This is a genomic window from Mesorhizobium sp. AR02 (genome assembly GCF_024746835.1).
Taxonomy (GTDB): domain Bacteria; phylum Pseudomonadota; class Alphaproteobacteria; order Rhizobiales; family Rhizobiaceae; genus Mesorhizobium.
The window spans coordinates 4,078,335-4,187,952 of the sequence record NZ_CP080531.1; the positions used below are offsets into that span (position 1 = coordinate 4,078,335).

111 protein-coding genes, 2 tRNA genes and 1 pseudogene (2 of these 114 only partly in view) are annotated in these 109,618 nt (G+C 63.1%); 53 read left to right on the plus strand and 61 right to left on the minus strand.

The features are described from left to right. From DBIPINDM_RS23905 to DBIPINDM_RS23915, 3 genes are all read right to left on the minus strand, one after another. On the minus strand, nt 1-527 hold the 5' end (the start) of the coding sequence (locus tag DBIPINDM_RS23905; protein ID WP_258581525.1) for an EAL domain-containing protein. The gene continues 1,975 nt to the left of window position 1, outside the view; only the first 527 of its 2,502 coding nucleotides appear in the window; it begins with the start codon at nt 525-527; its stop codon lies off the left edge, out of view. 360 nt (nt 528-887) lie between these two features. Next, nucleotides 888-1,364, minus strand: coding sequence for an NUDIX hydrolase (locus DBIPINDM_RS23910; protein WP_258581526.1), 477 nt, complete (start codon nt 1,362-1,364; stop codon nt 888-890). Nucleotides 1,365-1,491: 127 nt separating this feature from the next. Further along, nucleotides 1,492-1,812 carry a hypothetical protein gene (locus tag DBIPINDM_RS23915; protein WP_258581527.1) on the minus strand — a complete coding sequence of 107 codons (321 nt, stop codon included), beginning with the start codon at nt 1,810-1,812 and terminating at the stop codon, nt 1,492-1,494. Nucleotides 1,813-1,845: 33 nt separating this feature from the next. Here DBIPINDM_RS23915 and DBIPINDM_RS23920 point away from each other — a divergent pair, with 33 nt between their 5' ends. Then, nucleotides 1,846-2,355 carry a hypothetical protein gene (locus DBIPINDM_RS23920; RefSeq protein ID WP_258581528.1) on the plus strand — a complete coding sequence of 170 codons (510 nt, stop codon included), beginning with the start codon at nt 1,846-1,848 and terminating at the stop codon, nt 2,353-2,355. Nucleotides 2,356-2,391: 36 nt separating this feature from the next. Further along, complete coding sequence (locus DBIPINDM_RS23925) at nt 2,392-2,970, plus strand: invasion associated locus B family protein (protein ID WP_258581529.1); 579 nt, start codon at nt 2,392-2,394, stop codon at nt 2,968-2,970. Nucleotides 2,971-3,021: 51 nt separating this feature from the next. Here DBIPINDM_RS23925 and coaBC read toward each other — a convergent pair whose 3' ends face one another. The 6 genes from coaBC to ubiE all read right to left on the minus strand — a co-directional run bounded on the left by coaBC (nt 3,022) and on the right by ubiE (nt 7,647). Continuing rightward, nucleotides 3,022-4,254 (minus strand): bifunctional phosphopantothenoylcysteine decarboxylase/phosphopantothenate--cysteine ligase CoaBC, encoded by a 1,233-nt coding sequence (gene coaBC / locus DBIPINDM_RS23930; RefSeq protein ID WP_258581530.1) that lies wholly within the window; start codon nt 4,252-4,254, stop codon nt 3,022-3,024. A gap of 25 nt (nt 4,255-4,279) precedes the next feature. Beyond that, on the minus strand, nt 4,280-4,681 hold the full coding sequence (locus tag DBIPINDM_RS23935; protein WP_258581531.1) for a type II toxin-antitoxin system VapC family toxin: 402 nt from the start codon (nt 4,679-4,681) through the stop codon (nt 4,280-4,282). A gap of 2 nt (nt 4,682-4,683) precedes the next feature. Further along, the gene (locus DBIPINDM_RS23940) at nt 4,684-4,938 is read right to left on the minus strand and encodes a FitA-like ribbon-helix-helix domain-containing protein (protein ID WP_258581532.1); all 255 of its coding nucleotides are present in this window, start codon (nt 4,936-4,938) and stop codon (nt 4,684-4,686) included. Nucleotides 4,939-4,940: 2 nt separating this feature from the next. Further along, nucleotides 4,941-5,150, minus strand: coding sequence for a FitA-like ribbon-helix-helix domain-containing protein (locus DBIPINDM_RS23945; RefSeq protein ID WP_258581533.1), 210 nt, complete (start codon nt 5,148-5,150; stop codon nt 4,941-4,943). A 78-nt stretch (nt 5,151-5,228) separates the two neighbouring features. Continuing rightward, the gene (ubiB, locus tag DBIPINDM_RS23950; protein ID WP_258581534.1) at nt 5,229-6,803 is read right to left on the minus strand and encodes a 2-polyprenylphenol 6-hydroxylase; all 1,575 of its coding nucleotides are present in this window, start codon (nt 6,801-6,803) and stop codon (nt 5,229-5,231) included. 67 nt (nt 6,804-6,870) lie between these two features. After that, entirely contained in the window at nt 6,871-7,647 is a 777-nt protein-coding gene (gene ubiE, locus DBIPINDM_RS23955; protein ID WP_258581535.1) for a bifunctional demethylmenaquinone methyltransferase/2-methoxy-6-polyprenyl-1,4-benzoquinol methylase UbiE, read from the minus strand. A 134-nt stretch (nt 7,648-7,781) separates the two neighbouring features. Here ubiE and DBIPINDM_RS23960 point away from each other — a divergent pair, with 134 nt between their 5' ends. The 3 genes from DBIPINDM_RS23960 (at nt 7,782) to DBIPINDM_RS23970 (ending at nt 10,220) form a co-directional block, all read left to right on the plus strand. Then, on the plus strand, nt 7,782-8,756 hold the full coding sequence (locus tag DBIPINDM_RS23960) for an adenosine deaminase (protein WP_258581536.1): 975 nt from the start codon (nt 7,782-7,784) through the stop codon (nt 8,754-8,756). A 149-nt stretch (nt 8,757-8,905) separates the two neighbouring features. Next, the gene (gene upp, locus DBIPINDM_RS23965) at nt 8,906-9,535 is read left to right on the plus strand and encodes a uracil phosphoribosyltransferase (protein WP_172234653.1); all 630 of its coding nucleotides are present in this window, start codon (nt 8,906-8,908) and stop codon (nt 9,533-9,535) included. 121 nt (nt 9,536-9,656) lie between these two features. Next, complete coding sequence (locus DBIPINDM_RS23970; RefSeq protein WP_258581537.1) at nt 9,657-10,220, plus strand: TIGR02281 family clan AA aspartic protease; 564 nt, start codon at nt 9,657-9,659, stop codon at nt 10,218-10,220. On the opposite strand, the gene deoA is transcribed toward DBIPINDM_RS23970, so the two are convergent. The 6 genes from deoA to DBIPINDM_RS24000 form a co-directional block, all read right to left on the minus strand. Next, nucleotides 10,221-11,540, minus strand: a complete 1,320-nt coding sequence (deoA, locus tag DBIPINDM_RS23975) for a thymidine phosphorylase (RefSeq protein ID WP_258581538.1) — start codon at nt 11,538-11,540, stop codon at nt 10,221-10,223. Continuing rightward, nucleotides 11,540-12,349, minus strand: a complete 810-nt coding sequence (locus DBIPINDM_RS23980) for a purine-nucleoside phosphorylase (RefSeq protein ID WP_258581539.1) — start codon at nt 12,347-12,349, stop codon at nt 11,540-11,542. The genes deoA and DBIPINDM_RS23980 overlap by 1 nt, the downstream gene beginning before the upstream one ends. An 81-nt stretch (nt 12,350-12,430) precedes the next feature. Continuing rightward, nucleotides 12,431-12,823, minus strand: coding sequence for a cytidine deaminase (cdd, locus tag DBIPINDM_RS23985; RefSeq protein WP_258581540.1), 393 nt, complete (start codon nt 12,821-12,823; stop codon nt 12,431-12,433). Between the two features lie 66 nt (nt 12,824-12,889). Beyond that, nucleotides 12,890-13,861, minus strand: a complete 972-nt coding sequence (locus DBIPINDM_RS23990; protein ID WP_258581541.1) for an ABC transporter permease — start codon at nt 13,859-13,861, stop codon at nt 12,890-12,892. A 1-nt stretch (nt 13,862) separates the two neighbouring features. Beyond that, nucleotides 13,863-15,002 (minus strand): ABC transporter permease, encoded by a 1,140-nt coding sequence (locus DBIPINDM_RS23995; RefSeq protein WP_258581542.1) that lies wholly within the window; start codon nt 15,000-15,002, stop codon nt 13,863-13,865. Continuing rightward, nucleotides 14,999-16,531, minus strand: coding sequence for an ABC transporter ATP-binding protein (locus DBIPINDM_RS24000; RefSeq protein WP_258581543.1), 1,533 nt, complete (start codon nt 16,529-16,531; stop codon nt 14,999-15,001). The genes DBIPINDM_RS23995 and DBIPINDM_RS24000 overlap by 4 nt, the downstream gene beginning before the upstream one ends. A gap of 217 nt (nt 16,532-16,748) precedes the next feature. Between DBIPINDM_RS24000 and DBIPINDM_RS24005 the strand changes: the two genes are divergently transcribed. Together DBIPINDM_RS24005 and DBIPINDM_RS24010 are read left to right on the plus strand one after the other, a co-directional pair. Continuing rightward, nucleotides 16,749-16,955: a SlyX family protein gene (locus DBIPINDM_RS24005; RefSeq protein ID WP_258589328.1), complete on the plus strand. Its 207-nt coding sequence runs from the start codon at nt 16,749-16,751 to the stop codon at nt 16,953-16,955. Between the two features lie 22 nt (nt 16,956-16,977). Beyond that, entirely contained in the window at nt 16,978-17,379 is a 402-nt protein-coding gene (locus DBIPINDM_RS24010; protein ID WP_258581544.1) for a hypothetical protein, read from the plus strand. Nucleotides 17,380-17,443: 64 nt separating this feature from the next. Here the strand turns inward: DBIPINDM_RS24010 and DBIPINDM_RS24015 are convergent, their stop codons facing one another. From DBIPINDM_RS24015 to DBIPINDM_RS24030, 4 genes are all read right to left on the minus strand, one after another. Further along, nucleotides 17,444-18,433 carry a BMP family lipoprotein gene (locus DBIPINDM_RS24015; protein WP_258581545.1) on the minus strand — a complete coding sequence of 330 codons (990 nt, stop codon included), beginning with the start codon at nt 18,431-18,433 and terminating at the stop codon, nt 17,444-17,446. Nucleotides 18,434-18,645: 212 nt separating this feature from the next. Continuing rightward, on the minus strand, nt 18,646-19,308 hold the full coding sequence (msrA, locus tag DBIPINDM_RS24020; RefSeq protein WP_258581546.1) for a peptide-methionine (S)-S-oxide reductase MsrA: 663 nt from the start codon (nt 19,306-19,308) through the stop codon (nt 18,646-18,648). Nucleotides 19,309-19,346: 38 nt separating this feature from the next. Further along, nucleotides 19,347-19,670: a hypothetical protein gene (locus DBIPINDM_RS24025; RefSeq protein WP_258581547.1), complete on the minus strand. Its 324-nt coding sequence runs from the start codon at nt 19,668-19,670 to the stop codon at nt 19,347-19,349. Nucleotides 19,671-19,787: 117 nt separating this feature from the next. Then, the gene (locus DBIPINDM_RS24030) at nt 19,788-20,573 is read right to left on the minus strand and encodes a hypothetical protein (protein ID WP_258581548.1); all 786 of its coding nucleotides are present in this window, start codon (nt 20,571-20,573) and stop codon (nt 19,788-19,790) included. 303 nt (nt 20,574-20,876) lie between these two features. Between DBIPINDM_RS24030 and DBIPINDM_RS24035 the strand changes: the two genes are divergently transcribed. Further along, a tRNA-Ser gene (locus tag DBIPINDM_RS24035) sits at nt 20,877-20,966 on the plus strand. A gap of 103 nt (nt 20,967-21,069) precedes the next feature. After that, nucleotides 21,070-21,492, plus strand: coding sequence for a DUF6538 domain-containing protein (locus DBIPINDM_RS24040; RefSeq protein WP_258581549.1), 423 nt, complete (start codon nt 21,070-21,072; stop codon nt 21,490-21,492). Nucleotides 21,493-22,485: 993 nt separating this feature from the next. Here the strand turns inward: DBIPINDM_RS24040 and DBIPINDM_RS24045 are convergent. Further along, nucleotides 22,486-23,319 (minus strand): class I SAM-dependent methyltransferase, encoded by an 834-nt coding sequence (locus DBIPINDM_RS24045; RefSeq protein WP_258581550.1) that lies wholly within the window; start codon nt 23,317-23,319, stop codon nt 22,486-22,488. 1,877 nt (nt 23,320-25,196) lie between these two features. Between DBIPINDM_RS24045 and DBIPINDM_RS24050 the strand changes: the two genes are divergently transcribed. Together DBIPINDM_RS24050 and DBIPINDM_RS24055 are read left to right on the plus strand one after the other, a co-directional pair. After that, nucleotides 25,197-25,472, plus strand: a complete 276-nt coding sequence (locus DBIPINDM_RS24050; RefSeq protein ID WP_258581551.1) for a hypothetical protein — start codon at nt 25,197-25,199, stop codon at nt 25,470-25,472. A 141-nt stretch (nt 25,473-25,613) separates the two neighbouring features. Further along, nucleotides 25,614-25,916 carry a DUF982 domain-containing protein gene (locus tag DBIPINDM_RS24055; protein ID WP_258581552.1) on the plus strand — a complete coding sequence of 101 codons (303 nt, stop codon included), beginning with the start codon at nt 25,614-25,616 and terminating at the stop codon, nt 25,914-25,916. Nucleotides 25,917-26,063: 147 nt separating this feature from the next. Here the strand turns inward: DBIPINDM_RS24055 and DBIPINDM_RS24060 are convergent, their stop codons facing one another. Both DBIPINDM_RS24060 and DBIPINDM_RS24065 read right to left on the minus strand, forming a co-directional pair. Then, complete coding sequence (locus tag DBIPINDM_RS24060; RefSeq protein WP_258581553.1) at nt 26,064-26,261, minus strand: hypothetical protein; 198 nt, start codon at nt 26,259-26,261, stop codon at nt 26,064-26,066. A gap of 138 nt (nt 26,262-26,399) precedes the next feature. Then, entirely contained in the window at nt 26,400-26,636 is a 237-nt protein-coding gene (locus DBIPINDM_RS24065; protein ID WP_258581554.1) for a DUF6894 family protein, read from the minus strand. 221 nt (nt 26,637-26,857) lie between these two features. Here DBIPINDM_RS24065 and DBIPINDM_RS24070 point away from each other — a divergent pair, with 221 nt between their 5' ends. Beyond that, nucleotides 26,858-27,577 carry a Crp/Fnr family transcriptional regulator gene (locus DBIPINDM_RS24070; protein WP_258581555.1) on the plus strand — a complete coding sequence of 240 codons (720 nt, stop codon included), beginning with the start codon at nt 26,858-26,860 and terminating at the stop codon, nt 27,575-27,577. A gap of 174 nt (nt 27,578-27,751) precedes the next feature. Here the strand turns inward: DBIPINDM_RS24070 and DBIPINDM_RS24075 are convergent, their stop codons facing one another. After that, complete coding sequence (locus DBIPINDM_RS24075; protein ID WP_258581556.1) at nt 27,752-28,249, minus strand: ferritin-like domain-containing protein; 498 nt, start codon at nt 28,247-28,249, stop codon at nt 27,752-27,754. A gap of 440 nt (nt 28,250-28,689) precedes the next feature. On the opposite strand from DBIPINDM_RS24075, the gene kdpF reads away from it, so the two are divergent. From kdpF to DBIPINDM_RS24110, 7 genes are read left to right on the plus strand one after another with little or no spacing between them, the layout of a single operon-like run. Further along, nucleotides 28,690-28,779 (plus strand): K(+)-transporting ATPase subunit F, encoded by a 90-nt coding sequence (kdpF, locus tag DBIPINDM_RS24080; RefSeq protein ID WP_032918612.1) that lies wholly within the window; start codon nt 28,690-28,692, stop codon nt 28,777-28,779. A gap of 34 nt (nt 28,780-28,813) precedes the next feature. Then, complete coding sequence (kdpA, locus tag DBIPINDM_RS24085; protein ID WP_258581557.1) at nt 28,814-30,517, plus strand: potassium-transporting ATPase subunit KdpA; 1,704 nt, start codon at nt 28,814-28,816, stop codon at nt 30,515-30,517. A gap of 26 nt (nt 30,518-30,543) precedes the next feature. Further along, nucleotides 30,544-30,759: a hypothetical protein gene (locus tag DBIPINDM_RS24090; RefSeq protein WP_258581558.1), complete on the plus strand. Its 216-nt coding sequence runs from the start codon at nt 30,544-30,546 to the stop codon at nt 30,757-30,759. Next, entirely contained in the window at nt 30,756-32,849 is a 2,094-nt protein-coding gene (gene kdpB, locus DBIPINDM_RS24095) for a potassium-transporting ATPase subunit KdpB (protein ID WP_258581559.1), read from the plus strand. Before DBIPINDM_RS24090 ends, kdpB begins: the two co-directional genes overlap by 4 nt. 11 nt (nt 32,850-32,860) lie before the next feature. After that, complete coding sequence (gene kdpC, locus DBIPINDM_RS24100; RefSeq protein ID WP_258581560.1) at nt 32,861-33,427, plus strand: potassium-transporting ATPase subunit KdpC; 567 nt, start codon at nt 32,861-32,863, stop codon at nt 33,425-33,427. Between the two features lie 57 nt (nt 33,428-33,484). Then, nucleotides 33,485-36,217: a sensor histidine kinase gene (locus DBIPINDM_RS24105; RefSeq protein ID WP_258581561.1), complete on the plus strand. Its 2,733-nt coding sequence runs from the start codon at nt 33,485-33,487 to the stop codon at nt 36,215-36,217. Further along, nucleotides 36,214-36,906 carry a response regulator transcription factor gene (locus DBIPINDM_RS24110; protein WP_258581562.1) on the plus strand — a complete coding sequence of 231 codons (693 nt, stop codon included), beginning with the start codon at nt 36,214-36,216 and terminating at the stop codon, nt 36,904-36,906. The genes DBIPINDM_RS24105 and DBIPINDM_RS24110 overlap by 4 nt, the downstream gene beginning before the upstream one ends. A 25-nt stretch (nt 36,907-36,931) precedes the next feature. Here DBIPINDM_RS24110 and DBIPINDM_RS24115 read toward each other — a convergent pair whose 3' ends face one another. Then, nucleotides 36,932-38,368, minus strand: coding sequence for an MFS transporter (locus DBIPINDM_RS24115; protein WP_258581563.1), 1,437 nt, complete (start codon nt 38,366-38,368; stop codon nt 36,932-36,934). Between the two features lie 596 nt (nt 38,369-38,964). Between DBIPINDM_RS24115 and DBIPINDM_RS24120 the strand changes: the two genes are divergently transcribed. Then, a complete protein-coding gene (locus DBIPINDM_RS24120) occupies nt 38,965-39,906 on the plus strand; it encodes an IS110 family transposase (RefSeq protein WP_258581564.1) in 942 nt (313 codons plus the stop codon). A 33-nt stretch (nt 39,907-39,939) separates the two neighbouring features. On the opposite strand, the gene DBIPINDM_RS24125 is transcribed toward DBIPINDM_RS24120, so the two are convergent. The 7 genes from DBIPINDM_RS24125 to DBIPINDM_RS24155 form a co-directional block, all read right to left on the minus strand. Next, nucleotides 39,940-40,425, minus strand: a complete 486-nt coding sequence (locus tag DBIPINDM_RS24125) for a DUF992 domain-containing protein (RefSeq protein WP_258581565.1) — start codon at nt 40,423-40,425, stop codon at nt 39,940-39,942. 86 nt (nt 40,426-40,511) lie between these two features. Then, nucleotides 40,512-40,988 carry a DUF992 domain-containing protein gene (locus tag DBIPINDM_RS24130; RefSeq protein WP_258581566.1) on the minus strand — a complete coding sequence of 159 codons (477 nt, stop codon included), beginning with the start codon at nt 40,986-40,988 and terminating at the stop codon, nt 40,512-40,514. Between the two features lie 223 nt (nt 40,989-41,211). Continuing rightward, nucleotides 41,212-42,054, minus strand: a complete 843-nt coding sequence (locus DBIPINDM_RS24135; protein ID WP_258581567.1) for a tetratricopeptide repeat protein — start codon at nt 42,052-42,054, stop codon at nt 41,212-41,214. A gap of 144 nt (nt 42,055-42,198) precedes the next feature. Next, nucleotides 42,199-42,465: a 30S ribosomal protein S21 gene (gene rpsU, locus DBIPINDM_RS24140; RefSeq protein WP_027056687.1), complete on the minus strand. Its 267-nt coding sequence runs from the start codon at nt 42,463-42,465 to the stop codon at nt 42,199-42,201. A 176-nt stretch (nt 42,466-42,641) separates the two neighbouring features. Further along, nucleotides 42,642-43,028 (minus strand): SET domain-containing protein, encoded by a 387-nt coding sequence (locus DBIPINDM_RS24145; protein ID WP_258581568.1) that lies wholly within the window; start codon nt 43,026-43,028, stop codon nt 42,642-42,644. Between the two features lie 110 nt (nt 43,029-43,138). Next, nucleotides 43,139-43,897: an SDR family oxidoreductase gene (locus DBIPINDM_RS24150; protein WP_258581569.1), complete on the minus strand. Its 759-nt coding sequence runs from the start codon at nt 43,895-43,897 to the stop codon at nt 43,139-43,141. 109 nt (nt 43,898-44,006) lie between these two features. Beyond that, entirely contained in the window at nt 44,007-44,375 is a 369-nt protein-coding gene (locus DBIPINDM_RS24155; RefSeq protein ID WP_258581570.1) for a DUF2568 domain-containing protein, read from the minus strand. Between the two features lie 215 nt (nt 44,376-44,590). Here DBIPINDM_RS24155 and DBIPINDM_RS24160 point away from each other — a divergent pair, with 215 nt between their 5' ends. The 8 genes from DBIPINDM_RS24160 (at nt 44,591) to DBIPINDM_RS24195 (ending at nt 52,364) form a co-directional block, all read left to right on the plus strand. Further along, nucleotides 44,591-45,844, plus strand: coding sequence for a sarcosine oxidase subunit beta (locus DBIPINDM_RS24160; RefSeq protein ID WP_064992050.1), 1,254 nt, complete (start codon nt 44,591-44,593; stop codon nt 45,842-45,844). Nucleotides 45,845-45,846: 2 nt separating this feature from the next. After that, complete coding sequence (locus DBIPINDM_RS24165) at nt 45,847-46,269, plus strand: hypothetical protein (RefSeq protein WP_258589329.1); 423 nt, start codon at nt 45,847-45,849, stop codon at nt 46,267-46,269. Nucleotides 46,270-46,280: 11 nt separating this feature from the next. Next, nucleotides 46,281-46,577, plus strand: coding sequence for a sarcosine oxidase subunit delta (locus tag DBIPINDM_RS24170; protein ID WP_095199452.1), 297 nt, complete (start codon nt 46,281-46,283; stop codon nt 46,575-46,577). Beyond that, nucleotides 46,574-49,567, plus strand: a complete 2,994-nt coding sequence (locus DBIPINDM_RS24175; RefSeq protein ID WP_258581571.1) for a sarcosine oxidase subunit alpha — start codon at nt 46,574-46,576, stop codon at nt 49,565-49,567. Before DBIPINDM_RS24170 ends, DBIPINDM_RS24175 begins: the two co-directional genes overlap by 4 nt. Then, nucleotides 49,560-50,144, plus strand: a complete 585-nt coding sequence (locus DBIPINDM_RS24180; RefSeq protein ID WP_258581572.1) for a sarcosine oxidase subunit gamma — start codon at nt 49,560-49,562, stop codon at nt 50,142-50,144. The genes DBIPINDM_RS24175 and DBIPINDM_RS24180 overlap by 8 nt, the downstream gene beginning before the upstream one ends. 59 nt (nt 50,145-50,203) lie before the next feature. Beyond that, nucleotides 50,204-50,434 (plus strand): hypothetical protein, encoded by a 231-nt coding sequence (locus DBIPINDM_RS24185; protein ID WP_027043183.1) that lies wholly within the window; start codon nt 50,204-50,206, stop codon nt 50,432-50,434. 78 nt (nt 50,435-50,512) lie between these two features. After that, a complete protein-coding gene (locus DBIPINDM_RS24190) occupies nt 50,513-51,298 on the plus strand; it encodes a ThuA domain-containing protein (protein WP_258581573.1) in 786 nt (261 codons plus the stop codon). Nucleotides 51,299-51,314: 16 nt separating this feature from the next. Continuing rightward, nucleotides 51,315-52,364 carry a Gfo/Idh/MocA family protein gene (locus DBIPINDM_RS24195; RefSeq protein ID WP_258581574.1) on the plus strand — a complete coding sequence of 350 codons (1,050 nt, stop codon included), beginning with the start codon at nt 51,315-51,317 and terminating at the stop codon, nt 52,362-52,364. Between the two features lie 43 nt (nt 52,365-52,407). Here DBIPINDM_RS24195 and DBIPINDM_RS24200 read toward each other — a convergent pair whose 3' ends face one another. Continuing rightward, nucleotides 52,408-53,256 (minus strand): SDR family oxidoreductase, encoded by an 849-nt coding sequence (locus DBIPINDM_RS24200; RefSeq protein ID WP_258581575.1) that lies wholly within the window; start codon nt 53,254-53,256, stop codon nt 52,408-52,410. Nucleotides 53,257-53,350: 94 nt separating this feature from the next. Between DBIPINDM_RS24200 and DBIPINDM_RS24205 the strand changes: the two genes are divergently transcribed. Beyond that, entirely contained in the window at nt 53,351-54,268 is a 918-nt protein-coding gene (locus tag DBIPINDM_RS24205) for an AraC family transcriptional regulator (protein ID WP_258581576.1), read from the plus strand. A gap of 49 nt (nt 54,269-54,317) precedes the next feature. Here DBIPINDM_RS24205 and DBIPINDM_RS24210 read toward each other — a convergent pair whose 3' ends face one another. The 6 genes from DBIPINDM_RS24210 to DBIPINDM_RS24235 all read right to left on the minus strand — a co-directional run bounded on the left by DBIPINDM_RS24210 (nt 54,318) and on the right by DBIPINDM_RS24235 (nt 58,706). Beyond that, a complete protein-coding gene (locus DBIPINDM_RS24210; RefSeq protein WP_258581577.1) occupies nt 54,318-54,566 on the minus strand; it encodes a DUF680 domain-containing protein in 249 nt (82 codons plus the stop codon). A 188-nt stretch (nt 54,567-54,754) separates the two neighbouring features. Then, nucleotides 54,755-55,399 (minus strand): TetR/AcrR family transcriptional regulator, encoded by a 645-nt coding sequence (locus DBIPINDM_RS24215; RefSeq protein ID WP_258581578.1) that lies wholly within the window; start codon nt 55,397-55,399, stop codon nt 54,755-54,757. A 118-nt stretch (nt 55,400-55,517) separates the two neighbouring features. Then, a complete protein-coding gene (locus DBIPINDM_RS24220) occupies nt 55,518-56,294 on the minus strand; it encodes an SDR family NAD(P)-dependent oxidoreductase (RefSeq protein WP_258581579.1) in 777 nt (258 codons plus the stop codon). A gap of 40 nt (nt 56,295-56,334) precedes the next feature. Beyond that, nucleotides 56,335-57,369 carry a phosphotransferase gene (locus tag DBIPINDM_RS24225; protein ID WP_258581580.1) on the minus strand — a complete coding sequence of 345 codons (1,035 nt, stop codon included), beginning with the start codon at nt 57,367-57,369 and terminating at the stop codon, nt 56,335-56,337. Further along, on the minus strand, nt 57,366-57,851 hold the full coding sequence (locus DBIPINDM_RS24230) for a MaoC family dehydratase (RefSeq protein WP_019861112.1): 486 nt from the start codon (nt 57,849-57,851) through the stop codon (nt 57,366-57,368). Before DBIPINDM_RS24230 ends, DBIPINDM_RS24225 begins: the two co-directional genes overlap by 4 nt. 39 nt (nt 57,852-57,890) lie before the next feature. Further along, nucleotides 57,891-58,706: an SDR family oxidoreductase gene (locus DBIPINDM_RS24235; RefSeq protein WP_258581581.1), complete on the minus strand. Its 816-nt coding sequence runs from the start codon at nt 58,704-58,706 to the stop codon at nt 57,891-57,893. 121 nt (nt 58,707-58,827) lie between these two features. On the opposite strand from DBIPINDM_RS24235, the gene DBIPINDM_RS24240 reads away from it, so the two are divergent. The 6 genes from DBIPINDM_RS24240 to DBIPINDM_RS24265 all read left to right on the plus strand — a co-directional run bounded on the left by DBIPINDM_RS24240 (nt 58,828) and on the right by DBIPINDM_RS24265 (nt 64,779). Beyond that, complete coding sequence (locus DBIPINDM_RS24240) at nt 58,828-60,069, plus strand: acyl-CoA dehydrogenase family protein (RefSeq protein WP_258581582.1); 1,242 nt, start codon at nt 58,828-58,830, stop codon at nt 60,067-60,069. A gap of 56 nt (nt 60,070-60,125) precedes the next feature. Beyond that, nucleotides 60,126-61,166 carry a zinc-binding dehydrogenase gene (locus DBIPINDM_RS24245; protein ID WP_258581583.1) on the plus strand — a complete coding sequence of 347 codons (1,041 nt, stop codon included), beginning with the start codon at nt 60,126-60,128 and terminating at the stop codon, nt 61,164-61,166. 218 nt (nt 61,167-61,384) lie between these two features. Continuing rightward, the gene (locus DBIPINDM_RS24250) at nt 61,385-62,581 is read left to right on the plus strand and encodes a glycosyltransferase family 87 protein (RefSeq protein ID WP_258581584.1); all 1,197 of its coding nucleotides are present in this window, start codon (nt 61,385-61,387) and stop codon (nt 62,579-62,581) included. Then, nucleotides 62,574-63,557 carry a glycosyltransferase family 2 protein gene (locus tag DBIPINDM_RS24255; RefSeq protein ID WP_258581585.1) on the plus strand — a complete coding sequence of 328 codons (984 nt, stop codon included), beginning with the start codon at nt 62,574-62,576 and terminating at the stop codon, nt 63,555-63,557. The genes DBIPINDM_RS24250 and DBIPINDM_RS24255 overlap by 8 nt, the downstream gene beginning before the upstream one ends. Then, nucleotides 63,554-64,372 carry a ChbG/HpnK family deacetylase gene (locus DBIPINDM_RS24260; RefSeq protein ID WP_258581586.1) on the plus strand — a complete coding sequence of 273 codons (819 nt, stop codon included), beginning with the start codon at nt 63,554-63,556 and terminating at the stop codon, nt 64,370-64,372. The genes DBIPINDM_RS24255 and DBIPINDM_RS24260 overlap by 4 nt, the downstream gene beginning before the upstream one ends. Next, nucleotides 64,369-64,779, plus strand: coding sequence for a GtrA family protein (locus DBIPINDM_RS24265; protein WP_258581587.1), 411 nt, complete (start codon nt 64,369-64,371; stop codon nt 64,777-64,779). The genes DBIPINDM_RS24260 and DBIPINDM_RS24265 overlap by 4 nt, the downstream gene beginning before the upstream one ends. Nucleotides 64,780-64,839: 60 nt before the next feature. On the opposite strand, the gene DBIPINDM_RS24270 is transcribed toward DBIPINDM_RS24265, so the two are convergent. The 3 genes from DBIPINDM_RS24270 to DBIPINDM_RS24280 form a co-directional block, all read right to left on the minus strand. Further along, the gene (locus DBIPINDM_RS24270) at nt 64,840-67,977 is read right to left on the minus strand and encodes an efflux RND transporter permease subunit (protein WP_258581588.1); all 3,138 of its coding nucleotides are present in this window, start codon (nt 67,975-67,977) and stop codon (nt 64,840-64,842) included. Next, on the minus strand, nt 67,974-69,131 hold the full coding sequence (locus DBIPINDM_RS24275) for an efflux RND transporter periplasmic adaptor subunit (protein ID WP_258581589.1): 1,158 nt from the start codon (nt 69,129-69,131) through the stop codon (nt 67,974-67,976). The genes DBIPINDM_RS24270 and DBIPINDM_RS24275 overlap by 4 nt, the downstream gene beginning before the upstream one ends. A 202-nt stretch (nt 69,132-69,333) precedes the next feature. Further along, nucleotides 69,334-70,161 (minus strand): MurR/RpiR family transcriptional regulator, encoded by an 828-nt coding sequence (locus DBIPINDM_RS24280; protein WP_027030940.1) that lies wholly within the window; start codon nt 70,159-70,161, stop codon nt 69,334-69,336. 136 nt (nt 70,162-70,297) lie between these two features. On the opposite strand from DBIPINDM_RS24280, the gene DBIPINDM_RS24285 reads away from it, so the two are divergent. The 10 genes from DBIPINDM_RS24285 (at nt 70,298) to DBIPINDM_RS24330 (ending at nt 82,766) form a co-directional block, all read left to right on the plus strand. After that, nucleotides 70,298-71,116, plus strand: coding sequence for an N-formylglutamate amidohydrolase (locus DBIPINDM_RS24285; RefSeq protein WP_258581590.1), 819 nt, complete (start codon nt 70,298-70,300; stop codon nt 71,114-71,116). Between the two features lie 22 nt (nt 71,117-71,138). Next, nucleotides 71,139-72,677, plus strand: coding sequence for an amino acid permease (locus DBIPINDM_RS24290; protein WP_258581591.1), 1,539 nt, complete (start codon nt 71,139-71,141; stop codon nt 72,675-72,677). Between the two features lie 208 nt (nt 72,678-72,885). Then, on the plus strand, nt 72,886-74,442 hold the full coding sequence (locus DBIPINDM_RS24295; protein WP_258581592.1) for an amino acid permease: 1,557 nt from the start codon (nt 72,886-72,888) through the stop codon (nt 74,440-74,442). Nucleotides 74,443-74,528: 86 nt separating this feature from the next. Next, nucleotides 74,529-75,899: a glutamine synthetase family protein gene (locus DBIPINDM_RS24300; protein WP_258581593.1), complete on the plus strand. Its 1,371-nt coding sequence runs from the start codon at nt 74,529-74,531 to the stop codon at nt 75,897-75,899. Nucleotides 75,900-75,987: 88 nt separating this feature from the next. Then, entirely contained in the window at nt 75,988-77,376 is a 1,389-nt protein-coding gene (locus DBIPINDM_RS24305; RefSeq protein ID WP_258581594.1) for an aldehyde dehydrogenase family protein, read from the plus strand. Nucleotides 77,377-77,395: 19 nt separating this feature from the next. Next, nucleotides 77,396-78,568: an iron-containing alcohol dehydrogenase gene (locus tag DBIPINDM_RS24310; protein WP_258581595.1), complete on the plus strand. Its 1,173-nt coding sequence runs from the start codon at nt 77,396-77,398 to the stop codon at nt 78,566-78,568. A gap of 243 nt (nt 78,569-78,811) precedes the next feature. Beyond that, nucleotides 78,812-79,918 carry an ABC transporter substrate-binding protein gene (locus DBIPINDM_RS24315; protein WP_258581596.1) on the plus strand — a complete coding sequence of 369 codons (1,107 nt, stop codon included), beginning with the start codon at nt 78,812-78,814 and terminating at the stop codon, nt 79,916-79,918. Nucleotides 79,919-79,982: 64 nt separating this feature from the next. Continuing rightward, nucleotides 79,983-80,897 carry an ABC transporter permease gene (locus DBIPINDM_RS24320; RefSeq protein ID WP_258581597.1) on the plus strand — a complete coding sequence of 305 codons (915 nt, stop codon included), beginning with the start codon at nt 79,983-79,985 and terminating at the stop codon, nt 80,895-80,897. Further along, nucleotides 80,894-81,685, plus strand: coding sequence for an ABC transporter permease (locus DBIPINDM_RS24325; protein ID WP_258581598.1), 792 nt, complete (start codon nt 80,894-80,896; stop codon nt 81,683-81,685). Before DBIPINDM_RS24320 ends, DBIPINDM_RS24325 begins: the two co-directional genes overlap by 4 nt. Nucleotides 81,686-81,701: 16 nt before the next feature. Next, entirely contained in the window at nt 81,702-82,766 is a 1,065-nt protein-coding gene (locus tag DBIPINDM_RS24330) for an ABC transporter ATP-binding protein (protein ID WP_258581599.1), read from the plus strand. Nucleotides 82,767-82,819: 53 nt separating this feature from the next. Here DBIPINDM_RS24330 and DBIPINDM_RS43655 read toward each other — a convergent pair whose 3' ends face one another. Both DBIPINDM_RS43655 and DBIPINDM_RS24335 read right to left on the minus strand, forming a co-directional pair. Beyond that, nucleotides 82,820-83,005, minus strand: a complete 186-nt coding sequence (locus tag DBIPINDM_RS43655) for a ClpX C4-type zinc finger protein (RefSeq protein ID WP_416361704.1) — start codon at nt 83,003-83,005, stop codon at nt 82,820-82,822. A 44-nt stretch (nt 83,006-83,049) separates the two neighbouring features. Beyond that, the gene (locus DBIPINDM_RS24335; RefSeq protein ID WP_258581600.1) at nt 83,050-83,676 is read right to left on the minus strand and encodes a glutathione S-transferase family protein; all 627 of its coding nucleotides are present in this window, start codon (nt 83,674-83,676) and stop codon (nt 83,050-83,052) included. Nucleotides 83,677-83,797: 121 nt separating this feature from the next. Between DBIPINDM_RS24335 and DBIPINDM_RS24340 the strand changes: the two genes are divergently transcribed. From DBIPINDM_RS24340 to DBIPINDM_RS24350, 3 genes are all read left to right on the plus strand, one after another. Then, entirely contained in the window at nt 83,798-85,351 is a 1,554-nt protein-coding gene (locus DBIPINDM_RS24340; protein WP_258581601.1) for a cation:proton antiporter, read from the plus strand. A 212-nt stretch (nt 85,352-85,563) separates the two neighbouring features. Further along, nucleotides 85,564-86,472: an endonuclease/exonuclease/phosphatase family protein gene (locus DBIPINDM_RS24345; RefSeq protein WP_258581602.1), complete on the plus strand. Its 909-nt coding sequence runs from the start codon at nt 85,564-85,566 to the stop codon at nt 86,470-86,472. A gap of 7 nt (nt 86,473-86,479) precedes the next feature. Next, nucleotides 86,480-87,325: an EamA family transporter gene (locus tag DBIPINDM_RS24350; protein ID WP_258581603.1), complete on the plus strand. Its 846-nt coding sequence runs from the start codon at nt 86,480-86,482 to the stop codon at nt 87,323-87,325. Between the two features lie 7 nt (nt 87,326-87,332). Here the strand turns inward: DBIPINDM_RS24350 and DBIPINDM_RS24355 are convergent, their stop codons facing one another. The 14 genes and pseudogenes from DBIPINDM_RS24355 to DBIPINDM_RS24420 form a co-directional block, all read right to left on the minus strand. Further along, complete coding sequence (locus tag DBIPINDM_RS24355) at nt 87,333-88,550, minus strand: MFS transporter (protein WP_258581604.1); 1,218 nt, start codon at nt 88,548-88,550, stop codon at nt 87,333-87,335. A 90-nt stretch (nt 88,551-88,640) separates the two neighbouring features. After that, the gene (locus tag DBIPINDM_RS24360) at nt 88,641-88,958 is read right to left on the minus strand and encodes a Dabb family protein (RefSeq protein ID WP_258581605.1); all 318 of its coding nucleotides are present in this window, start codon (nt 88,956-88,958) and stop codon (nt 88,641-88,643) included. A gap of 9 nt (nt 88,959-88,967) precedes the next feature. Then, entirely contained in the window at nt 88,968-90,596 is a 1,629-nt protein-coding gene (locus tag DBIPINDM_RS24365; RefSeq protein WP_258581606.1) for a GMC family oxidoreductase, read from the minus strand. A 12-nt stretch (nt 90,597-90,608) separates the two neighbouring features. Next, nucleotides 90,609-91,370 (minus strand): 3-ketoacyl-ACP reductase, encoded by a 762-nt coding sequence (locus DBIPINDM_RS24370; RefSeq protein WP_258581607.1) that lies wholly within the window; start codon nt 91,368-91,370, stop codon nt 90,609-90,611. Continuing rightward, entirely contained in the window at nt 91,367-92,884 is a 1,518-nt protein-coding gene (locus tag DBIPINDM_RS24375) for an FAD-dependent oxidoreductase (protein ID WP_258581608.1), read from the minus strand. The genes DBIPINDM_RS24370 and DBIPINDM_RS24375 overlap by 4 nt, the downstream gene beginning before the upstream one ends. A 5-nt stretch (nt 92,885-92,889) precedes the next feature. Next, complete coding sequence (locus DBIPINDM_RS24380) at nt 92,890-94,005, minus strand: ABC transporter ATP-binding protein (protein WP_258581609.1); 1,116 nt, start codon at nt 94,003-94,005, stop codon at nt 92,890-92,892. Between the two features lie 20 nt (nt 94,006-94,025). Then, entirely contained in the window at nt 94,026-94,970 is a 945-nt protein-coding gene (locus DBIPINDM_RS24385; RefSeq protein ID WP_258581610.1) for a carbohydrate ABC transporter permease, read from the minus strand. Then, entirely contained in the window at nt 94,967-95,917 is a 951-nt protein-coding gene (locus DBIPINDM_RS24390) for a carbohydrate ABC transporter permease (RefSeq protein WP_258581611.1), read from the minus strand. Before DBIPINDM_RS24390 ends, DBIPINDM_RS24385 begins: the two co-directional genes overlap by 4 nt. A 153-nt stretch (nt 95,918-96,070) precedes the next feature. Continuing rightward, nucleotides 96,071-97,324: an ABC transporter substrate-binding protein gene (locus DBIPINDM_RS24395; RefSeq protein WP_258581612.1), complete on the minus strand. Its 1,254-nt coding sequence runs from the start codon at nt 97,322-97,324 to the stop codon at nt 96,071-96,073. A 58-nt stretch (nt 97,325-97,382) separates the two neighbouring features. Continuing rightward, nucleotides 97,383-98,871 (minus strand): annotated as a pseudogene (locus DBIPINDM_RS24400) (aldehyde dehydrogenase family protein). A gap of 38 nt (nt 98,872-98,909) precedes the next feature. Then, nucleotides 98,910-99,686, minus strand: a complete 777-nt coding sequence (locus DBIPINDM_RS24405; RefSeq protein WP_258581613.1) for an enoyl-CoA hydratase/isomerase family protein — start codon at nt 99,684-99,686, stop codon at nt 98,910-98,912. Then, nucleotides 99,679-101,229: an acyl CoA:acetate/3-ketoacid CoA transferase gene (locus DBIPINDM_RS24410; RefSeq protein WP_416361788.1), complete on the minus strand. Its 1,551-nt coding sequence runs from the start codon at nt 101,227-101,229 to the stop codon at nt 99,679-99,681. Before DBIPINDM_RS24410 ends, DBIPINDM_RS24405 begins: the two co-directional genes overlap by 8 nt. A gap of 47 nt (nt 101,230-101,276) precedes the next feature. After that, nucleotides 101,277-102,242, minus strand: a complete 966-nt coding sequence (locus DBIPINDM_RS24415) for a Gfo/Idh/MocA family protein (RefSeq protein ID WP_258589330.1) — start codon at nt 102,240-102,242, stop codon at nt 101,277-101,279. Nucleotides 102,243-102,289: 47 nt separating this feature from the next. Further along, entirely contained in the window at nt 102,290-103,348 is a 1,059-nt protein-coding gene (locus DBIPINDM_RS24420; protein WP_258581615.1) for a LacI family DNA-binding transcriptional regulator, read from the minus strand. 240 nt (nt 103,349-103,588) lie between these two features. On the opposite strand from DBIPINDM_RS24420, the gene DBIPINDM_RS24425 reads away from it, so the two are divergent. Continuing rightward, the gene (locus DBIPINDM_RS24425; RefSeq protein ID WP_258581616.1) at nt 103,589-104,743 is read left to right on the plus strand and encodes a dihydrodipicolinate synthase family protein; all 1,155 of its coding nucleotides are present in this window, start codon (nt 103,589-103,591) and stop codon (nt 104,741-104,743) included. Nucleotides 104,744-105,061: 318 nt separating this feature from the next. Beyond that, on the plus strand, nt 105,062-105,268 hold the full coding sequence (locus DBIPINDM_RS24430) for a hypothetical protein (protein ID WP_258581617.1): 207 nt from the start codon (nt 105,062-105,064) through the stop codon (nt 105,266-105,268). Nucleotides 105,269-105,676: 408 nt separating this feature from the next. Here DBIPINDM_RS24430 and DBIPINDM_RS24435 read toward each other — a convergent pair. Together DBIPINDM_RS24435 and cpdR are read right to left on the minus strand one after the other, a co-directional pair. Further along, a tRNA-Val gene (locus DBIPINDM_RS24435) sits at nt 105,677-105,751 on the minus strand. A gap of 105 nt (nt 105,752-105,856) precedes the next feature. Further along, nucleotides 105,857-106,219: a cell cycle two-component system response regulator CpdR gene (gene cpdR, locus DBIPINDM_RS24440; protein WP_006199474.1), complete on the minus strand. Its 363-nt coding sequence runs from the start codon at nt 106,217-106,219 to the stop codon at nt 105,857-105,859. A gap of 164 nt (nt 106,220-106,383) precedes the next feature. Between cpdR and DBIPINDM_RS24445 the strand changes: the two genes are divergently transcribed. Then, nucleotides 106,384-107,325, plus strand: a complete 942-nt coding sequence (locus DBIPINDM_RS24445; protein WP_258581618.1) for an N-formylglutamate amidohydrolase — start codon at nt 106,384-106,386, stop codon at nt 107,323-107,325. Between the two features lie 315 nt (nt 107,326-107,640). Next, nucleotides 107,641-108,414 carry a histidinol-phosphatase gene (gene hisN, locus DBIPINDM_RS24450; RefSeq protein ID WP_258581619.1) on the plus strand — a complete coding sequence of 258 codons (774 nt, stop codon included), beginning with the start codon at nt 107,641-107,643 and terminating at the stop codon, nt 108,412-108,414. Between the two features lie 73 nt (nt 108,415-108,487). Here the strand turns inward: hisN and DBIPINDM_RS24455 are convergent, their stop codons facing one another. Beyond that, on the minus strand, nt 108,488-109,318 hold the full coding sequence (locus tag DBIPINDM_RS24455) for a helix-turn-helix transcriptional regulator (protein ID WP_258581620.1): 831 nt from the start codon (nt 109,316-109,318) through the stop codon (nt 108,488-108,490). On the opposite strand from DBIPINDM_RS24455, the gene DBIPINDM_RS24460 reads away from it, so the two are divergent. Next, on the plus strand, nt 109,317-109,538 hold the full coding sequence (locus DBIPINDM_RS24460) for a hypothetical protein (RefSeq protein WP_258581621.1): 222 nt from the start codon (nt 109,317-109,319) through the stop codon (nt 109,536-109,538). The genes DBIPINDM_RS24455 and DBIPINDM_RS24460 overlap by 2 nt on opposite strands. Here DBIPINDM_RS24460 and DBIPINDM_RS24465 read toward each other — a convergent pair. Continuing rightward, a protein-coding gene (locus DBIPINDM_RS24465; RefSeq protein ID WP_258581622.1) for a DUF1127 domain-containing protein crosses the window boundary here: on the minus strand, nt 109,535-109,618 show its end. 153 nt of this gene lie beyond the right edge of the window; 84 of the gene's 237 nt are visible here — the last part of the coding sequence; its start codon lies off the right edge, out of view — the gene reads right to left on this strand; it ends in the stop codon at nt 109,535-109,537. The two genes, DBIPINDM_RS24460 and DBIPINDM_RS24465, sit on opposite strands and share 4 nt — an antisense overlap.

Below are 109,618 nucleotides of genomic sequence, written 5' to 3' on the forward strand. Positions count from 1 at the left end.
GCGTTGATCTCAGCCGGTGACGCCTGCCCCTTGCTCAACGTCGCGTGCATCGCGTCGCCGAGCTGCTGGATGGCGAGGATCATCGTGTCGGCGGCGGTCCAGTGGCGGATAGCTGTGTCGAGATAGATGAAGCTGCGGAAATTCTGGAACAGCCAGATCATTCCGGCAACGTCGTCCGGATGGTTTCTGCCCTGCAGAAAGCCGGCGCGCGCCGCTTCAGTGTCGGGTTCGGGCTGCTCGAGCGCCAGGCGGGCCGAGCGGTCGGCCAGCGGAACGGCGATCGCTTCGCGATACTCGCCGAAGAATTCCTCATTGCCGGTGTCGGCATAGAGGCTGAGGAAATAGATGGCGTGCTTTTGCCCCTTGGACCACTGGCTTTCGCCGCCGACATAGGCGCGAACCGCCGACAGGGTGTAGAGGCTGAGGCTGGCGACCAGCGCCTGGATGAGGACGACGGCGATGAATGGCCACACAAGCCCGAGAAGGCGGGGGCTCGCGTCCATCGATGACGGCTTCATCGAATTCATGGACGTGCCTGATCCTGTCAGCGCGTCTGTCCGGCTGTTTCATCCGCCGGTTGAGACGATGTTCTTCGCTCATGTCGCTCAGATGGCGACAGCAATCGGGTATCACGCCGGACTTAACAGCAAATAAATAGTTCCGTTCTTTACAAAGTCGATTCTTGCCGCGAGTTAGCCGAATATTACGTTACGTCAAGCAATTTCTTCAAGTTTGATCAATTTGTATTGGGAGCCTGATCGAGCCTTTTTCGAGTTCGCAACTGGGGAACTAGGGCGACCGGTGCCGCGCGAATGGCTGTGGGCCTATACCGGTACACCATCGCGACCGTTTCCCGAAGATGGCGACAGCGGCGAGTGAGGGCTGCCTCAGGCAGCGTCAATCGGCGCTGGCCGGTCGATCGTCAAGGTCCTCACCAGCGTCGACAAATCGGGCTCATCGATCAGCATCGCCGCGTCGGCTGGCGTAAGCCAGGCCCGCTGCCGCCGCTTGGCTTCCTGCCAGTTGGCCAGTTCCTCGGTCACCTCAAGCAAGTAGACGATGACGTCGACACGGACAAAGCGGTTGGTCAGCCGCTTCCAGTAGGAGTAGGTGCCGGCCGGCTGCTTCAGGGTCTTGCCGAGTACGCCGGCTTCCTCCTGCGCCTCGATGGTGGCTGCCTTGCGGCCGCTCTTGCCTTTCATCGGCCAGCCCTTGGGGACGATGAAGCGTCTCGTCGTCCGCGACGTGACCAGCATCACCTCGAACTCGCCGCCCGCGGTCAACCGAAAGGGGATCGCCGCGACCTGACGGATCCGCTCGCCTTTCTTGGCCTTGCGCACGGCCTTTTTCTTGGTGGCTGCCATTCGTAACAATCCAGTCGGTGCAGTGCCCCATAGCGTGATGCGGCGCCTTTGCAAAACCCAAACTACCGCAGGGGCATCTGAAGGCCCCTATCATGTAAGTCGGCTAATTAAAAGAGTGGTCCGCCTGTCAGCGACAGGTGCTCACAGCAGTGCTGCCGATTATCTGTGTCTGGCAGCTCGGCCTGACCTGCGGCACCACCGGCGGCGGCTGCTGGACGATAACCCGGTCCTGGGCACGATATTGCTGCTGCTGCTGCTGAAATTGCTGCCGCTGCACCCGGTTCTGCAAGATCTGCAGATCGTTCTGCTGGATCAGCGCGTTACTTTTGGCCGCTGGATTGAGCACCTGCGCGGAAGCGGGCAGCGTTAAGCCGGCCACCAAAGCCGCGGCCAGCACGGCCGACCGGCGCGCCGATATCGGCTCATTCCTGCGAAAAATCCTGCTCATCCGTCATATATAGGGTGTTCGCCCGGCGATGCCATGGCCGGCATATCGGTCGCCTTGAAATCAATCACGCCTCCGCCCTGTCCTGGCCATCCGGCCGGTGGCCGCGTATCGCCGTCGGAAAGCTTTGGTCACAGTAATCCGCACCGGCACGATCACCACGACCGGCAAGGACTCGGTCGCCATCGCCCCGTCCGTGGGCAGCGGCGCAGCGCCAACATGTACTATTCGGCGCCCCCGGCTCTGGAGATCGGCACCGACATTGCGCTCAGCGACATTGCCAGCGTTCGCCTCCATGGAAAGGCCGGAGTGGAGTTCTCCAACAAGGAGTGGGAGATCGAAGGCCGCTTCGCGGCGGCGGAGAATCTGCCCGGCAACCCCGCATTGCACTTGACGGAAGCGATCGATTCGCCGCTCTATCGGGTCGGCGCCGGCCTCGAGCTGAATGGCGTCAACGGTGTCGGCATGTCCGTCAGGTATAACGGCGCCTTCGGGGAAACGATCAAACAGAATGCAGCCAGCGCGTCTCTCAAGGTCAGTTTCTAGGCTGGCTCGAGACGGAGCCGGGCGGGAGAGGTCTTGATGAGGAAATACGCGTATTTCGCAGCGATGCTGGGTGCGGCCTGCATTGTCGGGCTGCCGGCCATGGCCGCGCAGACCAAGGGCGACAAAGTGGCCGCGCCGCCTGCTGCGGCTGATGCGCCGCAACTGCCCGGCGGGGCATCGGCTCTGTCCGAAACCCATGGCGACTGGACGGTCAATTGCCAGATATCGGGCACGAACAAGGTCTGCAGCCTGTCGCATCAGCAGTTCAACAAGCAAAGCAACCAGCGGCTGCTGGCGATCGAGCTGTCGAGCAAGACTGGCGACGACGCCACCGGGACCCTTGCCCTGCCGTTTGGCCTGGCGCTCGCCAAGGGCGTCAACCTGACCATCGACGACCAGAAGCTCGACGGCAGCCTGGCGTTCAACACCTGCCAGGTGGTCGGCTGCCTGGTGCCGGTGGCGTTCGACGCCAATGTCACGCCGCTGCTCAAGAACGGCACGACGCTGAAGATCGATGCCTTCGCGGCCGATACCGGACAAGCGGTGAGCTTTTCCATTCCGCTCAACGGTTTCAGCGGGGCGCTCGCCCGTACGGCGGAGCTCTTGTCCAACTGACGGCTGAGGTCACCGGTAAGTGTTGGCGGCAGACGCTTCCGCCAACACTTGTCAAACGACGATCGTTTTCAGCCGCTCGGCAATGAGGGCGGCGAGCCGCGCCGCCACCTCGTCCTTGGTCATTTCGGGCCATTCCTCGACGCCGGCCTTCGACACGATCCGCACCCGGTTGCGATCACCGCCCATGACACCTGAAGGGCCGATGCCGCTTTCGTGCGACACATCATTGGCGACGATGAAATCGGCACCTTTCTTCCTGAGCTTGGCCTCTGCGTTGCGCAAAAGATCCTGCGTCTCGGCGGCGAAGCCGATGACCAGGCCGGGCCGCTGGCTGTGATGGCCGACGCCGGCAAGGATGTCGGGATTCTCGACCATGCGCAGCACCGGCGGGCCTTCGCCCGCCACCTTCTTGATCTTCTCACCGGCCGAATTCTCGCTGCGCCAGTCGGCGACGGCGGCGACGAACACTGCCGCGTCCGCCGGCAGAAGCTGTTCGACCGCATCGCGCATCTCCTGCGCACGCTCGACATGGACGGTCTTCACACCGGCCGGATCGGCAATGCTGACCGGACCGGAGACCAGCCGTACGTCAGCACCCAGCTTCGCCAATGCTGCGGCGATAGCGTGTCCCTGCTTGCCGGACGAACGGTTGGCGATGTAGCGCACGGGGTCGATCGGCTCATGCGTCGGGCCGGAGGTGACGATGATCTTGCGCCCCGACAGTGGCTTTGGGCCGGCATCGAGCAGCGTCTCGACCGCGGCGACGATCTCCAGCGGCTCGGCCATACGGCCTTCGCCGGCCTCATTGCTTTCGGCCATCTCGCCCCTGGCCGGGCCAACGAAGCTGATGCCGTCCTTGCCCAATGTCGCGCGATTACGGCGGGTGGCCGGATGCGCCCACATTCTGGGGTTCATCGCCGGCGCCATCAGCACCGGCTTGTCGGTGGCCAGCAGCACGGTCGAGGCAAGATCGTTGGCATGGCCGTTGGCAAGCTTGGCCATCAGATCGGCGGTGGCGGGCGCGACCACCAGAAGGTCGGCCTCGCGCGACAGCCTGATGTGGCCGACATCATGCTCGTCATTGCGGTCGAACAATTCGGTGAAGACATGGTCGGCCGAGAGCGCGCCAACAGACAGCGTGGTGACGAATTCCTGTGCCGCTGATGTCATTACCACGCGCACCGCGGCTCCGCGCTCGCGCAGCCGGCGGATCAGGTCGAGCGCCTTGTAGGCGGCAATGCCGCCGCCGATGATGAGCAGGATGCGCTTGCCGGAGAGGCTCATGGCTGAGACCAGTTCTTTTCCAATGTCATTCCGGCTTCAGCGCCGGTTCGATGTCGGTATGGATGAAATCATTGCCCTTGAAAAGCAGCGGCAGGTTCTGGGTCTTGGCGAGGGCATAGGCGAAACAATCACCCATGTTGAGTTTTGCCCGGTGGCCACTGCCGCGGCCATAGAGTGCGTAGGCTTCAATCCCAGCCTGCGCATGTTCGGCAGAGAGAGCGACAATCGTGACTTTCAGTCTTGCCAGAAGGCCTGTTAACGCTGCTGTGCCGGCCGCGCCATAGCGTCCAACAACAACCGTGCCGCACTCCATCAGGGTCGCGGCGCTCATCAATATACGTTGATTTCCGGCGAGGCGTTGGGCGATCGCTGGTGCGTCAGGTTCCTGCTTCAGGATAGCCAGGATCGCCGAGGTGTCGACCACCACGGTCAGTCCTCCTCAACGAAAGACCAGAGATCATCGGTGAGTTTCTTCTGATCGAAATCCACTTTTTGCAGTCGTCGGCCGAATTCGAGGATTTCCTCCGCCGTCACGGCACCGTCATCATGTTCGCCGGCCGGCGCCACCTCCTTGAGCAAAAGGTTTCTCGCCTCCTGCTCCATCGACACGCCATGCCGGGCAGCTCGCTCGCGCAGCTTCTGCTTCAGATCGTCGTCGAGGTTGCGAATGGTCAGGGTGCCCATGATTACTTTTGCATCCCTGCCGCCGGTCGAACCCCGATCTCGTCCTTGAATGTCAGGCCACGACGATCAAAGCCTTTCGTGGTCGGAAGCCCAACGGATGCCGCGAGCACATCGCGCGCCTCCTGCTCCATGGAAACGCCGCGCGCGGCGCCGCGTTCACGCAGCCGCTGCATGACATGGTCTTCCAGGTTGCGGACGGTAATCCTAGCCATAGTCGCGCTCCTGCACGCAATATAGCGATCTCGCTCGCTGACTGCAATGACAGCAGTGCTGTCATTGCCAGCATGCCGTCAGAGCAGCTTCCAGGCGATATAGACCAGCGTCAGCGCGATCACCCACAGCGCGACGCGGCCGGAGCGGCTGTAGCGGGCCTCGGCCTTGCCGATGGCACGCGCCGTGGTCTCGTCGAAGCGCAGCCCGTGCTCGGCCATCAGGTCGATCTCGCGCGACAGCCGGTCGGTGCGCGTGGCAAGCTCGGGCACCTGGCGAGCCAGCGTCAACAGCGCCTTGGCGCCGTCGCGCGCATCGATCATCATGCCACGCGGGCCAAGGTTGCCGGCGATCCAGCCGCCGACCACCGGCTCGGCTGTCTTCCACATGTTGAAGGCCGGATCGAGCGTGCGCGCCACGCCTTCGACCACCACCATGGTCTTCTGCAGCAGGATCAGTTCCGGTCGCGTCGCCATGTCGAAGAGTTCGGTCACTTCGAACAGCAGCGTCAGAAGTTTGGCCATGGAGATGGTCTCGGCCGGCTGGCCATGGATCGGCTCGCCAATGGCGCGGATCGCTTGCGCGAAGGCCGCGACATTGTGCTGGCGCGGCACGTAGCCGGCCTCGAAATGCACTTCGGCGACGCGCAGATAATCGCGCGTGATGAAGCCATAGAGGATTTCGGCGAGGAAGCGGCGCTCCTTCTTGCCGAGACGTCCGGCAATGCCGAGGTCGACGGCGACGATGGTGCCGTTCGCCTCGACGAACAAATTGCCCGGATGCATGTCGGCGTGGAAGAAGCCGTCGCGCAAAGTATGGCGCAGGAACGACTGGATAAGATTGGCGGCGATCGCCTTCAGATCATGGCCGGCCTCCTCCAGGCCTGCGATGTTGTTCATCTTGACGCCGTCGACCCATTCCATCGTCAACACGTCGCGACCGGTGCGCTCCCAGTCGACGGATGGCACGCGGAAGCCCGGATCGTCCCTGGTGTTCTCACCAAGTTCGGAGAGTGCCGCCGCCTCGAGGCGCAAATCCATCTCGATCTTGGTGGTCTGCGCCAGCGTTTCGGTCACCTCGACAGGCCGCAGCCGGCGAGAGGAGGGGATGTATTTCTCCTGCAGGCGGGCGGCAAGGAAATAGCTTTCGAGGTCATGGAAGAAGCGGCGGCGCACGCCGGGCCGGATGACTTTCACCGCGACCTTGGTGGCAACGCCGTCATGGATGGCTTCGGCGGTATGGACCTGAGCGATGGAAGCGGCGGCGACCGGGTCGCCGAACTCGGCGTAGAGATCGCCCACCTTGCGCCCGAGCGAGGCTTCGATGGCCGCGACCGCCTCGGCCTTCGGGAAGGTGTGCATCTTGTCCTGCAGCATGGCGAGATCGAGCGCCATGTCGTTGCCGACGACGTCGGGCCGCGTCGCCAGGAACTGGCCGAGCTTGACATAGGACGGGCCGAGCCGGACGACCGCCTTGGCCAGCCGGTCGCTGCGCTCATAGGCGAGTGCGCGGCGGCGGGTAAACAGCCGCGCCAGCCGCCAGCCGAATTTCGGCAGGCCGGACAGTTCCTCGCCCGGCAGAGCGGCGATGACGCCCTCGCGCACCAGCACCCAGCCGGCCCGTGCGAGCCTGAAACCAGCGCCGACGCTGCTCATGGCTGCACCCAGGCCGGGCCTTGCGACCGACACGAGCTATATCGAGGATGGGAAATGCGATGCCGCCTCAAAGCTTCCAGCCCGAATGCAGCGCGGCAATACCGCCGGAATAGTTGCGGAAGGAAACGCGGTCGAAGCCGGCGCGGGAAATCATCGCCGCGAAATTCTGCTGGTTGGGGAATTTGGCGATCGACTCGACCAGATAGGAATAGGGCTCGCCGTCGCCGGTGACCATCTTGCCGATCCTGGGAATGGCGTTGAACGACCAGGCTTCATAGGCCTTGTCGAGCAGCGGCATCTCGACCTCGGAAAATTCCAGGCACAGGAACCGGCCGCCTGGCTTCAGCACGCGGAACGCTTCGCTGAGCGCGACATCGATGCGCGGCACGTTGCGGATGCCGAAAGCGATGGTGTAGGCATCGAATGTGGCGTCGGCGAAGGGCAATTCCTCGGCGTTGGCCTCGACGAAATCGGTGTTGCCGGACAGGCCTTTCTTTTGCGCCCTATCGCGGCCGACACTGAGCATCGAGCCGTTGATGTCGAGCACCGTGGCATGCGCGTTGCCATGGCTGGCATCGACGATGCGGAAGGCGATGTCGCCGGTGCCGCCGGCCACATCCAAGACCTTCCAGCCCGGCCGTTTCGGCGGATTGAGCCATGTCACCATGGCAGCCTTCCACAGCCGGTGCAGGCCGGCCGACATCAGGTCGTTCATCAGGTCGTAGCGGTTGGCGACCTTGTGGAAAACATCGTTGACCAGGGACTGCTTCTCGCCTTCCCCTACACGCTTGAAACCATAGGAGGTTTCCATGCCACCCGCGGCCGTGGTTCTCTCAACTGACATTTTTTTGATCCGTCATAAAACCGGCGGGACCATAGCCGATCGATGCTGTGGGCGCTATTGTTTAAGGCGCGGTGTTCAGCCGCGCTTCCAGGTGGTGGGTTTTCAAGACCTGGACTGACCGACGGGATGTTTGAATGCCTTTGAAAGCGGAACTGCACTGCCACATTGAAGGGGCAGCGGCGCCCGAACTCGTCATCCGCCAGGCGCAGAAATACGGCAAGGATACCTCGCCCTATATCCAGAACGGTTCGTTTGTCTGGCACGATTTTACGTCCTTCCTCGCGGCTTACGATTTTTCCGCCGATCTGTTCCGCACCGAGGAGGATTATGCGCGGCTGGCCGACCATTATCTGACCAGCCTGGCCCGCGATGGCGCCATCTATTCCGAGGTCTTCACCTCGCCGGACCATGCGACGAAAGCCGGCCTGTCGCCCAAGGCCTATACCGACGCGCTCGGCGAAGGCATGCTCCGCGCCAAGGCCAAGACCGGCATAGAGGGCCGCATGATCGTCACCGGCGTGCGCCATGTCGGCGTCGAGTCGATCGAGCAGGCGGCGCGCTTCGCGGCACGCTGCGGGCATCCGCTGGTCACCGGCTTCGGCGTCGCCGGCGACGAGCGCATAGGCGAGATGGAGGACTATGTCAGGGCTTTCGAGATCGCCCGCGAGGCCGGGCTTGGCATCACCATCCATGCCGGCGAGTTGACGGGCTGGGAGACCGTGCAGGCGGCGCTCGACCATATCCGCCCCTCACGTATCGGCCACGGCGTGCGCGCCATCGAGAATCCGGACCTCGTCCGGCGTATCGCCGACGAGGGCATCGTGCTGGAATGCTGCCCCGGCTCCAACATCGCGCTCAAGGTGTTCGACAGTTTTGCCGACCATCCGTTTCCCGCCCTGCAGGCAGCCGGCTGCAAGGTGACGCTCAATTCCGACGATCCGCCCTATTTCTGGACTTCGCTGAAGCGCGAATACGATATTGCAGCGGAGCATTTTGCGATGAACGAGAAGGCGCTGGCGGCCGTCACCAGAACCGCTATCGAAGCCGCCTTCGTCGACAGGAAGACCAAGACAGCGCTTCTCGCTAGGCTGAACGGCGCGGCGCGCTGATTTTCTTCCGACAAAACTGTGGTCGATGGCGGCCAAGCGGTTCCTTGGCCGGTACATTGTCGTTAGGGTTCGCCCAGGCAGCTTGAAGCGCGACGGATCCCCGGGGATCTATGCGCGCAGTTTCGGGCGACACGCATCAGGAGAAAATCATGAAGGGCGTCACCGTCGTCGACCATCCGCTTGTCCAGCACAAGCTGACCATCATGCGCAAGAAGGAGACTTCCACTGCCGGCTTCCGGCGGCTGCTGCGCGAGATATCGCTGCTGCTCGGCTATGAGGTTACCCGCAATCTCGAACTGACGACGACGACGATCGAAACGCCGATGGAGACCATGGAAGCGCCGACGCTGGAGGGCAAGAAGCTGGTCTTCGCCTCGGTGCTGCGCGCCGGCAACGGTCTGCTGGAAGGCCTGCTCGACCTGGTGCCGGCGGCGCGCGTCGCCCATGTCGGTCTCTACCGCGACCACGAAACGCTGGAAGCGGTCGAGTATTTTTTCAAAGCGCCGAGCGATCTCGCCGACCGGCTGGTCATCGTCGTCGATCCAATGCTGGCGACCGCCAATTCGGCGATCGCAGCGATCGACAAGCTGAAGCAGCGCGGCGCCACCAACATCCGCTTCCTGTGCCTGCTGGCGGCGCCCGAAGGCATCGAGCGCTTCACCAAGGCGCATCCGGATGTCCCGGTGTTCACCGCGTCCATAGACCGCCAGCTCAATGAGAAGGGCTACATCATGCCGGGCCTCGGCGACGCCGGCGACCGCATGTACGGGACCAAGTAGTACCAGGCAAAGTTGCCTGGTACTATTTACCAAATGTTTACGCAACGGCATAGTTTCGGCGGACGTTAAAGCGGCAAACACCATACGGGGCTAAAGGATCGGCCATCACAAAGGCCGATCCATGCTGCGCAAGCTTCTCATTCTCAGCTTTTTTGCCGGGACATCGGCATCGATCCCGATTGTCTACCAGTCGAATCCGCAGATATTCGAAAACCTGCTGAAATCGGCGGTGACGGCCAAACCAGAGGTCGAGACGCAGCCGGAAGTCAGCCTGGCGTCCGTTCCCGACAAGCCGGCGGCACCGCTGCCGACCGGCCGCAAGGTCGTCGTGGCCGCGGACGGCCGTGGACACTTCTCGTCGACCTTCAAACTCAACGGCCGTCAGGTCGATGGCATGATCGACACCGGCGCGACACTGGTCGCGGTCAATACGTCGACGGCGCGCAGGATCGGGCTGTCGCTCAATCCGTCCGATTTCAGCCACGAGGTCAACACCGCCAACGGCTCGATCAAGGCGGCCGTGGTGACGATCGATCGCCTGCAGATCGGCAGCATCAGCGTCGACGGTGTGCAGGCCATCGTGCTCGACGACAAGGCGCTGCGCACCAACCTGATCGGCATGAGCTTCCTCAACCGGCTCGGCAAATACCAGGCCGAAAACGGCACACTGCTGCTTGTTCAATAATTACCCGCGCGGCAGGATCCGCCGGATGACGGTTTTGTCCGCGGCTGGTTTCGAGGCGCCGATCGCATAGGCCGAAAGCACGGCGGCGGCGGCCGCTTCGGTATCGGAGGGCGAGCGGGCGTGGATCAGCGCCAGAGCATCTCCGACGTGTACTTCCGCGCCTATGGGCAGCAGCCTGGTGATGCCGACGCTGGGGTCGATCTTGTCGTCAGGCCTTGTGCGCCCGCCGCCCAGACCAACCACGGCAAGGCCGATGTCGCGGGTGGCGATGCCGGTGACAAAGCCATTCGCCGTCGCCTTGACCGCGAATTCCGTTGCCGCCAGGGCCAAGTATTTTTCCGGTCTCTCGATGAAATCGGTAGGGCCGCCAAGCACCGCCACCATGCGCGCGAAGGTGGCGGCGGCGCGGCCGCTGGTAAGCGTCTCCGTGGCGCGCCGCATGCCATCCTGGTTGGACGACACCAGTCCCGCCGACTGCAGCATTTCGGCGGCCAGCGCCAGCGTCACATCCTCCAGCCGCCGGTCACGCAGACGGCCGGTGAGGAAATCGACGGCGTTGCGGACCTCGACGGCATTGCCGGCGGCGGAGGCCAGCGGCTCGTTCATGCCGGTGATCAGCGCCGAGACCTTCAGCCCTGCGCCGCTGGCGACCTCGACGAGGCTGTTGGCGAGCGCGGTGGCGTCACGCGACTTCTCCATGAAGGCGCCGTTGCCGACCTTGACGTCGAGCACCAGCGAACCCAGGCCGGCGGCCAGCTTCTTCGACAGGATCGAGGCGGTGATCAGCGGCACCGATTCGACGGTTCCGGTGACGTCGCGGATCGCATAGAGCCGGCGGTCGGCCGGCGCCAGATCGGCGGTCTGGCCGATGATGGCGCAGCCCGTTTCCAGCACCGCCTTGTGAAACAGCGCGATATCCGGCTGGCTGGTGTATCCGGGAATCGCATCCATCTTGTCCAGCGTGCCGCCGGTATGACCGAGGCCACGGCCGGAGATCATCGGCACATAGGCGCCGCAGGCGGCGACGATCGGCGCCAGCATCAGCGAGACATTGTCGCCGACGCCGCCGGTCGAATGCTTATCGGTGACCGGGCCGGGCAGGTCCGACCAGTCGAGCACATCGCCGGAATCTCGCATGGCCAGCGTCAACGCCACGGCCTCGTCGCGGTTCATGCCGTTGAAGAACACCGTCATGGCGAAAGCCGCGACCTGGCCATCGGTGACGGCGCCCGAGGTCACGCCGTCGATGAAGGCGGCGATTTCACCAGCAGACAGCCTGTGGCCGTCGCGCTTGTGGCGGATGATTTCCTGCGGAAGCATCAGCTCTCCAGCAGCCCGTCACGGAATACTCTGTGCAGGACCGTTGCCAGCCGCGACCCGCCGACCGGCGCCATATCCTTGGTCTCCTGGTGCGAGAGTTCGGCTCCGGTCATGCCGGCGGCCAAATTGGTGATGACCGAGCAGGCGGCGACGCGCAGGCCAAGGAAGCGGGCGAGAATGACTTCCGGCACGGTCGACATGCCCACCGCATTGGCGCCCATGATGCGCGCCATGCGGATTTCGGCCGGCGTTTCGAAACAGGGGCCGGAAAACCACATATAGACGCCCTTGTGCAGCGTGGTGCCGGTTGCCTTCGCGGCGCGTTCGATCGCCTTGCGGATGCCGGCATCATAGGCTTCGGTGAGGCCGACGAAGCGGCGGTCGCTGGGCTCGCCTATCAGCGGATTGCTGCCGGAGAAGTTGATGTGGTCCGTGATCAGCATCACCGAACCCGGAGGCATGTCAGGATCGACCGAGCCAGCGGCATTGGTGAGGATCAATTTCGTGATGCCGATGCCGGCGAGCACTTCCAGCACCGGCCTCATCGCCGCAGCATTGCCGTGCTCGTAATAGTGAGCGCGACCCGAAAGCATCAGCACCGGCACGCCGGCAAACAGCCCCGCCACCACTTCGCCGGCATGGCCGCTGACGCCGCTCCTGGGAAAACCGGGCAGGTCGGCATAGGGGACGCGGATCGGGTGCTCGATCCGATCGACAAGCACGCCGAGGCCCGACCCCAGCACCAGTGCTGTCGATGGCGCCAGGCCGTCCAGCCTTTCGATGAGATGGTCCACCGCCTTTTCGGTCATTGCAGGCATCGCTTCATTTGAGCCAATCCGTCATTCCAGCCAGCACTTCATTTGAGCCAGCACTTCATTTGAGCCAGCACTTCATTTCAGGATGTCGCCGCGGAAGCCGTAGGGCAGCATCTCGCCCATGGTCACGGTCTCGGCGACGCCCGTGTTGTCGCAGAGGTAGAGTTTTGTGTCAGGCCGGCAGAATTCGGCCAGCCGCTGGCGGCAGCCGCCGCAAGGCGAGCATTTGGCCATGCGTTCGGCAAGCACGGCGATTTCGACGATTCTGCCGCCGCCAGCCATGATGTAGTGGCCAAGCGCGGTCGTCTCGGCGCACCAGCCCTCCGGATAGGAGGCGACCTCGATGTTGGCGCCAGTGAAGACGCGCCCGTCCTCGGTGCGCAGGGCGGCGCCCACCGGAAATTTCGAATAGGGCGCATAGGCCTTGGCCATGGCGGTCCTGGCCGCTTCGAACAGATCATGCGACATTTCAGTTGTTCTCTCCGATGATCGTGTCCAAAACCCGGCGCTTGCCTCGCGCCGGGCCATCGACCCTCAGCGTTCCTTGACGTAGGGCACGCCGCCAGCGCGCGGCGGGATCGCCTTGCCGATGAAGCCGGCGAGCAGGATGACGGTGAGGATATAGGGCAGCGCCTGCATGAACTGCACCGGCACCTTGCCGATGATCGGCAGCGGTGATCCCTGCAGACGGATTGCCGCCGCATCGAGGAAGCCGAACAGCAGGCAGGCGAACATGGCGTTGACCGGCTTCCACTTGGCGAAGATCAGCGCGGCCAGCGCGATATAACCCTTGCCGGCGGTCATGTCCTTCACGAAGCCGCCATTCTGCACCATCGACAGATAGGCGCCGGCGACGCCGGTGAGGATGCCGGTGCAGATCAGGGCGCGGTAGCGCAGCCAGGCGACCGAAATGCCGGCGGTGTCGACGGCAGCCGGATTCTCGCCGACGGCGCGCAGCCGCAGGCCGAAGCGGGTGCGGAACAGCACCCACCAGGTGAACGGCACCATCAGGAAGGCGAGGTAGACCAGCAGCGAATGCCCTGAGATCAGTTCCGCATAGATCGGCCCGATGATCGGCACGTCCCTGACCGCCTCGGCGCCGGGCCAGACAATCGCGTCGAACCGCTCGCCCGGCTGCAGCGCCGGCGTGCGCCCGCCCTGCTGGAACCAGGCCTGGCCGAGGATGATGGTCGATCCGGCGGCGATGAAATTGATGGCCACGCCGGACACGATCTGGTTGCCGCGGTGGGTGATCGAGGCGAAGCCATGCACCATGGCAAAGGCGACCGAGATGAGGATCGCCGTGCCAAGGCCGAGAAAGGCTGAATGGAACACGGAAGCCGCGGCGGCACCGGCGAAGGCGCCGACCAGCATCTTGCCTTCGAGGCCGATGTCGAAGATGCCGGCGCGTTCCGAATAGAGGCCTGCGAGGCAGGCGAGCAGCAATGGCACCGACAAGCGGATGGTCGAGTCCAATATCTGCACGATGGCGATAAAGACATCCATCTCAGGCGCCCTTTCCCTTGACCGCTTCCATGCCGACCGACCGCGGACTGAACGAGGCGAACAGCGCCTGGATATAAGGCCTGAACATGTGTTCCAGCGCGCCGGCGAACAGGATCACCAGACCTTGAATGATGACGATCATGTCGCGGCTGATCGCCGGCATCTCGAAGGCGAGTTCGGCGCCGCCCTGATAGAGCATGCCGAACAGGACCGCCGCCAGCACGATGCCGACCGGATGGAGGCGCCCCATCAGCGCCACGGCGATGCCGACGAAGCCGGCGCCGGAGACGAAGTCGATCGCGACATTGTGCTGGTCGCCCATCACCGGATTGAGCGCCATCATGCCGGCCAATGCGCCTGAGATCATCATCGCGGTGATGATGATGCGGGTTTCCGAGATGCCGGCATAGCGCGCTGCTTTCGGGCTGTGGCCATAGGTGCGCATCTCATAGCCGAGCTTGGTGCGCCAGATCAGCAGCCAGACCAGGAACGCCATGACCAGCGCCAGCAGGAAGGTGACGTTGAGCGGCGCCGAACGGATCTTGGCGCCGAACAATTCGATGATCCAGTTGAGCTTCGGCAATTCCGCGCCGGCGAAGAAGTTACGCGTCTGCGGCGCTTGCGAGGCCGCCGGCTTCAATGGGCCGACCAGCAGGTAGACCATGATCGAGGCGGCGATGAAGTTGAACATGATGGTCGTGATGACGATGTGCGAGCCGCGCCTGGCCTGCAGATAGGCGGGGATCAGCGCCCACAACGCGCCCACAACCGCCGAAGCGACGATGGCCAGCGGAAATGTCAGCCACCAGGGCAGCGTGCTGTCGAAGGACAGGCAGACGATGGCGATGCCGAGGCCGGCGATATAGGCCTGCCCCTCGGTACCGATGTTGAACAGGCCGCAATGCGCCGCCACCGCCACCGAGAGCCCGGTGAATATGAAGGTGGTGGCATAGAAGAGGGTAAAGGCGATGCCTGTCCCCTTGCCGAAGGCGCCCTCGACAAGGATGACGGCGGCGCGGAACGGGTTCTCGCCGACCAGCAGCACGACGAAGCCGGCGACGATGAAGGCCACCGACAGATTGATCAGCGGAATTAGCCCATAGTCGGCCCAGGCTGGCAATTTGGCGTAAGGCGTGCTCATTGCGCAGCCTCCTGGCGCTCGACGCCCGCCATCAGCAGGCCAAGCTCGCCCTCGGTCGCCTCCGGGCCGCGCTCGCCGACGATGCGGCCGGCAAACATCACCAGGATGCGGTCGGAGAGCGAACGGATCTCGTCGAGCTCGACCGAGACCACCAGCACCGCCTTGCCCTGGTCGCGCATGGCGATCAGGCGCTTGTGGATGAATTCGATGGCGCCGACATCGACGCCGCGCGTCGGCTGGCCGACGATCAGCACGCCGGGGTCCTGTTCCATTTCTCGCGCCAGCACGATCTTCTGCTGGTTGCCGCCGGAGAAATTCGCCGTCTTCAGGCGCGGATTGCTTGGCCGGATATCGTATTTCTCGATCTTGTCCCTGGCGTCGGCCATGATGGCGTCGACGTTGAGGAAGGGCCCTTTGAGATAGCGGGGGTCGTCGTGATAGCCGAGGATGGAATTCTCGTTCTCCTCGAAGGCCAGCACCAGCCCGACATGATGGCGGTCCTCCGGCACATGGGCCAGCCCTCGATCGCGCAATTCGCCGGGGTCGGCCTTGCCGGTGAGATCGATCGGCTTGCCGTCCAACATGACGGAGCCGGAAACGGCGTGCCTGATGCCGGAAATCGCCTCGAGCAGTTCGGACTGGCCGTTGCCAGCGACACCGGCGATGCCGACGATTTCACCGGCGCGCACGTCGAAGGAGATGTCGTCGACCATGGTGACGCCGCGCGAATCCCTGACCGTCAGGTTCTTGACCGCGAGCTTGACGGCGCCGGCTTCCGCCTCGCCCTTCTCGACCCGGAGCAGCACGCGGCGCCCGACCATCAGCTCGGCCAGTTCCTCGACAGTGGTCTTCTTCGTTTCCCGGGTCGCCACCATCGTGCCCTGGCGCATAACCGACACGGTGTCGGTGATGGCCATGATCTCGCGCAGCTTGTGGGTGATCAGCACCACCGTCTTTCCCTGATCCTTCAGCTGCTTGAGGATGCGGAACAGATGGTCGGCCTCGGCCGGTGTGAGCACGCCCGTCGGCTCGTCGAGGATCAGGATCTCGGCGCCGCGATAGAGCGCCTTGAGGATTTCGACGCGCTGCTGCAGGCCGACCGGCAGTTCCTCGATGATGGCGTCGGGATCGACCTCAAGACCGTATTCGCGTTCCAGCCGCTCCAGCTCGGAACGCGCCTTGGCGATGCTGCGCTTCAGCAGCGCATCGCTTTCGGCGCCGAGGATGATGTTCTCCAGCACCGTGAAATTGTCGACCAGCATAAAATGCTGGTGCACCATGCCGATGCCGAGTGCGATCGCGTCGTTGGGGGTCTTGATCGATGCTGGCTTGCCGCCGACGCGGATCTCGCCGCTGTCTGCCTGGTAGAAACCGTAGAGGATCGACATCAGCGTCGACTTGCCGGCGCCGTTTTCGCCGACAATGCCGTGGATGGTGCCACGCGCGATCTCCAGATTGATGTCGCGGTTGGCGCGCACGGCGCCAAAACTCTTGTTGATGCCGATCAGTTCGATTGCGGCTTGCGCCATGCAGCCAGTCCCACTCTTATTTTTTTATCGCTTGGTCAAAACGCCTAGCATGACGCTCCGCCCGTGCCAATTGGCGGAGCAGCGTCCACTCTCGGCAAATCCCAGTGCGCTTGTCAATTTCCAACGTGTCCGCAGGCTTCATATTCGCTAATATGACGAAGTCGAAATTCGCATCACAATGCAAGGCATTGGGGTGCAAGATCAGGGATTGCGAATGATCATGCCCGCCGACCGGCTGACGACGCTGGAAATCCGCGCCGCCGAGCAGGAAAACACCATAGAGGAGCTGTCGGGCCAGATCGCCGAGCAGTGGACGGTGATCGAGCGCATGCAGCGCAAGCTCGACGCGCTGACCGACCGCTTCCTGGCGCTGGAGGAGCAGTCGGCACCCGAAGTGCCCGTGACCAAGCCGCCGCACTGGTGAGGAAAAGGGGAGGGCGCAAATCATGGCCAGTGAAAGCGATCGCATCGCACGGGCCGGCGACTATGTGCTCGGCCTGATGAATGACAAGGAACGGGAACGGGCCGAGCGCGATCTCGAGATCGACCCTGCCTTCCGTGATGCGGTGGTGCGGCTTGCCGAGCGCATGCATGTCTTCGACCGCGCCGAAAAACCCGCCTTGCCCGCCAATCATTGGGCGCTGGTGGCGCAACGTCTGGCCGAATTGCCGCAGATGCGCAGTGTTGGCCTGGGTGGCAATGACGCCAAGCCGCGCCCGGTGATCCGAAGCCTGTCCCGGTCACCATACGGCGTTGGCGTGCATTCGCTCGGCGGCCGGCGCGGCACTGTTATCGCCATAGTGCTGATCGCGGTCTTCGCGCTCGGCTACCTCGTCGGGAAATTGTAGGCCGACGCAAAACCGCCGGACTTGCGCCCGGCGGTTGCAGATCATGGCTGTATGGCGCTGCCGATCAATACGGGCAGGCGTTGTCAGCCGTATAGTCGTGCACCTGGATCTTGCCGGCGATGATGTCGGCCTTGGCCTTCTCGACGGCAGCCTTCATCTCAGGGGTGACCAGCGCCTTGTTGTTGTCGTCCATGGCGTAGTCGACGCCGCCTTCCTTGAGGCCGAGATTCTCGAGGCCGCCCTTGAAGGTGCCGTTCTTGCCGTCCATGAAGGCGGTGTAGACGGCAACGTCGACGCGCTTCATCATCGAGGTCAGAACCTTGCCGGGCTGCAGGCCGTTCTGGTTGGAATCGACGCCGATGCCGAGCTTGCCGGCATCAGCCGCCGCCTGCAGCACGCCGACGCCGGTGCCGCCGGCCGCGGCGTAGACCACGTCGGAGCCCTGGTCGATCTGCGTCTTGGCGATTTCGCCGCCCTTGGCCGGATCGTTCCAGGCGGCCGGCGTGTCGCCGGTCATGTTCTGGATGACGTCGGTCGCGCCGGCCGACTTGGCGCCGCCGACATAGCCGCATTCGAACTTGCGGATCAGCGGGATGTCCATGCCGCCAATGAAGGAGACCTTCTTCGACTTCGATGCCATCGCGGCCATGATGCCGACGAGGTAGGAGCCTTCGTTCTCCTTGAATACAAGCGAGCGGACATTGGGCAGGTCGACGGCATCGTCGATGATGGCGAAGTTGAGATCGGGATATTCGGCCGCGACCTTCTTCAGCGCATCCTCCCAGGCAAAGCCGGCCATGACGATCGGGTTGTGACCGTCTTCGGCGAAGCGGCGCAGCGCCTGCTCGCGCTGCGAGGCGTTGGACACTTCGAACTCGACATAGGGCGTGCCGGTCTCGGTCTTGAATTTCTCGGCGCCATGGAAGGCTGCCTCGTTGAAGGATTTGTCGAATTTGCCGCCCAGATCATAGAGGATGGCCGGCTGGACATCCGCGGCGAAAGCCGGAAGAACCATTGCGGTTGCGGCCAGGAGGCCGAGAACGATACGTTTCATGTGATCCACACCCTGTCGGTTATTTTTTCCGTTACGCCCCGCCTGCCTGCCCGGTTCTGCGGCAGGCATGCGACGTCAGCCAGGAGTGTATTCCCCTCCCGCTCGGCGGCAATCTGGCACGGCCCGAAACAAAATTCACGCGGAATTTTGACCTTTTGGAAAAGCGTGCCACGGGCAAGCTGTGCCGCAGTCCTATCGTTGCGCGTGAGCCATCAGGCGGTGGCGGCCGGCATGGTGCAGGCGATGCCGGTGCCCTTGAGGTTGCAGTAGCCGTAAGGGTTCTTCGCCAGATATTGCTGGTGATCGGCCTCGGCGAAGTAGAAGGTGGGCGCCGACGCGATCTCGGTGGTGATCCGGCCGTGGCCGGCACCGCGCAGCGCGGCCTGATAGGCATCGCGAGCGGCGTTCGCCGCCTGGAATTGCGCATCGCCGGATGTGTAGATCGCGGAGCGGTAGGTGGTGCCGACATCGTTGCCTTGGCGCATGCCTTGCGTCGGGTCATGGCTTTCCCAGAACAGCCGCAGAAGGTTGGCATAGGAGATGATCTTGGGGTCGAAGATGACCAGCACCACTTCGGCATGGCCAGTCAGTCCCGTGCAGGTTTCCTGATAGGTCGGATTGGGCGTGATGCCGCCGGCGTAGCCGACGGCCGTGACCCAGACGCCTTCGATCTGCCAGAACAGGCGCTCGGCGCCCCAGAAGCAGCCGAGCCCGAACATCGCCGTCTCCAGCCCCTCGGGGTAGGGGCCCTTGAGCGGCCGTTTCAGGACATGGTGCTTGGACGTTGTCGGGATCGCCTTGGCACGACCCGGCAAAGCCTCGGACGGCTTTGGCAGATTGAGCTTCTTGTTCAGCATGTCGCTGAGAAAGAACATGCGCGGTCTTCCTTCCCGTCAGGATGCAAGAAAATTGATCAGTTGGCGGCGAATTGGCCCGTGCGCCGCTGGCGCCTGTAGCCGATGGCGTAGAGCAGGAAAGCCAGCACGGCGAACACGGCAAAGCCCGGCTGGTTGAGCACCCAGGCAATGGCGCCATCCCACAGCAGCGGACTGGCCTTGGCGCGGACGAAGGTTTCGAAGGCCGCCCGCGTGTACGGCGAGACCGCCAGCCAGCTGGCGTTGAGCGGGGTCAGCACAAGCGCCGAAGCCGCCACCGTGCGCGTCGTGTCGAGCACCGCCATGATGACGGAAACCGAAAGCGCGACCATGGCGGCAAGACGAAAAATGAAGCGAAACATCAAGCTCTCCCCCGGCCGATCCTGGACGGGATCTCCGGCACGTGTCCCGAAACGAGAAATAGAGTGCGCACGGCTTGCCCGCAACCGCGATACTCGAATTTGAAGGGCTTCCTCTCCCTATGCCGCCGGCTTGCGCCTGCGCCGGTGAACGAGCCAGACGGCAAGAATGCCACCGACAACGGCGCCGACCACCAGGCCGCCCAGGCCGAAGAAGGCAGCGAAATAGCCGCAGCCGCCTTCGAAGCAGCTCACCTCTGCGACGTCGGCGATCACCGAGCCGGCGAAGAAACCGCCCACGGCACCGATGGCTGCGCCGAGGACGATGCCGAGCAAGGCGGCGGCAATGGAAACCAGGACCGGCGGCGCCTCGGTTTCCGGTTTGGCGTAGACGGTCTCGGCGCCGGAGCCGCGGCGCAGCAGGTAGATGCAAAGCAGGCCGACGCCGATCTCGATGGCGGTGATGCCCAGGCTCCTGGCGGAGAAGACGAAATCGGGCACGGTGAGCACATAGGCCTGTCTTGCCAGCACCCAGACGATGAGGGCGATCTGCCAGATAGTGAAATGGCGGGGGAAGCGCCCTGAGCGGCCGAAGGCGAGGCCGAGCAGGTAGAGCCCCCACAGGATGATGATGACATTGGCGACGAGCCCGCCAAGCAGGAAATAGAGGACCTTGTCCGGCAGTCCGGAATTGCCGACCAGCCACCAGGCCGAGGCCAGGCCATAGACGGACCACGCCATGACGAAGATGAGCCAGCCCACCGGGACATAGGACAGGTCGCTGCCCGGGCGCCCGGCTGGCGCCTGTCCACTGCCCGGTTGTCCGCTGCTTGATGTCATATCGGGACGATGCCCCCGCAAAGCCTCTGCGTCACTCGACAGCTGGCCGGCGGCGAAGTCAAGCACGGCGGGTCCTGCTGCCTTGCCTGTGCACATCATTCGGGGTGCGGGCACCCCGGAAACGGGTGCGGCGGCGGCCTCGCGAAACGCCATGTGGCCGGCAAAGCGAATAGACTGCCGTTATGGCTTGGCATTCGGCGCGGGATCGACTAGATGAGCCCCGCGCCTGTTGCTTCGACGGCTCAGGTGCCGGGGAAGGATGTCCGCTGGTTGGGCGGCGTCCATGGTTCGGAAAATCCGCGCCGCAGCCCCAAGGAGATGCATCTCCCCAACCCGCGCGGCGAAACCGGCCGGCGCGAAGGCAAGGACGGAGAGGTGGCCGAGTGGTTGAAGGCGCACGCCTGGAAAGTGTGTTTACGGGAGACCGTAACGCGGGTTCGAATCCCGCTCTCTCCGCCAGCCCATCCTTAAGGCATTGATTCCCAAAGAAAACCCTTGTGTTGTAAGGCTTTCAGCCCCAAATGGTGCAACTATGCTTGCTACAAAAAGGCTAGCCAGCACCATGAAATACGTCAGTTTCCAGCGCGGCCGATATGTCGTCCGCGTCACGGTGCCGCTCGACCTACGTGAGATTATCGGCAAGCGCGAACTAGTCACACCGCTAGACGCCGACAAACGATCGGCAGAACGGGCGGCGCACGGCGTCATCAATGGTTTTCTGGCGATGATCGATGACGCCCAAGCAAAGTTTGCGGCGACCAGACCGACCGTAACCAGCGCGGCCAAGGCGCACTATCAGGCAGAGCTAGAGGCCGACGACCGCGAACGGGCAGGTACCGGATCAAGCGCCGTTGCCGACACCCAGGCACTATTCGCACCGCGCCGAGCAAGCCTGCTTCGGCTGGTCGCGGCTGGTCAGATCGAAGGCGACGAAGCCGAAGCGCTGATAGGCTATGCAGCCGACGATCTCGGGGAGACCCATTGAACTTCCAGAACTGGCTCCAGCAGATAAGCAGGAGCGGTGGCGAGCGCTTAATACATGACGAAAGGGCTGCAGTATACAGGAAATCGCTTTGTAGATTGCGCAAAGGCCGCGCAAAGCCTAGTAGTGTCTAATGTTGGCCCGAGTACCCAAAAAATAGACTGCATGTGTGTATTATTTGGAGAAGTAGGGGCTGGACTGGAGGGAAATACTTTTGTCGGATCGCCAACTACATTATATGTTATAGCGCACGTTCCACTGCTGCTGCTCAGTCCATCTATTATCTGATAAGGTTTTCCACCATATTCAATCTTATAGTAGACGTCTATGTTAAAAGCGCATGTCCAAGTCTTGTCAGTTGGCGCGTCGACAAAAACAACTACCCCAATACAACCGAACCGCTCAGTCCATCGTCTTTCCCCCGGAGGGGGTGTATAATAGATACATCTCTGTGTCACCGAGTCTGCGATCGTTAGCGTTGACGCATGGCTGCTAGTTGCAAACCCGGGCAACAGTCCGACTATCATCAGGAAAACGCGAAGAGACGCGAGTTTCATTGGGCACCCTCTGAACTGATAAAAGCTCATCTTTGGCGCAGCATTTTCGAGGCGGTTTTAGTATCTTAGCATAAGGAGAGGCGGTTCAAAAATGAACATGCGGGCAGGCGGTGTTCGCGAAGCGGCGGCTTACAGGGCAAACCAATGGGCTGCCCAGCGCCTTATTGGACCTCATCTAATCCATGTGGAACAGCCACTTGGCTGTAACACTTAGAATTTTCTTATGCTTTCTAAGTAATTGAAAAATAACGAAAAAAAGGCTTGGCTGGGGAACCTGGACACTAATCCTGCGGCTGAAAGCGAGCCGGCCCCTATTTGCGCTACCGGGGTTCGCGCGCTCGGCCATTCGACAACAGCCACATGACACCGGGCGGCTTTCCTTCTGGACGCGGCAAGGGAATCGGACTCTACGTGCAGCGTCGGACGCCTGGCCGGTTGATCAGTGACTAGGTGAGCGAGCCCGTTTGGCAAAGCGAGCAAGCCAGCGATTAAGCCCCGTTGCTGGGCGTGTTGGTTCGAGGGCTGTCCTGCCTCTGACGGCTGAAGCCGGCTTGGTGCAGACAATCAGATCTGTGTATTCGCCAAGGATACCATGTGTGCGATCGGCGAAGCGATACACGCGAGCGTCAAATGGTGCCCATTCCACGATCGCCAGATGCAAATCGTAGCCGTAGTCGATGGTCACGATTGAACCTTCGTTGCTAATCGGATTTCCGTGGATTTCCGGCGCTTTCAAATGCTCTCTCGTTCCATCCGCATGCTGGATGAACCTGCGTTCCCACGCGCTGGTTTGAGACTTCCGGACCGGAAAAGTACAAATATAAATTCCACCGGGTCTCAGGGTTCTAAAAACCTCGGAAGTTACTTTGTCCGGATGATATACGTGCTCCATCACGTCAAGCGTTACCGTGATATCAAAGCTACAATCATCAAAAGTCAGGCTTGCGAGATTCTCGTTGCGAACCCCGTTGTGCATTGACCCGAACGGCTGATCTGGGAAGTATTGAGAGGCAATGTAGTGCCGTGCGTCACGTTTCATGACCGCGGATATGCCCCTGCCTACGGGCGAAGACTCATGGATATGCAAGCCGCGCCAGTCGGGTCTCAGCTCATTGAGGATGAGCGCCAGCGCTCGTTCCCGAGGGATTGATCCCTGCGGGCAGGATGTACAGACCAACTGGTCACGCAGCCAGGAACCTTTTGCCAGGAACTCTGTGTTCTTCTGGCAGATGGGGCAAAACCCAGAAATTTTCCACGGCTGAAATTCGCTCATGGTTATTGTCGATAGCTGATAGCTAGCGGCACCTCAACCAAGCGCGGTCTATGGGTGAGATGAATTGAGTTCGCTATCGGCGCGATTCTTGCTTATTTCTGCTGGGAAGGTTGTCGGCCTGAGCCCCCATCTTTGACTTGCTGTTGGTGCGGCGCATCGCTGACGGACCATTCAATATCTGGAAGAGACAATCTTACTCCTGACATATTCCTGACCGCAGATAACTGGCAGAGACGGTGACTGGATTGAGCCAGATCAGAAGGACCGCATGACGACAACGGTAGGGGCAACGCGCTGGCGGGCGCCAGGACGCGCAAGGTGTTCTCCGCTGTAGGGCAGCGCTTGCTGGGCCGCCATCTGGACAGTGTCTCGTCGTGGATCAGGTAAGTTGGCATTGCAATTGCAACGGCACATCAGCGGGGCGAACAAACAGCCCGGCAGGTCCCGCGATCCTCTGGGCGACTCGCCGCTGCCGTAAATGGGCGGGACGGGTTTGGTCAGACATTCCGAAGCTGCCAGATTTTAAAGGAAGGCCATGGCCGACAGCAAAATCGAACCGTCTTTTCCATCTGTAGAAGTCAGCCAATCCTTAGGCGAGTGGTTTGTTCGCATAGCAGGAAGAGGCGGCAAAACATATTCCAGAGCCTTTCAACGGGAGGCAGATGCCGTTGCTTTCGCTGATAATCAGCGTGCGCGTCTGAGAACGCAAACTATGGCACAGCGAACGATGTGAATTTGTTGTTTATCGCTTTGCCCTCCTGGATTGGCGCGGGGTCAGGAATCCACCCATTATCAGGTCCAAGGCGTCGAGCGCCTCTTCATCCAATAAATTTGTCAAGGCCACGCCACCCACGAGCACAACCTTGTCATTGTCTATGTCGTAGACCTCCCAGAGCCCATCTCTGACTCTTCGAATTGCGTACCGGCGTTCCATAAGGAATTCCTAATAAGCGAGTCTCGGAAACTCCTGCAACAAAATAGGTCCGGGAGCCGGGATTAACTGTGGAGAACTATGCCTGGTTGATCCAAACCTAGCTATCGGGTCTAGCCATGCCTTACCAACGGGCCCGCTCCTCCAGGTTCCATTGCCGAACGAAAAACCCGAACGGTGGCAGGCTTTATATGAAAGCTGTTTGACCAACGTTTTGATGCCTGTTTCAGCAAAGGGCATCACGGGCGTAGAAGCAAACGCCAGGGCACCCACGGGCTGGATCATTCGACTGGCCTTGGGGATGGCGGCGGGAATACGTGTTTAACGTTCATTAAATTTGTCTAATTTAGCATATTCTGATTATGCGCTTCTCCGTTTTCCTATTTTGCTGGCTAGCATTCTTTGGTTGGGACTTCGCCGCTCACCAGGGCCAGTTCACCATCGAACTCGGGATGCGGGTCGTCCACCTGATCAACCGGTTCCGGCCTATTTAAAGATCGAGCCAGCGAGTTGGCGCCGGCCTGTATTGAGCAAAGCATCACGCAGCCTTACGCGATCACGCAATTACGCGGCCCGGGTGAAATCCGCCAATGTTGAAGAAAGGCGAAGATTTTCCGCCTTGGCCGGCGCCTTTATCCCAACGCACCCGCCCAACCAGGCGCCGGCCATTTTCGTCGGCGCGTCCTCGGCTTCGGTGTGATCTCTTCGTTAGGGGCTCAAGTCAAAGCAACATCTGCGTCAATCGGAGGGAGATCGATAAGAAACATCCATCCGTCCCGGTCGACCCGCGCTAACAAGGCCCGCTCGTCTCGCGCTCCACTCTGAAATATCTGGATTAGCATTGCGGCATAGAACTCGGCGTCGATCGACAATTGATCAACATGCTCTCGTGCGCAAAGCTGGCCAAACACACGCTGCAACAGATCAACAGCCTCGGGTTCGGGTGATGGCGGCCCTTCTGATCCTGCCCTTCATCTGGCGGCTCTGCATACCAGGTGGCGAATTTGCCACTCGGGGTGTCGTCTGGCTCGATATCCTCATCAATCTGGGCCTGCTTGTCGGTCTCTACGGCGCCCGCAAGGCGCTTGTGGGCACGGGTCCTGGCGACGAGCGGTGGAAGGTCGGCGCGCCGCTTTATTGGGCGGCGATGATCTCCGGCATAGGAATGCTGCTGATCCGTGTCAGCAGCAGCCATGGCTGGTGGACCGGGCATCTGATGTAGTCCTGACGCGCGGTCGAGGCGTACAGCAGGAAACAAATGTGTCCATCTGGAACCTCCCGCCCTGCCGCGCGTTTCACGGCGTCCCGTCCGTGGACCAGCCCGGATATCTCTCCTGGCGCTGCGATAATCAGGAGCCGTTTCATGTACGACAAGCTGTTTCATTCGCCGGTGGCGCTCACCGTCGGCCTTGGCTTCAAGCGCGAGATTGCCTCGCTGGCCGAAATGCACGATTTCCTGACCAATTGGACGACCTCGCGCCGTGGCCCGCTCCATCGCCATGCGGTCGAGGCGTGTGGCCTTGCGCTGGAAGGCTGCATCACCAGGGATGAGGCGCGCCATGCGCTCGTCGCATTCGCGAAAGCCACCGGTATCCTCTGGCCGGAGATCGAGTCGGTTATCGTGGCGCGCGCCGTCGCGCGCGGCTGTGGCGGCTACGCCGCCTGAGTTTGAGGCCACCCGCCGTCGTGGTGGCCAATTCCGCATCGACCGCCGCTGAAAGCCCGGCCTGGCCATCCCGAGCCGGGCTTTCGCTTTGCTGCAGGAAGATCGCGTTTACCCACCGATGATGTTTGCCTGGCGCTTTTGGGGCAATCAACCTTTCGAAGGTGCGCCCCGGCGTGCCGGCTTGGGCCTCGTCGGGTCAGGCGCCTGCACTGACTGCGCGGCAAGGCGCAGCTCTCTCAGCCTGGCGGTCTTTTCCTCGCGGGCCGCCCGTTCGGCATCGATCACGATCTGCGATTCACGCTTGGCGCGCTCGTCACGCTGGGTGTCGACTTTTGCACGGTTCATGTGCTGCTACCTCCATCCCGCAGGGGGCGCGGTTCGGAACGCCGCCTCTTCCGGCCCCGCATGGTGCAGCGTTGCAGCGGGGGCGGCGATTACAAATGATGGTCGGAGAACTTTTGTCACCGATGCCGGGGAGGGCCGTCAGTCGCACCACCCCGAAGAGACGACGAGCGATGCCTCGAAGATACGGCGTCCGCTCTCGTCTCGCACCTTGACGGTAATGGCTGTGCGGTCGTTCTCGATCATTTCGTCGCGGACGATGTCGGGCAGGATGCGGATCGCTTCGCGCCGCAGGCGCTCGCGGGTTTCGAAGACCTGGCCGTCATCATCGACCGTCAGACCGTCGCCATTGTACAGGTCGAGATAATATCGAGGCATGATGGGCTGGACCTCAGGCTGTTGAAATGGCGAGATATTCAACCGACAATTCGCGGGCCGGGCAGTTGTTCCACCAGCGGTGGCATTTGCCGTGGAACAAGCGGGCCCTAACAAATGTTAATGCCTATCAGCGGCCAAAGGCCTAGTGCATCCGAAGCCGCCTTGCTTCCGACAGAAACACTTGGCGATCGGCTTCTGAAGCCCTCTCGCCGGAGGTTGCGGTGCTTGAATCCCTTTACCTGAACCTGGGCCAGCACGATGCGCTGTCCGATGCCGAGAAGGCGCTGCTGGCTGGCGCCATGACCTTCGAGCGGCATTTCGCCATCGGCCAGGACATCATCGCTTCCGGATCGCGGCCGAGCTATTCGACGCTGATCCTCGATGGGCTGGCGGCGCGCTACAAGGTGCTGGAGAATGGCGGCCGGCAATTCACCTCGTTGCAGGTGCCCGGCGACTTCGTCGATCTCCACGCCTTCCTGCTGAAGACCATGGATCACGGCATTGTCGCCTTGTCGCCCTGCCATGTCATGTTCGCCGATCACGGCCGGCTTCGCGCCATCACCGAGCAAGCGCCGCATTTGACCCGGCTGTTGTGGTTGGACACGCTCGTCGATGGCGCCATTCACCGCGAATGGATCGTCGCCATGGGACGGCGCTCCAAGACCTCGCATCTGGCCCATCTCGTCTGTGAGCTTTTCGTGCGGCTGCAGGTGGTGCAGCGGACCAACGGCATGAGCTTTCATCTGCCGCTCTCGCAAGCAGAGTTGGCCGATGTGCTTGGCCTGTCGGTGGTGCACATGAACCGGGTTATCGGCGCCTTGCGCAAGGTCGGCGTCGTCAGCTGGGCAAACCACACGGTGACCATTTTAGACTGGCACCGGCTGCAGGAAATCGCCGAGTTCGATCCGACCTATCTCAGCATGATGCGGGAGCCACGCTAAGGTGTATTGATATTCAGGTGAGGTCGGCCTGCAAACGATGGCTTTCTGCGCTTCCGGTGCTCACGTACTTAAGTACGCTCCGCTCCGGTTCTCGAAAGCCATCGTTTTCGGCGCGACCTGACCTGAATCTCAACACACCTTCGGCCGGTCGGTACGGCCACCGATCTTGCAGATTTATGCTGCTTCTGCCGCGACGTTGACCGCCGACTCCGCGATCTTGGTCAGCGCCTGGTCCGTAGCCTTCTCTTCCTTCAGCGTCGCTTCGAGGAGTGCCACGGCTTCGTTCAGGCCGAGTTCACCGGCCCAAGTCCTCAGCGTGCCATAGCGTGAGATTTCGTAGTGTTCGACCGCTTGCGCGGCGGCCAGCAGACCGGCATCGAGCGCGGGCGATCCCTTGTACTCCTCCATGATCTCGGCGCCTTCCTCGGTGATGCCCATGATGGCTGCACAGGTCTTGCCCACCGGCTTCTTGCCGATGACACCAAAGACCTTCTCCAGCCTTGCGACATGGCCTTCGGTTTCGGTGCGGTGCTTTTCGAAGGCGGCCTTCAGCTCGGCGCTTTGCGCGGCCTTGGCCATTTTCGGCAGCGTCGCCAATATCTTCTTTTCGGCGAAATAGATGTCCTTCAGCGTGTCGTGAAACAGGTCGTCGAGCATTTTCTGCTTTGCCATTGTCATATCCTCTGATGCGTGAACCCTCAGGTCGACAATCTCCCGCTGGAGGATTCGTTCCATTCACGCCGCATGGCGCGGTCGCGCGGCACAACCCGGCGAATCCTCATCGAGACGCCATCTCGCCGACGGCGATGGGCCGGCAAAACCTTTATAAAATTCCTATTTCTTTCCGCCCCGCGCCGTCTCGAACCTTTATGGCGATCGGGTCCATATTCTCCAGGGAACACACAGCTCGGTCGCGATTATCTATCGTGACGGAGTGTTTCCATATGATTTCAGCCTGCCGATGGCAGGCGTACAGTGCGAAGCGCAAATAAAACGAAGATAAGGAACATGCACGATGGATATCGTCGTTCTCGGGATAGGGGTTTTGTTTTTCGCCCTTTCCTTCGCCTACATCAAAGCCTGCGACATTCTTTGAACAGGAGGATCGCAACATGCTTCTCGACTATATCCTCGGCGGCGGTGTGACCTTGTTCCTGCTCGCCTACCTGACATACGCCCTCGTTCGCCCAGAACGCTTCTGACGGCAACTGGTGCAAGGCACGGAAAGCTACTTCAATGACTCTCAACGGATGGATACAGATCCTCGCCTACTGCGTGGTCGTCGTTCTGCTGGTGAAGCCGCTCGGCGGCTACATGTACCGCGTTTTCAACGGCGATCGCACATTTCTCTCGCCGATTTTGGGGCCTGTCGAACGGGCCCTTTATCGCATTTCGGGAACCAGCGAGCGCGAGGAGCAGCACTGGACCGTTTATGCGGCAGGCATCATCTTCTTCAGCCTCGCCAGCTTCCTTGTGCTTTATGTCCTGCAGCGGCTGCAGGGCGTCCTGCCCTACAATCCGGCCGGGATGGCCGCCGTTGAGCAGAACCTTTCCTTCAACACCGCCGTCAGCTTCGTGACCAACACCAACTGGCAGAACTATGGCGGCGAAAGCACGATGTCCTACCTCGTGCAGATGGCCGGCCTGACGGTGCAGAACTTCATGTCAGCAGCGGTCGGCATCGCCATCGCGGTCGCGTTGATCCGCGGCTTTGCCCGCGCCTCGGTCAAGTCGATCGGCAATTTCTGGGTCGATATAACCCGCTGCACGCTCTACATCCTCCTGCCGGCCTGCATCGTGCTCACACTTGTCTATGTCTGGCTCGGCATGCCGCAGACGCTCGGCCCGTATGTCGACGCCACCACGCTCGAAGGCGCCAAGCAGACCATCGCCCTCGGTCCTGTCGCCTCGCAGGTCGCCATCAAGATGCTCGGCACCAATGGTGGCGGCTTCTTCAACGCCAATGCCGCGCATCCTTTCGAAAACCCCGATGCGATCTCCAACTTCATCCAGATGGTCACGATCTTCGCGCTCGGCGCGGCGCTGACCAACGTCTTCGGCCGGATGGTCGGCAACCAGCGCCAGGGCTGGGCGATCCTGGCCACGATGGGTGTCCTGTTCATCGCCGGCGTTGCCGTCTGCTACTGGGCGGAGGCCGCGGGCAATCCGCTGGTGCACGCGCTGGGCATCGACGGCGGCAACATGGAAGGCAAGGAGACCCGCTTCGGCATCGCCTTGTCGGCACTGTTCGCCGTCATCACGACGGCCGCCTCCTGCGGCGCGGTCAACGCCATGCATGACAGCTTCACCGCGATCGGCGGCTTCATCCCGATGATCAACATGCAGCTCGGCGAAGTCATTGTCGGCGGCGTCGGCGCCGGTTTCTACGGCATCCTGATGTTCATCGTCGTTGCCGTCTTCGTTGCCGGCCTGATGGTCGGCCGCACGCCCGAATATCTCGGCAAGAAGATCGAGGCCAAGGAGGTCAAGATGGCAATGCTCGCCATCCTGTGCCTGCCGCTGGCGATGCTGATCTTCACCGCAATCGCCGTTGTCCTGCCGAGCGCCGTGGCCTCCATGGCCAATGGCGGACCGCACGGCTTTTCGGAGGTGCTCTATGCCTACACCTCGGCGGCGGCGAACAACGGCTCGGCCTTTGGCGGTCTCAGCGGCAACACGCCCTGGTACAACATCACGCTCGGCATCACCATGCTGATGGGCCGCTTCCTGGTCATCATCCCGGCCCTGGCGATTGCCGGCTCGCTGGTGGCGAAGAAGACGGTTCCGGCCTCCGCCGGCACGTTCCCGACCGACGGTCCGCTGTTCGTCGGCCTGCTGGTCGGCACCATCCTGATCGTCGTCGGCCTCACCTTCTTCCCGGCGCTGGCGATCGGCCCGATCGTCGAACACCTGGCAATGATCCATGGGCAGACATTCTGAGACCGCCCAGCCTTGGATAGAAAGTCATGTCCTGGTTCAAAAACATGCGTCGCAACGTTGAGCGTCGGACCGACAAGGAGGGGGAGAGAATCCCCCCTCCTTTCCCGACCGTATCCACATTCCTCGGCATTGCGGCAGCCATGATCGTCATCTGGCTGCTGGTCTATGGGCCGCCGCATCTTCCTTCGGCATCCGATCGATCGGTGCCTGCCAACAACATCGATACTGGAGCCAACAAATGAGCCAGTCCAAATCCGCTAGCATCATGGATGCCAGCATCCTGTGGCCCGCCATCGGCGGGGCCTTCAGGAAACTGAACCCGCGCACCCTGATCAAGAACCCAGTGATGTTCGTCGTCGCCGTCGTCTCGGCGCTGACATCAGTTCTGTTCGTCAGGGATCTCATCACCGGTGGCGGTGATTTCAAGTTCACGCTGCAGATCATCATCTGGCTGTGGTTCACCGTGCTGTTCGCCAATTTCGCCGAAGCGGTCGCTGAAGGCCGTGGCAAGGCGCAGGCCGACTCGCTGCGCAAGGCGCGCACCGAGACCCAGGCCAAGCTTCTGGCCGGCGAGGACAGGACCAAGTTCAAGCTGGTGCCCGGCACCAGCTTGAAGGTCGGCGACATCGTGCTGGTCGAAGCCGGCGACATCATCCCGTCGGACGGCGAGGTGATCGAAGGCGTCGCCTCGGTCAACGAAGCGGCGATCACCGGTGAGTCGGCCCCCGTCATCCGCGAATCCGGCGGCGACCGTTCGGCGGTCACCGGCGGCACGCAGGTGCTGTCCGACTGGATCCGTTTGCGCATCACGGCCGCCTCCGGCCACACCTTCCTCGACCGCATGATCTCGCTGGTCGAAGGTGCCGAACGCCAGAAGACGCCGAACGAGATCGCGCTCAACATCCTGCTGGTCGGCATGACGCTGATCTTCGTGCTGGCCACCGCAACCATCCCGAGCTTTGCCTCCTATTCGGGCGGCTATATCTCGGTGACCGTGCTCGTCGCCCTGTTCGTCACCCTGATCCCGACCACGATCGGCGCGCTGCTGTCGGCGATCGGCATCGCCGGCATGGACCGCCTGGTGCGGTTCAATGTGCTGGCCATGTCGGGCCGTGCCGTCGAGGCTGCCGGCGACGTCGACACGCTGCTGCTCGACAAGACCGGCACGATCACGCTCGGCAACCGCCAGGCGACGGAATTCCGTCCGGTCAAGGGCGTCACCGAACAGGAACTGGCCGACGCGGCGCAACTGGCCTCGCTCGCCGACGAAACGCCGGAAGGCCGCTCGATCGTCGTCCTGGCCAAGGAGAAATACGGCATCCGCGCCCGTGACATGGCAACGCTGCACGCAACCTTCGTTCCCTTCACCGCACAGACCCGCATGAGCGGCGTCGATGTCGACGGCTCGTCGGTGCGCAAGGGCGCGGTCGATTCCGTGCTTGCCCATGTCAACCAGTCGACGGTCGCTGCCCACGGCACGCGCCCCAGCAGCGATTCCGTCCGGGATCTCCAGGCGGTCGCCGACGAGATTGCCAAGTCCGGCGGCACGCCGCTGGCGGTCGAGCGTGACGGGCGCCTGCTCGGCGTCGTCCATCTCAAGGACATCGTCAAGGGCGGCATCAGCGAGCGCTTCACCGAACTGCGCCGCATGGGCATCCGCACGGTGATGATCACCGGCGACAATCCGCTGACGGCGGCCGCGATCGCGGCGGAAGCCGGCGTCGACGACTTCCTTGCCCAGGCGACGCCCGAGGACAAGCTGAAGCTGATCCGCGACGAACAGGCCAAGGGCAAGCTGGTCGCCATGTGCGGCGACGGCACCAATGACGCGCCCGCCCTTGCCCAGGCCGATGTCGGCGTCGCCATGAACACCGGCACGGTGGCCGCGCGCGAAGCCGGCAACATGATCGATCTCGACAGCGATCCGACCAAGCTCATCGAGATCGTCGAGATCGGCAAGGCGCTGCTGATGACGCGCGGCTCGCTGACGACCTTCTCCATCGCCAACGACGTGGCCAAGTACTTCGCCATCATCCCGGCCATGTTCGCAGTCTTCTACGTTGCGCCGGGGCAGACCACCGGCCCGCTGCAGGCGCTCAACATCATGCATCTGGCGACGCCGCAGAGCGCTATCCTGTCGGCGATCATCTTCAACGCGCTGATCATCATCGCGCTGATCCCGCTGTCGCTGAAAGGCGTCAAGTATCGCGCGATCGGCGCCGGCGCGCTGCTCAGCCGCAACCTGCTGGTCTACGGCCTCGGCGGCATCATCGTCCCCTTCGTCGGTATCAAGGCGATCGACATGATCGTCACCGCCCTCGGCCTCGCTTAAGGAACAGTTCCATGCTCACCCAGATAAGACCCGCGATCATCATGATCGTCTTCTTCACGGTCCTGACCGGCCTGATCTATCCGATCGGCATGACCGGCATTGCCCAGGCGCTGTTTCCACGCCAGGCCAATGGCAGCCTGATCGAGAAGGGCGGCAAGGTCATCGGCTCCGAACTGATCGGCCAGGGCTTTGCCAGTGACAAGTATTTTCATGGCCGGATTTCGGCAGCCGGCAGCAACGGCTACGACGCCACCGCCTCCGGCGGCACCAATCTCGGCCCGACCAACCCCAAGCTGATCGACCGCATCAAGAGCGATGCCGACAAGCTGAAGGCGGAGAATCCGAGCCAGCCTGTGCCGATGGATATGGTGACGTCATCGGGCAGCGGCCTTGATCCCCATATTAGCCCTGAAGCCGCCTATTTCCAGGTTCCGCGTGTCGCCAAGGCCAGGGGCATCGACGAAACCAAGATCAAGGCGCTTGTCGACGGTCAGGTCGAGAGCAGGGAACTCGGCTTCATGGGAGAGCCGGTGGTCAATGTTCTGGCTCTCAACCTGGCGCTGGACGCCGCTAAATAGTTGATGGCGAGGGCCGGGGATCGACAGCATCCCCGGACCTCTCCATGATCGATCCTGATGCCGGAAGACCGAAGCAACGAAAACAGACCTTCCCCCGACGCGCTGCTCGAGCATGCCGAGCGCGAGGGACGCGGCCGCCTGCGGATATTCCTTGGCGCGGCACCAGGTGTCGGCAAGACTTACGAAATGCTGATGTCGGGCCGGGCCAGGCTGGCCGACGGCATCGATGTGGTAATCGGCGTCGTCGAGACGCATGGCCGCAGGGAAACCCAGGCCCTGGTCGAAGGCTATGAAGTCATTCCCCGCCGCAAGGTCGACTACAAGGGGCGCATCCTCGACGAGATGGATATCGACGCCATCCTCGCCCGGCGCCCGGCGCTGGTTCTCGTCGATGAACTCGCCCACACCAATGCGCCCGGCAGCCGCCACCCCAAGCGCTATCTCGACGTCCAGGAAATCCTGACGCAAGGCATCGACGTCTACACGACGCTCAATGTCCAGCATGTCGAAAGCCTGAACGACGTCGTCGCCCAGATCACCAAGGTCAGGGTCCGCGAGACGGTTCCCGACTCCATCATCGACCAGGCTGACGATGTCGAGATCATTGATCTTACCCCCGACGACCTGATCAAGCGGCTCGAGGAAGGCAAGGTCTACTTCCCCAACACCGCCCAGCGCGCCATCGAGAACTATTTTTCGCCCGGCAATCTGACGGCGCTCAGGGAACTGGCGCTGCGCCGCACCGCGCAGCGCGTCGACGAGCAGTTGCTCAATCACATGCAGTCCCATGCCATCCAAGGCCCCTGGGCTGCCGGGGAAAGGGTCCTCGTCTGCCTCGACGCGCGCCCGGGCGGAGCGGCCCGCATCCGTTATGCGCGCCGGCTGGCCGACCGGCTCCGTGCCCCGTGGACGGCGCTGCATGTCGACAGTCCTCGCTCGGCCAGCATGCCCGAGGAGGACAAGGACCGGCTTGCAAACAATTTGCGCCTCGCCCAGCAGCTCGGTGCCGAGGTGACGACCATCCCGGGTCAGAACGTGGCGCAAGACATTGTGCGTTATGCGACGGCGAACAATTTTACCCATATCGTGGTCGGCCGGCCGACCCGCTCGCGCTGGCGCGAATTGATCGAGGGATCGCTGACCTATGATCTCATCCGCAATGCCGGCGACATCAGCGTCCACGTCATTTCAGGGACCGAACGCAACGAGGCGGCGTCGAGAAGCGTCAAGCCGGCGGATGAGCAATGGCAGTTCGAGATCTGGCCCTATCTCAAGGCCACGGCCTTTGTCGCCGGCTCGCTCGCCTTTGCCGTCCTGCTCGATCAGTTCCTCGACGTTCGCAACCTCGCGATCATCTTCCTCATCGGGGTCTTGGCGTCGGCCGTGACCGGCGGTCTCTGGCCTGCTCTGTACGCCTGTCTCGCCAGCGCCCTTGCCTTCAACTATTTCTTCCTGGAGCCGCGCTACACGCTGACGATCCGGGATCCGGAGAGCATTGTCGCGCTCGGCGTGTTCCTGGTCGTCGCCGTCATTGCCAGCAATCTGACGGTGCGCGTGCAGCGGCAGGCAGTTGCCGCCCGCTCGCGGGCGCGGGCCACGGAAGACATCTACCTCTTTTCAAAGAAGCTCGCCGGTGCCGGCACGCTCGACGACGTGCTGTGGGCAACCGCCTTCCAGATCGCCTCGATGCTGAAGCTGCGGGTTGTGTTGCTTCTGCCCGAAGACGGCACCATCACCGTCAAAGCCGGCTATCCGCCCGACGATACGCTGGCCGAAGCCGACATCGCCGCCGCCCGCTGGGCCTGGGAGCACAACCGCGCCGCCGGGCGCGGCGCCGACACGCTGCCTGGCGCAAAGCGCCTCTATCTTCCGTTGCGGACAGGACGTACGGCAATCGGTGTCGTCGGCCTCGACAATGACAAGCAGGGCCCGCTGCTGACGCCGGAGCAGCAGCGCCTGCTCGACGCGCTGGCCGACCAGGCAGCGGTCGCCATCGAGCGCATCCAGCTCGTCGCCGATGTCGACCGGGCCAAGCTTTTGGCCGAGGCCGATCGGTTGCGCTCGGCGCTGCTGACCTCCATTTCGCATGATCTGAAGACGCCGCTCGCCGCTATCATGGGCGCGGCCGGCACGCTGCGGGAATTCGCGCCGGCACTTCCCGAAGAGGACCGGGCGGAATTGCTGACGACCGTGCTTGACGAATCCGAGCGGCTGAACCGCTTCATCGCCAACCTGCTCGACATGACCAAGATCGAGTCCGGCGCAATGGAGCCGAACTTCGCTTTCCACTATGTCGGCGACATCGTCGGCTCCGCCCTGCAGAGGGCGAGGAAAATCATCGGCGAGCACAAGACGGAGGTGGATATCCCCCCGGAGTTGCCGATGTTGAAAGTCGATCCCGTGCTGTTCGAGCAGGCGCTGTTCAATCTCCTCGACAATGCGGCGAAATACGCGCCATCAGGCTCGACGATCCGCGTGCAGGGCTGGGCCGACAATGGTTCCGTCATCCTGCAGATCATGGATGAGGGGCCGGGCATTCCCCCCGGTGATCTGGAACGGATTTTCGACACGTTCTACCGGGTGCGCAAGCGCGACCAGGTTCGCGCCGGCACCGGGCTCGGCCTGTCGATCTGCCGCGGCTTCATCGAGGCGATGGGGGGGACGATCACTGCGGCTAACCGAACCGACCGTTCGGGCGCGGTTTTCACCATCAAGATGCCGAAGCCGACGAATCCGCCCGATCTCAGCGCCGCCACTACGGGCGACAATGATGTGGATGATTTGGCATGATGAACGCGAATGTCAGGATACTGGTCGTCGATGACGAGCCGCCGATCCGCAAGCTGCTTCGGGTCGGCCTTGGCAGCCAGGGCTATGCGGTCAGCGAGGCGCCGAATGCCAAGGCGGCGATCGAATTGATGGAACAGGAAAAGCCGGACCTCGTGCTGCTCGATCTCGGCCTGCCCGGCATGAGCGGCCATGAGCTGCTGCGCAAATGGCGCGACGACGGCCTCGACATTCCCGTCGTCATCCTCTCCAGCCGCACCGACGAGGCCGGTATCGTCAATGCGCTCGAACTCGGCGCCGACGATTATGTCACCAAGCCGTTCGGCATGAACGAACTGGTGGCACGCATCCGCGTGGCGTTGCGGCACAAGTTCCAGCAGCAGGGCGAGAAGCCTGTATTCCAGAGCGGCGACCTCAGCGTCGATCTGGTCAAGCGCATCGTCAAGGTCGAGGGCAAGGAGATAAAGCTCTCGCCGAAGGAATACGACATATTGCGCATCCTGGTGCAGCATGCCGGCAAGGTGCTGACCCACCATTTCATCCTGAAGCAGATCTGGGGTGACTCGACCGATGTGCAATATCTCAGGGTCTATGTCAGGCAGCTCAGGCAGAAGATCGAGAAGACCCCCGATCAGCCGCACCACATCACCACCGAGACCGGTGTCGGCTATCGGCTGCGTGTGGTCGAGTGAGACAGCCATTTCGATTGAGGCTGCGTCAGCCGATGGCTTCCAGCGGCCGGTTCGCAGTCGACGATGCCCGCAAGGCGGCGAAACAGCCGAGGATGCCGAGCGGCACGAAGGCGAGGAACAGCCAGCTCGCGACATTGGCCGCGGCGTCGTGGTTCAGCCCCTGCGAGAAACCGCTGGCATTGGCGACGATGCCGGCGAGGGCCGCGCCCACGGCATAGCCGATGCGCTGCATGGTCGGCACCGCGGCTGAGGCGATGGTCTGTTCGTCATCCGGTGCGGAGGCGACGATGACGCGGGTCAGGAACGGCCAGGCAATGCCGAAGCCGCCGCCCTGCAACAGGGCGCAGACCAGGATCAGCGGAATGGAACCCAGCGGTATCGTGTAGGCAAAGCCGGCAATGCCCGCCGCGATCATCAGCGCGCCGGCGACAATGATCAGCCGCTCGCGTTGCGGCGGTGCGTTGGCGACGAGGATCGACAGGATCGACCAGGCGATCGATTCGGCGGCGATGATGTAGCCGGTGGTCAAGAGCGGAATGTCGTGCAGGCTGGTCAAAAGCAGCGGTCCATAGACGCCGAAGGAGCAGGTCGCGACGGAAAAGGCCGCGACCATGGTCATGCCGGCGCCGACCGGCGTGCGCCACGAGAACAGCCGCGACGGGAAAAGCCGCGAGCGCGGCTTCAGCGCGTCGATGGCGAAGAACAGCGCCAGGCCGGCCAGACCCAGCACGATCAGCAGCGAGGAGCGCAGCACGGCGATGTCGACGCCGGCCGAGGCGATCAGCACCACGGCGACGGCAAGGCAGCCAAGGGCGGCGAACGGGAAGGGCGGCACCTTGCCGGCGCTTGGGCTGGGTCGCGTCGCCTCCGGCGTGTTGAGCACGAGGAAGCTTGCCAGTGCCATGGCGGTGCCGCCGAGGGTGAAGACGCCGAAGGCCCAGCGCCACGACAGAAGTTCGGTCATGATCGCGCCCAGCAACGGGCCGCTGAACGCCGCGACGCCCCAGATCGCCGACATGATGCCGAAAAGCTGCGGCCAGATGGCGCGCGAAAACAGCCGCTCGACCGAGACGAAGGCCAGCGACACCAGCGCGCCGCCGCCCAGCCCCTCGATCAGGCGCCCGGCCAGGAACAATTGCATGGAAGGCGAGGTGGCGCAGATCAGCGCCCCGGCCGCGTAGAGCAGGGCCGCGACCACCATATTGGTGCGCAAGGCCACATAGCTCACCAGCCGTCCGGCAGCAGCGCCGGCGACGATGGCGCCGAGCTCGTAGATCGCCAGCGACCAGCCGACGAGCTGCACGCCCGCCAGTTCGCCGACCATGGCCGGCATGACGGTCGCCACCATCGTCTCATTGGTGGCGTGCAGCAGGATGCCGAGGCTGATGAAGCAGAAACGCGCCAGGTCGCCGCTCGCCCACAAAGCGCGCCAGTCGACCCTGTTTGTGCTGATTTCAGTCATGTCCACCCCGCCCCCTGCATATCTCAATGCCGGCGCATGACACCAGAAGCCAGCAAGGGTTTCCGGCAGGACCATGCGCATTGACAACGCCGCATCCAGGCGCTGCTCAGTCGGGGTGGGTTTGTAAGACCTCAACCACGGTTGAGCTCAAGCGGTTCATTTCGGTGGACCATCGCAACGTTCGAGATTGGCCGAAGCCTCTCAACTTCGTCATCCCTGAGCGGAGCAGGAGCGAAGCTCCGTCGCGGAGACCCTGGGATCCATTCCGTGACCTTGGCCGAAGGGCGCAGCGGAGCAGAATTCTGCACCGTAGCAGCGTTCTGACGTCGCGGCATGGATCCTGGGGTCTGCGCCGCGTCGCTTCGCTCCTTGCTACCCCCAGGATTGTTTGAGCAGGATTGGGTAGTGTGGCGGCCGGGACTGCGGCCCATCACAACCGGCAGTCCCGGCGGCAGGCGACCGTCCCTGGGATCGGGCAACACCCGACGTCATCATGGTCCCTGCCGTCTTTGTCCGCCATCGCTTGGAGAGTTGATTGGCCGCTGGCTTGCGCCACGCCCGCAAACAATCCGAAGCCTTAGAAGGATACCACCAGCATGGCCTTCTTGCATCAACAACCGAGCCTGTGCCTCGGCCTCGATATCGCCAAGGACACCATCACCGCCGCCGACGGCACCACCACCCAAGTCATCGACAACCAGCGACGCACGATCCGCGCCTTCCTCAAGAGCCACAAACAGGCCGATCTCGTGGTCTGCGAACCGACCGGTGGCCATGAGAGCCTGCTGCTCGAAGAGTGCCTGCGCGCCGGCATCGCCTGCCATCGCGCCGACACGCTCAAGGTCAAGAGCTTCATCCGCTCCTACGGCACGCACGGTAAGAGCGATGCCATCGATGCCGCCATGTTGAGAGCCTACGGTCGCGAACGCTGGGAAAAGCTGACCCTTTGGCAAGCCCCGGACCCCGACGAGACCCGCTTGCGCGCCCTGGTGCGCCGCCGCCAGGAACTCATCGCCATCAAGATCGCAGAGAAGAACCGCGCCAAGGCACCTGGTGGCCGCGAGCTCGCTGCCTCCTTCGAGGCCGTGATCAAAGTCGTCGAGCGTCAGATCCAAGCCATCGATGCAGCCATGCGCGAGCTGATCGCCGGTAGCAGCGCCCTCAAGCATCGAGCCGCCATCTGCACGGCCATGGACAGTCTCGGCCCGATCGTGACCGCCAAGCTGCTGGCCATCTTGCCCGAGCTCGGCACCATGACACGCCGAAAGGCTGCAGCCCTTGCAGGGCTCGCGCCTCATCCAAACGACAGCGGACAAAAGCAAGGCTACCGCAAAATCCGCGGCGGACGACCGGAAATCAGGAGCATCCTCTACATGCCCGCATTGCACGCCGCTGCCGGAAGGGGCGAGTTCGCCACCTTCTACAAACGCCTCATCACCAACGGCAAAAAGCCAATGGTGGCCATCGCTGCAGTCATGCGAAAAATCGTCGTCACCCTAAACGCCAGGCTCAGAGACGCCACCATTCCTCAGAGTTGATGACGAAGCGGTAAGCGACTGCCCTCGACGCGATCAGTTCTCGGTGCTTCGCAGCTGGAACTGGCTGACGCCGATGGCGAGATTGATGCCGGTCTGCGTCTGCAGGCTGAGCGGCTGGAGTGTGAAGGCCTGCGAGGAGCCGCCGACCAGCAGATTGGCGCCGGCGCCAACGGCTGCCGTCACCTCGGCGCTGGCACCGATATAGTCGCCGGCCAGCGCACCGGGCGCGTAGATGTTCTTCAGCGGCGTCAGCACCAGCCATCGCATCACCGCCTGCTTTGTCGTGCCGATGTCGAGGCCGTATTTGTTGACGGCGCCGAAATAGGCTTCCGGCGCGAAGCTCTTGTCGGTCGGCGTGAAGGTGCAGCTCAGATCCTTGGTCGAGCCGAAGATGAAGCCGGTGCCACCTGATATGGCGCATTCAAGCGTGCCGAGTTCTATGCCGCGGTCCTGCGCTTGCGCCTGTGGCGCGCCAAGCACGATTGCAATCACGGCAGCAGCGATGGCTGTCCTCGGCATGGCGGTCCCCTCAAAAACAAACGGCGCGGAACCATCCTATCCGGTTCCGCGCCGCAGGGTAGAGAGGAGCGCATGGCTCCATGCAATCACTTGAGCGAGTGGATCAGCTCAAGCGAGGTCACGGCCACGGCGAGATTGACGCCGGTCTGCGCCTGGACGCTGAGCGGCTCCAGCATGAAGGCGCTGTCGAAGCCGCCGACCAGCAGATTGGCGCCGCCGCCAGTGACGACGCTCGCCTCGGCGTTGACGCCATAATAGCTGCCGGCAAGGTCACCCGCATCGCGGTCGCGGGTCGCGGCAAAAACCGCCCAGACGAGCTGGCCCTGATGCGTCTGGCCGAGATCGACACCGATCTTGGAGATGACGCCGGTGTAAATCTCCGACGGTCCATGGTGATAGGGACGGAAGACGCAGGACACGCCCTTGTTGGAAGCGACGATATAGGCGGTGCCACCATCGATGGTGCAGTCGAGCGTGCCGAGCTGCAGCTTGCCGGCGCTGGCGGGGGCGGCAGCGAATACGGCCGTTGCAAGGGCAGCGGCGCAGACGAGTTTCTTGATCATGGCAGGGTCCTTTCGCAAATCGCTTGGAAATAACGGCTTGAGTGGTCAGACCGTTCCGTCGAAAACTTGGCGTGAACAAGGCAAGGGTTAACGGCTTGCTGCAGGGGTTAACGCGCGGTTGCCGGATTGGCGGCGATCTTCGGCGTTGCGTGTCCTTTTGGACACGCAAACAACCGGCGGTGCTTAGCCGGATATGCCGAAGCCCGGATCTGCCAAAGCTATGTCAGCTGACGCGGGCGAGGCCGTCCTTGGCCGGCTGGTAGCTCGGGTTGAGGCGCACGGCTTCGCGATAGGATTTCGCCGCCTTCGCCTTGTCGCCGCGCCGCTCGTAGATCAGCGCCTGGTTGGCCCAGGCCTCGGCGTTCTGGCCGTCGAGCTTGATGGCCATGTTGAAGTCGGAGAACGCATTGTCCTCGTCGCCCGTCGCCAGATAGGAGAGGCCACGGCCGTTGTAGGGCTCGGCGGCATCCGGCGCCAGCGAGATGGCGGTCGAGAAATCCTCGATGGCGAATTTGTGCTGGCCCTGGCTCTGATAGATCAGGCCGCGATTGTGGTAGGCGCGGGCGTCCGTGGTGTCGAGCTGGATCGCCTTCTGGAAATCGTTGAAGGCATCCTGGGTGCGGCCCGCCTTGCGGTAGAGATTGCCGCGGCCGATATAGGCGGCGTCATAATTGCCGTTGATCTGAATCGACTTGTTGTAGTCGTCGAGCGCGGCCGCCTGATTGCCAAGGAAGCGCTGGATAAGCGCCCGGTTCGAATAGGCCTGGTAGAAATTCGGATTGAGCTGGATGGCCTGGTTGAAGTCCTTGAGCGCTGCCTGGTACTGGCCGCCACGGCCATAGGCCGAGCCGCGCACGTTGTAGCCTTCGGGATCCTGGGGATTGCGCTGGATCACCGCCGACAGCGAGGAGATGTTTTCGCTCGACCCTTGCGCCTTGTCGATGTTGTTGAACTCGCCGGTCGGACCCGATGTCTGGCAGCCGGCCAGCACCAGTCCGGAAAGCAGGGCGGCTGTCAGGGCGAAACCACGCAATGCGGTCCCGCGCTCCACGCTCGTTGCGTTCATGTCTGCCCTGTCCTCACTTCAAGCCGCGTCGCTCAGGTCCGGATCCCCCCTCCGGGCCGGGTCACAATCAAAATAAAAAGGTGGCGGCGATTCCGCATCGCGCCACCTCAGTATCCTTCGAAAAGGACGAAATATTGGCGATAATCAGCGCGGCGGACGCGCTGCACCAGCAGCACCACCGGCAGGAACGGGACGCGGCGTCATCGGCAGCAGGCCTTCGCGCTGTGCACGCTTGCGGGCCAGCTTGCGGGCGCGGCGAACGGCTTCAGCCTTTTCACGGGCGCGCTTCTCGGAAGGCTTCTCGTAGTGGCCGCGCATCTTCATTTCGCGGAAAATGCCTTCGCGCTGCATCTTCTTCTTGAGCGCGCGAAGCGCCTGATCAACGTTATTGTCGCGGACGAGTACCTGCACGGGCAATCCTGTCTTTCGGGTTTGATATCAACAGGCAAGCGGCCATAGCCACTAGCCTCCGCGGCGGTCGACACCACGAATTGTGGCGGCTGATAGCAGAATCAGGCCGCGCTGTCCACAGTCGAAATGAAGGACAACAGCCAAATTGCCACGGTAGGTGCGAGATAGGGCGCCAATCACGCCGTGGCCAGATGCAGCCGTTCGAAATCCTCGAAGAATTCGCCGTAGTCGCAGGTGATCTCCTCGCCCGCGGCAATGTCGCGGGTCGCGGTCGCGCCGCCATATTGCGAAAAATCGGTGTTCGGCGTCGCCGAATGGTTCATGAAGCGGCCATTGTCGACCTCATAGACCATGAAACCCGGCCGATCCGGGCTCGGATAGGCATAGCGGTCGAGCAATTCCTTCAGAGGCTGCGGCGCGGCCTCGTATTTGTCCATCGGGATCAGCCGGTCGAAATCCGGATCGAGGCGCCAGATCGAGGTGCCTTTCCGGATCGGCTCGGCGGCGAACATGCCGACGCCCTCGATTGCGCTCGCGGCCACATAGGTTCGGATGAGCATCATGGTTTCGGGACCCGTTTCGACAAGAAACGGAATCGCTAAATCGCGCGGAAAAAGCAAGACCGGCTGCCTGCGTCAAAGCGGCGAACCGGCCCCTTCGCCGCAAAAAACCTTCACGTCCGGTTGATCGAGACGCCGCCGTCGGCAAACAGCGCCGTTCCCGTGGTGAAGCTCGAGGCATCGGAGGCGAGATAAAGCGCCGAGCGGGCGATCTCCTCCGGCTGTGCCATGCGCTTCAAGGCGTGGATACCTTCGACGAAGGCGCGAGCCTCGGGCGTGGTCGTTGTCGCGCCGGGCGTATCGGTGCCGCCGGGCAGCAGCGCGTTGACGCGCAGGCCTTTCGGCCCGTATTCGGCGGCCAGAACCTGTGTCAGGCCGATGAGGCCGGCCTTGGCGGCGGCGTAGGCGGCCATGCCCGGCATGCCGGCAGTGTAGCCGACAAAACTCGACGTAAAGATCAGTGAGCCACCGCCGCGCTCCAGCATCGCTGGTATCTGGTACTTCGCACCGAGAAAGGCGCTGGTCAGGTTGATGTCCATCGTCTCGTGCCATGTCGCCGGCATCATGTCGGGCAGCGGTGCCATCAAGCCGACTGCGCCGGCATTGTTGAAGACAATGTCGAGGCCGCCGAAGCTTTCGACCGCCAAATCGACAAGCGCTTTTGCATAGGCTTCGTCCCTGACGTCGCCGGCAAGGGCGACGGCCGTGCCCTCCGCGTCCGATATCTCGGCGACAAGCGTGTCGAGCTCTGCCTGGCGCCGGGCGGCGACGACGATCCTGGCGCCTTCCTCGGCGAAGAGTTTTGCCGTGGCGCGGCCGATGCCGGAACTGGCGCCGGTGACGATGGCGATCTTGTTGGTGAGTGCGAGCATGTTTTGCATCCCTGTTGTTCATGCCGGTCTCGCCGGCAATCGGGATGCTTGGTCGCAGACGGGGCAGGTCGGAGCCACCCGATACCTGCGAAGGCCGCGTCGTCCCGAACTATTGCTTCAGCAGCCAACCGAGTCGGTCGAGCGAAAATGCGTAACTGATGGCGATGAGCAGGGCGACGATGAGGCCCGTGGTCGCGTAACCGGCGGCGTAGAATCCGGCAGCGCCGCCGAACAGGATGACCAGTTCGAGCGCCAGCCGTACCGCGCCCGGAACCGGGACGGGAGCCCGGCCCGACCGGCTTGGGTCGTTGAGCACGGCGAAGGTCCCCCACAGCACGGCCGCAATGAGCGGCAGGGCCAAAGCGAGGACCCAGTGCCACCATCCCTCTGAGAGGTTCCAGCCGGCGACGCCGAGACCGAGCAAGGCGGCAAGCTCCAGCAGGAAGCGCAATGTCAGATTCCACCAGGCATTGCCCATATTCGTCCTCCGCAGTTTCGTGACAGACAATGTGGCTGAAGGCTCGGATGGGAGCCAGCCCGCATGGGTCTTTTTCGTCGTGGCGCAAAACGGCAAGCGCCGTCGCAAACAGCGCAAGGGTGGAAGCGCTGTTTCGCTAGTGATACACCTCGCGCGCCGGGCCGAACAAAAGCCCGGCTGCAATCCGCGAGATCTGTTGGCGCGAGGCTGGGACGTTGAAAAAATATTCGGTATTCGCCATCGCCCGCGAGGCCATGCGCGGCCACAAGGGCTGGGAGGAGCAGTGGTCCTCGCCGGAGCCCAAAAAGGAATACGACGTCATCATCGTCGGCGCCGGCGGCCATGGCCTGGCCACCGCCTATTATCTCGCCACGGTGCACGGCATCACCAATGTCGCGGTGCTGGAAAAGGGCTGGCTCGGCGGCGGCAACACCGGCCGCAACACCACCATCATCCGCTCCAACTATCTCTATGACGAGAGCGCAGGGATTTACGACCATGCGCTGAAGCTGTGGGATGGGCTCTCCCAGGAGCTCAACTACAACGTCATGTATTCGGCGCGCGGTGTCATGATGCTCGCGCATAATGTGCACGACATCCAGGTGCTGAAGCGCCATGTCCACGCCAACCGGCTGAACGGTATCGACAATGAATGGCTGTCGCCGGAGCAAGCGAAGGAATTCTGCCCGCCGCTGAACATCTCCAGGGATGCGCGCTATCCGGTGGTCGGTGCTGCGCTGCAGCGACGCGGCGGCACGGCGCGCCACGATGCGGTGGCCTGGGGTTATGCGCGCGGCGCTTCGGCACGTGGCGTGCACATTATCCAGAATTGCGAGGTCACCGGCGTCAAGCGCGCGGCGAATGGCGCGGTCATGGGCGTCGACACGACGCGCGGCTTCATCGGCGCCAAGAAGGTCGGCGTCGTCGCCGCCGGTCATTCCTCGGTGATCATGAACATGGCCGGCGTGCGCATGCCGCTGGAAAGCTATCCGCTGCAGGCACTGGTGTCGGAGCCGATCAAGCCGGTGGTGCCTTGCGTGGTGATGTCGAACACGGTGCATGCCTATATCTCGCAGTCCGACAAGGGCGAACTGGTGATCGGCGCCGGCACCGACCAGTATGTCTCCTATTCGCAGACCGGCGGCCTGCACATTCTGCAGCATACGCTCGATGCCATCTGCGAGATGTTCCCGATCTTCACGCGCATGAAGATGCTGCGTTCGTGGGGCGGCATTGTCGACGTCACGCCGGACCGCTCGCCGATCCTGGCCAAGACGCCGGTGCCCGGCCTGTACGTCAATTGCGGCTGGGGCACGGGCGGCTTCAAGGCGACGCCTGGCTCGGGCCATGTCTTTGCCCATACCATCGCCAAGGACGATCCGCATCCGATCAACGCGCCCTTCACCATCGAGCGCTTCCGCACCGGCCGGCTCATCGACGAGGCGGCGGCGGCGGCGGTGGCGCACTGATGATGATGGCCGAGATGGCTGTCGCGATGCCGCTGATGCTGGCGGGGGAACAGGGCCTGTTCCATATGCCGTCGGCTGAAGAGGTGCGGCTGCAGCCGATCACACGCGCCGGCAACGAGGCCGGGTGGCCGTTTTCGGTCGACGAGGGAACGCTGGCCTGCGTCTGGGGTGGCGGCCAGAAAGTTGTGATGTTCTTCGAAGGCCGGCCGAAGGGCCTGGACGAAGGCGAGGATTTCAAACCGCGTGGCGTCATCGTCACGACCGACCCGATGCAACTGACGCTCGGCAACATGGCCAACCGCGCCTTGTTTCGCGATTCTGCGAGTGTCGAGGAGCGGCTGCGGCTCGTCGCGCCGTTCGTGACCATGGGCCAGAAGCTTTGCGACCAACCCCCCGGCGCCCGCGTCGGCCACGGCGAATTGTAGGAACGAACAGAATGCTTCTCATCCGCTGCCCCTATTGCGAGGAAGAGCGCCCCGAACTCGAATTCCGCAACGCCGGCGAGGCGCATATTGCGCGCTCGGCCAACATTGCGGGCGAGAGCGACGACGATTTCGAAAAGTTCTTCTTCATCCGCTCCAATCCCAAGGGCATCATCTATGAGCGCTGGCGGCACATGCATGGCTGCGCACGCTTCTTCAATGCGGTGCGCGACACCGTCACCGACAAGTTCGTCATGACCTACAAGGCCGGCGAACCCAAGCCCGCCAAGCTGCCGGGAGTTGCCAAATGAGCGGCGCGTTCCGCATCCCGAGAGCCGGTCGCCTCAGCCAGGCCAAGACCGCGCGCTTCAGCTTCGACGGCCAGTCCTATACCGGCATCGAAGGCGACACGCTGGCGTCCGCACTGCTTGCCAACGGCGTGCATCTGGTCGGCCGCTCGTTCAAGTACCACCGTCCGCGCGGCTTCCTGTCGGCCGGCGCGGAAGAGCCCAACGCTTTGGTGCAGATCGTGCGCGACGATGCGCGCAAGACGCCCAATGTGCGCGCCACCGTGCAGGAGCTCTATGACGGGCTCGCCGCCAATTCGCAAAACCGCTGGCCGTCGCTGTCCTTCGATGTCGGCGCGGTCAACGACCTGGCATCGCCGATGTTTTCGGCCGGCTTCTACTACAAGACCTTCATGTGGCCGAAGGCGGCGTGGAAGAGCCTGTACGAGCCCAAGATCCGCGAAGCCGCCGGCCTCGGCGTTTCTCCCGACAAGCCCGATCCCGACCATTATTCCTCGCGCTACGCGCATTGCGACGTGCTGGTGCTGGGTGGCGGTGCCGCCGGCATCGCGGCGGCATTGGCGGCGGCCGAGACCGGCGTGCGCGTCATCCTCGCCGACGAGCAGGTCGAATTCGGCGGCAGCCTGCGTTTCGAGACCGGGGCGAAGATCGACGGCCAGGACGGTTTTGCCTGGGCGCAAGCGGCGATCGCCAAGCTCGCCGCCATGGACAATGTCCGCGTACTGCCGCGCACGACCGCCTTTGGCTATTACGCGCAGAATTTCGTCGGCCTGGTCGAGCGCGTCAGCGATCATCTGAGGGCCCCCGGCCATGATTTGCCGCGCGAGCGGCTGTGGCAGGTGCGCGCGAAGCGCGTTGTGCTGGCCTCCGGCGCCATCGAGCGCCACATGGTGTTCGCCAACAATGACCGGCCCGGCATCATGCTGGCGGGCGCGGCGCGCACCTTCCTCAACCATTATGGCGTGGCGGTCGGCAGGAATGTCGGCGTCTACACCGCCAATGATTCCGCTTACGCGGCGGCGATCGACCTGAAGAAGGCCGGCGTCAATGTCGCGGCGATCGTCGATTTGCGCGACAACCCGACTGGGCCGGTGATCGACGAGGCGCGGGCGCTCGGCATCGAGATCAATTTCGGCCGCGCGGTGATCCGCGCCGGCGGCAAGTTGCGGGTGTCCTCGATGACCGTGCAGCCGAAGAATGGCGGCGGCGAGCGCACCATTCCCGTCGATGCCATCCTGATGTCGGCCGGCTGGACGCCGTCGGTGCATCTGTTCTCGCAGTCGCGCGGCAAGGTCGCCTTCAACGACGAGACCAAGCGCTTCGTGCCGGGCACCTATGCACAGGACTGCGTCTCGGTCGGCGCCTGCAACGGCACCGATGGGCTGTCGGCGACGGTGGACGAAGCCTATGCGGCTGGCGCCAAGGCAGCCAAAGATGCCGGCGCGAAAACCGCCAAGGGTGTGAAGCCTAAGGTCGATGCCTCGGAAAGCTGGTCGCGCGGCATGCTGGGCGCGGCGCCCGGCGCCGGGCCGGACACGACAGTGAAGGCGTTCGTCGATTTCCAGAACGACGTCACCGCCAAGGACATCCGCCAGGCGGTGCATGAGGGCATGCGCTCGATCGAGCACGTCAAGCGCTTCACCACCAATGGCATGGCGACCGACCAGGGCAAGACCTCCAACATGCACGGCCTGGCGATTGCCGCCGAGACGCTGGGCAAGCCGATCCCGGAAGTCGGGCTCACCACCTTCCGCGCGCCCTACACGCCGGTCACCTTTGGCGCGATCGTCAGCCATGCGCGCGGGCCGCTGTTCGACCCGACACGCAGAACCGCGATCCATCCCTGGGCCGAAGCGCAAGGTGCCGTGTTCGAGGATGTCGGCCAGTGGAAGCGCGCCTGGTATTTCCCGAAAGCCGGTGAAGACATGCACGCGGCGGTCGACCGCGAATGCGTCGCGGTTCGCACCAATGCCGGCCTGTTCGACGCCTCGACGCTGGGCAAGATCGAGGTGGTCGGGCCTGATGCGGCCAAGTTCATGGAACTGCTCTACACCAATCCGTGGGAGAAGCTGGAGCCGGGCCGCTGCCGCTACGGCATCATGTTGCGCGAGGACGGCTTCATCTATGATGACGGCGTCGTCGGCAGGCTGGCGCCGGATCGCTTCCATGTGACGACGACGACCGGCGGCGCGCCGCGCGTCATGAACCATATGGAGGATTATCTCCAGACCGAGTTCCCGCATCTCAATGTCTGGCTGACCTCGATCACCGAGCAGTGGGCGGTCATCGCGGTGCAAGGGCCGAAGTCGCGCGACATCATCGCGCCGCTGGTCGAAGGAATCGACATGTCCGACGAGGCGTTGCCGCATATGTCGGTGCGCGAAGGCAAGATCTGCGGCGTGCCGACAAGGCTGTTCCGCATGTCGTTCACCGGTGAGCGCGGCTTCGAGGTCAATGTGCCGGCCGACTACGGCCAGGCCGTCTGGGAAGCGCTGTGGGCCGAGGGCCAGAAGCATGGTGCGGCCGCCTACGGCACCGAGGCGATGCACGTGCTGCGCGCCGAGAAGGGCTACATCATCGTCGGCCAGGACACTGACGGCACGGTGACGCCGAACGACGCCGGACTGGACTGGGCGGTCGGCAAGAAGAAGACCGACTTCGTCGGTATCAGGGGCATGGCGCGGCTGGACCTGGTCGCCAAGGGCCGCAAGCAACTGGTGGGTCTCAAGACCAAGGACCCGAAGGTGGTGCTGGAAGAGGGCGCGCAGATCGTCGAGGATCCCAAGCAAGCGATCCCGATGAAGATGATCGGCCATGTCACCTCGAGCTACTGGTCGCAGAATTGCGGCCGTTCCATTGCGCTGGCGCTGGTCGCCGGCGGCCGCGACCGGATGGGCGACACGCTCTATGTGCCGATGCCGAACGGGGTGATCGAAGTGGAGGTTACCGGCATGGTGTTCTTCGACGAGACGGGAGGGCGCCTCAATGGCTAAGGCTGCCGCGAAAAAAGCAACAACCACCGCATCGCCTTCGGTCGAGCGCCGCCCGGCACTGGCTGGATGCACCGTCTCCGCGACGGGTGTCAAGGTCGAGGTGCTGCCGCCGGCGGAGCGCATCTCGCTGCGCGCGCCGGAGGCTTCGGTCGCGGCGCTTTCGAAGGCACTTGGCCTGACCTTGCCGAAGAAGCCGAAGACTTCGGCATCGAAGGCAGGGCGCACCGCTCTGTGGCTTGGCCCCGACGAATGGCTTGTCATCGACGAGGCCGGCAAAGACCCGCTCGCCGACTGTGCCGCAGTCACCGCGCTGCATTCGGCGGTCGGCATCTCGCATCGCAACATTGCGATATCAGTCGCCGGTCCGGCGGCCGAAGCCGCGGTCAATTCGGGTTGCCCGCAGGACCTGTCGCTCGACGCCTTCCCGGTAGGCGCGGCCTCGCGCACTATCCTCGGCAAGGCCGAGATCGTGCTGTTGCGCACGGCCGACGATGCCTTCCGGGTCGAATGCTGGCGTTCCTTCTCGGACTATGTCTTTACTTTCCTGTCCGAGGGGGCCCGCGACGCGGCTGGCTGACCCCGGAACGTTTGCCGTCCGCGTCCGTTGTGCGGCAACAGGTCGAGGGAGAAATGCCGATGCCGTCAAAGTCCGCGCCGAAGTCGCCGGTGAAAAAGACGTCTGCCGTCCGCTCGCTCGAACATGAGCAACACGAAGCGTCGAGCGCGGAAGAGGAACTCGAGGAGGGTCTCGAGGACACGTTCCCGGCCAGCGATCCGGTGTCCATCACCAGTTCGGCGATCCCCGGCGCGCCCGCCAAGCCAGGCAAGGCCAAGACCGTCCCCGGGCGCAAACCCCGCAAGCCCTGATTTTCCGCAATTTTGGTTGAAAGGCATCTTCCCAAGGCATCGCCAGTTGAGATATTCAAAGCGCTTTGGAGAGGAAAAATGCCGATAAAAGCTGTTGTCTGGGGCGAGAACGTCCATGAGCAGACCAATGCCGCCGTGCGTGACCTCTATCCCTTGACCATGCATGGTACCATCGCGGCCGCGCTCAACCAGGACAAGGGCATCGAGGCGACCACCGCCACCTTGCAGGAGCCCGAGCACGGCCTGAGCGAGAAGCGCCTGGCCGCCACCGATGTGCTGCTGTGGTGGGGCCATGCGGCGCATGGCGAGGTCAAGGACGAGATCGTCGAGCGCGTGCAGAAGCGGGTCTGGGAAGGCATGGGGCTGATCGTGCTGCATTCCGGCCATTACTCGAAGATCTTCAAGCGGCTGATGGGCACGCCCTGTTCGCTGAAGTGGCGCGAGGCGGGCGAGCGCGAGCGTGTCTGGGCGATCAACCGCAGCCATCCGATCGCGCAAGGCATCGGCGAATGCCTGGAAATCGGCGAGACGGAAATGTATGGCGAACCGTTTGCGGTGCCGGAGCCGCTGGAGACGGTGTTTGTCTCCTGGTACGAGGGCGGCGAGGTGTTCCGCTCGGGGCTGACCTACCAGCGCGGCGCAGGCCGCATCTTCTATTTCTCACCCGGCCACGAGACCTATCCGATCTATCACAATGCGGGCGTGCAGCAGGTGCTGCGCAACGCCGTGCACTGGGCGCACAATCCGGCACCCGCATGGTCCGGCATCACCAATGCGCCGAACGTGCCGACGGACAAGGCCAAGGAGAAGATCGTCCAGAAGGGCCTGCGCCTGCATGCCGACGGCGACAAGGGATTGAGTTGATGGGGGACCTGATCTGATGCATCGCCTGCTCTTGCTCGGCACCGGCTGGATCGCCGGACATCATATCGAAGAGTTCGCAAAGGTTCCTGGCTGCAGCATCGTCGCCTGTGTCGATCAACTGCCTGGCCGCGCGGCGGCGTTTGCCGCTGCCAACGAGATCGGCGTTTCTTTCGAGAGCCTTGAAGCGGCGATCGCCTGGGGCGATTTCGACGCCGCCATCAACGCGACGCCGGACGGTGTGCACAAGGCGACGACGTTGGCGCTGCTTGCCGCGGGAAAACATGTCTTTTGTGAAAAGCCGCTGGCGCCGAACCATGCCGATGCGCTTGCCATGACCGAAGCGGCCGAGGCCGCCGGCCTCGTCAACATGGTCAATCTCACCTACCGCAATTCACCGGCGATCCAGGAAGCACGGCGTCTGGTGTTGGCGGGCGCGATCGGCGAATTGCGCCATGTCGAGGCGAGCTACAAGCAGAGCTGGCTGGTCAGCAAATCCTGGGGTGACTGGCGCGTCGAGGACAAATGGCTGTGGCGCCTGTCGAGCCGGCACGGTTCGACGGGGGTTCTGGGCGATGTCGGCATCCACATCCTGGACTTCGCCACCTATGGAGCGGCCCAGGACATCGTCAGCCTGCACGCCGATCTGGTGACGTTTCCGAAGGCCGAGGGCGATCGGATCGGCGACTATGTGCTGGACGCCAATGACAGTGTGGCGATGACGGCACGGCTGACATCCGGCGCGTTGGCGACGATCATGGCGAGCCGCTACACAACCGGCCATGGCAATGATTTGTCGCTGACGCTGCATGGCACCAAAGGAGCGCTCAAGGTCGAGACCGATGGCAAGGCAGCGCGGCTGTCGGCGTGCCTGGGAGAGGACGTCGATGTTCAGCTCTGGCGGGAGCTAGCCCTGCCGGATGTCAAGCGCAACGCCCAGCGTTTTGTCGACTCGCTGGATGCCGGGCAGAACGGCGACCCGTCCTTCCGGCGCGCCGCCGACATGCAGAGGCTGATCGACGCGGCCTTTGAAAGTTCAGCGGCCAGACTGCCGGTCTCGATCGGCTGACATCTGGCCACCGCAGCGATTTGGCGGCCTCGGCGGACGGCGATCAGCCAGGATTGCCGTCGCGCCACGCGGTCTGCCCCATCAACCGGTTCATGGTCGACAGATATTCGTCTTCCGAGGTCGACCAGCGCAGTCTTGCCATCTCCTCCGTATCCGGGCCGGCGAGATAGCGCAGGCGGTGTGATGGGTCGGTTGCCGCTGCGTAGATCGTCGCAACGACCTGCTGCTCGTCGGCATCCGGGAGCGGGTAGTTCATCATCGATTGCATCATGTGGTCGAAGTAGGGCTTGTATGTCGCCGGGACTGAAACGGCCTGTGATGCCGCCATGGTGTTGGCGGTGAAACTGGTGGTGCGCATGGCGCCGGGTTCGACCAGCTTGACCAGGATGTTCTGCGATTCAAGTTCGTAGGACAGCGATTCCGACAGGCCTTCGACGGCATGCTTGGTCGCGGTGTACAGCGCCAGCAGCGGTACAGCCGCCAGGCCGACGCCGGAGGTGATGTTGATGATCGTGCCGCCGCCATGATCACGCAGATGCGGGATGACGGCCTGCATGACATTCATCGTCCCGAAGACGTTGGCCTCGAAGATGCCACGGATCGTCTCCTTCGCGGTCGCCTCGAAGATCGAAACGACGCTGATGCCGGCATTGTTGACAACGGTGTCGATATGGCCAAAGCGCCCGATGCCGGCGGCAATGGCGGTCTCGATGCTGACGGCATTGGTGACGTCGAGGGGCAGGACAAGCATTTGATCGGGATAGTCGGCGGCGAGGCTCTGGTCCGGCTTGCGCATTGTCGCAATGACGTTCCAGCCTTGGGCGGCGAAATGCATCGCCGTGGTCTTGCCCAGTCCTGACGAACAGCCGGTGATGAGGACGGTCTTGGTCATTCACATAACTCCTTGAGGTTATGCGGCTGATCTAGGTAAAAGTTCTGGCCTGATCTATAATGAAAAGTGTCAATTTGATTACGGATCGTCTCGTTTGGACCCTTTGACCGATATCATCGCCCTGTTGCGCCCAAGGACGCTGCTGCTTGGCAATCTCGCGGCAACCGGTGAGTGGGGTATCCGCTCGCCATACCAGACCGACCCCACCTTCTATCTGGTGACCGAAGGCGAGTGCTGGTTTGAGCCGGGTGACACCGATGCGGTGCAGCTGTGCGCGGGCGACTACCTGCTGGCCGCTCAGCCGTCGTCGCCGTGCTTCGTCAGCCGGCCAGGCGCGAAGCTTGTGCTGTCCGACGCCGAATTCAAGGAGCGTAACACGGTCGACAATGAACTGCGGGTCGGCTGGGGGGAAGGCCCGACGACGCGCATCCTTGGCGGCCTGATCCTCTGCGATCCGGCCAACGCCGATCTTTTGTTCGGTCTGTTGCCACGCTTCACCCATATCCGGGCGAGGGAGGATGTCGGGGAAAGGCTTGGAAGCCTGATGCGGATCATCGTCGACGAAACGCGTGCTGCCAGGCCGGCAAGGGACATGGTGCTGGCGCGGCTGATCGAGGTGATGCTGATCGAAACGCTGCGGCGGGATGGCGCGCGGCGCGCAGCGCCACAAGGTCTGCTCGGTGCCCTTGCCGACCCGCAACTGGCGAGAGCCTTGACCCACATCCATTCCGATGTCGGCAGAGCGTGGACGATTGCAGAACTGGCAAAAAGTGTGGGAATGTCGCGCTCCCGCTTTGCCCGGCGCTTCGTCGATGTCGTGGGGGCGGCACCGGTCGAATATCTGCTGGCATGGCGCATGGCACTGGCCAAGGACGCATTGCTGCACAGCCAAAAACCGCTCAGCCAGATCGCTGGGGAGGTTGGCTATCAATCGGCAAGTGCCTTCAGCACTGCCTTCAGCGGCAAGGTCGGTTGCGCGCCAACTCAATATCAGGCGCAAGGCCGGGGCTAGGGATCTCGCCCGTGCCCGGGGAATCCCCGGGCGGACATGCAGTCAAATCTCAGAACGCGCTCGGCACGATCCAGGGATTGATGCTGATGCCGAGGCGCGGACCCTTGCCTTCAGCGGTGTTTTCCGCGGCGCCCTTCTTCTCGACCGACCCGGTCGAGGCGCAATCGAGCTTCACATTGGTCTTGGTGTCGACGCAAGTCGCGGCAGGCGCGTGCTTGACCGGGTGAGCGGTGTTGGCGGCGAAGGCCGAGCCGGAAAGTGCCAGCACGGCGGCGAGGGTGAGGAGTGTCTTTTTCATTGTCAGTCTCCGTTTTCGACGGGTGAATTTTTTCCGTACATGTACGTTACTGCGCACAGATACGTCTGCCGATCGCGAAGTTCAAGCCAAAATCGTACGTGTACGGTAATTTTTTGTTAACCAAGAAATTCGCCCCCGGTTGGCCGGGGAAGGTCACGAGGAAGTATGGAAACGAAAGGAGTTGGCGTTCAGCAGTTGACCGGTGTCTCGGTCAGGGGCGGCACGTTCTGCGTGCTGAGTGCGGCCAGTTGGAAATCGCACATCCGTTTCACGAAGGCATATGGGTCGCCGAAGGGGTAGAACGGAAAGGTGATCAGCAGCGAGATCGTGCCGTGGCCGACCGCCCACAGCATGGTGGCGATGGCGCGCGGATCGCCTTGCAATTTTCCGGCGGCGACGCAGGCTTCGACCCGGGTGATCAGCGCCGTCATCGCCGGGTTTGCCTCGTGCATTTCTTGAAAACTCCGGCCTTCCGGCGGCCTGGTCTTTTCGGTCATGAAGACGGTGCGATATTCATTGGGATTGCCGAGGCCGAAGGCGGCATATTCGGTCATCACCGCCTGCAAAGCCTCGATCGGATCGTCGGACGGATGCTCCTCGATACGGCGGGCAAGGTTTTCGAAGGCATCTTCGGCGAGCGCGAACAGGATGTCCTGCTTGTCGGCGAAATAGGAATAGACCGACATCGGCGCGTAGCCGACCCGCTTGGCCAACTTGCGGATGGTCAGGCCCTCATAGCCTTCTTCCTGGACGAGCTTGTGCGCGGCTTCGACCAGTTCGGAACGCAGTTCGGCCTTCTGTTTTTCGCGGCGTTTCTGGACGCTCAGCGGCAAGTCTGGTGCCTTTCGGTGGGTGTCTGGGTGGTTGGTGCGTGGCTAAATTATATACGCTGTACGGAAACGGACAAGGGCGCGGGAAGTTCCCAAGCGGCATGGGAGTGAGATCGCGGGGTCAGATGGCGCCGACGCCGCCATCGATGGCCAGCGCGTGGCCGGTCATGAAGGAATTGGTCGGGTCGGCGGCGAACAGGATGGCGGTGGTGATTTCATCGACTTCGGCCACGCGTTTCATCGGCACGCCGCGTGTCAGTTCAGCCAGCGCTTCCGCCTCCGGTGCGCCGGAGGCGCGCACGAAGCTGTCGACCATCGCTGTCCTGGTGTGGGCAGGGCAGATGGCGTTGATGCGCAGGCCCTTGCTGGCGTATTCGGCCGCCGCCGATTTCGTCAACCCGACGACGCCATGCTTAGCTGCTGCGTAGACCGAGAGCTTCGGCGCGCCGACCAGCCCGGCAACCGAGGCGATGTTGACGATGGCGCCGCCCTTGGCCGTAGCCTTGAACTGTCGCTCCATCTGCGGGATCTGGTGCTTCATGGCATAGAAGACGCCGAGCAGATCGATCTCCAGGATGCGGCGGGCCTCGTCCGACGGCACCTGCGGCAGGCGCACGAAACTCTGGACGATGCCGGCATTGTTGATGGCGACATCCAGCCGGCCGAATTTTTCGACCGCCAGCCTGACCAGATCCTCGGACAGTTTCTCGTCGGCGATGTTGCCGGCCAGGATCGCCGTTTCGGCCGGCAAGGTCGCGGCAAGATCGGCGAGCGCCTTTTCGTCGATGTCCGACAGCACCAGCCGCGCGCCTTCGGCAGCAAAGCCTTTCGCGGCACCACGGCCGAGACCGCCTGCGGCACCCGTGATCAGCACCGTTGCTCCGTCAAAACGGCCCATCATGTCTCCCCGTCATGTCTGCCCCATCATGTTTGCCCCATCATGTTTGCCTGTCGATCAGTTTGGCAGCGAGATGCGAAAGCAGCTTCACCGCCTCGCCATAGGTTCTGGCCTTTTCGGGATTGGAGGCGTTGCCATCCAGCGCGCGCTTGTAGACGCCTTGGCAGATCGCCGCCAACCGGAAGAAGGAGAAGGCGAGGAAGAACGTCCAGTTGCCGATGCCGCTGAGCCCGCGCCGCCGGCAATAGGCGGCGACATAGTCTTCTTCCGAGGGCAGGCCCAGCGCGGCGCGGTCGATGCCGCCCAGGCCGCGAAAGCCGGAGGCATGCGGCAGGCGCCATTGCATGCACTGATAGGCGATGTCGGCAAAGGGGTGGCCTGATGTCGACAGTTCCCAGTCGAGCACCGCGATGACCTTTGGCTGGTCCGGCGCGAAGATCAGATTGTCCAGCCGGTAGTCGCCATGCACCAGCGATATCAGGCCGTCGTCTGCGGGCATATGCGTTTCCAGCCAGGCGATCAGCTGGTCCATGTCGGCAATGCTGCCGGTTTCCGAGGCGCGGTACTGGCTGGTCCAGCGCGCCAGCTGCCGCTCGAAATAATTGCCTGGCCGGCCGAAATCGCCGAGACCCACGGCCTCGACATCGACGTCGTGCAGGGCGGCCAGCGTGGCGTTCATGGCGTCGTAGATTGCGGCGCGTTCATCGTTGTCGCGTGCTTCCGGCAGCGCCGGATCCCAGAAGATGCGGCCGTCGAGGAAATCCATGACATAGAACATGCGGCCGATCGGCGAGTCCTCCGCCGACAGATGCAGCATTTCGGGCACCGGCACGGCGGAGCCGGCAAGCGCCTTCATCACCCGGAATTCGCGGTCGACCTGATGCGCCGATTTCAGCAATTGCCCGGGCGGCTTGGCACGCAGCACATAGCGGCCGCTGGCCGCCGTCAGGAGATAGGTCGGGTTCGATTGGCCGGATTTGAATTTTTCGATTGCAGCGAGCCCGGAAAAACCCGGGATTTCCGCCTCGAGGTAAGGCGCAAGCGCTGCCTGGTCGAGCGCGTAGGCGTCGCTCATGCGGTCTCGGGCTGGCGTTCGATCAGGGTCAGCGTCAGCCAGCGGGCGGTCAGCGCCGGTTTCTTCGAGCCCTCGATCTCGATCGTCACGTCATGCGCCGTCTGCACCCAGCCCGATGGCCTGACCTTGACGTCGGCCAGTACGAAACGGGTGCGGATGCGCGCGCCGGTCTTCACCGGCGCCAGGAAGCGCAGCGAATCGAAGCCATGGTTGACGCCCATCTTGCCGTTTTCCAGCGGCGGCATGGTTTCGAAGGTCATTGCCGACAGCAGCGACAGCGACAGAAAGCCATGCGCGATGGTGCCGCCGAACGGCGTCTCGCGCTTGGCCCGCTCGGGGTCGCAGTGGATGAACTGGTGGTCGTCGGTGGCGTCGGCGAACTGGTCGATCATGCGCTGCGTGACCACCCGCCACGGTGAGACACCAACCTCCTTGCCGACACTGGCCAGAAGCACATCGAGACTGATCGGTTCCACGCTCATGTCCTCCAGTTCACCTCCGGCTTCTACGGCCGGAAAATGTCATTCCTTGAACAAGGTCAATCCATGCTGCACCGACTGCCCGCCGTCGATCGGCAGGATGGCGCCGGTGACATAACTGCCTGCACGGCTGCACAAATAGAGCGTTGCGCCGGCAATGTCATCCGCTGCGCCGATACGGCCGATCGGAACATGGCTGCCAACATGTTTGGCCTGCTCATCCGTACCGGTGGCAAAGGCCGTCATCCGGCTCTGGAAAGGGCCGGGAGCGAAGGCGTTGACTGTGATGCGGCGAGCCGCGAATTCGAGCGCGAGCGTGCGCGTCAGATGATGCACCGCGGCCTTGGACGCCGTGTAGGAATAGGCATCGTCGGCCAGCGGCTGCGTGCCCATCACCGAGCCCAGATTGATCACCCGGGCCGGATCGCCGTCGCTGGCGGCGGCCTCGAGCAGCGGCAGCAATTCGCGCGTCAGGTGGAAGACCGCGGTGACATTGACGCCGAGCACCTTGGCCCATGCCGAATAGGGGAAGTTCTCCAGCGGCGCGCCCCAGGAAACGCCGGCATTGTTGATCAGAATATCGAGTTTTTCGGTCCGCGCCTTCACCTCGGCGACGAGTGCGGCAATGCCGGCCTCGCTGGAGACGTCGCCGGCAAAGCCCTCGGCCCGGCCAGGGGCGCCGAGCCCGTTCAACGCATTGGCGACCTTGACGCAATCCTCGCCCTTGCGCGAAGCGATCATGACGCTGGCGCCGGCCTTGACCAGCGCGGTCGCCGCCATGCGGCCGATGCCGGTTGCCGCTCCCGTCACCAGCGCGATCTTGCCGGCGACCGAAAACAGCTCGTCGAGATAGGCCATTCCAATCCTCCGCGCTTTGCCTCGACATGCGGGCAAACAGTTCGCGTTGACAAGGCTATCCGAAGTACGGTCATCCTTGCCACGGGTAAAATGCCCGGCCTGCATGAAGGGTTAGCGACCGATGACGGAGATGAATCTCGGCATGACCGAGCGGCTGAAGCCGATCCACGCGCGCGTCGCGACCATGGTGCGTGACGAGATCATGCCACTCGACAAGGAATTTTTGGGCGAGGTGGGCAAGGCCGGCGATCGCTGGGTCTACAGCGCGCGCCAGAGTGAGATCCTCGAAGGGCTGAAGAAAACTGCCAGGGAGCGCGGCCTGTGGAACTTCTGGCTGACCGGTTCGGAACGCGGCTACGGCCTGTCCACCGTCGAATACGCCTATCTCGCCGAGGAGATGGGCAAGGCGCATCTCGGCGCCGAGACCTTCAACTGCTCGGCGCCCGACACCGGGAACATGGAGGTTCTGGAGCGCTATGGCTCGGCCGACCACAAGAAAACATGGCTTGAACCGCTGCTCGACGGCAAGATCCGCTCGGCCTATCTGATGACCGAGCCGGATGTTGCCTCGTCCGACGCCACCAACATCGCGATGCGCTGCGAGCGGCAAGGCGACGACTATGTGCTCAATGGCGAGAAATGGTGGGCCTCGGGCGCCGGTGATCCGCGCTGCGCCATCTATATCGTCATGGTGCGGACCGGCGGCGACGGAGAGCCGCAGCACCGCCGCCATTCGATGATCCTGGTGCCGTCGGACACAAAGGGTGTGACCAAGGTGCGCGCCATGCAGGTCTATGGCGACGATGACGCGCCGCATGGCCATATGCACCTTCGCTTCGACAATGTCAGGGTAGCGGCCTCGAACCTGATCCTCGGCGAGGGCAGGGGGTTCGAGATCGCGCAAGGGCGGCTTGGCCCCGGTCGCATCCATCACTGCATGCGCGCCATCGGCCAGGCCGAGATGGCACTGGAACTGCTGTGCCAGCGTTCGGTGCGCCGGGAAGCCTTCGGCCAGCCCCTGGCGAAACTCGGTGCCAATTTCGACATCATCGCCGAATGCCGGATGGAGATCGAGATGGCCCGGCTGCTGTGTCTCAAGGCGGCCTGGATGATCGATCAGGGCGATGCGCGCGCCGCGGCCCCTTGGATCAGCCAGATCAAGGTCATCGCGCCGCGCGTCGCGCTCAGGATCACCGACGAAGCGGTGCAGATGTTCGGCGCGCAAGGCATCAGCCAGGACACGCCGCTGGCGCGCTCGTGGACGCATCTGAGGACATTGCGCCTCGCCGACGGACCCGATGCCGTGCATCGCCGCCAGGTGGCGCGGACGGAGCTGAAGAAATACACGCAAGAGAAAGTCTGAGCAGCAGCTCGGCCCGCCGCATACGGTCTTTTCGCCGCAACCAAGGAGTGTCACCGATGACCATCCCCTCCGAAATGAAGGCGTTGCTCCTGGTCGGCGACGGCTACACCAAGACGCCGAGCGGCAGTCTGCTCGAGGCGATGGAGCCCTATCTCGAGCCGGGCAGCATCGCGGTGCCGGCGCCTGGACCGACACAGGTGCTGATCAAGGTCAACCTGGCCTCGATCAATCCGTCCGATGTCGCCTTCATCAAAGGCCAGTACGGGCAGCCGCGCGCCAAGGGCCGGCCGGCCGGCTTCGAGGGCGTTGGCACCGTCGTCGCCGGCGGCGACGAGCCCTATCCCAAAAGCCTCGTCGGCAAGCGCGTCGCCTTCGCCACCGGCCTCAGCAACAACTGGGGCTCGTGGGCTGAATTTGCCGTCGCCGAGGCGGCGGCCTGCATTCCGCTGCTCGACACGGTTCGTGACGAGGATGGTGCTGCGATGATCGTCAATCCGCTCACCGCGATCGCCATGTTCGACATCGTCAAGCAGGAGGGCGAAAAGGCCTTCGTGATGACCGCCGGCGCCAGCCAACTCTGCAAGCTGATTATCGGCCTGGCCAAGGAAGAGGGCTTTCGGCCAATCGTCACCGTGCGCCGCGATGAGCAGATCGCGCTTCTGAAAGAGATCGGCGCTGCCCATGTGCTCAACGAGAAGGCGCCGGATTTCGAGGCCACGCTGCGCGAGGTGATGAAGGCCGAACAACCGCGCATCTTCCTCGACGCGGTCACCGGGCCGCTGGCTTCGGCCATCTTCTATGCGATGCCGAAACGGGCGCGCTGGATCATCTATGGCCGGCTCGACACGGACGCCACCATCATCCGCGAGCCCGGCCAGCTGATCTTCCAGCACAAGCATATCGAAGGCTTCTGGCTGAGCGAATGGATGCGGCAGTTCCGCGACCGCCGCGGCCCGGCGATCCTGGAAGCGCAGAAGCGTTTCTCCGACGGGCGCTGGTCGACCGACGTGACGGCGGTCGTGCCGCTCGCCGAGGCGATCGCGCGGGTGCCGGTGGAACTGGCCAAGCCCAACGGCAAGGTTTTCATCAGGCCTTAATGCTATTCGGAGCGGCGCCGGAAGCACGAATACGAGGCTTTCGGAGTGTCTTTCCGGTTAGGACGCCCGGGCGTCCAGCCATCCGCAGCGGCCCGCCGAGATCATAAGCGCGTCCTTCAGCCCCCTATGCCACGCCGCTTTGTCCGTGATATGCCGCCGCCATCGAATGCCGGGACAGTGCTGGACTGAGCCTGTTCCGGGTGTTGTGGGGTGTCTTGATGACGATGTCCAAGCCGGTTTTCGACCGTTTGGGACTTGGCCTGTGGATCGGAGCGTTCCTGGTCGTTCTTGTCCTCGTCCTGTTGGCTCCCGACACGCGCAGCGTGCTGTCGGCCTACAGATATGGCAGCCAGGAATTTCTGGCCGGCCGGCCGCTCTACAATCTCCAGTCCGAGATGGGGTATCTCTACGCGCCGGCCTTTGCCGCGCTCTATGTCCCGCTGTTCAAGCTCGGCCCGTCTCTGGGTGGCCTGGTGTGGCATATTATCGGCTTCGCGGTGCTGACCTTCGCCGCGATGCGGCAGGTGCGCAAGCTCGGCGGTGGGGAATTGCCGTGGCTGCTTTCCTTCGGACTGTTCCTTGCCCTGCCGATGGCGCTGGGGGCGATCCGCAACGGCCAGGCGACGATCCTTCTGACCGGTGCCTGCTGGCTTCTCACCCTGTCAGCGCTCGAAGGGCGGCGCGCCGAAACCTTCTTCTGGGCTTCGGTCGCCATCATCGCCAAGCCGACCGCGATCATCATGCTGTTGTTGGTGGGCGCCCTGCGCCTGCGGCTGATACCGGTGCTGGTGCTGGCGGTGCTGTTCGTGCTCGCTTTACCCTACGCTTTCGCTCCCGCAAGCTATCTCAACGACCAGTATCGTGTTTTTGGCCAGATGCTGACCTCTATGGCCGTCGACAACACCAGCCATTTCGTTCCCACCGATTTCACGGCGCCGTTTACCAAAATGGGGCTGCCCATCCCGGAATTCGGCGCCACGATCGTGCGCATCGTCATGGCCCTGTTTACGCTTTCAGCCGTCATCTGGTTCGACCGCAAGCTCAAACGCGGAACGGCTGATCTCGCCATCTTCCTGACGGCCACGTTCTACATGTGCGTCTTCAACCCGCGCGTCGAGCCCAACACCTATGCCATGATCGCCGTGCCCGCCGGTCTCGCTATCGCCTTGTTGTGGCGCGAGGAACGAGGCGGTGTTCTGGCGTCGGTGCTGGCGGTGACCCTGTTCCTTACAGGGCTAACCGGCGTCGAGCGCCATATCCAGGATCTCACGTACCCCTGGTTCCGGCCAATCGCGGTCACCGTCATTGCCGGTTCCCTGATCTGGTGGTTCTGGGCGAAAGCAGGAGACAAGGGGGCACGAGACAAGGTGACGCGAGACAAGGTGATCAATGAAAGGCCTGTCGCAAATGGCTGAGTCGCGGCCCGTTCTCGATATCGTCGCGCCGTTCTTCAACGAGGCGCCATCGGCATCGGCCTTTGCCGCATTGCTCGACAAGCTCGAAGCCGAGGTGTCGCAGCGTTTCGGCATGGAAGTCCACAAGATCCTGGTCGATGATGGCAGCCGCGACGATGGTGCCGAGCGGTTTTCCCGGGCGCTGTCGGGTTCCTGGGAGATCGTGCGGCTCAGCCGCAATTTCGGCAAGGAGGTCGCGGTGCTCGCCGGCCTCGACCAGTCGCGCGGCGACATGGCGCTGGTCATGGATGCCGACCTCCAGCATTCGATGGACACCAGCCTGAAGATGGTCGCCGAGCTGGTGGAAAACCCGGATATCGATGTCGTCTACGCGCAGAACGACCGCCGCGAGGCCAGCTGGCGGCGCAGCCAGCTGGCGCGGCTTTTCTACAGCCTGATCAACAGCAGCCAGCGTTTCGACATTCCGGAGAACGCGGGTGATTTTCGCGTCATGCGTGGTGCCGTAGTGCGCGCGCTGACGAGCCTGCGAGACAAGCGGCGCTTCAACAAGGGCCTGTTCGCCTGGGCCGGCTTCCGCCAGAAAGCCATACAATATTCGCCGGAGAACCGTGCCACTGGCACGTCGAAATGGAGCCGGCTCAACCTGATCGCCTTCTCGCTGGAAGGGTTCACGTCCTTTTCCGTCATCCCGTTGCGCATCATCAGCCTGAGCGGGATGCTGGCGGCGTTGGCGGGCGTCGTCTACGGCGCCAAAGTGTTCTTCGAGGTGATGTTCTACGGCATCGCCGTCCCCGGCTATCCCAGCCTCATGGTCGCCGTCGTCCTGCTCGGCGGCCTCAACCTCACCTTGCTTGGCCTGATCGGCGAATATGTCTGGGTCACGCTTTCGGAAAGCAAGGATCGGCCGGTGTATATCGTGCGCGATGTCGTGCGCGCCGACGTTTCGGGCAGGCCGCCAGGCGCGCCCGGCGCATGACGCGGCGCATCCGCCTGATCGCCGATGACTACGGCCTGGCGCCCGGCGTTTCCGCCGGGATTCTCGACCTGCTCGATCGCGGCCGCCTGACCGGCACCAGTTGCATGACCGGCTTTCCGGAATGGCCTGATGCGGCGGCGCGGATAAAGCCGCTGTGTGGCCGTAAGGCGGTCGGGCTGCACCTGACCCTGACGGACCAATCGGCTGTCACCGGCCGATCGAGCCTGGCGCCGGAGGGCCGGTTGCCGCCACTGCGTTCGCTGGCACTGCCGGTCCTGCGCGGCAGCATTGACGAGCGGGATGTTCATGCCGAGCTCGACGCGCAGTACAGCCGCTTCGTCGAGGCGCTTGGCCGCCAACCTGCCTTCATCGACGGGCACCAGCACGTGCATTTCCTGCCTGTCGTGCGCAAATGGCTGCGGGTGCATTTTTCCGAAACTGGCGGCAGGCCGGCGCTGCGCGGTGCGCCGGCGCTAGGCAATGCCGTGGTGGCGCCGAAGGTCGCGGCAATCGCTGCCGTGGCCGCCGGCTTCAACCGGTCGATGGTACGCGCCGGCTTTACCCTTTTCCAGCCGCTCGCCGGCATCTATGACTGGCGGCAACCCGAAAGATTTGCGCCGGTCCTGCAGGCCGCCGTCGAAGCACTGCCGGAACGTGGCCTGTTCATGTGCCATCCCGGCCATGTCGACGAGATGCTGCGGGCGCGCGACCCGATGCAAGGCGTGCGCGAGGTGGAATTCGCGGTCCTGGCCTCGGACGATTTCGGCGCGAGCCTGGCCCGCGCCAATGTCGAGATCATGGACGGCAAGGGATGAGCGGCGCGGATCAGCCCCGACGTTCGACCGGCAGCAAGATCCTCCGCTTTGCCATCGTCGGACTGGTCAACACGGCCATCGACCTTGCTGGCTTCTTCGTGCTGCTCAAGCTGCATGTCCCGCCGCTCCCGGCCAATGTCACCTCCTGGTTCATTGCCGTCATCTTCTCTTTCACGGCCAACAGTTTGTGGTCGTTCGAGCGCAACCAGGCCATCCGGCTGCATGATGCCTTCCTGCGTTTCGTCTCGCTTGGGGCGCTGATTTCGCTCGGTGTCTCCAGCCTGTCGATCGCGCTTTTCGCCGGTATCGCCGGCGTCTGGCCGGCAAAGATCGGCGGTGTCATCGTGGCGGCGGTGCTGAATTTCCTTGCCGCGCGCTGGTCGATCGAAGGCCGGCTGCTGAAATAGCGGCGTCATCTTTCACAAAATTGCGAGCCGGAAAACAGCCGCTCGCATTCCGGACATTACCTACTCCGCCGGCTCCATATTGGTGTAGGCAGCTTCCTCCAGCTCGCGCTTCAGCCGCGCTTCCTCGTGGGTCTTCGGGGTGACGAAGCGGCCAAGCAGGAGATAGGCGACCGGCGTCAGGAACAGTGTCGAGATGGTGGCCAGCCCCAGCCCGCCGACGATCACCCAGCCGAGCGCCACGCGTGCCTCGGCACCCGCGCCCGCCGCCAGCACCAGCGGCACGCCGCCAAGTATGGTGCAGATCATCGTCATCATCACCGGCCGCAGGCGGATGGTCGAGGCCTGCTCGATCGCCTCGCGCACGCCTAGCCCGCGGTCGCGCAACTGGTTGGCGAATTCGACGATCAGGATGCCGTTCTTGGCCATGACGCCGACCAGAAGCACCAGGCCGATCTGGCTGTAGGCGTTGAGGCTGATGCCGGAGAGCAGCAGCGCGAAGATGGCGCAGGCCAGCCCAAGCGGCACCGTCGCCATGATGATGACCGCACTGACGAAGCTCTCGAACTGGGCGGCCAGCACCAGGAGGATGATGACCAGCGCGAAGCCGAAGATGGTGACCATGGCGCTGTTGGTCTCGCCCAGCGTCGCGGCCTCGGCCAGCGGCAGGATGCGGCTGCCCGGCGGCAGCAGCGGCGTGGCGATCTCCTCGGCTTGGCTCAGCGCGTCGCCAAGCGCGAAATTGCCTGAGAGGTTGGAGGTGATGGCCACCGATGGCTGCTGCTGCTCGCGCGACAACGACGGCGGCACCGCGCGTTCGGTCAGCGTGGCGATGGTCGACATCGGCACGAAGCGGCCGTCGGCCGTCTTCAGGAAGACATTTTCCAGATCGGTCGGATCGTTGATCGGATTGGTGGTGGAAACCAGCTTCACGCCATAGCTGCGGTCGGCGATGTAGACGTCGACGACATCGTTGCCGTCGAGCATGGCCTGCATGGTGTTGGCGAGGCCTGATATGTCGATGCCGAGGTCGGAAGCGCGCTCGCGGTCGATGGCGACGGCCAGCTGCGGCTGCGTCGGGTCGATCGACAGGCGCGGCGTCTGGAAGCGCGGGTCCTTTTGCATCTCGGCGATGATCTTCACCGCCGCGTCACCAAGCGCCTTACGGTCATTGCCGACCAGCGCGAATTGCAGGCCGTTGCCAGCGCCGCGGATGCCAAGGCTGTTGGGCTGCACCGGGAAAATGCGCACGCTCGGCACCTGCTTGGTCAGCTGGCTGATCTCGGCCATGATCTCCTGCTGGCTGCGGCTGCGCTCGTTCCAGGGCGCCAGCGTCATCACCATGAAGCCGGAATTGTAGGAGCCATTCTGGCCGGCATTCTCGAAGGTCGAACGGATCTCGCCGGAATCACGCATGGGCTGGATCAGTTTCTCGATCTTCTGCATCTGCTGCGTCGTGTAATCGAGGCTGACGCCTTGCGGGGCATTGATGCGCAACAGCACGGCGGCGCGGTCCTCGGTCGGCGTCAGTTCCTGGCGGATCGTGCCGAACAGGCTGAAGGCGGTGCCAGCAAACAGCACCGCGACCAGAACCACGATCCACGGCGCGTCGAGGCAAGCGTGCAGGGCCCGCTTGTAGGCGGTATTCAACGCGCCGCCGATCCGGGCGCCGATGCCGTGACCGCCTTCATGGTGAAGCGAGGCGCTGGTCAGCATGCGCGAGGCGAGCATCGGGCAAAGTGTCAGCGCCACCACGCAGGACAGCAGCACAGACATGGCAAGCACAAAGCCGAATTCGCGGAGCAGGCCGCCGGTCTGGCCGGGCAGGAACGAGATCGGCACGAAGACGGCGACCAGCGTCAGCGTCGTGGCGACGACGGCGAAGAACACTTCCTGCGCGCCGAGCACGGCAGCCGCACGCGGCCCCATGCCTTCATTGCGCCGTCGCACGATGTTTTCCAAGACGACGATGGCGTCGTCGACAACAAGGCCCGTGGCCAGCACCATGGCCAGCAGCGTCAGGATGTTGACCGAGAAGCCGGCGAGATAGATGGCGGCAATGGTGCCGATCATGGCGACCGGCATCGACAGGCCGGGGATCAGCGTGGCGCGCCAGTCGAGCAGGAAGATGTAGATGACGATCAGCACCATGGTGACCGACAGGCCGAGCGCGATCTCGACCTCATGCACGGCGCCCTTGACGAAGACGGCGTCATCGCTGGTGATCTTGATCGCCATGCCCTTGGGCAGGTTTTCCTGCAGTTTGGCGACGGCGGCCTGAACACCGGTCGAAATGTCCAAAGTGTTCGATTCCGCCTGACGGATGATGCCGATGCCGATGCCGATGCCGGTCTTGCCGTCCGAGCGCAGCGTGGTCTGGCCGACATCGGGGCCGAGCGTGACGGTGGCGACATCGCGGATGCGCGTCGTGCCGCCGATGATGATGTTCTCGAATTCCTCGGGCGTGGTCACATCCGCGGTCGTGCGGACGATGAGGTCCTGGTTGGTGGTGGTGATCGACCCGGCCGGGGAATCGAAGGCGACCGAGGCAAGGGCCGCCCTGAGGTCCGCGACGGTGAAGCCGAGGCTGGCGAGCTTGTTCTGGTCGACATCGATGCGGAAGATCTTGTCGCGGTCGCCATAGACCTGGACGTCGGCAACGCCAGGCACGGCGGCCAGTTCGTCCTCGATCTGATCCTGGACCACGACCGTCATGTCCTGGATCGACATGTTGTCGGAGGTCACCGCCAGCCGCATCACCGCGTCGGAATTGGCATCGGCCTTGACGATGCGCGGCGGATCGGCGGTGTCCGGCATCTGGTTGGCGACGCGGCCGACGGCATCGCGCACATCGGAGGCGGCGACATTGAGGTCGACACCGTCGTTGAACTCGATGGTGACGCGGCTCGAGCCGAAGGAAGAGGAAGACGAGATCGACTTGACGCCGGAGACTCGGGCGACGGCGCCCTCGATCGTGTCGGTCAGTTCGCGGTCGACGGTTTCGGCCGCCGCGCCCTCGAAGGTGGTCGAGACCGTGACCACGGCACGGTCGACGTCGGGCAATTCGCGGATCTCGACGCCGTAGAAGGCTGCGAGGCCGGCAACCGCGATGAGGACGTTGAGCACGAAGGCCATGACCGGCCTGCGGATGAACAGGGCGGTGAAGCCGGTATCGCTGGCGGCGTTGACGGGTCCGGTCATGAGCCTTCGGCGGCGTTGGCGGCACGGGGTTCCTGGCCGGCGATGCGGACTTCGCCGCCTTCGCTGACGCTCTGCGTGCCTTCGGTGACCACCATGTCGCCGCTGTCGATCTCGGCGTCGATCAGCACGGTCTCGGTGTTGCGCTGGATGATGCGTACCGGCACGCGCTTGGCCTTGCCGTCCTCGATCTGCCAGACATAGGCGCCGTCCGAGCCCCACAGGATCGCCAGCGGGCTGACGGCTGGATAGCTCTCACCGGGGAATTTCATGGTGATGGAGAACGACATGCCGGCGCGCAGCGAATCTGCCGGGTTGGCGATCTTGGCCTTGACCAGCAGCGTGCGGCTCTTTTCGTCGATGTGGTTGTCGATCGCCGAGACCGTGCCGGTATAGGCGTTGCTGGGATTGGCGATCGGCGTTGCCGTCAATTGCCCGCCGACCTTGACGGCGGCGGCGAAGCGCTCGGGCACCTGGAAATCGACGAGGATCGAGGAGCGATCATCAAGCGTGGCGATCGCCGACTGGTTGGTCACGTAGTTGCCGGCCGAGATCGGCAGGATGCCGACGGTGCCAGCGATCGGAGCCAGAATGGAGCGGCGCTGCAGCGCAAGCTCGGCATCCTGGAGCGCCAGCTTCGCGCCTGCCAGCACCACTTCGGCATCGGCCACGGCCACCGGCGTCGCGGCATTGGAAGCGCGCAGCGATTTTACGCGGTCGAGCTTGGACTGAGCATCCTGCAAAGCGAGCTTGGCCCGATCCTGCGCGATGATCTCGGTCTCGGAATCGAGCGTCGCGATGATCTGTCCCTTGTCGACATGACTGCCGGATTCGACCAGCAGTTCGGCAAGACGGCCGGAGCTGTAGGGATTGACGGTCACCGAGGCGTTGGCGCGGCCGGTGCCGATCGCCTGGAGACGATCGTTGATAACAGCCGAGGCGGCCGGCGATGCGACGATGGTGGCAATCTGGGCGCCGCTGCGTCCCGCCTGCCGGGCGCCAGCCGCCGTTTCTTTCGTTGGAGGTGTCGCGCCATAGGCCCAGTCGATGCCCCAGCGCGCCAGCACTTCGGGAGCGCCGGGGTAGAAGCGCGCCCACGCGGCCGCGGCGGCGACCACGACGACAAGCGCAAGGACAATCTGTTTCCAACTAGACATCGGCACTCCAGCGGCAAAAATCGTTCTGCCGGTTCCAAGTGGAAGCGGATGCAGCGACGACAAGGGCTGGGACCAAAACCGGCCACCCCCACTCCCGATATCATCGGTTTATGGCAATTATCACGCAATCGTGCACATTAAATCTCGGTAACGTGATGTCTGCACGCTTGACTAGGGGCGGAGGCGACTGCCCGGAGCTCGCTTAACGCAGCCCTTCCATTTCCCGAATACGCCGCGCGCCGTCGGCCTCGAGTTGCCTGGTGACGGCGCCGATCAGCGTTTCGGCGACGACGAAAAGCGCGGCCGAGGAATCCCATGCGGACGGCACCGCGGTTCGTCCGGCGATGACGTGACGGGCAAAACGGGCGATCGGCGACAGCCACTGGTCGGTGAACAGCACGATCTGGACGCCGCGCTGATGCGCCTTCTCGGCGAAGCGCACGAGGCTGTCCTGGTAGCGCCTGATGTCGAAGATCACCAGCACGTCGCGCTTGCCCATGTCGATCAGCCTGTCGCGCCACATGCTCTCCTGGCCGGCAAGGTGAAAGACATCGGGCTGGATGACGGCGAGGTGGGCGGCCATGTAGCGCGCCAGCGGGTCGGTGAAGCGGCCGCCGATGAGGAATGTCTTGCCACGCCGGTCGGCAAGCCGTGCGGCGATGTCGGCAAGCTGCTTGTCGGAGAGGTGGCGGAAGGTTTCGCGCATATTGTCGAGCGTAGCTTCGAGCATCGGCGAGACCGTGCCGCCGCCGGGCGAGGGCGGGTTGAGCGTCCGTATCGCCGGCGACTGCAGCTGTGCCGCCAGTTCGTCCTGCAGGCTCGACTGGAATTCCGGATAGTTCTGGAAGCCGAGCCGGGCCACGAAACGCAGGATGGTCGGCGAGGAGACGCCGGCCGCGGTCGAGAATTCGGCGACCGTCTTCAGGCCGATCATCGGATAGCTGGCGATCAGCGTCTGGGCCGCGCGCCGTTCGCTGGCCGGCATCGTGCCGATGCGGTCGGCGATCAGTTCGGCAATGCTGGAAATCATCTTTTCCCCCACCCCTTGGCCTTGCCCATGAGATCGCATTTGACAAAGCCGGGTAAACTGTATGAAATCATCCATAGGGACGCAATGAGGCAAAATACGTAACATACGATACAGCGCTCCCCGGGGACCGCAGACTATGGAGAAAGCACGGCCCGCCAGCCTTGCATCGTCTGAGACCGTGGGGGTGACCAACCCTGGCGGATCAAGCCCTTTCGTGCTGACCTGCGATCACGCTTCCAATTTCCTGCCCACCGAATTCGGCACGCTCGGCCTTGCCGCCGAGGACCTGTCGCGCCACATCGCCTGGGACCCGGGTGCGCTGCCGGTGGCGCTGCGCATGGCCCAAGCCCTCGATGCGACGCTGGTCGAAACCCGCATTTCGCGCCTCGTCATCGACTGCAACCGGCCGCTCGACGCGCCGGACCTGGTGCCGCCGGTCAGCGAGACCACGGCGATACCGGGCAATACCGGCCTGACGGAAAAGCAGCGCGCCGAGCGGGTCGCCCTGTCATGGCAGCCGTTTCACAGCACCATCGAGCAGATTGTCGAAGACAGGCTGGCGCGTGGCCAGGAGACCCGGCTGGTTTCCGTGCATTCCTTCACGCCGGTCTACAAGGGCCGTAACCGGCCGTGGCATATCGGCATCATCCATGATGAGGACCGCCGGCTGGCGTCACCGCTGATATCGGCGCTCAAGCGGCTTGCCGGCATCACCGTCGGCGTCAACGAACCCTATTCGCCTGCCGACCGCGTCTATTTCACGCTGGAACGGCATGCACGCTCGCGCGGGCTGCCCTGCGCGATGATCGAAATCCGCAACGATGAAATCTCCGGCGAGACCGGGCAGCGGAAATGGGCGGATCTGCTCACGGGCATTTTTTCGAATCTGGAGCCCGTGGAGGCCAGGGGCTCCCGACAACGCGCAATGGGAAAGTCAGTACAATCGGCCAGCTAAGAACCATAAGGGGAACTCCAGCATGACAACGGATCACACAGAGAAATCGGAGGACGTAAAGATCCTTCACAGTATGGGCTACGCCCAGGAACTGGCCCGCCGCATGAGCGGCTTCTCCAACTTCGCCATATCCTTCTCGATCATTTGCATTCTGGCCGGTGGCATCACCTCATTTCCGCTGGCCATGGGCACCGGCAGCGGTTTCGAGGCGACCGTTGGCTGGGTCATCGGCGGTGTCTTCGCTCTTGTCGTCGCGGCCTCGCTTGGCCAGATCGGCTCGGCCTATCCTACCGCCGGCGGCCTCTATCACTGGTCGTCGATTCTCGGCGGGCGCGGCTGGGGCTGGGCAACGGCCTGGATCAACCTGCTTGGCCTGATCTTCGTCGTGGCTTCGGTGAACGTCGGCGTCTATCTGCTATTTCAAGGGCTCGTCGCGGGTCCGATCTTCGGATGGGACACATCGACCTGGGGCTTCTGGCAGCAGACGGCGGCAGTCGTCTTGATTACCGTCACCCAAGGCCTCTTCAATCATCTCGGCATCAAGACGACGACGATGTTGACCGACTTTTCCGGCTACCTCATCCTCGTTGTTGCGGTCGTACTGACGCTGACCTTCCTGATCTGGGGCGCGCATGGTTTCGATCTTGCGCGGCTGACGACGTTCGTCAACACGACCGGCGACCCCGGTGGCGGCTATGTTCCGACGGCCCGCACCGCCCTCGTGGCCTTCCTGATCGGCCTTCTCTACCCGCTTTACACGATCACCGGCTTCGACGCCTCGGCCCATACCGCCGAGGAAACGCACAATGCCCGCATTGCTGTGCCCAGAGGCATGATCCACGCGGTCCTCTGGTCTCTCGTCTTCGGATTCGTCATGGCGGTCTCCTTCGTCCTCGCCAGCCCCGATCTCGTCGCGACCGCCAAGGACGGCGGCAATGCCTGGTTCAACCTGTTCAACAATCTGCCGGCGCCAACATGGCTCAAGGCTCTGCTCGGCATCGCCATCGTGCTGTCGAACTATCTGTGCGCGCTGGCCGGGCTCACTTCGACCTCGCGGATGATCTTCGCCTTTTCGCGTGACGGAGGTCTGCCTGGGTCGTCCTTGTGGAAGCAGGTTTCGCCGACTTGGCGCACGCCGGTGCCTGCCATCTGGCTCGGCGTGGTGCTCTCGATCGCCGCCACGCTCTATTCGCCGGCTTTTGCGGCGCTCGCTGCTGGTTGCGCTCTCTTCCTTTACGTCTCCTATGCCATGCCGATCGCAGCCGGACTTCTTGCGGAAGGCAAGAGCTGGACTGAGTTCGGTCCGTTCCGTCTCGGCGTCTGGTCAAAGCCTTTCGCCGTCATCACCGTGCTCGGTGTCCTGGTGCTGATGTATGCTGGCATCCAGCCTCCCTTCGACATCCTGATCAACTACGCCATCGGACTGATCATTCTGCTCGTGGTTCTATGGTTCGGTATAGAATCGCGCCGCTTCAAGGGGCCGCCGATCGGTGCCGACATTGCTCGTCGCGCGGCGGAGATCGCGGCTGCGGAAAAAGCGGTCGGCCAGACAGCCGGCTGACGGCAAGGCAATATCGCCCGATCGGCTCAGGCCGATCGGGCACCCCGTCGACCATCAGTTTTCAGTTTGAAGGATGTTATCAAGTGGCCGGGAATTTCTTGTCCGATCCGTTGAAGAAGAAGTTTCCGGCGACGGGATTTACGCCGCGCTGGCCTGCATCGTCGGTATGCAGGACCGGTCCAGCCAAAAACCATAGGGGAATTCCAAGATGACAACACCGGGTTATACAGATTCAGACAAGGCGGAGGACGTAAAGGCCCTCCACAGCATGGGCTACGCCCAGGAACTGGAGCGGCGCCTCAGTCGCTTTTCGAATTTCGCGGTTTCCTTCTCCATCATCTGCATCCTGTCGGGCGGCATCAATTCGCTGGCCCAAGGCACGTCAGGCGCCGGCGGCATCGGCATCGGCGTCGGCTGGCTGGTCGGCTGCTTCGTGTCGCTGACCTTCGCGGTGGCCATGTCGCAGATCAGCTCGGCCTATCCAACGGCCGGCGGCCTCTATCACTGGGGCTCGATCCTCGGCAATCGCGGCACCGGCTGGGTCACGGCCTGGCTCAACCTGCTCGGCCTGATCACCGTGCTCGGTGCCATCAATGTCGGCACCTGGACGTTCTTCGTCGGCGCCTTCGGGCCAGCGCTCGGAATTGACGGTTCGCTGACCAACCAGATGATCTTTCTGGTCGTCATCACCGGTCTCCAGGCGCTGATCAACCATCTCGGCATCAAGCTGACCGCGAAGCTGACCGATTTCTCGGGCTATCTGATCTTCTTCGGCGCCATCCTGATCGCCGTGGTTTGCCTGATTTTCGCCGAGCATTGGGATGTCAGCCGTCTCTTCACCTTCCACAATTATTCGGGTGATGCAGGCGGCGGTGTGTGGCCGTCGGTTTCGAATGCCTGGGTGTTCGCGCTCGGCCTGTTGCTGCCGATCTATACGATCACCGGCTACGACGCTTCCGCGCACACATCGGAAGAAACCATCAAGGCGGCCTCTTCCGTGCCGCGCGCCATGGTGATGTCGGTCGTCTGGTCGGCTTTGTTCGGCTATCTGTTCCTCGCAGCCTTCGTGCTGATGATCCCGAACATGGACGACGCCGCCAAGCAGGGCTGGAACGTGTTCTTCTGGGCCTTCGACCAGCGCGTTCCCTCCGGCATCAAGGAGTTCGTCTATCTCGTCGTGTTCGTCTCGCAGTTGCTCTGCGGTCTGGCGACCGTCACCTCCGCTTCGCGCATGATCTTTGCCTTCTCGCGTGACGGCGGTCTGCCCGGCTCGGCGGCGCTGGCCAAGGTCAGCCCGACCTATCGCACGCCGGTGGCGGCGATCTGGACGGCGTCGATCCTGTCGGTGCTGTTCGTCTGGGGTTCGACCCTGGTCTCGGTTGCTGGTACCTCGGCCTATACCATCGTGGTGTCCTGCACCGTCATCTTCCTGTTCCTCTCCTTCACCGTGCCGATCGTGCTCGGCATGCTGGCCTGGGGCACACCGAAATGGGACAAGATGGGGCCATGGAACATGGGGCGCGGCGTGTTCATGCTGTTCGCCGTCCTGTCGATCGTGTCGATGATCCTGATCTTCATCATCGGCATCCAGCCACCGAACGACTGGGCGCTCTACATCACCGTCGGCTTCTTCATCCTGACGGCGATCGTCTGGTTCGCCTTCGAGCGCAACCGCTTCCAGGGCCCGCCGCTCGGTGACATCATCGCGGCGCGTCAGGCCGCGATCAAGGCTGCCGAACAGGCGGTTGGCGAAACCGGCCACTGACATCGACCATCAAGGCCATGGCCGGCATCGTGCCGGCCATGGTTTCGTTTATCCCTTTCAATGACCAGCGCTGGAGTGCCAAAGGAATGGCCGGAAATTTCTCGTTCGATCAGTTGAAGAAAGCGGTCTCCAGCGGTGAGATCGACACGGTGCTGGCCTGCATCGTCGACATGCAGGGGCGGCTGGCGGGAAAGCGTTTCCTGGCGCAGTACTTCGTCGATTCCGCCCACGACGAAACGCATGGCTGCAACTATCTCCTGGCCGCCGACATCGATATGGAACCGGTGCCGGGCTACAAGGCGGCAAGCTGGTCGAAGGGCTATGGCGACTTCGTCATGAAGCCGGACCTTGGCACGCTGCGACGCATTCCGTGGCTGGAAAAGACCGCCCTGGTGGTCTGTGATGTGCTCGACCACCACACCCATGACGATCTCCCGCATTCGCCGCGCGCTATCCTGAAGAAGCAGGTCAAGCGGCTCACTGACCGCGGCTATATCGGCTATTTCGCTTCCGAGCTCGAATTCTATCTGTTCAACGAGACCTACGATTCCGCCCGCAAGAAGCACTGGCAGGGCCTCGATACCGCCTCGCCCTATATCGGCGACTACCAGATCGGCATCACCACCAAGGAAGAAGGCGTCATGCGCCGGCTTCGCAACGAGATGGAAGCGGCCGGCATCCCGATCGAGAACTCCAAGGGCGAGTGGGGTCCGGGCCAGGAAGAGATCAATGTGCGCTATGCCGAAGCGCTCGACATGGCCGACCGCCACGTCATCCTGAAGAACGGCGCCAAGGAAATCGCTGAGTCCGAGGGCAAGGCGATCTCGTTCATGTCGAAATACAATTACGGGCTCGCCGGCAACTCCAGCCATATCCACAATTCGCTGTGGAGCGCCGACGGCAAGACGCCTTTGTTCTTCGACAAGAAGGCCGACTGGACGCTATCCACCCTTGGCCAGCAATGGGCCGCCGGACAGCTCAAATATGCCAAGGAGTTCACCTGGTTCCTGGCCCCCTACATCAACTCCTACAAGCGCTTTCAGGCCGGCACTTTCGCGCCGACCAAGATCATGTGGAGCGAGGACAACCGCACCGCCGGCTTCCGCCTGTGCGGTGAGGGCACCAAGGGCATCCGCATGGAATGCCGCATCGGCGGTGCCGACCTAAACCCCTATCTCGCCTTCGCGGCGCTGATCGCCGCCGGCCTTGCCGGCATCGACGAGAAGCTTGAACTGCAGAAGCCGTTCGTCGGCGATGCCTATCAGGCATCTCGTTTGCCGGAGATCCCGAAGACCTTGCGTGACGCCACCGAGACGTTGGCCAAGTCGAAGATGCTGAAGCAGGCGCTCGGCGAGGACGTGCTCGAACATTATGTCCACACCGCCAAGTGGGAGCAGTTCGAATACGACCGCCGGATTACGGATTGGGAACTGCACAGGGGTTTCGAGCGGTACTAAACTATGTCGGCGTCGCCCTCCCTTAGCCATCGTCTGAATGGCGGGCGACGTCAAAATCAAGATTTCATGAAGTGCGAGGACTGAAGGAATGACCGAAACGGTCAAGTTGATATCCCCCATCGACGGCTCGATCTATGCCGAGCGGCCCGTGGCTACAGACCAGGCGATCAATGCCGCGGTCGAGCGCGCCAAGGCGGCGCAGGAGAAGTGGGCTGAGACGCCGACCGTCGAGCGCGGCAAGTACATGCTGGCGATGCTCGAAGCGCTGGTGGCGATGACCGACGAGATCGTGCCGGAGATCGCTTGGCAGATGGGGCGGCCGGTGCGCTATGGCGGCGAGTTCGGCGGCGTCAGGGAACGCACCAATTACATGGTCGAGATCGCCGAGCAGGCGCTCAAGTCCATACCAGCCTCCAATCCCAAGGACGGCTTCCGGCGCTACGTGAAAAAAGATCCGCTCGGCGTGGTCATGGTGATCGCGCCCTGGAACTATCCCTATCTGACCGCCGTCAACACCATCGTGCCGGCGCTGATGGCCGGCAACGCCGTCATCCTCAAGCATGCGGCGCAGACGCTGCTGGTCGGCGAGCGTTTTCAGCAGGCTTTCGACAAGGTCGGCCTGCCCAAGGGCGTGTTCCAGAATGTCGTGCTCAACCATGCCCAGACCGAGAAGCTGCTCGGCTCGGGCAAGATCGACCATGTCAATTTCACCGGTTCGGTCGGCGGCGGCCGTGCCATCGAAAAGGCGGCGGCCGGCACCTTCATGACGCTCGGCCTCGAGCTTGGCGGCAAGGATCCGGCCTATGTGCTGCCCGACGCCAAGATGGACCATGCGGTCGCCAATCTGGTCGACGGTGCCTTCTACAACTCCGGTCAGTGCTGCTGCGGCATCGAACGCGTCTATGTCCACGAAAAGATCTATGACGAGTTCGTCGAGGGCTTCATCGCCGAGACGAAGAACTATGTCGTCGGCAATCCGCTGGACCAGACGACGACAATGGGGCCGATGGCGCAGGCGCGTTTCGCCGACTTGATCCGCGAGCAGAAAGCCGAAGCGCTGCGCAAGGGCGCCAAGGCGCACATCAACATGAAGGTGGCCAATGACAAGGCGGGCTCGCCCTATCTGGCGCCGGAAGTGCTGACTGATGTCGACCACCAGATGAGCGTCATGCGCGAGGAAAGCTTCGGCCCGATCGTCGGCATCATGAAGGTGCGCAATGACGAAGAGGCGATAGCGCTGATGAACGACAGCGCCTATGGCCTGACGGCCTCGATCTGGACGCGCGATACCGAGCATGCGGTGGCGATCGGCAACCGCATCGAGACCGGTACGGTGTTCATGAACCGCTGCGACTATCTCGATCCAGCGCTGGTCTGGACCGGTGTCAAGGACACCGGCAAGGGCGCGGGACTATCGGCCATCGGCTACGATAATCTGACCCGACCGAAATCCTTCCACCTGCGCGAAGCCATCTGATTTTTTCGAAAGACCAAAAATGTCCAAGCTCATCTCCAAATGGAACTACCCCACCACCGTCCGCTTCGGCGCCGGGCGCATCAAGGAATTGCCCGAGGTTTTGGCGGCCACCGGCATCAAGCGGCCGCTGTTCGTCACCGATCCGGGGCTGGCGAAACTGCCGGTCGTCGCTTCGACGCTGAAGATCCTCGACGACGCCAAGGTGCCCTACGGCGTGTTTTCCGAGGTGAAGCCGAACCCGGTCGATTCCAATCTCACTGCCGGCATCGCCGTGTTCAAGAAGGGCAAGCATGACGGCGTCATCGCCTTCGGCGGCGGCTCGGCGCTCGATCTCGGCAAGCTGATCGCCTTCCAGGCGGGTCAGACGCGGCCGGTGTGGGATTTCGAGGATGTCGGCGACTGGTGGACGCGCGCCAATTCGGACGCGATCGCCCCGATCATCGCCGTGCCGACCACCGCCGGCACCGGCTCGGAAGTCGGCCGCGCCGGCGTCATCACCAATGAGGAGACGCACACCAAGAAGGTCATCTTCCATCCGAAACTCTTGCCGGCGATCGTGATCGCCGATCCGGAACTGTCGGTCGGCATGCCCGCCTTCATCACCGCCGGCACCGGTATGGACGCGCTTGCCCACTGCCTCGAAGCCTATTGCGCGCCGGGCTATCACCCGATGGCGGACGGTATCGCCGTCGAGGGTGTCCGGCTGGTGTTCGAGAACCTGCCAAAGGCCTATGCCAACGGCAAGGACCTTGTCGCGCGCGCCCATATGATGAGTGCGGCCGCCATGGGCGCCGCCGCCTTCCAGAAGGGGCTCGGCGCCATCCACTCGCTATCGCACCCGATCGGCGCGCTCTACGACACCCATCACGGCATGACCAACGCCGTGTTCATGCCCTATGTGCTCGCCTTCAACCGTGACTCCATCGAGGAGCGTATTGCCCGGCTCGCCGCCTATTGCGGCATCAAGGGCGGCTTTGACGGCTTCGCCAAGGCGATCATCAAGCTGCGCAAGGAGTTGAAGGTGCCGCACGCGCTGCCCGGCCTGATCAAGGGGCTCGACATGGACAAGAAGCGCAAGGCACTGATCGCGGATATGGCGGTGGTCGATCCGACCGCGGGCGGCAACCCGGTCAAGCTGACCAAGAAGGCGGCGCTTACGCTGCTGGAAAACGCTATCGCCGGCACGATCTGACGGCATCACCGTTGCCGGAAATTGATCTGGAAAATCAGGGCAAACCAAGGGGGAAAGGATGAAATGCAAGGCGGAAAGTGATTAGCCGGAAAAATAAGTGATGGCTAATTGCTACAGCCCGTTAAAAAGAGTTAACTTTTTCTGCTGCCGGCCAATGGTTTCATAAAGCTTTCATCTGGCTGTCACATGAAAACGATACCGCATCGCAGGCGTCCAACGGCGTCAGTTCAACGGAGAGAACACATGTTCAAATTCACGGGGAAGGTGCTTTCCCTTTCGGCCGCGACCCTTATGGTGTCGTCGGTGATTTCGTCCGCGGCTTCGCTGGATGATCTCGTCAAGGCCGCGAAGGCCGAGGGCCAGCTCACCACCATCGCGCTGCCGCATGACTGGTGCGGTTACGGCGACGTCATCGCCGGCTTCAAGGCGAAGTATCCGGAAATCACCATCAACGAGCTCAACCCCGATGCCGGCTCCGGCGACGAGGTCGAGGCGATCAAGGCCAACAAGGACAACAAGGGCCCGCAGGCTCCCGATGTCATCGACGTCGGCCTGTCCTTCGGTCCGTCCGCCAAGAAGGACGGTCTGATCCAGGCTTACAAGGTATCGACCTGGGACTCGATCCCCGACAGCGCCAAGGATGCCGACGGCTTCTGGACCGGCGACTATTACGGCGTGCTTTCCTTCCAGGTGAACAAGGACCTGGTGAAGGTATCGCCGACGGACTGGGCCGACCTGCTGAAGCCGGAATTCGCCAACTCGGTGGCTCTTGCCGGTGATCCGCGCGCCTCGAACCAGGCCATCCAGGCGGTTTATGCCGCCGGCCTGTCGTCGGGTGCGGCTGCTGGCGAAGCCGCCGGCACCGCTGGCCTCGACTTCTTCAAGAAGCTCAACGCCGCCGGCAATTTCGTGCCGGTCATCGGCAAGGCCGCGACGCTCGCCCAGGGTCAGACCCCGATCCTCGTCACCTGGGATTACAACGCGCTCGCTGGCCGCGACACGCTGAAGGGCAACCCGCCCGTCGACGTCGTCGTGCCGAAGACCGGTGTCGTCGCCGGTGTCTACGTGCAGGCGATCAGCGCATACGCGCCGCATCCGAACGCGGCCAAGCTCTGGCTGGAATACCTGTACTCCGACGAAGGCCAGATCGCCTGGCTGAAGGGCTATTGCCATCCGATCCGCTTCAACGATCTCGCCAAGAACGGCAAGATCCCGGCGGACGTGCTGGCCAAGCTGCCGCCGGCTGAGTCCTATGCGGCCGCGGTGTTCCCGACGCTCGACGAGCAGGGCAAGGCCAAGGAAGCCATCACCAAGAACTGGGACGCCGTTGTCGGCGCCAACGTCAAGTAACACTTGAAATCCACCGGGCGGTCGCGAGGCCGCCCGGCCCTCCCTCGAAGACGGTAGCCGGCGCATGACCGATCTCTCATTTTCCGATCACGCTGTTGCCGGCAAGACCGCGCCTCCCGCCGAGGCGCGCAGCCTGAGGCTGCCGACGCAATGGCTCGGTGTCGCGCCATTCTTCATCTTCGCCATCATGTTCCTGATCCTGCCCACGCTCTACCTGATGCTGGGCGCGTTCCAGAACGATGCTGGCGAATTCACACTCGAAAACATAGTTGCATTGGCGCAGCCGTCGATCGTTGCCGCCTACTGGATTTCGATCAAGGTCAGCCTTGCTTCATCGCTGATTGGCGCTTTCGCGGGGCTGGCGATTGCCATCGCCATCGTGCGCGGCGGCCTGCCAGACTGGATACGCTCGGCGACACTGACGTTTTCCGGCGTCGCCTCGAATTTTGCCGGCGTCCCGCTGGCCTTCGCCTTCCTCGCCACACTTGGCCGGCTTGGCCTTGCGACGGTGATTCTGAACACGCTGTTCGGCCTCAACATCTATGCGCACGGTTTCAACATCCTGTCGTTCTGGGGCCTAACGCTGACCTATGTCTATTTCCAGATTCCGCTGATGGTGGTCATCATCGTGCCGGCCATCGACGGGCTGAAGAAGGAATGGGGCGAGGCCGCCGCAACGCTGGGCGCAACCATGGCGCAGTATTGGCGCATGGTCGTCATTCCGGTGATCTGGCCGAGCTTCCTCGGCACCGTGATCCTGTTGTTCGCCAATGCCTTTGGCGCCATCGCCACCGCCTATGCGCTGACCGGTTCGTCGCTCAACATCGTGCCGATCCTGCTCTATGCCCAGATCCGTGGCGACGTGCTGCACAATGCCCATCTTGGCTATGCCATCGCCTTCGGCATGATCCTCATTACCGGTCTTGCCAATGTCTTCTACATCTGGTTCCGCACCCGTTCCGAGAGGTGGCTCAAATGAAGGCTGGCAGGTTCTGGGCCTGGGTCGTCTTCGCGCTGGGCGCGGCCTATTTCTTCATCCCGCTGATCGCGACGGTGGAGTTCTCCATGCGCATGCGGCGCGGGGCCTATTCCTTTGATGCCTACAAGGTCGTGCTGGGTGACGCACGCTTTCAGGCGACGTTCGGCTATTCGGTGCTTGCCGCGGTCTTCACCATCATTCTTGGCGTGCTGATCGTGGTGCCGGCTGCGTACTGGATCCGGCTGCGCCTGCCGCAGTTGCGGCCGATCGTCGAGTTCATCACCTTGCTGCCGCTGGTCATCCCGGCCATCGTCATCGTGTTCGGCTACATCAGAATGTATGGCTCGAATTCGCCGTTGCCGTTCCTGGCGACCGACACCGGCACCAATACCTTGCTGGTCATCGGCTATGCGACACTGTCGTTGCCCTATATGTACCGTGCCGTCGACACCGGGCTTCGCACCATCGATGTGCGTACGCTGACGGAAGCGGCGCAGATCCTGGGCGCCGGCTGGTCGACGATCATCACTCGGGTTATCCTGCCCAATGTGCTGATCGCGGTGCTGTCGGGTGCGTTCCTGACCTTCGCGATCGTCATTGGCGAGTTCACCATGGCAAGCCTGCTCAACCGGCCGGCCTTCGGCCCCTATCTGCAGAACATTGGCGCCAACCGCGCCTATGAGCCGGCAGCACTTGCCATCATTGCCTTCGCCATCACCTGGGGTTGCATGTCGCTCATCCAGATCCTGTCCCGCTTCGCGCCGAAATCGGCGAACCGACCGAACTGATCGAAAGAACAACACCATGGCCGACCCGTTCCTCTCCATCCAGCATGTTCGAAAATCCTTCGGCGCCACCACGGTGGTGGAGGACTTCAACCTCGACGTCGAGCGTGGCGAATTCGTCTCTTTCCTCGGGCCATCCGGCTGTGGCAAGACAACGGTGCTGCGCATGGTCGCCGGCTTCGAGGAGCCGAGCGCCGGCAAGATCGTCGTTGGCGGCAAGGACATCACGCGGCTGAAGCCCAACCAGCGCAATGTCGGCATGGTGTTCCAGGCCTATGCGCTGTTTCCGAACCTGACCGTGGCGCAGAACATCGGCTTCGGCCTGAAGGTCGCCGGCATGCCCAAGGCGGACATCGACGCCCGCGTGGCCGAGATGCTCGGCATCATCAAGCTGCCGCAGATGGCGGACCGCTATCCCTACCAGCTCTCCGGTGGCCAGCAGCAGCGCATCGCGCTGGCGCGGGCGATCGCGCCGAAGCCTAAGCTGCTTTTGCTCGACGAGCCGCTGTCGGCGCTGGATGCCAAGGTGCGCGTGTCGCTGCGCGAGGAAATCCGTTCGATCCAGAAGAAGCTCGGCATCACCACCATCTTCGTCACGCATGACCAGGAAGAGGCGCTGTCGATCTCCGACCGCATCGCCGTCATGTATGGCGGCAAGGCCGAACAGGTCGGCACGCCGTTCGAGATCTACAACCGCCCGGCAACCAAATTCGTCGCCAATTTCGTCGGCACGCTGAATGTGCTCGAAGGCAAGGTCACCGATGCCGCGGCCGGCACGGTTCAGGTCAACACGCAGGAAGTCTCGCTCAAGGGCAAGCTCAACGGCTCGAAATCCGGCGACACGCTGTCGCTGGCGCTGCGGCCCGAGGCGATTTCACTTGGTCGCCAGCCGGGCCGTGACTCCAGCCTGACCGGGGAGATTTCCGAAGTGCACTTCCTCGGTTCGGTGATCCGTGTCCGCGTCGGCATCGGCGGCAACACGGTATCGCTCGATACGTTCAACAGCCCGGCGACACCGCCGCCCGCCGTCGGCGAGAAGGCCGAGATTTCGTTCTCGTCGGGCGATATGCTGGTGCTGCACTGATCTCGCTGGCGGCGAGTTCAGTGTTGGAATTTCAACGGTAGCGTCGTCAGGAATTAGCGATGCTGTTGCAGCCAGTTGGGGTGTTCGGTTGCGACGATCCCGACGCACAGCTGGACGCATTCGTTGCAAATGAAGGCTTCGGGACCAGCAATTGCAACACGTCTGCCCGGGGTTTCCCACAGAACGAGCAGTTCAGGTTCGGTACCCCAAGCTTCGATGCCATGGCGCGCGCCCTTCAAACCTCAGTAGAGGTAGGAAAGTCCCGGCAGGCATCAAGAAGGCCTCAAGCCGGTGCGATGAAGGCCTGCGATATCTCTTGAAAGACCGCCAGGGCTTCCATCCGCGTGGCGTGCGCGTCGAGCGCCGGAAAGTCGGTCAGCGATACGAGCCCCGGATGCGCCTCGCCGATGAAACGCAGCACGGCAGCAACCGCGATGTCGGCGTGGCCGATGTGGTCGCCAAACCAATACGGTGTCGACCGTTCGGCGCGATCGGCTTCCAGTACTGCAAGCACGGCCTCGATCTGCGTGCGGCAGCGCCCGGCCCAGAGGTCGGAGACTTTCTCGTGCAGCCGCTTCTCGTAAAACAGGCTCACCGCCTTGTCGCCGAGCCCCGTGGCCAGAGCCGAAACTTTCAGCGCCTGGTGGCGCGCGGGCTCCGTCGTCGGAAACATGCTTCGATCGGCCGGGACCAAACTGTCGAGATAGTCGAGCATCAAATGGCTTTCGATCAGCACCTCGCCATTGTCCAGCACCAGCGTCGGCACCCGTGTCAGCGGGTTATAGGGCCGAATCTTGTCGGCATCGCCGAAAGCCGACCACGGACGGTGCTCGAAGGCTATGCCATAGAGGGTCAGCGCGATGCCGACGCGGCGAACGAAAGGCGAGTCATATTGGCCAATGAGGATCATGCCAGTCTTGTAGGACAGCAGGAGGTTTGAGGCGTACTGCCAGAGGGCTTGAGTTTGATAGCCAATCAACCGCATTCTGCATGCTTGCGCAGGCAATCCCGTCTCACTGAAGTAACCGCCCATGGCCCTTTTCGAACTCACCCTTGTCCTGCTTTTGACGGCCGTTGCGTTGACGGCGCTGTCGCGACAGCTGGAGATCCCCTATCCGTCCCTGCTGGCCTTGGCCGGGGCAGGGATTGCCTTCGTGCCTGGCGCGCCAATGATCGAGATCGATCCGGAGCTGGCGCTTGCCCTGTTCATCGCGCCGGTGCTTCTCGACGCCGCCTATGACACCTCGCTGCGCGACCTGAAGCGCTACCGGCTGTCGCTGCTGCTGCTGGCGCTTGGTGCCGTCGTCTTCACCACTGTCGTGGTTGCCTTCGTCGGCTGGAAGATGGCGGGTCTGCCGATTGCGGCGGCGATCGCGCTCGGCGCCATCGTCGCGCCGCCGGATGCGGTGGCGGCAAGCGCTGTGCTCAGCCAGTTCAAGGTGCCGCACCGCATCACCGCCATCCTGCAGGGCGAGAGCCTGCTCAACGACGCCACCGCGCTGCTGATCTATCGCCTGGCGGTTTCGGCGGCGCTCGGCTCGATCATGCTGAGCAACGCCATTCCGACAATCCTGTTGTCGACCATAGGCAGCCTGATCGCCGGCTATGTGCTTGGCCGCTTCTCGCTGCTGACGCTCGCAAGGATTGAGGACGCGGCGAGCAGCACGGTGGTGCAATTCGCTGGAACTTTCGGGGTCTGGATCCTGGCGGACAGGTTGGGCCTTTCGGCCATCATCACCATCGTCGCCTACGCCATGACCCTCGCGCGCCGGGCGCCACGCCACATGTCGGCAAGGCGGCGCGTCAGCACCTATTCGGTCTGGGAGACGGCGGTGTTCGTGCTCAACGTGCTGGCTTTCGTGCTGATGGGCCTGCAGGCACGATCGATCGTCGGCCGGCTTTCGGGCGAAAGGCAAGGCCAAGCCTTTCTCTTTGCCGCCACGGTGCTGGTCGTCGTCATCGTGGCACGGCTCGTCTGGGTGGCGAGTTACGTTGCGATCATACGATGGTTTGCCCGCTTCGGTGGCGAAGACAGAAGGCGGGATGTGCCGACATTTGGCGGTGCCGTGCTCGTCGGCTGGTGCGGCATGCGGGGGCTGGTGACGCTGGTGGTGGCCATTGCCCTGCCGGCCGGCTTTCCCGGCCGCGACCCGATCGTGCTTGCCGCGTTCGCTGTGGTTCTGGGCACGCTGGTGCTGCAGGGGATGACGTTGAAGCCTTTGCTGCGGATACTCAATTTCGAGCGGGATACGACTGTTGATCGCGAGGTGGCACAGGCGCGCGTTGCCATCATGCAGGCCGCACTCGACGTGCTGAGCCGCAAGACGTCAGCCGCCGCGGCTGTCGTGCGCGAGCAGTACGAGGCCCAGCGTGTGATCGCGCAAAATCCGGAGGACGCACAGGCGGCAACCGAATACGACCGGCTGCGCCTCTACGCGATCAACCGCCAGCGCGACACGCTGGAGGAATTGCGCCGCAATGGCACAATCGGCGATGAAGCCTATCACCGGCTCGAGGAAGAGATCGACTGGGCGGAGCTGGCGGCATCGCCCGCCGGACGGTTCCAGCCGTTGACGACGTATTAGGACGGTTCACCGCCAGACCTGACCCACTTGTGTTCGCGAGAAACTCGCGGCGTTTTCAGGCGCGCGGAGGATACCGAAGTGGCGCGGAATCGGTGCATGATCGCGCAGCAGGGGCAGGGAGGCTTCTGGCACAAGCCGCTTCCATTCCCCTGCACATTGCAACCAATCCATTGAACCGCTACTGCCATCACCGAAAGTGAGCCGGATAAGCAATGAAGCTGGTCAGCTACAACATCCAGTACGGGTTCGGCAGCGACGGTCGCTATGATCTTTCGCGCGCGGCGCGGATCGTTGATGGCGCCGACATCATTGCGCTGCAGGAGGTCGAGCGGCACTGGCAGCGCAGCCATTTCGACGACCAGCCGGAGCTGCTGTCGCGCCTGCTGCCCGACTATCACTGGGTTTACGGGCCGGCCTTCGACATGGATGCCAGCGAGCGGCGCAACGGCCGCCTGGTCAACCGGCGCCGGCAGTTCGGCACCATGGTGCTGTCGAAACTGCCGATCGTCTGGTCGCGGCTGCATGCACTGCCGATGCGCCGCACGCTGCGGCCGCTCAACACCCGCAACGCGGCACTTGAATGCATGATCCGCACGCCTGCCGGCCCGGTGCGGGTACTGTCGCTGCATCTCGCGCATATCGCGGCCGACGAGCGGCTGGAGCAGATCGACTATCTGCTCGCCCAACACCGCCGCGCGCCGTCCGAGGGCGGACCGTGGAGCGGCACTGATGACGAGCCTTCGCGCAACTGGACCAGCGGCGAGACCGAGCCGGAAAATCCGCAGGCGGCGATCTGGATGGGCGATTTCAACATGGAGCCGGGCAGCGTCGAATATCGCCGCATCGTCGGCAACACGCCCTATCATCGGGGTGCTGCCTATCTCGACGGCTTCGTCGATGCCGCCGCGGTGGCGATTGAACCGGCTGATGCCTTCCACACCCATGAGAAGATCATCGACGGCAGACTGGCGAAGCGCCGGCTCGACCACTGTTTCGTAGGCGGCATGTTTGCCGGGCGGGTGCGCTCGGTCGGATCTGATATAGGCGAGGTGGCGTCCGACCACTTCCCGGTTCGGATCGATATCGATCTCGAGACGCCCTTCGGCTTGGGAGGTCGATAAGGCCGAAATGACGCTTTTCGTCTTCTTTGCGGTGCTTGCCGCCGCCGCCATGCATGCGATCTGGAACGCGCTGGTCAAGGTCCACCTCGACCGCTTCCTGTCGATCACGCTGATGACGCTCGGCATGGGCGCGGCCGCACTCGTGGTGCTGCCCTTTGTCGAGGTGCCGAAAGCGGAGGTGTGGCCTTACATCATCGCTTCGGTGATCTTCCACATGGGCTACCGCACCTTCCTGATCGGCGCCTACCAGGCCGGCGATTTCGCCCAGACCTATCCGCTGGCGCGCGGCACAGCGCCTTTGCTGGCGGCGATCGGCGGCATGTTCGTCGTCGCCGAAGTGCCGGCGCCGCTTGCCATTGTCGGCATACTGCTTTTGTCAGCCGGCACGCTGGTGATGTCGTTTCGCGGCGGCGCGCATCTGGAGAAGCTCAACCTGCGCGCGGTCGGCTTTGCCTTCGGCACCTCGGTGTTCATCGCCAGCTACACACTGTCCGACGGCAGCGGCGCGCGGCTGGCGGCAACGGCGCAGAGCTATGCCGCCTGGCTGTTTATCTGCGATGCGTTTGGGGCGCTGGTGCTGTGCCTCATCTTCCGCGGGCCCAAGGCGCTTCCGGTTCTGGCGCGTGACTGGAAGACCGGGCTGTTCACCGGCGTGCTCAGCGGTGCGGCCTACTGGATCGTGATGTGGGCGATGACCAAGGCGCCGATCGCCTCGGTGGCGTCGCTGCGCGAGACCTCGATCCTGTTCGCCATGCTGATCTCGGTCTATGCGCTCGGCGAGAAGATGACGGGCTGGCGCGGCGCCGCCGCGCTCAGCATTGTCGCCGGGGTTATTGCGCTCCGGCTTGGTTAGCTGCCTCTCAACCCAAAACGGTCATCACTTGGCCGCGCCGTTCAGGACTGAAGCGGATGACGACGATGATGCAGACGGCGACCACGCCGGCAAAAAGCGCCAGCGCATAGCCGTAGCTGCCTCCGGCGCTTTCCGCGATCCCAGCCTGATAGGGCCCGCCATAGGACGCGGCGAGATTGCCGGCCTGATAGATGAAGCCGGGCAAGGTGGCGCGCACCGCGCCGGGTGACAGTTCATTGAGGTGCACTGGGATGACGCCCCAGGCGCCCTGGACCGCGATCTGCATGACAAAGGCACCGACGGCGAGCATGAAGGGCGTCGAGCTGTAGGCCCATAGCGGGATTGCTGGCAGAGCGATTATGCAGGCTAGCGTGATGGCGTTGACGCGGCCGATCTTCTCCGACAGCGCGCCGAACGTCAGGCCGCCGACGATGGCGCCGAGATTGGCGACGATGGTGATCCAGCTCACCGTATGCGGATCGAAGCCATGCTGCTTCTTCAGGAAGGTCGGATAGAGGTCCTGCGTGCCATGGCTGAAGAAGTTGAAGAACATCATCAGCACGACGGCATAGAGCGCGACGCCCCAATGCTTCTGCAGCGTTTCCAGCAGGCCAGGCCTGGGTGCCTTCTGCGCCTCGACGAAGGCGGGTGATTCCGGCACGTGCGAGCGGATGAAGAGCACGATCAGCGCCGGCACAAAGGAGAGCAGGAACATGGCGCGCCAGCCGACCGTGTAGCCGCCGATCGTCTGCTGATAGAGCAGGCCGTAGACCACCGCCGCCAGGAGGTAGCCGGCCGGGTAGCCGCATTGCAGGATGCCCGAGACAATGCCGCGCGCGCTCGGCGGGACGGATTCCATTGCGAGCGAACTGCCGAGCCCCCATTCGCCGCCCATGGCGATGCCGAACAGCGCGCGCAGGGCCAGGAAAATGCCGAGATTGGGCGAGAAGGCGGCGAGAGCGCCGATCACCGAATAGCTGACGATGTTGAGCATCAGGATGGGCTTGCGCCCATATTTGTCGGCGAGCATGCCAAAGAAAAACGCGCCGATGAAGCGCGTTGCCAAGGTCAGGAACAGTGCCTTGGAGACTGCCGGGACATCTGTGTGGAATTCACTGGCAATATCGGTGAGCAGGAATGTCAGAAGGAAGAAATCAAAAGCGTCGAGCGTCCAGCCCAGGAATGAGGCCAGAACGGTTTTCTTCTGCTCGGCAGTGAGATTCAAGACGTCCTCCTTTGGCTCCCCCAAAGGAACGATATGTCGCCCTGCTCGCAAAAGAGAACAGCGATCAGCCGGCTTTCGAAGAACCGACGGTCACTTTTTCGTAAGATCGAGGTCGAAGACCATCAATCCATCGGTGCTGCCTTCGAGCGCCGCGACCAGCCGGGCGCCGGCGCGCTGATGGGCCTCATGCACCAGATAGGCGTCGCGCGCTGCGGCATCGCGGAAATCGATGGTGAAGCCGTGTGTGAAGCCGCGCGCGAAGGGTTCAGGGCTGACATTGGCACTGAAGTTCACGGTGTCCATGCCTTCGACCACCTGCCGCAACGCCTCGAGATCGGCGTGGATCGCCGTTCGTTCGACGTCGGTGACATCGCTGCGGAAGCGGACGAAAACACAGTGCCTGATCATCTTTCGCTCCTAAGCAGCCCGGTTCCCGGAAAACACAGCCGGCGGCAGCGGCTCACGACCGAGGATCAGGTCGGCGCCCTTTTCACCGACCATGATGGTCGGTGCATTGGTGTTGGAGGAGGGTACGCGCGGCATCACCGAGGCATCGCAGACGCGCAAGGCTTCGATGCCGCGCAGCCGCAGGTCCGGGGTCACGACGGCCATCTCGTCATGGCCCATGCGGCAGGTGCCGACAGGATGGTGGTCGGTCTTGGAGGTGCGGCAGGCGTAGTCGAAGAGTTCGTCATCGGTTGCCAGCGATGGACCAGGCAGCACCTCGCGCAGCACGTAGGGGGCAAGCGCCTTCTGCCGCATGATCTCGCGCGCCAGCCGCAGCCCCTTGATCGACATGGCGCGGTCATAGGGATCGGACCAGTAGTTCGGATCGATCAGCGGATGGTCGGCCGGATCGGCGCTCTTCAGGCGCACCGTGCCGCGCGAGCGCGGCCGCAGGAAGGCCGAGTTCAAGGTGACGCCGGGATTGTTCAGCTTCTCGACGCCGGCCTCGATGCCGGAGCCCAGGCCGAGATGGAACTGGATGTCGGGCGAGGCGGCGGTCGGGTCTGCGTACCAGAAGCCGCCGGTCTCGAACAGGCTGGAGGCCACCGGTCCCTTCTTCAGCAAGAGATATTGCAGGCCGGCCCAGGCCGTTCGATGCAGCTTGGCGTAGTTGTCGTAAGTGTGATCGCCGGTGCACTCGGCGATGACGAACAAATCGAGATGGTCCTGCATGTTGGAGCCGACGCCGGGCAGGTCGTGCACCGGTGTGACGCCCACCGATTTCAGATGATCAGCTGGGCCGATGCCCGACTGCATCAGCAGTTTCGGCGAGCCGATGGCGCCGGACGAGACGATCACCTCGCGCTCGGCGCGCAGGATTTTTGTCTCACCGCCGGGTCTGTCGACGATTTCGACGCCGATGGCGCGGCCCTTTTCGACGACGATACGGGTCACCAGTACATCGGTCCTGATGGTCAGGTTCTTGCGGGCGCGGATCGGTCGGAGATAGGCGACCGAAGCGGAGGAGCGCCGGGCATCCTTCTGGGTCAGCTGGTAGTAGCCGACGCCTTCCTGGTTGGCGCCGTTGAAGTCCGGGTTGAAGGGAATGCCCATCTCCTGGCCGGCACGGAAATAGGCCTCGCAGATCGGCAGCGGCGAAATCGGGTTTGACACGCCGAGCGGTCCCTGGTCGCCATGAAAGTCGTTGGCATAGCGCTGGTTGTTCTCGGCGCGCTTGAAATAGGGCAGCACGTCGCGGTAGCCCCAGCCGGTCAGCCCCTCTTCCTTCTCCCACGCGTCATAGTCGCGGGCGTTGCCGCGCGTGTAGATCTGGGCGTTGATGGAGGAGCCGCCGCCGACCACCTTGGCCTGCGTGTACCAGAAGACGCGGTCCTTCATGTGCTTCTGCGGCACGGTCGACCAGCCCCAGGAAGCGATGCCCTTGGTCATCTTGGCAAAGCCCGCCGGCATATGGATGTAGGGGTGCCAGTCCTTGCCGCCGGCTTCCAGCAGCAGCACTGAATTCGAGGGATCGTCGCTCAGCCGGTTGGCCAGAACACAGCCGGCCGGACCGGCGCCCACGATGATGTAGTCGGTCATGACACTGTCCACTTACAGTCGCGGCACGGAGAGCGCGCCGTCGACATTGATGATCGAGCCGGTCGAAAAGCCGAGCTTGCCGGCGGCTAGCGTCGCCACCACCGCGCCGATGTCGGATGCCTCACCCCAGCGTTTGGCCGGCACCAACCCGCTATCGATCAAAGCATCGTATTTGGCGGTCACGCCTGCCGTCATATCGGTGCGGATGATGCCGGGCCGTACTTCGAAGACGCCGATGTTTTCCGGGGCGAGCCGCAGTGCCAGGTTCTTCACCCACATCGAAAGCCCTGCCTTCGAGACGCAGTATTCGGAGCGCTCCGGCGAGGCCATCTCGGCGCTGACCGAGGTGACGGTGATGATCGATCTTGTGTGGTCGCCAGGGGTGGCCAGCATCGCCTTGGCGACGGCCTGGCTGAGGAAGACGGTGCCACGCAGATTGATGCTGATTGCGTGGTCGAAATTCTCGGGCTTGAGCTCCAGCAGGTCGCCGCGCACGACGGCGCCGACGCCGGCATTGTTGACGAGACAGTCGATGCGGCCGAAGGCGCGGATGGCGGTATCGACAAGTGCGGCGTGGCTGTCGAGATCGGCGATGTCACAGCTGCTATAGGCGAATTTCGCGCCACGCGCTGTGATGTTGGCGGCGAGCCCATCTGGCGCCTGTTCGACAAGGTCGGCGACCAGAATGTCGAAGCCGGCATCGGTCAATGCCTCCGCGCAAGCCAGCCCAATGCCGCGTGCGCCGCCGGTGACGATGGCCGCGGGGCGGGTCATGCGGCAAGCTCCACCTTGCGGATATGGTCCGCCACGCGAAGCGCTTGCGCGGCGATCGACAGCGCGGGATTTACGGCAGCCGAGTTCGGCAAAAAACTGCCGTCGACGACGAACAGATTCTGGTGGTCGAACGAGCGGCAGAAGGGATCGAGCGGCGCGGTGGCCGGATCATCGCCCATCTTCACCGTGCCGCACTGGTGCGACGGCGTGCGCTTGTCGAAGGGCCGCGACAGCACGAGGGGATAACCGCAGGCGCGGAAGTTTTCGCGCATCACCTTGGTCAACCCGTCGAGCGACTGCATGTTGGAGCGTCGCCACTGCATGACGATGTCCTTGCCGTCGACCATGATGCGGCTTTCGGGGTCGGGCAGGTCCTCGCACATCAGGTACCAGTCGACGGCATGGCCGGCCATGAAATCGAGCGCGAATCTCGGCACGTATTTCACATTGGCCCTCAGCATGTTGCCGTCGATCTTGCCGAGCAGTTGGACGTTGCCGAGCGGTTTGCCGCCCTTGCCGTCGGTGAGATAATAGTCGTTCAGCATCAGCGTCTTCTGGTAGACGGCATCGTTCCTGCGGCGTGGATCGATAGCCAGCATGGCGCTGGAATTGTGGTTCATGAAATTGCGACCGACCTGGTCGGAGCGGTTGGCGAGGCCCTTGCCGCCTCCCTTGCCATTGGCGGCTGAAGGCGAGCGCAGCAGGATGACGGCCGAATTGACGGCGCCGGCGGAGAGGATGACCAGCTTCGGCGAGACTTTCTTCGCCTCGCCGTTCTGCCGGTAGTGGATGGCTGATATGGTTTTGCCGTCGGGCGATGCCTCCAAGTACTCGACATAGCAGCCGGTTTCGAGCTGGATGTTGCTGTCCTTGAGCGCTGCCGTCAGCGGTCCTGTCTGCGCGTCGACCTTACCCTGACCGGTGTTCGGGAAAGCATCCCAGCCGGTTTTTCCCTCCTTCAGCCACGTGTCGATGTCGACGCCGAGCGGCAGCGAGGCCGGATGCAGGCCGAGGCCCTTGAGCTCGGCGCGCGCGCGCGCGATCGGCGCCTCGTCGGGTACTGGCTTGAAGGCATAGGGGATCGAGTGGAAGGGTTCGGTCGGATCCTCGCCCAGCGTGCCGCGCACGCGAAACAGCTGCTCGGCTCTGGAATACCAAGGCTCGAACTCATCATAGGAAAAGGGCCATGCCGGCGAAACGCCGCCAAAGTGTTCCATGGCCGAAAAGTCTTCCTTGCGGTAACGGATCAGCACCGCGCCGTAGAATTTCGAATTGCCGCCGACATAGTAGTAATTGCCGGGGTTGAAGGCGGCACCGCCGGCCTCGCGCCACATCTCCTTTGGCCGGTAGTGACCATCGACGAAGATGGAGCGCGTGTTGCGCGCATGCGGCGTTGCTGGCAGGGGCTCGCCGCGCTCCAGCATCAGGATCGAGGCGCCGCTGCCGGCCAGACCGGAGGCGATCGTGGCGCCGCCGATGCCGGAGCCGATGATGACGATGTCCGGATTTGTCATAGCCGTCAGCGAATGCGGTTCTCGGTCGCCGGATCGAAGAACACCGCCTTGGTCAGGTTGAAGGCGAGCGGCGTGCTGGTGCCCGGCTGGATGTTGGCGTCGGCGCGCAGCCGCGCCACAACGGGCTTGCCGCCGAGATTGGTGACCGCGAAGGTATCGGATCCCGCCGGCTCGACCACTTCGATATGCAGGTCGGCGGTGGCGATGTTCGAGGCGTTGCGTTCGGCACCCTCCGGGTCGGTCAGCGCTTCCGGCCGCACGCCGAAGATGATCGGCTTGCCCTGGAATGCCGAGAGACCCGCTGGCGCATTGGCCATCGGCAGCGTGATCGGCTCGCGCGCCTCGCGCTGCAGCACGACGGACAGCGCATTGCCAGAGGTGGCGATGGTGGCCGGGATCAGGTTCATGGCCGGCGAGCCCATGAAGTCGGCGACGAACAGGTTGGTGGGGTTGTTGTAGATCTCGGCCGGGGTGCCGAACTGCTGCACCTCGCCGTCGCGCATGACGGCGATCTTGGTGGCCAGCGTCATCGCCTCGATCTGGTCGTGGGTGACGTAGACGATTGTTGTGCCTGTCGTGGCGTGCAGGCGCTTGATCTCGATGCGCATGTCGACGCGCAGCTTGGCGTCGAGGTTGGACAGCGGTTCGTCGAACAGGAACAGTTTGGGGTCGCGCACCAGCGCCCGGCCCATGGCGACGCGCTGGCGCTGGCCGCCGGAGAGCTGGCTCGGCTTGCGCTGCAGCAAGTGGCCGATCTGCAGGACCTTCGCCACCTTGTCGATCGCCTTCTGGCGCTCGTCCGCCGGCACACCGCGCATCTCCATGCCGAAGGAGATGTTCCCGGCGACCGTCATGTTCGGGTAGAGCGCATAGCTCTGGAACACCATGGCAATGTCGCGCTTCGAAGGATGCAGATCGTTGATGGCGCGGCCGTCGACGCGGATCTCGCCATCGGTAATCTGCTCCAGCCCGGCGATGGTGTTGAGCAGAGTGGACTTGCCGCAGCCAGACGGGCCGACCAGCACCAGGAAGCCGCCCTTTTCGAGCTCGACATCGATGCCCTTCAGGATCTCAACATTCCCGAAGCGCTTCTTCAGCCCATCAATTTCCAGAAAAGCCATGGTCGTTCCTTCTGAATTGGTCAGCCTTTGACCGCGCCAGCCATCAGCCCGCGCACGAAATAGCGGCCGGCGACGACATAGACGATCAGAGTGGGCAGAGCCGCGATCATCGCGGCCGCCATGTTGACGTTGTATTCGACGACGCCGGTCGAGGTGTTGACGACGTTGTTGAGCGCCACCGTCATCGGCATGGCGTCGCCGGTGCCGGCATAGGCGGAGGCGAACAGGAAGTCGTTCCAGATGTTGGTGAACTGGTAGATCACGGTGACGACGAAGATCGGCATTGAGTTCGGCAGCATGATGCGGCGGAAGATCTGGAAGAAGGAGGCGCCGTCGACCTGTGCGGCCTTGATCAGCTCGGTCGGGAAGGCCTCGTAATAGTTGCGGAAGAACAGCGTGGTGAAGCCGATGCCGTAGACGACGTGGACGAAGACGAGATTGACCGTTGAATTGCCGAGACCGAAGCTTGTTCCGACCGAGTTCTGCAGCGTCACGCCGAAACGGCCGACGCTGCCGAGGATCGTCGCCATCGGCAGCAGCACCGACTGGAACGGGATGAAGCAGGCAAACAGCATCAGGCCGAACACCAGCGTTGCGCCGCGAAAGCGCCATTTGGTCAGCACGTAGCCGTTGAGCGCGCCGAGCATGGTCGAGATCAGAACGGCGGGAACCACCATCTTGATGGAGTTCCAGAAATAACCCTTGATGCCGGCGCAGGTGAGGCCGACGCAGGTCTCGCCCCAGGCCTTCAGCCACGGGTCGAAGGTCGGCGCCTTGGGCAGTGCCAGCATGTTGCCGTTCTGGATCTCGTCCATGGTCTTGAACGAGGTGACCAGCATGACGAACAGCGGCATGAGGTAGAACAGCGCAAACAGCGCTAAGAGCCCATAGATGACGACGCGGTTGACGATCCTGGTGTTGACGCCGCCGGAGGCCTGGCGGGCAGGGGTGGCGACGGCGCTCATCGCGGCTTCTCCCGCAGTTCCGAATAGAGATAGGGCACGATGATGGCGACGATGGTCATCAGCATGATCACCGCACTGGCCGAGCCGACGGCCATCTCGTTGCGCTTGAACGTGTACTCGTACATGAAGTTGGATGGCAGCCAGGCCGAGCCGCCCGGCCCGCCGCTGGTCAGCGCCACGACAAGGTCATAGGACTTGATGGCGAGGTGCGCGAGCACGATGAAGGCTGACAGGAAGATTGGCCGCAGCAGTGGAATGACGATGCGGCGATAGAGCTGGAAGGTGGTGGCGCCATCGATCTGCGCCGCCTTCATGATCTCGCCGTCAATACCGCGCAGGCCGGCCAGGAACATCGCCATGATGAAGCCGGAGGCCTGCCAGACGCCGGCTATGACCACCGTGTAGATGACGAAGTCCTTGTTCTTGATCCAGTCGAAATGGAAGCTCGTCCAGCCCCATTGGTGCAGCGTCTGTTCGAGGCCGAGACCGGGATCAAGGAACCATTTCCAGGCGACGCCGGTGACGATGAAGGACAGCGCCATGGGATAGAGGTAGATCGGGCGCAGCACGCCTTCGCCGCGGATCTTCTGGTCGAGCAGGATGGCCAGGAACAGGCCGAGCGCCAGGCAGATGGCGATGTAGAGAAAGCCGAAAATGCCCATATTGGTGATCGACGTGTACCAGCTCGAGGGCGGGTCGGTGTCGAAGGTCCAGCCCCACAGCCGCTGATAGGCGCGTGAGCCGGTGATGACATAGGACGGGAAGGTCTTGGAATTGGTGAAGGACAGATAGATCGTCCACAGGATGAAGCCGTAGACGAAGACGATGGTGATGGCGAAGCTCGGCGCCAGCACGATCTTCGGCAACGCGTCTTGCAGGCGTGAGCGCACAGAGGGGCGTGACCGCTCCGGCGTCAGCTTGATCTGGCTTGTTGCTACAGTGCTCATGAGCTCCTCCCGTTTCGGGTCGTCCGTGCTCTGCCTCAGGCGGCAAGGCGGCCCGTGCATACGGGTCTTTGGTCGGCAGGTGTCGGAGGCCGGCCAATCGTTGAGATAAAACCTCCCCCGCCGAAGCGGGGAAGGTGTTTTCAGGCTTGACGCTTACTTGGCGTCGTCGATCGCCTTGACCAGCTCGGTCACGGCTTCGTCCGAGGTCTTGATCTGACCATGGACGAACTTCGAGACGACATCCTTGTAGGCATTGGCGACCGCCGGAGGCGCGCCATAGCCCTGGGCCAAGGAGCCGAACAGCGTGCCGCCGTCGTTGGCCTTCTTCAGGTCGGCGATGCCCTTCTTGCCGCAAGCGTCGAAGTCGGTGTCCGGAACGTCGGTACGGGCCGGAACCGAACCCTTGACGACGTTGAAGGCCGACTGGAAGCTCTTCGACAGGGTGGCGGTGGCCAGTGCGACCTGGGCGCCCTTGCGGTCGTCCGGAACGTTGAACATGCCGAACATGTCGGAGTTGTAGATCACGGAGCCGTCAGTGCCCGGGAAGCGATAGCACAGGAAGTCCGTGCCCGGGGTCTTCTTGGCGGCGTGGAACTCACCCTTGGCCCAGTCACCCATGACCTGCACCAGGGCATCGCCCTTGATGACCATGGCGGTGGCAAGGTTCCAGTCGCGGCCCGAGAAGTTCGGGTCGACATAGGTGACGAGCTTGGCGAGGTTGTCGAACGACTTCTTCATCGTGTCGGACTTGAGCGACGCGTCGTCGAGGTCGTTGAAGGCCTTCTTGTAGAACTCAGGTCCGCCGGTCGACAGCACGACCGAGTCGAACATGGTGGCTTCCTGCCAGTTCTGGCCGCCGAGAGCGAGCGGGATCACGCCTGCCGCCTTGGCCTTGTCGAGCAGGGCAACGAAGTCGTCGAAGGTCTTCGGCTCGGTGCCGCCGATCTTGTCCATGACGGCCTTGTTGATCCACAGCCAGTTGACCGAGTGGACGTTGACCGGAGCCGCGACCCACTTGCCTTCATAGACCGAGAATTTCTGCAGGGCCGCCGGAACCGACTTGTCCCAACCTTCCTTCTTCGCCGTCTCGGTCAGGTCGCCCATCACGCCGGCCGCCGCATAGTCGAGCACGGTGTAGCCGAGCATCTGCGAGGCGGTCGGATAGTTGCCGGCCGCGACCATCGCCTTCAGCGCGGTCATGGCGGCGTCGCCGCCACCGCCGGCCACCGGCACGTCCTTCCAGGCATAGCCTTCCTTGGCCAGATCGCCCTTGAGGACGTTGAGGGCAGCCGCTTCGCCGCCCGATGTCCACCAATGCAGCATCTGCACTTCCTTGACGTCCGCGGCATGCGCCGAGAACGCAAAGCTCGTCGCGAGAGCCGTTCCGATAAGCAGTTTGCGCAACATGTACTTCCTCCCTTGTTGCATTACACGACCGGTGGAAGCCCACCGGGTTCTTCCAAACTCAGCCGACCCACCATCCGGTGCGCTGGCCGCGATGAAACTGGATTGTCTTTTCCTCGGTATAATCCTCGACGGCGCGCTTGCCGAGTTCGCGTCCGAGACCGGACTGCTTGTAGCCTCCGAAAGGCAGCTCAGGATAACCTTCCATGAATGTGTTCACCCAAACCGTCCCCGAACGCACCCCACGCGCCACCGACATGCAAGTGTCGATGCTGGCGCTCCACACGCCTGCAGACAGACCATAGGGCGTGTTGTTGGCGATGTGCAACGCCTTTTCAATCGTTTCAAAAGTCAGCACGGAGAGCACCGGTCCGAACACTTCCTCCCGTGCGATGGCCATATCCTCGGTGACACCACGGATGATGGTGGGGTTCGAGGTATTGGCCGGCATTGGAGGCCAGTTGCTTGCCGCCACTGAAGACGTTGCTGCCTTCGCCTGCCGCTGCCGTAACGTAACCCGTCACCTTGGCCAGATGGTCGGACGAGATCATCGCGCCGACCTTGGTGCGATCATCCAGCGGATCTCCCACAGTCACTTTCGACGTAAGTGCCTTCACGGCGGCCAGAAAATCGTCGGCGATCGCCTCGTGCACGATCAGCCGGCTGCCGGCATTGCAGCATTCGCCGGCATTGAAGAAGCCGCCGAACACCGCCGCGTCGGCGGCTGCGTCGAGATCGGCATCGGGGAAGACGATCTGGCCGTTCTTGCCGCCGAGCTCCATCGAGACCTTCTTCAGCGACTGCGCGGCGGAAGCCATGGTCATCTTGCCGACGCGGGTCGAGCCGGTGAACGACACCATCTCGACCAGGGGATGGCTGACCATCGGCGCGCCGACATTGCCGCCGAGACCGGCAAGGATGTTGACGACGCCGGCAGGCAGGCCGGCCTCCAGCAGAATGTCGCCCAGCACAAAGGTCGAGGCCGAGGTCATCTCGCTCGGCTTGACCACCGCCGTGCAGCCCGCGGCGAGCGCGAAAGGCAGTTTCTGGCTGACGATGAGAAACGGGAAATTCCATGGCGTGATGATCGAGACGACACCGATCGGCTCACGCACGACCACGCCCAGCATGGCGTCGCCAAGATTGGCGTAGCTCTCGCCATGCAGCGTGCGGGCGAGCGCGGCGGCATAGCGCCAGATGTCGACGGCGCCGCCGATCTCGCCGCGCGCCTGGGCGATCGGTTTGCCGGATTCCAGCGCATCGAGCCGGGCGATGTCTTCCAGCCGCGCCTCGATCAGGTCGGCCGTCTTGAGCAGGATCGCGGCGCGTTCCGAGGCTTTCATGCGCGGCCATGGGCCGGTCTCGAACGCTTTGTGCGCGGCCTGCACCGCGGCTTCCACTTCGGCCTCGCCGGCCTGCGCATAGCGCGAAACGGTGAAGCCGTGGCCAGGGCTCTTGCGTTCCAGCGTGCGGCCGTCGCGGGCATCGACATGCTTGCCGTCGATCAGCAGCCGATAGGTTTTTGGCGCGGCTGCCGCCTCGGCGGGCATGGCGATGTTGAGAGGTGCGTTCATCAGGCTTGTTTTCTCTAGGTTCTTGAAAATGCTGGCTTCTGCTTGGTCTTGAAAGCGCCGACACCGGCCTTGAGGTCGCCGGTGAGCGCGATGAAGCCGCTGGCCAGTGCTTCGGTCGCGGCGGCACTTTCCTCGCCTTCGGCCACCGCTATCATCAGCTTGGCCGCTTCCGTCGCCAGCGGGCCACGCTCGGCGATCTTTTCAGCCCAGGCCTTGGCCTCGGCAAGCGCCTTTCCGGCTTCGACCACCCGGTCGACGACGCCCAGGGCCAGCGCTTCGGGGGCGAGCAGAATCTCACCACCCAGCGCCATGCGCCGCACGGTCTGCGCGCCGAAGCGGCCCACCGCGCGTTGCGTGCCGGACCAGCCGGGGACGACGCCGATAGAGGTTTCGGGGAAGCCGAGCTTGACGTGTGTTTCCGCGACGCGGAAATCGCAGGCGACCGCCAGTTCCAGCCCGCCGCCCAGCGCGTGGCCCGAGAGCACGGCGATGGTCGGTTGCCTGAGCCGCGCCAGCCGGTCGAAGACACGATGGCCGTAGCGCACCCATTGCACCTGGAAATCGGCCGCGCTCATTTGCGCCCACGCTTCGACATCGCCGCCGGCGCAAAAGCCCTTGCCTTCGCCGGTGAGCAACACGACGCGGACGCCGTCGGCCATTTCCGCTTCGTCGAGCGCGGCTTCGAGAGCGCGCAGCATGGGAATATCAAGCGCGTTGAATTTCTCCGGCCGGCGCAGCGTGACGGTGCCGATGGCGCCATCCCTTTTGAAGGTCACGAGGCGCTCAGCCATGCGCGCCTCCGAGCGAGGCGCCGCCATTGAGCGACAGGCCGATCGGCTGGTCCTGATAGAGCGCCGCCGGCGTCACTTTGAGATCGTTGGCGATGCCAAGTGGAATTTCGGACTGCGCCAGCACGTCGCGCTCGAGGTCGATGCCCGGCGCCAGTTCGGTCACCATCAGCCCATCAGGCGTCAGCTTCATCACGCAGCGCTCGGTGACATAGGTGATGTCCTGCCCTTGGGCGACCGCGCGCTTGCCGGAGAAGGAGATATGCTCGACCTCGTTGACCACCTTCTTGACCTTGCCCTCCTGGTCGATGCGGATGCCGCCAGCGGCCAGCGAGAGCTTGGCGCCAGCATTGAAGAAGCCGGAGAAGACGATCTTCTTCGCCCGCGCGGTGATGTCGACAAAGCCGCCGGCGCCGGCGGTGACATGCGGCCGTGCCGACAGCTTCGAGACGTTGACCGAGCCGTGGCGGTCGATCTGCAGGAAGGACAACAGCGAGGCGTCGAAGCCGCCGGCCTGGAAATAGATGAACTGGTGCGGCGACGGCATGAAGGCGTCGGCGTTGGACGAGCAGCCGAACTTGAAGTCGAGCAGCGGCACGCCGCCGACCGCCCCCTGTTCGATCACCCAGGTGACCTTGCCGTGCTGGCCTTCTTCGAGAAGGATGCGCGGCACATTGGCCGAGATGCCGAAGCCGATGTTGACGGCCATGCCGTCGCGCAGTTCCATGGCAACGCGGCGCGCGATCACCTTCTGCACGTTCATCTCGGCATTGCGGAAGGTCGACAGCGGCCGGAAGATCTCGCCCGAAATCGCCGGGTCGTAAGGCGTCAGCGTCGTCTGCAACTGGTCGGGCGCGACGACAATGTGGTCGACAAGCACGCCCGGCACCCGCACATCATGCGGCTTCAGCGTGCCATTCTCGACGACGCGCTTGACCTGCGCGATGACGACGCCGCCATTGTTGCGGGCGGCGAGCGCCTGTTCGAGGCCGCCGAGATAGGCGCCCTCATGCTCATAGGTGAGGTTGCCGCGCTCGTCGGCCGTGGTGGCGCGGATGATCGAGACCTGCGGCACGATCGAGCGGAAATAGAGCCATTCCTCGCCGTCGAACTGCTGCACCGATACGATCGGCTCGCTGGCGGCGGCGTTCATGGCGCAGCCCTGATGGCGGGGGTCGGCAAAGGTGTCGAGGCCAACCTTGGTCAGCACGCCCGGCCGCTTGGCGGCGGCTTCGCGGTGCATGTCGAACAGGATGCCGGACGGCACGTTATAGGCGGCAACCGAATTGTCGCCGATCATCTTCCAGATCTGCGGCGGCTCGGATGAGGAGGGACCGGACGGATAGGAGCCGCACAGCGTGCGCTTCAACAGGCCGGGCTTTGCCAGATGGTCGATGCCCTTGATGCCATACATGTCGCCGGCGGCGATCGGGTGCAGCGTGGTGATATCCTTCGGATGGCCTTCCGTATCGAAGCGCTCGCCGATGGCGGCCAGCACCGCGTCGGGGCAGCCAAGGCCGCTCGACGAGGATACGGAAACGGTCATGCCGTCCTTGATCAGGCCGGCTGCCTGTGCCGCTGAAACGACCTTGCTCACATCATGCTCCCGAGTTTCGGGTCTATTTTGACGGCCTTGCCTGAGCTTGCCGATTGAAGTGCCGCCTCGGCTGAGGCCAGCGACCAGATGCCGTCCTCGCCGGTGGCGGCAGGCTCGCCCTTGCCGAGGATCGCGGCGTGGAATTGACGCACGGATCTGACGTAGAGATCCTCGCGGTCGAAGCTCAATTGCTCCTCACCCCCAGCCATGCGCAACAGCACCGAGCCGTCCGGCTTCTGGGTCATCACATCGCTGGCGATCAGCGAGCCTTCCGAACCATGCACCTCAAAGCCGGTGCCGGCGAATTTGGTGGTGAAGCCCTCATGCGACTGGGCGATGAGGCCCGACTTGAAGCGCCAGATGCACATGGCGCCGTCCTCCAGCCCACTGCCGGCCATGCCAGCCGATTGCGTGAAGGCCGAGACCTCGACTGGATCGTCGCCAAGCACGAAGCGCAGCGTGTCGGCATCGTGTACGGTGATGTCGAGCACGACACCACCGCCGGCTTCCGGCTTGGTGATACGCCAGCCCTGCAGAGTCTCGGGCAGATAGACGGAATGGAAGACGCGTGCGGCGATCGGCTTGCCGATACGCCCCGTTGCGATCGCCTCACGCATGGCGCGATGCGCGCCGGCATTGCGCAGATGATGGTTGGTGCCGAGCACGATGCCCGCGGCCTTGGCCGCAGTGACCATCTTGCGCGCGTCGGCGCTGGTCAGCGCCAGGGGTTTCTCGCACAGCACATGCTTTCCCGCCTTGATGGCAGCAAGCGCCTGTTCGAGATGCAGTTCGTTGGTGGTCGAAATGTAGACCGCGTCGATATCCACATTGAGCAAAGCATCGAGCGTCGAGACGGCGAGCGGAATGCCGTTTTCTCCGGCATAGGCTTTCGCGCGTTCCGGATTGGAACTCATCACCGCGGCGATCTCGCCACCCTCTTGCGCACGAATGGCATTGATCATGAATTGCCTGGCGATCGTGCTGGCGCCGATCAGCCCCCATTTGACACTCACGCGGCGCCTCCCGTTCCCGTAGGCCTGTTTCGCGAACGGCGATCCGGACCGCAGCTTTCCCTGACCACGAGATTGACCGCGCCGATATGGTCTTCGGCACGCGTGGTGCGCGACTGGATCATTTTCAGCATGACATGGGCGGCGCGTTCGCCAAGGCCCGCGGAGTCCACCGCGACGCTGGTCAAAGCCGGCATGTAATGCTCGGCTTCGGCGACGTCGTCGAAACCGACGATGGCGAAATCCGCACCGGGCTCAAGCCGACGCTTGCGCAACGCCAGCATGGCGCCGAAGGCCACAGCGTCGTTGAAGCAGAGGGCAGCGGTTGGCGGTTCAGCCATCGCCAGAGCCGTTTCCAGGCACGCGATACCACCTCTGCGGCTGGTCTCCCCCTCGATGACGAGCGTGTCGCGCGCGGCGATGCCTTGCGTCTCGCAGGCTTCGCGAAATCCGCCAAGGCGCTCGTGATAGACCACCAGATCGGACGAGCCGCCGAAGAAGACGAGCCGGCGATGTCCCTTGCCGATCAGATGAGCAGTGGCGAGATAGGCGCCGCGATGATTGTCGGGCGCAATCACCGGGATGCGGCTTTCAGGCAGGCGGCGCATGGCGAAGACCACCGGCAAGCCCGCCATCTCCAGGCGGCGGAAGGCGCCTGGCGTGGTGCCGCGCGCCGGTGACACGATGAGCCCGGCAACGCCTTGCTCCATCAGCGACTTCAGCACCTCTTCCTGGCGCACCGGATTCTCCGCCGTGTTGGCGATGAACGGCACGATGCCGGCCGACTGGAAGACGCGCTCCATGCCGACCGCCAGTTCGGCGAAGAAGGGATTGGTGAGGTCGTTGATGACCATGCCGATGACGTTGGAATGGGCCTTGCGCAAATTGGCGGCGCCGCGGTTGTAGACATAGCCGACATCCTCGATCGCCTTGCGTACCTTGACCGCAGTCTCAGGCCGGATCAGCCCGCTGCCCTGGAGCACGAGCGATACCGTCGATTTGGACACGCCCGCCTCACGGGCAATGTCGAATATCGTCGCCTTGGCCCGGCTGGCCATCCCGATGCATCCTCCCGATTTTCTCGATCAAATTTATTGGAACGTTCTAATCATTGGTTCAATCTTGAGTCAACCGTGATTTTTTCTCAGTCTGAAAAACCGATTGTACGTACTCAAATGGCTTGGCTTGCAAGGCTTTCTGTGTTGCGACGCAGCATTCGTCCGATAGTTCATTCCGAATCCGAAGGTTCTTGATTTATTGGAACGTTCCATTTATAGGCGCTGCGAAGGGAGAGATCGATGGACATTGCCTTGCCTGGTGAGGGTGGCCGCAGCACCCGTTACACGCTTGTCGGACAACCGGTGCAGCCTGACATCGGTGCGCGGTTTTCGCGCATCGCCTATGCCGCCGCGCATGTCGTTGCCGATCCCCATGAAATGACCGATCCATGGTCGCGGCCCGTGGTCGACTGGGACAGGACGATGGCGTTCCGCCATCATTTGTGGCGGCTGGGCTTCCGCATCGCCGAGGCGATGGACACGTCGCAGCGCGGCATGGGTTTCGACTGGGCCAATGCGAAGGAATTGATCCGCCGTTCGATCGCCGAGGCGCGAACGGTTCCGGGCGCCGATCTTGCCTCGGGTGCGGGAACCGACCATCTGGCGCCGGCGTCGGCCAGGACACTGCACGATGTGATTGCCGCCTATGAGGAGCAGTTCGCTTTCATCGAAGGGCAGGGCGGCAAGGCGATCATGATGGCCAGCCGCGCACTGGCGGCTGTGGCGAAGGGTCCGGACGACTACGCCGCAGTCTATGACCGGATCGTCAGCCAGGCCTCCGGCAAGGTCATCCTGCACTGGTTGGGCGACATGTTCGACCCGGCCTTGAAGGGCTATTGGGGCAGCGGCGATTTCGAGACAGCGCTCGATACGGTGGTCGCCATCATCGAGCGCCACGTGAACAAGGTCGAAGGCATAAAGATATCGCTGCTCGATGCCGGCAAGGAGGTCGCGCTCCGCAACCGGCTGCCGGACGGCGTCGTGATGTTTACCGGCGACGACTTCAACTATCCCGAACTGATCGCCGGAGACGGCAACAGGCATTCGCACGCGCTGCTTGGCATTTTCGACGCCATCGCGCCGGTCGCCAACGCCGCCCTGGCAAGGCTCGCCGCGGGCGATCAGGCCGGCTATGACGCGCTGATGGCGCCGACGGTGCCGCTATCGCGCAAAATCTTCGAGGCGCCGACCGAATATTACAAGGCCGGCATCGTCTTCATGGCCTGGCTGAACGGCCATCAGGACCACTTTACGATGGTCGGCGGCATGCAGTCGGCGCGCGGCATCCGCCACTACGCCGAGATCTTTCGCCTTGCCGACCAGGCAGGCCTGCTGGCCGATCCCGACCTTGCCATATCGCGGATGAAGAGCCTGGGCGCCGTCGCGGGCGTCTGAGTCGAACCAAATCAGGCCAGAAGAATCCCCGTGAGGGGGATTTGCGGAAAGCGCCGGTTGTCCTGATCCGACAGCGAGTGCATCGACGACATTTATGCCGATCCGCATGAACGCAAAGCCCGTTTCTCCTTGGGAGGTGCAGGAGACGCAGCCCTGCGAGATCTACAATCTTGGCGCCCAGAGCCACGTCCGCGGCTCGCCGCGGCGGCGTGTATCATTTTAATACAATCCCCAATTGGTAGACTCGCGCGAAACACCGGCAGTTAATTCCTCCCGTCAGGCCAAAAGGAGGGAAAGGCCGCGGACCGGGAGGAAACGATGTCTGTGCAAAAGGAAGACTATCGAACGAACAAAGCCGATTATGTGATTGCTGCGACGTATGGCCGAATTATTGCAGATGATGGCGACCGCCATGAGCTGCTCGCAAATGAGAAGTTCCTGCGGCTAAGAGATCGGCGATTCGCCAAATTGGCCGCAAACCCGGCGGAAAGCTCGCCAGGATGGAAAGCCAGACCGCGCGGTTAGCGCCGGCCACTCGTTTTAGCGAGTTGAACGCATGGAAAAGCCCCGCCGACCGGGAGTCAAGCGGGGCTTTCTGGACAGGCTTTTGGGATGTCCAACGATCCGAGAGGATCGGCTTCAATCTAGAGTCCCCTTTGATCCAGCGCATCGGCCGAATAGATGAAAGGACCCGTCGGCTGGCGCATGGAGTCGGTATCGCGTCAGTCCGGTCGGCGTGGGAACTGGCAGCCGATAGTGGGTGACTTGATCCGGTCATTGCGAGGCAGGCGGCGATCACGCCGCACTTTCTGCGCTACGGCGCGACGTGGGATGATCTTCAACGGCGTCCGTATCTGGAGGCGACCGGCGCATCCGATGTGTCGGCAAACCGCCCGGCTTTTTATGCCAAACGGTAGAGGTTCTTTGAAAGGATGGTGGGCGTGACAGGGATTGAACCTGTGACCCCTGCAATGTCAATGCAGTGCTCTCCCGCTGAGCTACACGCCCATCCGAAGCCGCGCATACACCATTTTTGGTCCGGCGCGTCAATAGCGAGAAAAAGGAAAGAAGGCGTCGTCTCGCCGCAGCGGCGATGCCTCAGTGGAAGACGGCTCAGGCCGCCTGCAGCATCTTCTCGACCTCGTTGACGAGATCGCGCAGGTGGAAGGGCTTCGACAGCACCTTGGCGTCTTTCGGCGCCTTGGAATCCGGGTTCAGCGCAACGGCGGCGAAACCGGTGATGAACATGACCTTGAGGTCGGGATCGATCTCGGTGGCGCGACGCGCCAGTTCGATGCCGTCCATCTCCGGCATGACGATGTCGGTCAACAGCAGCGAGAACGGTTCCTCGCGTAGCCGCTCATAGGCGCTGGCGCCATTGTCGAAATCGCTGACCTGATAACCGGCGCGTTCCAGCGCCTTGACGAGGAACCGACGCATATCGTCGTCGTCTTCCGCCAGAAGAATGCGTGCCATGATATCCCGTCCGAATCACCCGCCCGAGACTGCCGCCCGGGCAGCCCGTTAACCATCCTGTATATGAGGAGGTGACGGTAAACATCAAGTGAACGCGGCGAAGCATTATCCGCATTTGGCAAGGCGATGCGGGATGGCGAAATGCTGGACATGCGGCCAGCAAGGTGGCACTTTCATACGATGATGCATTGGTGTTTTCGGGTTCGTGCAAATTGAAGACGGCAGCCGAGGATTTTTCGGTCGTTCAACCCTTCGAAATCCGATCGGGCGCCGAGCAGCGCGTCCCCTTCCTGTTCAACTCACCGCATAGCGGCCGCTACTATCCGGAACGCTTCCTCGCCATGGCGAGGCTCGACCGCAACGCCATCCGCCGCTCGGAGGATTGCTACGTCGATGAATTGTTCGGTGGCGCTGTGGCGCTTGGCGCGCCGATGCTGGCGGCGAATTTCCCGCGCGCCTATCTCGACGTCAACCGCGAGCCCTGGGAACTCGACCCGCGCATGTTCGCCGAGCCGGTGCCGTCCTTCTGCAATATCCGCTCGGCGCGGGTGGCGGGCGGACTTGGCACCGTGCCGAAGCTGGTGGGCGAGGGGCTCGACATCTATTCCGGCCGCCTGCCGCTGGCCGAAGCCGTTGCCCGCATCGAGGCCGTCTACAAGCCCTACCACGAAACGCTGAAGCGGCTTTTGACCAGAACCCATGCCCGCTTCGGCTTTGCCGTGCTGATCGATTGCCATTCGATGCCGGCAAGCATCCGTGTCAGCGACAGCGGCCTGCGGCCGGACTTTATCATCGGCGACCGTTTCGGCATCTCGGCGACCGCGGCCCTGACCGAGACGGCGATCGGCCTGCTGACCGCGATGGGTTACACCGTCGCCCACAACAAGCCTTATGCCGGCGGCTTCATCACCGAGCACTATGGCCGCCCGGCGCGCCATCTGCATGCGCTGCAGATCGAGGTCAATCGCGGGCTCTACATGAATGAGCGGACGTTCGAGAAGGCTGCCGGCTTCGACGCGCTGGCCGACGATCTGACGCGATTTTCAGCGGATCTGATGGCAATGCCCGACCATCACTTCATCGACCTGCCGTTGGCCGCGGAGTGAAATAGCCGGCCCGAGGTGCAAGGCGTAAAAAAAGACCGCATCGTTTGCACGATACGGTCGAAGTCTAGGGAGGAAACGCCCAAGGAGGGCATGGACAGGAAAACCTGTCCGAGGTCGAGGGTATTGTGCGGTGCACAAATGTCAAGCGACCTTCAGGCTTTTTTAATTCAGAGTGATGTGGAAATTGCGTTTCGATGACGTTCATGTGACATTTGGGCAACAGCTGTCGCGACGAATAAATCGATAAACAGGCTTGTTTTGGCGGGAAAGTGTCGGCAGAGCCCGGTTGGGCACTCGGCAATGCGGGAGAATCAGTTGGACATCAGCATCGATTTCATGCGCCGTATCGCGCAGGCGGCAGCGGCCGAGACCTTGCCGCGCTTTCGCGCCCAGGGTGCCGTGGCCAACAAGGAAAAGGGCAGTTTCGACCCGGTCACCGAAGCCGACCGCGAGACGGAACGCGCCATCCGGGCGCTGATATCGGCGCAGTATCCCGACCATGGCATTCTCGGCGAGGAGCACGGCAGCGAGAACATCTCCAGCCGGCATGTCTGGGTGATCGACCCGATCGACGGCACGCGCGCCTTCATCTCCGGCCTGCCGGTGTGGGGGACGCTGGTCGGGCTGACGGTCGACGGCGACGCGGTCGCCGGCATGATGGCGCAGCCCTTCACCGGCGAACTGTTCTACGCCAACGCCTCCGGCTCGCACTATGAGGGGCCGGGCGGCCCGCGCAAGCTTTCCACCCGCAAGACGACCAGCCTCGCGGAGGCAACGCTGTTCACCACCACGCCGGCGCTGTTCAAGGGCGAGGCGCGCACGCGCTACGACGCGTTCGAAAAGCAGGTCCAGCTCGCCCGCTATGGCGCCGATTGCTATGCGTTCGCCATGATCGCCTCGGGAAGCGTCGACATCGTCGCCGATCCCGGCCTGAAGCCCTACGATATCGTGGCGCTGATCCCGATCATCGAGAAGGCGGGCGGTGTCGTCACCACCTTCGATGGCGGGCCGGCGGAAAAGGGCGGCGATGTGCTGGCGGCGGCGACGCCGGAGCTTCATGCGGCCGCCATGGCTGCCCTGCGCGGCTGATATTTCGGTGTTTTTTGCATGACGCAACTCCTGTGGGAAAACCGCTACACACGTTTCCTGGAATTGCTTCAGTTCAGCGCGATCTGATCGAGCGCTGGAACTCCGCCGGCGTGCGTCCGTAGACCTGCCTGAACGACGCGCTGAAATGGCTGTGGCTGGAGAAGCCGAGGTCCATGCCCAAAGTGGTCAGATTGTCGTAGCGGCCAAGCAGGTCGAGCGCGCGCGCCAGACGCAGGCGCAGATGATAGCGATAGAGCGGCATCGCCTCGACCTGCTGGAACACCTGCGTCAGATAGACCGGCGAGACGCCGACCTCGCCGGCAATCTCGGCCAGCGTCCAGCGCCGCGACAGGTCCGACGCCAGCACGAGCTTGGCGCGGTCGACCAGCTTCTGCCGTCCGGGGCTGGCGCCCGCGACATGCGAGGTGCGCTCGCCGAGCGAGCGCCGCACCAGCGTTAGCGCCAGCGTCTCGGCCTCCAGCGTCTCGGCGACATTGCGGCTCAGGCTGTGGCGCAGCAGTGCCACCAGTGCCTGCGCGCGCGGGTCGATGCGCCGACGCTGGCGACGAAAGGCCAGGACGCCGCCGGCGCGCAACTGCTCTTTTGGCGCCAGCTCGCGCAACTGGCCTGCCTCGATGACGAGATCGATGCAGGCGTCGCCGCCCTCGATGGGATGGCTGACCTGGTAGGCCTCAGCCTCATTGAAGAACAGCAGCTGATTGGCTTCCGCGACGGCGTCATTGCGGCCGACATGGCGCACGAAGACACCGCGATAGGGAAACACCAGATGCGTGGCCGACGTGCATTCCTCATCGCTCCTGTGCCGGCACTCGCCGCTGCAGACGACGTTTCGCACCTTGACGATGCCGGTGTCGAGCAGCGGATGAACCTGGAATTGCGACATGACCGCTATGCTCTTTCCTCACGTCGCAATGTTCCGGCGGCGCAAAGGACATTCTACGCAAGCGGCCTGCCCAATCCTGTCAGGAGACTTCTCGACAAGCGCTGCTCAATCCCACAAAAGCAGTTCGCCGTTTCATGGAACCGGCGAACTGCTTCTGCTTTTTGTTTTGACGCAATTCCCGCGGGAAAACCGCTTCACACTTTTCCCGGAATTGCCTTAGCGCCGCCTGAATTCCGAATAGGCATCGCCGCGCGATAGACCAATGTCCTTGAGCTGTTCATCGGTCATTTCCAGCAAGGC

Excerpts from the sequence above, each read along its gene's own strand:
- DBIPINDM_RS23910 (WP_258581526.1), bottom strand. The coding sequence starts at position 1,364 with ATGGCAGCCACCAAGAAAAAGGCCGTGCGCAAGGCCAAGAAAGGCGAG.
- DBIPINDM_RS24390 (WP_258581611.1), bottom strand. The coding sequence starts at position 95,917 with ATGAGCACTGTAGCAACAAGCCAGATCAAGCTGACGCCGGAGCGGTCA.
- DBIPINDM_RS24425 (WP_258581616.1), top strand. The coding sequence starts at position 103,589 with ATGGACATTGCCTTGCCTGGTGAGGGTGGCCGCAGCACCCGTTACACG.
- DBIPINDM_RS24240 (WP_258581582.1), top strand. The coding sequence starts at position 58,828 with ATGACGGAGATGAATCTCGGCATGACCGAGCGGCTGAAGCCGATCCAC.
- DBIPINDM_RS24200 (WP_258581575.1), bottom strand. The coding sequence starts at position 53,256 with ATGACCAAGACCGTCCTCATCACCGGCTGTTCGTCAGGACTGGGCAAG.
- DBIPINDM_RS24115 (WP_258581563.1), bottom strand. The coding sequence starts at position 38,368 with ATGACTGAAATCAGCACAAACAGGGTCGACTGGCGCGCTTTGTGGGCG.
- DBIPINDM_RS24155 (WP_258581570.1), bottom strand. The coding sequence starts at position 44,375 with ATGGGCAATGCCTGGTGGAATCTGACATTGCGCTTCCTGCTGGAGCTT.
- DBIPINDM_RS24125 (WP_258581565.1), bottom strand. The coding sequence starts at position 40,425 with ATGCCGAGGACAGCCATCGCTGCTGCCGTGATTGCAATCGTGCTTGGC.
- deoA (WP_258581538.1), bottom strand. The coding sequence starts at position 11,540 with ATGCTTCCGCAGGAAATCATCCGCCACAAGCGCGACGGCCACAGGCTG.
- cdd (WP_258581540.1), bottom strand. The coding sequence starts at position 12,823 with ATGTCGCATGATCTGTTCGAAGCGGCCAGGACCGCCATGGCCAAGGCC.
- DBIPINDM_RS24420 (WP_258581615.1), bottom strand. The coding sequence starts at position 103,348 with ATGGCCAGCCGGGCCAAGGCGACGATATTCGACATTGCCCGTGAGGCG.
- DBIPINDM_RS24270 (WP_258581588.1), bottom strand. The coding sequence starts at position 67,977 with ATGACCGGACCCGTCAACGCCGCCAGCGATACCGGCTTCACCGCCCTG.
- DBIPINDM_RS24295 (WP_258581592.1), top strand. The coding sequence starts at position 72,886 with ATGACAACACCGGGTTATACAGATTCAGACAAGGCGGAGGACGTAAAG.
- DBIPINDM_RS24190 (WP_258581573.1), top strand. The coding sequence starts at position 50,513 with ATGCCGATAAAAGCTGTTGTCTGGGGCGAGAACGTCCATGAGCAGACC.
- DBIPINDM_RS24230 (WP_019861112.1), bottom strand. The coding sequence starts at position 57,851 with ATGAGCGTGGAACCGATCAGTCTCGATGTGCTTCTGGCCAGTGTCGGC.
- kdpF (WP_032918612.1), top strand. The coding sequence starts at position 28,690 with ATGCTTCTCGACTATATCCTCGGCGGCGGTGTGACCTTGTTCCTGCTC.
- kdpC (WP_258581560.1), top strand. The coding sequence starts at position 32,861 with ATGCTCACCCAGATAAGACCCGCGATCATCATGATCGTCTTCTTCACG.
- DBIPINDM_RS24285 (WP_258581590.1), top strand. The coding sequence starts at position 70,298 with ATGGAGAAAGCACGGCCCGCCAGCCTTGCATCGTCTGAGACCGTGGGG.
- DBIPINDM_RS24120 (WP_258581564.1), top strand. The coding sequence starts at position 38,965 with ATGGCCTTCTTGCATCAACAACCGAGCCTGTGCCTCGGCCTCGATATC.
- DBIPINDM_RS24405 (WP_258581613.1), bottom strand. The coding sequence starts at position 99,686 with ATGGCTGAGCGCCTCGTGACCTTCAAAAGGGATGGCGCCATCGGCACC.
- DBIPINDM_RS24360 (WP_258581605.1), bottom strand. The coding sequence starts at position 88,958 with ATGATCAGGCACTGTGTTTTCGTCCGCTTCCGCAGCGATGTCACCGAC.
- DBIPINDM_RS24235 (WP_258581581.1), bottom strand. The coding sequence starts at position 58,706 with ATGGCCTATCTCGACGAGCTGTTTTCGGTCGCCGGCAAGATCGCGCTG.
- DBIPINDM_RS24320 (WP_258581597.1), top strand. The coding sequence starts at position 79,983 with ATGACCGATCTCTCATTTTCCGATCACGCTGTTGCCGGCAAGACCGCG.
- DBIPINDM_RS24050 (WP_258581551.1), top strand. The coding sequence starts at position 25,197 with ATGGCGGCCCTTCTGATCCTGCCCTTCATCTGGCGGCTCTGCATACCA.
- DBIPINDM_RS24345 (WP_258581602.1), top strand. The coding sequence starts at position 85,564 with ATGAAGCTGGTCAGCTACAACATCCAGTACGGGTTCGGCAGCGACGGT.
- DBIPINDM_RS24385 (WP_258581610.1), bottom strand. The coding sequence starts at position 94,970 with ATGAGCGCCGTCGCCACCCCTGCCCGCCAGGCCTCCGGCGGCGTCAAC.
- DBIPINDM_RS24150 (WP_258581569.1), bottom strand. The coding sequence starts at position 43,897 with ATGCTCGCACTCACCAACAAGATCGCCATCGTCACCGGCGCCAGTTCC.
- DBIPINDM_RS24105 (WP_258581561.1), top strand. The coding sequence starts at position 33,485 with ATGCCGGAAGACCGAAGCAACGAAAACAGACCTTCCCCCGACGCGCTG.
- ubiE (WP_258581535.1), bottom strand. The coding sequence starts at position 7,647 with ATGTCAGTTGAGAGAACCACGGCCGCGGGTGGCATGGAAACCTCCTAT.
- DBIPINDM_RS24055 (WP_258581552.1), top strand. The coding sequence starts at position 25,614 with ATGTACGACAAGCTGTTTCATTCGCCGGTGGCGCTCACCGTCGGCCTT.
- DBIPINDM_RS23925 (WP_258581529.1), top strand. The coding sequence starts at position 2,392 with ATGAGGAAATACGCGTATTTCGCAGCGATGCTGGGTGCGGCCTGCATT.
- DBIPINDM_RS24370 (WP_258581607.1), bottom strand. The coding sequence starts at position 91,370 with ATGACCCGCCCCGCGGCCATCGTCACCGGCGGCGCACGCGGCATTGGG.
- DBIPINDM_RS24015 (WP_258581545.1), bottom strand. The coding sequence starts at position 18,433 with ATGAAACGTATCGTTCTCGGCCTCCTGGCCGCAACCGCAATGGTTCTT.
- DBIPINDM_RS24310 (WP_258581595.1), top strand. The coding sequence starts at position 77,396 with ATGTCCAAGCTCATCTCCAAATGGAACTACCCCACCACCGTCCGCTTC.
- DBIPINDM_RS24165 (WP_258589329.1), top strand. The coding sequence starts at position 45,847 with ATGATGGCCGAGATGGCTGTCGCGATGCCGCTGATGCTGGCGGGGGAA.
- DBIPINDM_RS24290 (WP_258581591.1), top strand. The coding sequence starts at position 71,139 with ATGACAACGGATCACACAGAGAAATCGGAGGACGTAAAGATCCTTCAC.
- DBIPINDM_RS24330 (WP_258581599.1), top strand. The coding sequence starts at position 81,702 with ATGGCCGACCCGTTCCTCTCCATCCAGCATGTTCGAAAATCCTTCGGC.
- upp (WP_172234653.1), top strand. The coding sequence starts at position 8,906 with ATGAAGGGCGTCACCGTCGTCGACCATCCGCTTGTCCAGCACAAGCTG.
- DBIPINDM_RS24315 (WP_258581596.1), top strand. The coding sequence starts at position 78,812 with ATGTTCAAATTCACGGGGAAGGTGCTTTCCCTTTCGGCCGCGACCCTT.
- DBIPINDM_RS23990 (WP_258581541.1), bottom strand. The coding sequence starts at position 13,861 with ATGGATGTCTTTATCGCCATCGTGCAGATATTGGACTCGACCATCCGC.
- msrA (WP_258581546.1), bottom strand. The coding sequence starts at position 19,308 with ATGTTCTTTCTCAGCGACATGCTGAACAAGAAGCTCAATCTGCCAAAG.
- DBIPINDM_RS24060 (WP_258581553.1), bottom strand. The coding sequence starts at position 26,261 with ATGAACCGTGCAAAAGTCGACACCCAGCGTGACGAGCGCGCCAAGCGT.
- DBIPINDM_RS24175 (WP_258581571.1), top strand. The coding sequence starts at position 46,574 with ATGAGCGGCGCGTTCCGCATCCCGAGAGCCGGTCGCCTCAGCCAGGCC.
- DBIPINDM_RS23940 (WP_258581532.1), bottom strand. The coding sequence starts at position 4,938 with ATGGGCACCCTGACCATTCGCAACCTCGACGACGATCTGAAGCAGAAG.
- DBIPINDM_RS23980 (WP_258581539.1), bottom strand. The coding sequence starts at position 12,349 with ATGACCGAAAAGGCGGTGGACCATCTCATCGAAAGGCTGGACGGCCTG.
- DBIPINDM_RS24395 (WP_258581612.1), bottom strand. The coding sequence starts at position 97,324 with ATGTTGCGCAAACTGCTTATCGGAACGGCTCTCGCGACGAGCTTTGCG.
- DBIPINDM_RS24010 (WP_258581544.1), top strand. The coding sequence starts at position 16,978 with ATGGCCAGTGAAAGCGATCGCATCGCACGGGCCGGCGACTATGTGCTC.
- DBIPINDM_RS24090 (WP_258581558.1), top strand. The coding sequence starts at position 30,544 with ATGTCCTGGTTCAAAAACATGCGTCGCAACGTTGAGCGTCGGACCGAC.
- DBIPINDM_RS24410 (WP_416361788.1), bottom strand. The coding sequence starts at position 101,229 with ATGACCGTTTCCGTATCCTCGTCGAGCGGCCTTGGCTGCCCCGACGCG.
- DBIPINDM_RS24455 (WP_258581620.1), bottom strand. The coding sequence starts at position 109,318 with ATGTCGCAATTCCAGGTTCATCCGCTGCTCGACACCGGCATCGTCAAG.
- DBIPINDM_RS24225 (WP_258581580.1), bottom strand. The coding sequence starts at position 57,369 with ATGAGCGACGCCTACGCGCTCGACCAGGCAGCGCTTGCGCCTTACCTC.
- kdpB (WP_258581559.1), top strand. The coding sequence starts at position 30,756 with ATGAGCCAGTCCAAATCCGCTAGCATCATGGATGCCAGCATCCTGTGG.
- DBIPINDM_RS24075 (WP_258581556.1), bottom strand. The coding sequence starts at position 28,249 with ATGGCAAAGCAGAAAATGCTCGACGACCTGTTTCACGACACGCTGAAG.
- DBIPINDM_RS24130 (WP_258581566.1), bottom strand. The coding sequence starts at position 40,988 with ATGATCAAGAAACTCGTCTGCGCCGCTGCCCTTGCAACGGCCGTATTC.
- DBIPINDM_RS24275 (WP_258581589.1), bottom strand. The coding sequence starts at position 69,131 with ATGTCTAGTTGGAAACAGATTGTCCTTGCGCTTGTCGTCGTGGTCGCC.
- DBIPINDM_RS24280 (WP_027030940.1), bottom strand. The coding sequence starts at position 70,161 with ATGATTTCCAGCATTGCCGAACTGATCGCCGACCGCATCGGCACGATG.
- DBIPINDM_RS23995 (WP_258581542.1), bottom strand. The coding sequence starts at position 15,002 with ATGAGCACGCCTTACGCCAAATTGCCAGCCTGGGCCGACTATGGGCTA.
- DBIPINDM_RS24380 (WP_258581609.1), bottom strand. The coding sequence starts at position 94,005 with ATGGCTTTTCTGGAAATTGATGGGCTGAAGAAGCGCTTCGGGAATGTT.
- DBIPINDM_RS24255 (WP_258581585.1), top strand. The coding sequence starts at position 62,574 with ATGGCTGAGTCGCGGCCCGTTCTCGATATCGTCGCGCCGTTCTTCAAC.
- DBIPINDM_RS24220 (WP_258581579.1), bottom strand. The coding sequence starts at position 56,294 with ATGGGCCGTTTTGACGGAGCAACGGTGCTGATCACGGGTGCCGCAGGC.
- kdpA (WP_258581557.1), top strand. The coding sequence starts at position 28,814 with ATGACTCTCAACGGATGGATACAGATCCTCGCCTACTGCGTGGTCGTC.
- DBIPINDM_RS24245 (WP_258581583.1), top strand. The coding sequence starts at position 60,126 with ATGACCATCCCCTCCGAAATGAAGGCGTTGCTCCTGGTCGGCGACGGC.
- DBIPINDM_RS23970 (WP_258581537.1), top strand. The coding sequence starts at position 9,657 with ATGCTGCGCAAGCTTCTCATTCTCAGCTTTTTTGCCGGGACATCGGCA.
- DBIPINDM_RS24430 (WP_258581617.1), top strand. The coding sequence starts at position 105,062 with ATGTCTGTGCAAAAGGAAGACTATCGAACGAACAAAGCCGATTATGTG.
- DBIPINDM_RS23945 (WP_258581533.1), bottom strand. The coding sequence starts at position 5,150 with ATGGCTAGGATTACCGTCCGCAACCTGGAAGACCATGTCATGCAGCGG.
- DBIPINDM_RS24110 (WP_258581562.1), top strand. The coding sequence starts at position 36,214 with ATGATGAACGCGAATGTCAGGATACTGGTCGTCGATGACGAGCCGCCG.
- ubiB (WP_258581534.1), bottom strand. The coding sequence starts at position 6,803 with ATGAGCAGCGTCGGCGCTGGTTTCAGGCTCGCACGGGCCGGCTGGGTG.
- DBIPINDM_RS24170 (WP_095199452.1), top strand. The coding sequence starts at position 46,281 with ATGCTTCTCATCCGCTGCCCCTATTGCGAGGAAGAGCGCCCCGAACTC.
- DBIPINDM_RS24210 (WP_258581577.1), bottom strand. The coding sequence starts at position 54,566 with ATGAAAAAGACACTCCTCACCCTCGCCGCCGTGCTGGCACTTTCCGGC.
- DBIPINDM_RS24335 (WP_258581600.1), bottom strand. The coding sequence starts at position 83,676 with ATGATCCTCATTGGCCAATATGACTCGCCTTTCGTTCGCCGCGTCGGC.
- DBIPINDM_RS24415 (WP_258589330.1), bottom strand. The coding sequence starts at position 102,242 with ATGATCAATGCCATTCGTGCGCAAGAGGGTGGCGAGATCGCCGCGGTG.
- DBIPINDM_RS24040 (WP_258581549.1), top strand. The coding sequence starts at position 21,070 with ATGAAATACGTCAGTTTCCAGCGCGGCCGATATGTCGTCCGCGTCACG.
- DBIPINDM_RS24375 (WP_258581608.1), bottom strand. The coding sequence starts at position 92,884 with ATGACAAATCCGGACATCGTCATCATCGGCTCCGGCATCGGCGGCGCC.
- cpdR (WP_006199474.1), bottom strand. The coding sequence starts at position 106,219 with ATGGCACGCATTCTTCTGGCGGAAGACGACGACGATATGCGTCGGTTC.
- DBIPINDM_RS24365 (WP_258581606.1), bottom strand. The coding sequence starts at position 90,596 with ATGACCGACTACATCATCGTGGGCGCCGGTCCGGCCGGCTGTGTTCTG.
- DBIPINDM_RS24195 (WP_258581574.1), top strand. The coding sequence starts at position 51,315 with ATGCATCGCCTGCTCTTGCTCGGCACCGGCTGGATCGCCGGACATCAT.
- DBIPINDM_RS24250 (WP_258581584.1), top strand. The coding sequence starts at position 61,385 with ATGACGATGTCCAAGCCGGTTTTCGACCGTTTGGGACTTGGCCTGTGG.
- DBIPINDM_RS24135 (WP_258581567.1), bottom strand. The coding sequence starts at position 42,054 with ATGAACGCAACGAGCGTGGAGCGCGGGACCGCATTGCGTGGTTTCGCC.
- DBIPINDM_RS24065 (WP_258581554.1), bottom strand. The coding sequence starts at position 26,636 with ATGCCTCGATATTATCTCGACCTGTACAATGGCGACGGTCTGACGGTC.
- DBIPINDM_RS24260 (WP_258581586.1), top strand. The coding sequence starts at position 63,554 with ATGACGCGGCGCATCCGCCTGATCGCCGATGACTACGGCCTGGCGCCC.
- DBIPINDM_RS24025 (WP_258581547.1), bottom strand. The coding sequence starts at position 19,670 with ATGTTTCGCTTCATTTTTCGTCTTGCCGCCATGGTCGCGCTTTCGGTT.
- DBIPINDM_RS24460 (WP_258581621.1), top strand. The coding sequence starts at position 109,317 with ATGACCGCTATGCTCTTTCCTCACGTCGCAATGTTCCGGCGGCGCAAA.
- DBIPINDM_RS23915 (WP_258581527.1), bottom strand. The coding sequence starts at position 1,812 with ATGAGCAGGATTTTTCGCAGGAATGAGCCGATATCGGCGCGCCGGTCG.
- DBIPINDM_RS24180 (WP_258581572.1), top strand. The coding sequence starts at position 49,560 with ATGGCTAAGGCTGCCGCGAAAAAAGCAACAACCACCGCATCGCCTTCG.
- DBIPINDM_RS24185 (WP_027043183.1), top strand. The coding sequence starts at position 50,204 with ATGCCGTCAAAGTCCGCGCCGAAGTCGCCGGTGAAAAAGACGTCTGCC.
- DBIPINDM_RS24045 (WP_258581550.1), bottom strand. The coding sequence starts at position 23,319 with ATGAGCGAATTTCAGCCGTGGAAAATTTCTGGGTTTTGCCCCATCTGC.
- DBIPINDM_RS24145 (WP_258581568.1), bottom strand. The coding sequence starts at position 43,028 with ATGATGCTCATCCGAACCTATGTGGCCGCGAGCGCAATCGAGGGCGTC.
- coaBC (WP_258581530.1), bottom strand. The coding sequence starts at position 4,254 with ATGAGCCTCTCCGGCAAGCGCATCCTGCTCATCATCGGCGGCGGCATT.
- DBIPINDM_RS24300 (WP_258581593.1), top strand. The coding sequence starts at position 74,529 with ATGGCCGGAAATTTCTCGTTCGATCAGTTGAAGAAAGCGGTCTCCAGC.
- DBIPINDM_RS24000 (WP_258581543.1), bottom strand. The coding sequence starts at position 16,531 with ATGGCGCAAGCCGCAATCGAACTGATCGGCATCAACAAGAGTTTTGGC.
- DBIPINDM_RS24350 (WP_258581603.1), top strand. The coding sequence starts at position 86,480 with ATGACGCTTTTCGTCTTCTTTGCGGTGCTTGCCGCCGCCGCCATGCAT.
- DBIPINDM_RS23920 (WP_258581528.1), top strand. The coding sequence starts at position 1,846 with ATGGCCGGCATATCGGTCGCCTTGAAATCAATCACGCCTCCGCCCTGT.
- DBIPINDM_RS23960 (WP_258581536.1), top strand. The coding sequence starts at position 7,782 with ATGCCTTTGAAAGCGGAACTGCACTGCCACATTGAAGGGGCAGCGGCG.
- DBIPINDM_RS24265 (WP_258581587.1), top strand. The coding sequence starts at position 64,369 with ATGAGCGGCGCGGATCAGCCCCGACGTTCGACCGGCAGCAAGATCCTC.
- DBIPINDM_RS24325 (WP_258581598.1), top strand. The coding sequence starts at position 80,894 with ATGAAGGCTGGCAGGTTCTGGGCCTGGGTCGTCTTCGCGCTGGGCGCG.
- DBIPINDM_RS24340 (WP_258581601.1), top strand. The coding sequence starts at position 83,798 with ATGGCCCTTTTCGAACTCACCCTTGTCCTGCTTTTGACGGCCGTTGCG.
- DBIPINDM_RS24305 (WP_258581594.1), top strand. The coding sequence starts at position 75,988 with ATGACCGAAACGGTCAAGTTGATATCCCCCATCGACGGCTCGATCTAT.